The 115,343-nt window shown below is 43.3% G+C and carries 109 protein-coding genes and 2 pseudogenes (1 of these 111 cut by a window edge); 18 read left to right on the top strand and 93 right to left on the bottom strand.

Features of this window, described 5'->3' with window-relative positions:
- Positions 1-70: 70 nt before the first annotated feature.
- The 16 genes from NSS66_RS14615 to NSS66_RS14540 form a co-directional block, all read right to left on the bottom strand.
- Complete coding sequence (locus NSS66_RS14615; RefSeq protein ID WP_340959234.1) at positions 71-1,267, bottom strand: MFS transporter; 1,197 nt, start codon at positions 1,265-1,267, stop codon at positions 71-73.
- Positions 1,268-1,301: 34 nt separating this feature from the next.
- Positions 1,302-4,043 (bottom strand): family 78 glycoside hydrolase catalytic domain, encoded by a 2,742-nt coding sequence (locus NSS66_RS14610; RefSeq protein WP_340959233.1) that lies wholly within the window; start codon positions 4,041-4,043, stop codon positions 1,302-1,304.
- 268 nt (positions 4,044-4,311) lie between these two features.
- Positions 4,312-5,313 carry an ABC transporter ATP-binding protein gene (locus NSS66_RS14605; RefSeq protein WP_209943164.1) on the bottom strand — a complete coding sequence of 334 codons (1,002 nt, stop codon included), beginning with the start codon at positions 5,311-5,313 and terminating at the stop codon, positions 4,312-4,314.
- Complete coding sequence (locus tag NSS66_RS14600) at positions 5,297-6,286, bottom strand: ABC transporter ATP-binding protein (protein WP_023989675.1); 990 nt, start codon at positions 6,284-6,286, stop codon at positions 5,297-5,299. The genes NSS66_RS14605 and NSS66_RS14600 overlap by 17 nt, the downstream gene beginning before the upstream one ends.
- Before the next feature lie 64 nt (positions 6,287-6,350).
- The gene (locus NSS66_RS14595) at positions 6,351-7,286 is read right to left on the bottom strand and encodes a DUF1177 domain-containing protein (RefSeq protein WP_103744709.1); all 936 of its coding nucleotides are present in this window, start codon (positions 7,284-7,286) and stop codon (positions 6,351-6,353) included.
- Positions 7,287-7,299: 13 nt separating this feature from the next.
- Positions 7,300-8,571: a M20 family metallopeptidase gene (locus tag NSS66_RS14590; RefSeq protein ID WP_023989677.1), complete on the bottom strand. Its 1,272-nt coding sequence runs from the start codon at positions 8,569-8,571 to the stop codon at positions 7,300-7,302.
- Between the two features lie 134 nt (positions 8,572-8,705).
- On the bottom strand, positions 8,706-10,298 hold the full coding sequence (locus NSS66_RS14585; RefSeq protein WP_340959229.1) for an ABC transporter substrate-binding protein: 1,593 nt from the start codon (positions 10,296-10,298) through the stop codon (positions 8,706-8,708).
- 35 nt (positions 10,299-10,333) lie between these two features.
- Complete coding sequence (locus tag NSS66_RS14580; RefSeq protein ID WP_340959228.1) at positions 10,334-11,242, bottom strand: ABC transporter permease; 909 nt, start codon at positions 11,240-11,242, stop codon at positions 10,334-10,336.
- A 34-nt stretch (positions 11,243-11,276) separates the two neighbouring features.
- Positions 11,277-12,287, bottom strand: a complete 1,011-nt coding sequence (locus NSS66_RS14575) for an ABC transporter permease (RefSeq protein ID WP_340959226.1) — start codon at positions 12,285-12,287, stop codon at positions 11,277-11,279.
- 405 nt (positions 12,288-12,692) lie between these two features.
- On the bottom strand, positions 12,693-13,100 hold the full coding sequence (locus tag NSS66_RS14570) for a hypothetical protein (protein ID WP_340959225.1): 408 nt from the start codon (positions 13,098-13,100) through the stop codon (positions 12,693-12,695).
- Between the two features lie 15 nt (positions 13,101-13,115).
- Positions 13,116-13,442, bottom strand: coding sequence for a hypothetical protein (locus NSS66_RS14565; protein WP_340959223.1), 327 nt, complete (start codon positions 13,440-13,442; stop codon positions 13,116-13,118).
- A gap of 333 nt (positions 13,443-13,775) precedes the next feature.
- Positions 13,776-14,978 (bottom strand): MFS transporter, encoded by a 1,203-nt coding sequence (locus NSS66_RS14560; RefSeq protein ID WP_076157394.1) that lies wholly within the window; start codon positions 14,976-14,978, stop codon positions 13,776-13,778.
- Positions 14,979-15,085: 107 nt separating this feature from the next.
- Positions 15,086-16,048 carry a helix-turn-helix domain-containing protein gene (locus tag NSS66_RS14555; RefSeq protein WP_028542287.1) on the bottom strand — a complete coding sequence of 321 codons (963 nt, stop codon included), beginning with the start codon at positions 16,046-16,048 and terminating at the stop codon, positions 15,086-15,088.
- Between the two features lie 216 nt (positions 16,049-16,264).
- Positions 16,265-17,248 carry a sensor domain-containing diguanylate cyclase gene (locus NSS66_RS14550; RefSeq protein WP_340959220.1) on the bottom strand — a complete coding sequence of 328 codons (984 nt, stop codon included), beginning with the start codon at positions 17,246-17,248 and terminating at the stop codon, positions 16,265-16,267.
- 24 nt (positions 17,249-17,272) lie between these two features.
- Positions 17,273-18,079, bottom strand: coding sequence for an alpha/beta fold hydrolase (locus NSS66_RS14545; RefSeq protein WP_028542285.1), 807 nt, complete (start codon positions 18,077-18,079; stop codon positions 17,273-17,275).
- 183 nt (positions 18,080-18,262) lie between these two features.
- The gene (locus tag NSS66_RS14540) at positions 18,263-18,817 is read right to left on the bottom strand and encodes a TetR/AcrR family transcriptional regulator C-terminal domain-containing protein (RefSeq protein WP_023989688.1); all 555 of its coding nucleotides are present in this window, start codon (positions 18,815-18,817) and stop codon (positions 18,263-18,265) included.
- A 196-nt stretch (positions 18,818-19,013) separates the two neighbouring features.
- Between NSS66_RS14540 and NSS66_RS14535 the strand changes: the two genes are divergently transcribed.
- The gene (locus NSS66_RS14535) at positions 19,014-19,508 is read left to right on the top strand and encodes a nuclear transport factor 2 family protein (RefSeq protein ID WP_023989689.1); all 495 of its coding nucleotides are present in this window, start codon (positions 19,014-19,016) and stop codon (positions 19,506-19,508) included.
- Between the two features lie 87 nt (positions 19,509-19,595).
- Here the strand turns inward: NSS66_RS14535 and NSS66_RS14530 are convergent, their stop codons facing one another.
- The 23 genes from NSS66_RS14530 to NSS66_RS14420 all read right to left on the bottom strand — a co-directional run bounded on the left by NSS66_RS14530 (position 19,596) and on the right by NSS66_RS14420 (position 44,942).
- A complete protein-coding gene (locus NSS66_RS14530) occupies positions 19,596-20,432 on the bottom strand; it encodes a methyl-accepting chemotaxis protein (protein WP_023989690.1) in 837 nt (278 codons plus the stop codon).
- 275 nt (positions 20,433-20,707) lie between these two features.
- The gene (locus NSS66_RS14525) at positions 20,708-22,165 is read right to left on the bottom strand and encodes a glycoside hydrolase family 1 protein (protein ID WP_023989691.1); all 1,458 of its coding nucleotides are present in this window, start codon (positions 22,163-22,165) and stop codon (positions 20,708-20,710) included.
- 31 nt (positions 22,166-22,196) lie between these two features.
- Entirely contained in the window at positions 22,197-24,110 is a 1,914-nt protein-coding gene (locus NSS66_RS14520; RefSeq protein WP_340959218.1) for a beta-glucoside-specific PTS transporter subunit IIABC, read from the bottom strand.
- Positions 24,111-24,217: 107 nt separating this feature from the next.
- A complete protein-coding gene (gene licT, locus NSS66_RS14515; protein ID WP_023989692.1) occupies positions 24,218-25,051 on the bottom strand; it encodes a BglG family transcription antiterminator LicT in 834 nt (277 codons plus the stop codon).
- A gap of 586 nt (positions 25,052-25,637) precedes the next feature.
- The gene (gene moaA, locus NSS66_RS14510; RefSeq protein WP_023989693.1) at positions 25,638-26,654 is read right to left on the bottom strand and encodes a GTP 3',8-cyclase MoaA; all 1,017 of its coding nucleotides are present in this window, start codon (positions 26,652-26,654) and stop codon (positions 25,638-25,640) included.
- 37 nt (positions 26,655-26,691) lie between these two features.
- On the bottom strand, positions 26,692-26,925 hold the full coding sequence (locus tag NSS66_RS14505; RefSeq protein ID WP_023989694.1) for a MoaD/ThiS family protein: 234 nt from the start codon (positions 26,923-26,925) through the stop codon (positions 26,692-26,694).
- On the bottom strand, positions 26,922-27,362 hold the full coding sequence (locus NSS66_RS14500; protein ID WP_023989695.1) for a molybdenum cofactor biosynthesis protein MoaE: 441 nt from the start codon (positions 27,360-27,362) through the stop codon (positions 26,922-26,924). The genes NSS66_RS14505 and NSS66_RS14500 overlap by 4 nt, the downstream gene beginning before the upstream one ends.
- Before the next feature lie 85 nt (positions 27,363-27,447).
- Positions 27,448-28,467, bottom strand: coding sequence for a ThiF family adenylyltransferase (locus tag NSS66_RS14495; protein ID WP_340959217.1), 1,020 nt, complete (start codon positions 28,465-28,467; stop codon positions 27,448-27,450).
- Entirely contained in the window at positions 28,460-29,614 is a 1,155-nt protein-coding gene (locus NSS66_RS14490) for a nitrate/nitrite transporter (protein ID WP_023989697.1), read from the bottom strand. The genes NSS66_RS14495 and NSS66_RS14490 overlap by 8 nt, the downstream gene beginning before the upstream one ends.
- Positions 29,615-29,780: 166 nt before the next feature.
- Positions 29,781-30,311, bottom strand: a complete 531-nt coding sequence (locus NSS66_RS14485; RefSeq protein WP_209943192.1) for a hemerythrin domain-containing protein — start codon at positions 30,309-30,311, stop codon at positions 29,781-29,783.
- Between the two features lie 22 nt (positions 30,312-30,333).
- The gene (locus NSS66_RS14480; protein ID WP_023989699.1) at positions 30,334-30,981 is read right to left on the bottom strand and encodes a response regulator transcription factor; all 648 of its coding nucleotides are present in this window, start codon (positions 30,979-30,981) and stop codon (positions 30,334-30,336) included.
- Between the two features lie 7 nt (positions 30,982-30,988).
- On the bottom strand, positions 30,989-32,053 hold the full coding sequence (locus tag NSS66_RS14475) for a PAS domain-containing sensor histidine kinase (protein ID WP_023989700.1): 1,065 nt from the start codon (positions 32,051-32,053) through the stop codon (positions 30,989-30,991).
- Between the two features lies 1 nt (position 32,054).
- Entirely contained in the window at positions 32,055-32,507 is a 453-nt protein-coding gene (locus tag NSS66_RS14470) for a GAF domain-containing protein (protein WP_023989701.1), read from the bottom strand.
- A gap of 45 nt (positions 32,508-32,552) precedes the next feature.
- Entirely contained in the window at positions 32,553-33,236 is a 684-nt protein-coding gene (gene narI / locus NSS66_RS14465) for a respiratory nitrate reductase subunit gamma (protein WP_028542277.1), read from the bottom strand.
- Positions 33,236-33,802, bottom strand: a complete 567-nt coding sequence (narJ, locus tag NSS66_RS14460) for a nitrate reductase molybdenum cofactor assembly chaperone (protein WP_023989703.1) — start codon at positions 33,800-33,802, stop codon at positions 33,236-33,238. The genes narI and narJ overlap by 1 nt, the downstream gene beginning before the upstream one ends.
- Entirely contained in the window at positions 33,795-35,372 is a 1,578-nt protein-coding gene (narH, locus tag NSS66_RS14455; RefSeq protein ID WP_023989704.1) for a nitrate reductase subunit beta, read from the bottom strand. Before narH ends, narJ begins: the two co-directional genes overlap by 8 nt.
- On the bottom strand, positions 35,362-39,036 hold the full coding sequence (locus NSS66_RS14450; RefSeq protein ID WP_340959209.1) for a nitrate reductase subunit alpha: 3,675 nt from the start codon (positions 39,034-39,036) through the stop codon (positions 35,362-35,364). Before NSS66_RS14450 ends, narH begins: the two co-directional genes overlap by 11 nt.
- Before the next feature lie 198 nt (positions 39,037-39,234).
- Positions 39,235-39,912, bottom strand: coding sequence for a molybdate ABC transporter permease subunit (gene modB, locus NSS66_RS14445; RefSeq protein ID WP_028542273.1), 678 nt, complete (start codon positions 39,910-39,912; stop codon positions 39,235-39,237).
- Entirely contained in the window at positions 39,909-40,760 is an 852-nt protein-coding gene (modA, locus tag NSS66_RS14440; protein ID WP_340959207.1) for a molybdate ABC transporter substrate-binding protein, read from the bottom strand. The genes modB and modA overlap by 4 nt, the downstream gene beginning before the upstream one ends.
- Positions 40,761-40,789: 29 nt before the next feature.
- The gene (gene ric / locus NSS66_RS14435; RefSeq protein ID WP_025718083.1) at positions 40,790-41,509 is read right to left on the bottom strand and encodes an iron-sulfur cluster repair di-iron protein; all 720 of its coding nucleotides are present in this window, start codon (positions 41,507-41,509) and stop codon (positions 40,790-40,792) included.
- Positions 41,510-41,618: 109 nt separating this feature from the next.
- A complete protein-coding gene (gene hemG / locus NSS66_RS14430) occupies positions 41,619-43,040 on the bottom strand; it encodes a protoporphyrinogen oxidase (protein ID WP_339200631.1) in 1,422 nt (473 codons plus the stop codon).
- Positions 43,024-44,139 (bottom strand): TIGR04053 family radical SAM/SPASM domain-containing protein, encoded by a 1,116-nt coding sequence (locus NSS66_RS14425; RefSeq protein WP_340959203.1) that lies wholly within the window; start codon positions 44,137-44,139, stop codon positions 43,024-43,026. The genes hemG and NSS66_RS14425 overlap by 17 nt, the downstream gene beginning before the upstream one ends.
- 14 nt (positions 44,140-44,153) lie before the next feature.
- Complete coding sequence (locus NSS66_RS14420; protein WP_340959202.1) at positions 44,154-44,942, bottom strand: YwiC-like family protein; 789 nt, start codon at positions 44,940-44,942, stop codon at positions 44,154-44,156.
- Positions 44,943-45,111: 169 nt separating this feature from the next.
- On the opposite strand from NSS66_RS14420, the gene NSS66_RS14415 reads away from it, so the two are divergent.
- Positions 45,112-45,534, top strand: a complete 423-nt coding sequence (locus NSS66_RS14415) for a hypothetical protein (protein ID WP_340959201.1) — start codon at positions 45,112-45,114, stop codon at positions 45,532-45,534.
- A gap of 29 nt (positions 45,535-45,563) precedes the next feature.
- Here the strand turns inward: NSS66_RS14415 and NSS66_RS14410 are convergent, their stop codons facing one another.
- From NSS66_RS14410 to NSS66_RS14390, 5 genes are all read right to left on the bottom strand, one after another.
- Positions 45,564-46,361 carry a hypothetical protein gene (locus NSS66_RS14410; RefSeq protein WP_023989713.1) on the bottom strand — a complete coding sequence of 266 codons (798 nt, stop codon included), beginning with the start codon at positions 46,359-46,361 and terminating at the stop codon, positions 45,564-45,566.
- Positions 46,362-46,440: 79 nt separating this feature from the next.
- Positions 46,441-46,908 (bottom strand): hypothetical protein, encoded by a 468-nt coding sequence (locus tag NSS66_RS14405; protein WP_340959200.1) that lies wholly within the window; start codon positions 46,906-46,908, stop codon positions 46,441-46,443.
- Positions 46,909-46,958: 50 nt separating this feature from the next.
- Positions 46,959-47,429 carry a DUF6097 family protein gene (locus NSS66_RS14400; protein WP_053325884.1) on the bottom strand — a complete coding sequence of 157 codons (471 nt, stop codon included), beginning with the start codon at positions 47,427-47,429 and terminating at the stop codon, positions 46,959-46,961.
- A gap of 99 nt (positions 47,430-47,528) precedes the next feature.
- Complete coding sequence (locus NSS66_RS14395; RefSeq protein WP_053325885.1) at positions 47,529-48,230, bottom strand: DUF1963 domain-containing protein; 702 nt, start codon at positions 48,228-48,230, stop codon at positions 47,529-47,531.
- 20 nt (positions 48,231-48,250) lie between these two features.
- A complete protein-coding gene (locus NSS66_RS14390) occupies positions 48,251-49,177 on the bottom strand; it encodes a cell division protein ZipA C-terminal FtsZ-binding domain-containing protein (RefSeq protein WP_340959198.1) in 927 nt (308 codons plus the stop codon).
- 158 nt (positions 49,178-49,335) lie between these two features.
- Between NSS66_RS14390 and NSS66_RS14385 the strand changes: the two genes are divergently transcribed.
- From NSS66_RS14385 to NSS66_RS14370, 4 genes are all read left to right on the top strand, one after another.
- Positions 49,336-50,082 carry a hypothetical protein gene (locus tag NSS66_RS14385; RefSeq protein WP_340959195.1) on the top strand — a complete coding sequence of 249 codons (747 nt, stop codon included), beginning with the start codon at positions 49,336-49,338 and terminating at the stop codon, positions 50,080-50,082.
- A 272-nt stretch (positions 50,083-50,354) separates the two neighbouring features.
- Positions 50,355-51,440: a WXG100 family type VII secretion target gene (locus NSS66_RS14380; RefSeq protein WP_028542261.1), complete on the top strand. Its 1,086-nt coding sequence runs from the start codon at positions 50,355-50,357 to the stop codon at positions 51,438-51,440.
- A gap of 33 nt (positions 51,441-51,473) precedes the next feature.
- Positions 51,474-52,310, top strand: a complete 837-nt coding sequence (locus NSS66_RS14375; protein WP_340959193.1) for a hypothetical protein — start codon at positions 51,474-51,476, stop codon at positions 52,308-52,310.
- Positions 52,303-52,788 carry a DUF5381 family protein gene (locus NSS66_RS14370; RefSeq protein WP_075154580.1) on the top strand — a complete coding sequence of 162 codons (486 nt, stop codon included), beginning with the start codon at positions 52,303-52,305 and terminating at the stop codon, positions 52,786-52,788. The genes NSS66_RS14375 and NSS66_RS14370 overlap by 8 nt, the downstream gene beginning before the upstream one ends.
- Positions 52,789-52,806: 18 nt before the next feature.
- Here NSS66_RS14370 and NSS66_RS14365 read toward each other — a convergent pair whose 3' ends face one another.
- The 3 genes from NSS66_RS14365 to NSS66_RS14355 form a co-directional block, all read right to left on the bottom strand.
- Entirely contained in the window at positions 52,807-53,517 is a 711-nt protein-coding gene (locus NSS66_RS14365; protein WP_013311357.1) for a 5'-methylthioadenosine/adenosylhomocysteine nucleosidase, read from the bottom strand.
- Positions 53,518-53,557: 40 nt separating this feature from the next.
- Positions 53,558-54,733: an aminotransferase class I/II-fold pyridoxal phosphate-dependent enzyme gene (locus NSS66_RS14360; protein ID WP_340959191.1), complete on the bottom strand. Its 1,176-nt coding sequence runs from the start codon at positions 54,731-54,733 to the stop codon at positions 53,558-53,560.
- A gap of 69 nt (positions 54,734-54,802) precedes the next feature.
- On the bottom strand, positions 54,803-55,642 hold the full coding sequence (locus NSS66_RS14355; RefSeq protein ID WP_071558422.1) for a MetQ/NlpA family ABC transporter substrate-binding protein: 840 nt from the start codon (positions 55,640-55,642) through the stop codon (positions 54,803-54,805).
- Between the two features lie 289 nt (positions 55,643-55,931).
- Between NSS66_RS14355 and NSS66_RS14350 the strand changes: the two genes are divergently transcribed.
- Positions 55,932-56,489 carry a YdhK family protein gene (locus tag NSS66_RS14350; protein ID WP_071558421.1) on the top strand — a complete coding sequence of 186 codons (558 nt, stop codon included), beginning with the start codon at positions 55,932-55,934 and terminating at the stop codon, positions 56,487-56,489.
- A gap of 85 nt (positions 56,490-56,574) precedes the next feature.
- Here NSS66_RS14350 and NSS66_RS14345 read toward each other — a convergent pair whose 3' ends face one another.
- The 5 genes from NSS66_RS14345 to NSS66_RS14325 form a co-directional block, all read right to left on the bottom strand.
- Positions 56,575-58,458, bottom strand: a complete 1,884-nt coding sequence (locus NSS66_RS14345) for a stalk domain-containing protein (protein WP_071558420.1) — start codon at positions 58,456-58,458, stop codon at positions 56,575-56,577.
- Positions 58,459-58,625: 167 nt separating this feature from the next.
- The gene (locus NSS66_RS14340) at positions 58,626-58,913 is read right to left on the bottom strand and encodes an antitoxin Xre/MbcA/ParS toxin-binding domain-containing protein (protein ID WP_023989726.1); all 288 of its coding nucleotides are present in this window, start codon (positions 58,911-58,913) and stop codon (positions 58,626-58,628) included.
- Between the two features lie 13 nt (positions 58,914-58,926).
- Positions 58,927-59,412, bottom strand: coding sequence for a methylated-DNA--[protein]-cysteine S-methyltransferase (locus NSS66_RS14335; RefSeq protein WP_340959190.1), 486 nt, complete (start codon positions 59,410-59,412; stop codon positions 58,927-58,929).
- Positions 59,413-59,437: 25 nt separating this feature from the next.
- Positions 59,438-59,998 carry a bifunctional transcriptional activator/DNA repair enzyme AdaA gene (locus NSS66_RS14330; protein ID WP_023989728.1) on the bottom strand — a complete coding sequence of 187 codons (561 nt, stop codon included), beginning with the start codon at positions 59,996-59,998 and terminating at the stop codon, positions 59,438-59,440.
- Positions 59,999-60,035: 37 nt separating this feature from the next.
- Positions 60,036-60,824, bottom strand: coding sequence for an isocitrate lyase/PEP mutase family protein (locus NSS66_RS14325; RefSeq protein WP_340959189.1), 789 nt, complete (start codon positions 60,822-60,824; stop codon positions 60,036-60,038).
- A gap of 273 nt (positions 60,825-61,097) precedes the next feature.
- On the opposite strand from NSS66_RS14325, the gene NSS66_RS14320 reads away from it, so the two are divergent.
- A complete protein-coding gene (locus tag NSS66_RS14320; protein WP_076264757.1) occupies positions 61,098-62,099 on the top strand; it encodes a chitosanase in 1,002 nt (333 codons plus the stop codon).
- A gap of 229 nt (positions 62,100-62,328) precedes the next feature.
- On the opposite strand, the gene NSS66_RS14315 is transcribed toward NSS66_RS14320, so the two are convergent.
- Complete coding sequence (locus NSS66_RS14315; RefSeq protein WP_023989731.1) at positions 62,329-62,700, bottom strand: hypothetical protein; 372 nt, start codon at positions 62,698-62,700, stop codon at positions 62,329-62,331.
- A gap of 437 nt (positions 62,701-63,137) precedes the next feature.
- Here NSS66_RS14315 and NSS66_RS14310 point away from each other — a divergent pair, with 437 nt between their 5' ends.
- Positions 63,138-63,404 (top strand): hypothetical protein, encoded by a 267-nt coding sequence (locus tag NSS66_RS14310; protein WP_023989732.1) that lies wholly within the window; start codon positions 63,138-63,140, stop codon positions 63,402-63,404.
- Positions 63,405-63,432: 28 nt separating this feature from the next.
- Positions 63,433-63,579, top strand: coding sequence for a hypothetical protein (locus tag NSS66_RS14305; protein ID WP_023989733.1), 147 nt, complete (start codon positions 63,433-63,435; stop codon positions 63,577-63,579).
- Between the two features lie 100 nt (positions 63,580-63,679).
- Here NSS66_RS14305 and NSS66_RS14300 read toward each other — a convergent pair whose 3' ends face one another.
- From NSS66_RS14300 to NSS66_RS14285, 4 genes and pseudogenes are all read right to left on the bottom strand, one after another.
- Positions 63,680-64,852 (bottom strand): MFS transporter, encoded by a 1,173-nt coding sequence (locus NSS66_RS14300; RefSeq protein ID WP_069081162.1) that lies wholly within the window; start codon positions 64,850-64,852, stop codon positions 63,680-63,682.
- A gap of 79 nt (positions 64,853-64,931) precedes the next feature.
- Positions 64,932-65,210: an ArsR/SmtB family transcription factor gene (locus NSS66_RS14295; RefSeq protein WP_013311367.1), complete on the bottom strand. Its 279-nt coding sequence runs from the start codon at positions 65,208-65,210 to the stop codon at positions 64,932-64,934.
- A 221-nt stretch (positions 65,211-65,431) separates the two neighbouring features.
- Complete coding sequence (locus NSS66_RS14290) at positions 65,432-66,169, bottom strand: SDR family oxidoreductase (protein WP_071558416.1); 738 nt, start codon at positions 66,167-66,169, stop codon at positions 65,432-65,434.
- Positions 66,170-66,182: 13 nt separating this feature from the next.
- A pseudogene (locus NSS66_RS14285) lies at positions 66,183-66,332 on the bottom strand (Atu4866 domain-containing protein); the annotation flags it as partial.
- A 172-nt stretch (positions 66,333-66,504) separates the two neighbouring features.
- On the opposite strand from NSS66_RS14285, the gene NSS66_RS14280 reads away from it, so the two are divergent.
- Positions 66,505-67,434 (top strand): AraC family transcriptional regulator, encoded by a 930-nt coding sequence (locus tag NSS66_RS14280; RefSeq protein ID WP_023989737.1) that lies wholly within the window; start codon positions 66,505-66,507, stop codon positions 67,432-67,434.
- A gap of 160 nt (positions 67,435-67,594) precedes the next feature.
- Here the strand turns inward: NSS66_RS14280 and NSS66_RS14275 are convergent, their stop codons facing one another.
- Together NSS66_RS14275 and NSS66_RS14270 are read right to left on the bottom strand one after the other, a co-directional pair.
- Complete coding sequence (locus NSS66_RS14275; RefSeq protein WP_028542247.1) at positions 67,595-68,245, bottom strand: hypothetical protein; 651 nt, start codon at positions 68,243-68,245, stop codon at positions 67,595-67,597.
- A 65-nt stretch (positions 68,246-68,310) separates the two neighbouring features.
- Entirely contained in the window at positions 68,311-69,348 is a 1,038-nt protein-coding gene (locus tag NSS66_RS14270) for a LacI family DNA-binding transcriptional regulator (protein WP_023989739.1), read from the bottom strand.
- A gap of 341 nt (positions 69,349-69,689) precedes the next feature.
- Here NSS66_RS14270 and NSS66_RS14265 point away from each other — a divergent pair, with 341 nt between their 5' ends.
- Positions 69,690-70,742, top strand: a complete 1,053-nt coding sequence (locus tag NSS66_RS14265) for a 2,3-butanediol dehydrogenase (RefSeq protein ID WP_028542246.1) — start codon at positions 69,690-69,692, stop codon at positions 70,740-70,742.
- Positions 70,743-70,857: 115 nt separating this feature from the next.
- Here NSS66_RS14265 and NSS66_RS14260 read toward each other — a convergent pair whose 3' ends face one another.
- Positions 70,858-72,852: an AraC family transcriptional regulator gene (locus NSS66_RS14260; protein WP_081376913.1), complete on the bottom strand. Its 1,995-nt coding sequence runs from the start codon at positions 72,850-72,852 to the stop codon at positions 70,858-70,860.
- A gap of 180 nt (positions 72,853-73,032) precedes the next feature.
- Between NSS66_RS14260 and NSS66_RS14255 the strand changes: the two genes are divergently transcribed.
- From NSS66_RS14255 to NSS66_RS14245, 3 genes are all read left to right on the top strand, one after another.
- Positions 73,033-74,295: a VWA domain-containing protein gene (locus NSS66_RS14255; RefSeq protein WP_340959187.1), complete on the top strand. Its 1,263-nt coding sequence runs from the start codon at positions 73,033-73,035 to the stop codon at positions 74,293-74,295.
- A 269-nt stretch (positions 74,296-74,564) separates the two neighbouring features.
- Complete coding sequence (locus NSS66_RS14250; RefSeq protein ID WP_028542243.1) at positions 74,565-75,908, top strand: amino acid permease; 1,344 nt, start codon at positions 74,565-74,567, stop codon at positions 75,906-75,908.
- A 7-nt stretch (positions 75,909-75,915) separates the two neighbouring features.
- Entirely contained in the window at positions 75,916-77,070 is a 1,155-nt protein-coding gene (locus NSS66_RS14245) for a VanZ family protein (RefSeq protein WP_160788809.1), read from the top strand.
- Between the two features lie 134 nt (positions 77,071-77,204).
- Here NSS66_RS14245 and NSS66_RS14240 read toward each other — a convergent pair whose 3' ends face one another.
- The 13 genes and pseudogenes from NSS66_RS14240 to NSS66_RS14180 form a co-directional block, all read right to left on the bottom strand.
- Positions 77,205-77,858 carry a nitroreductase family protein gene (locus NSS66_RS14240; protein WP_279835694.1) on the bottom strand — a complete coding sequence of 218 codons (654 nt, stop codon included), beginning with the start codon at positions 77,856-77,858 and terminating at the stop codon, positions 77,205-77,207.
- Between the two features lie 333 nt (positions 77,859-78,191).
- Positions 78,192-78,953: pseudogene (locus NSS66_RS14235) on the bottom strand (transposase); the annotation flags it as partial.
- A 100-nt stretch (positions 78,954-79,053) separates the two neighbouring features.
- The gene (dmpI, locus tag NSS66_RS14230; RefSeq protein ID WP_023989746.1) at positions 79,054-79,236 is read right to left on the bottom strand and encodes a 4-oxalocrotonate tautomerase DmpI; all 183 of its coding nucleotides are present in this window, start codon (positions 79,234-79,236) and stop codon (positions 79,054-79,056) included.
- Positions 79,237-79,280: 44 nt separating this feature from the next.
- Positions 79,281-79,673, bottom strand: coding sequence for a MarR family winged helix-turn-helix transcriptional regulator (locus NSS66_RS14225; RefSeq protein WP_028542241.1), 393 nt, complete (start codon positions 79,671-79,673; stop codon positions 79,281-79,283).
- Positions 79,674-79,916: 243 nt separating this feature from the next.
- Positions 79,917-81,293: an NADP-specific glutamate dehydrogenase gene (gene gdhA, locus NSS66_RS14220; protein ID WP_028542240.1), complete on the bottom strand. Its 1,377-nt coding sequence runs from the start codon at positions 81,291-81,293 to the stop codon at positions 79,917-79,919.
- 380 nt (positions 81,294-81,673) lie between these two features.
- On the bottom strand, positions 81,674-83,065 hold the full coding sequence (thrC, locus tag NSS66_RS14215) for a threonine synthase (protein WP_068942117.1): 1,392 nt from the start codon (positions 83,063-83,065) through the stop codon (positions 81,674-81,676).
- A gap of 215 nt (positions 83,066-83,280) precedes the next feature.
- Positions 83,281-84,624 carry a TldD/PmbA family protein gene (locus NSS66_RS14210; RefSeq protein WP_023989750.1) on the bottom strand — a complete coding sequence of 448 codons (1,344 nt, stop codon included), beginning with the start codon at positions 84,622-84,624 and terminating at the stop codon, positions 83,281-83,283.
- Between the two features lie 3 nt (positions 84,625-84,627).
- Entirely contained in the window at positions 84,628-86,022 is a 1,395-nt protein-coding gene (locus NSS66_RS14205; RefSeq protein WP_340959186.1) for a TldD/PmbA family protein, read from the bottom strand.
- Between the two features lie 385 nt (positions 86,023-86,407).
- Positions 86,408-86,713, bottom strand: coding sequence for a hypothetical protein (locus NSS66_RS14200; protein ID WP_445671358.1), 306 nt, complete (start codon positions 86,711-86,713; stop codon positions 86,408-86,410).
- A 308-nt stretch (positions 86,714-87,021) separates the two neighbouring features.
- Entirely contained in the window at positions 87,022-89,652 is a 2,631-nt protein-coding gene (locus tag NSS66_RS14195; RefSeq protein WP_340959184.1) for a DEAD/DEAH box helicase, read from the bottom strand.
- 2 nt (positions 89,653-89,654) lie between these two features.
- On the bottom strand, positions 89,655-90,623 hold the full coding sequence (locus NSS66_RS14190) for a HamA C-terminal domain-containing protein (protein ID WP_226002024.1): 969 nt from the start codon (positions 90,621-90,623) through the stop codon (positions 89,655-89,657).
- Positions 90,624-91,349: 726 nt separating this feature from the next.
- The gene (locus tag NSS66_RS14185; RefSeq protein WP_220030008.1) at positions 91,350-91,628 is read right to left on the bottom strand and encodes a hypothetical protein; all 279 of its coding nucleotides are present in this window, start codon (positions 91,626-91,628) and stop codon (positions 91,350-91,352) included.
- Positions 91,629-91,632: 4 nt separating this feature from the next.
- Positions 91,633-91,866, bottom strand: coding sequence for a helix-turn-helix transcriptional regulator (locus NSS66_RS14180; protein ID WP_152380531.1), 234 nt, complete (start codon positions 91,864-91,866; stop codon positions 91,633-91,635).
- Between the two features lie 812 nt (positions 91,867-92,678).
- Between NSS66_RS14180 and NSS66_RS14175 the strand changes: the two genes are divergently transcribed.
- The 3 genes from NSS66_RS14175 (at position 92,679) to NSS66_RS14165 (ending at position 95,253) form a co-directional block, all read left to right on the top strand.
- Positions 92,679-93,680 carry a hypothetical protein gene (locus NSS66_RS14175; protein WP_340959183.1) on the top strand — a complete coding sequence of 334 codons (1,002 nt, stop codon included), beginning with the start codon at positions 92,679-92,681 and terminating at the stop codon, positions 93,678-93,680.
- Positions 93,681-93,732: 52 nt separating this feature from the next.
- On the top strand, positions 93,733-94,602 hold the full coding sequence (locus tag NSS66_RS14170) for a copper amine oxidase N-terminal domain-containing protein (RefSeq protein WP_340959182.1): 870 nt from the start codon (positions 93,733-93,735) through the stop codon (positions 94,600-94,602).
- A gap of 363 nt (positions 94,603-94,965) precedes the next feature.
- Positions 94,966-95,253: a hypothetical protein gene (locus NSS66_RS14165; RefSeq protein WP_340959180.1), complete on the top strand. Its 288-nt coding sequence runs from the start codon at positions 94,966-94,968 to the stop codon at positions 95,251-95,253.
- Positions 95,254-95,282: 29 nt separating this feature from the next.
- On the opposite strand, the gene NSS66_RS14160 is transcribed toward NSS66_RS14165, so the two are convergent.
- The 20 genes from NSS66_RS14160 to NSS66_RS14065 all read right to left on the bottom strand — a co-directional run.
- Positions 95,283-96,905 (bottom strand): recombinase family protein, encoded by a 1,623-nt coding sequence (locus tag NSS66_RS14160; RefSeq protein ID WP_340959179.1) that lies wholly within the window; start codon positions 96,903-96,905, stop codon positions 95,283-95,285.
- Between the two features lie 90 nt (positions 96,906-96,995).
- A complete protein-coding gene (locus NSS66_RS14155; protein WP_016821843.1) occupies positions 96,996-97,121 on the bottom strand; it encodes an SHOCT domain-containing protein in 126 nt (41 codons plus the stop codon).
- Between the two features lie 63 nt (positions 97,122-97,184).
- Complete coding sequence (locus NSS66_RS14150) at positions 97,185-98,336, bottom strand: Ig-like domain-containing protein (protein ID WP_340959178.1); 1,152 nt, start codon at positions 98,334-98,336, stop codon at positions 97,185-97,187.
- Entirely contained in the window at positions 98,333-98,623 is a 291-nt protein-coding gene (locus NSS66_RS14145; RefSeq protein WP_340959177.1) for a hypothetical protein, read from the bottom strand. Before NSS66_RS14145 ends, NSS66_RS14150 begins: the two co-directional genes overlap by 4 nt.
- The gene (locus tag NSS66_RS14140; protein WP_340959176.1) at positions 98,623-98,934 is read right to left on the bottom strand and encodes a phage head-tail connector protein; all 312 of its coding nucleotides are present in this window, start codon (positions 98,932-98,934) and stop codon (positions 98,623-98,625) included. Before NSS66_RS14140 ends, NSS66_RS14145 begins: the two co-directional genes overlap by 1 nt.
- Entirely contained in the window at positions 98,927-99,145 is a 219-nt protein-coding gene (locus NSS66_RS14135) for a hypothetical protein (protein ID WP_340959175.1), read from the bottom strand. Before NSS66_RS14135 ends, NSS66_RS14140 begins: the two co-directional genes overlap by 8 nt.
- Positions 99,146-99,242: 97 nt before the next feature.
- On the bottom strand, positions 99,243-100,073 hold the full coding sequence (locus NSS66_RS14130) for a P22 coat protein - protein 5 domain protein (protein ID WP_340959174.1): 831 nt from the start codon (positions 100,071-100,073) through the stop codon (positions 99,243-99,245).
- A gap of 30 nt (positions 100,074-100,103) precedes the next feature.
- On the bottom strand, positions 100,104-100,718 hold the full coding sequence (locus NSS66_RS14125; RefSeq protein ID WP_340959173.1) for a DUF4355 domain-containing protein: 615 nt from the start codon (positions 100,716-100,718) through the stop codon (positions 100,104-100,106).
- Between the two features lie 386 nt (positions 100,719-101,104).
- Complete coding sequence (locus NSS66_RS14120) at positions 101,105-101,497, bottom strand: hypothetical protein (RefSeq protein ID WP_340959172.1); 393 nt, start codon at positions 101,495-101,497, stop codon at positions 101,105-101,107.
- Positions 101,487-102,794 carry a phage portal protein gene (locus tag NSS66_RS14115; protein WP_340959171.1) on the bottom strand — a complete coding sequence of 436 codons (1,308 nt, stop codon included), beginning with the start codon at positions 102,792-102,794 and terminating at the stop codon, positions 101,487-101,489. Before NSS66_RS14115 ends, NSS66_RS14120 begins: the two co-directional genes overlap by 11 nt.
- Positions 102,795-102,912: 118 nt before the next feature.
- Entirely contained in the window at positions 102,913-103,695 is a 783-nt protein-coding gene (locus NSS66_RS14110; RefSeq protein ID WP_340959170.1) for an MBL fold metallo-hydrolase, read from the bottom strand.
- A gap of 122 nt (positions 103,696-103,817) precedes the next feature.
- On the bottom strand, positions 103,818-105,368 hold the full coding sequence (gene terL / locus NSS66_RS14105; protein WP_340959169.1) for a phage terminase large subunit: 1,551 nt from the start codon (positions 105,366-105,368) through the stop codon (positions 103,818-103,820).
- 174 nt (positions 105,369-105,542) lie between these two features.
- Complete coding sequence (locus NSS66_RS14100) at positions 105,543-106,145, bottom strand: tyrosine-type recombinase/integrase (protein ID WP_340959168.1); 603 nt, start codon at positions 106,143-106,145, stop codon at positions 105,543-105,545.
- A gap of 512 nt (positions 106,146-106,657) precedes the next feature.
- Positions 106,658-107,290 carry a transposase gene (locus tag NSS66_RS14095; protein ID WP_340959167.1) on the bottom strand — a complete coding sequence of 211 codons (633 nt, stop codon included), beginning with the start codon at positions 107,288-107,290 and terminating at the stop codon, positions 106,658-106,660.
- Between the two features lie 135 nt (positions 107,291-107,425).
- Positions 107,426-107,941, bottom strand: coding sequence for a DUF1643 domain-containing protein (locus NSS66_RS14090; RefSeq protein ID WP_340959166.1), 516 nt, complete (start codon positions 107,939-107,941; stop codon positions 107,426-107,428).
- A gap of 139 nt (positions 107,942-108,080) precedes the next feature.
- Positions 108,081-109,319 (bottom strand): site-specific DNA-methyltransferase, encoded by a 1,239-nt coding sequence (locus NSS66_RS14085; protein ID WP_340959165.1) that lies wholly within the window; start codon positions 109,317-109,319, stop codon positions 108,081-108,083.
- Between the two features lie 37 nt (positions 109,320-109,356).
- A complete protein-coding gene (locus NSS66_RS14080; protein WP_061830806.1) occupies positions 109,357-109,545 on the bottom strand; it encodes a hypothetical protein in 189 nt (62 codons plus the stop codon).
- Between the two features lie 823 nt (positions 109,546-110,368).
- Positions 110,369-112,207, bottom strand: coding sequence for a DNA primase family protein (locus tag NSS66_RS14075; protein ID WP_340959162.1), 1,839 nt, complete (start codon positions 112,205-112,207; stop codon positions 110,369-110,371).
- 19 nt (positions 112,208-112,226) lie between these two features.
- Positions 112,227-112,424, bottom strand: coding sequence for a DUF5659 domain-containing protein (locus NSS66_RS14070; RefSeq protein ID WP_179031563.1), 198 nt, complete (start codon positions 112,422-112,424; stop codon positions 112,227-112,229).
- Positions 112,425-112,594: 170 nt separating this feature from the next.
- Positions 112,595-115,343, bottom strand: the 3' portion of a protein-coding gene (locus NSS66_RS14065) for an RNA dependent RNA polymerase (protein ID WP_340959160.1). Its footprint extends 647 nt past the window's final position; the window shows 2,749 of its 3,396 coding nt (coding positions 648-3,396); its start codon lies off the right edge, out of view — the gene reads right to left on this strand; it ends in the stop codon at positions 112,595-112,597.

Below are 115,343 nucleotides of genomic sequence, written 5' to 3'. Positions count from 1 at the left end.
CCTTCACTATATGATGGAAAACGGGCGGTTCTCCGCCCGTTGAAAAAATTACTATATCGGATACATCCCATTAACTGTGGACTGCCGCTTGAGTTTTGCTTCCCTTTCCTCTAATAGCGATTCCCAGACAAAGGAGTGCCGCAATCGTAAATACAATCGCAGAAACAAGGAAGGAAAATGAAGCCGTTTCATTCCCAGACAACACCCCAACTAACTTGATGACATAAGGCGAAGCAAACGCTCCCAAATTGGAGCCTACCATCGCAATTGAAATGGAAATCGTTTCACTGCCTTTAGGGACGATTTTAGTTAGTATGGTAAAAATATAAGGAATAAACAGCGCAAAGCTAAAGCCAATGATCAGCATGGCAACGGTAACCATGGTCACATTCTGAGCAAACCATAGTAGTACAAAACCTGTTGCTGTTAATAGACTGGAGATAAAGGGAGCGTAATTTCTAAACCATTTATATATTTTACCAAACAAGAAGCCTGCAATCATGGTCGACAAGGAAAATAGCGTTAAGGCGGTTCCTAAAAAACCAGCATTGGGCATACTCTTTTCAGCAATCATAATGCCTGTTTTGGTATATACAATCATGATAAAAGTCATAAACAGAAAAAGTGCAGCTCCTAATCCAAGTACAGGTATGGATATTCCCCCGCTCTTGTGACCCTTTTCTGTCGAGTTCTCTACTGTAGGCTCCCCGCGCTCTGGTTCGGGAATGATCAGAAAGAATAATAGCGCAATAGGAATGGTGATTCCATAGCATAAAAAAGCGAACTGCCAGTCAATTAGGGCGAGCTGCCCTGCCACAAAGGTAGCCAAGCTGCTTCCGAGTCCTTGAACGGCGCTTTGAAAGCCTACTAATTGAGCACGTTCATCCCCTTCAAAAAAATCACTAATTAAACTGACGGCCAGTGAATTGAACATCCCGAGACCTGCACCTAGTACCAAACGCAGCGCAAGAATCCATGTAATATTCGTCGTGAACATGGGAAGTATTCCGCCGATGACTACGAGCAAAAGCCCTAGCAGGACTGTATTTTTTTTACCCAATCGAGAAGAAATCGGGCCACTCAATAGCACAAACAGCATCATCGAGAAGGATGGAATCGTGACTACGCTTTCAATCAGCGAACTGGAGACGCCTGATAATTGGTTCAGCATCATTGGTATGACAGCCGAAATGGCACTCGCTGACGTCAGGACTAAGGAAATGGATAGCAACGCCGTTTTAAACAAAACTTTGTTCTTTATATTCATTAAGCTCTCACCTCTAGTCTATGTTATTTAGCCTCTAGTTGCATCTGTACTGGAACGTATACTGTCCAGAACCGACCGTAAACGTCATTTCATGATCTCCGCTCCTTTGGAAAATCGCCTGTTCCCCTGTAGAACCTAATTTCCCGGCCAGCTCCTGTGGCACATCACCAGGCGGATACTGAATCGACGGATATTGCATAGCAATGGTCTGCTGTAGTGCATCCGGCTCCATAACGCCCGGAAGTGTAATCTCAGCCGTCGTATTATGTGGTACGTGAACCGTCATCTTCATTTCTTTATTCGCGATTTCCCATTGGACTTCAAGCGTGCCATATGGCGTCTCCAGCTTGCCATGGGCCGAAGTAAGATTGGCAGGCGGTTTAGGAGCTAAACGTGATTTTTTATAGCCCGCTTCAAGCACATCGATTCCGGCAATATTTTGGTACATAAAGTCTCCTACTGAACCGTACGAATAGTGATTGAACGAGTTCATATCGGTGCTCCAGAATGAACCGTCCACTTTAATGCTATCCCAATGCTCCCACATGGTCGTTGCTCCCCGTTCAACCTGATAGAGCCATGAAGGATAATCATTTTGAAATAAAATGTTATAAGCGACATCCGTATAGCCATGGTCGGATAAAACCAGACATAGATAGGGGGTGCCCACAAAGCCGGTATCCAGATGCAAATCATTTTTTTCGATGAGCCGTACGAGCTCCTGAATCACTTGCGTTTTATACTTTTCTGGCACCAATCCGAAGTGCAAAGCCACAACCTGTGCAGTCTGGGTATTGGAGGTTAATTTGCCCGCGTCATCGAAGTAGCGGTTCGCAAAAGCCGTTTTAATCCCCTCATGTAAGTTTTTATATGTGTTGTAATCGGTATAGCGATTCAGCAGTTTGGCCGTCTGTGCCAATATATGAGTCGAATACGCAAAATAAGCAGTAGCCACCAGCGTTCCGTCCGTCGCCCCAAAATAGCTTCCTTCCTCGCTATCCAGCGCCAGCCAGTCTCCCAGCTGCAAACCGGTATCCCAAAGACATTCTTCGTCCCCCTGGGCGCGAATATAATCCACCCATGCTTTCATACTGTCATACTGCTGCACTAAGATTTGCTTATCCCCATAGCATTGATATAGGGTCCACGGACATATAACCGCCGCGTCTCCCCATGCTGCCGTCGTTTTGTCCATATTATCGGCAAAGGTTCCTTTGAGGACATCCGGCACTACAAAAGGCACTGCCCCATTTTCCAGCTGGTTGTAAGCCAAATCCCTAAGCCACTTTCGGAAGAAGGAAGCCGCATTCATATTGAAGCTGGCAGTTCTAGCAAAAATCTGTGCATCGCCGGTCCAGCCTAATCGCTCATCACGCTGCGGACAATCGGTTGGCACATCCAGGAAGTTCCCCTTTTGCCCCCACACAATATTGTGTTGAAGTTGATTCAGCTTTGGATCAGATGTCTCAAACACCCCGATCGTCTCCATGTCCGAATGCAGAACAACGCCCGTAAAATCTTCAATCGTAACGCTATCAGGAAAGCCCTCAAGCTTCACATATTGAAAGCCTTGAAAAGTGAAATGCGGCCTAAATATCTCCGTCCCCTTCCCGCTGCAAATGTACGTAATCTGCTGCGCTGCATCCCGAATATTATCTCTGTAAAAGTTCCCTTGCTGATCCAGCACTTCACCATGAACCAGATTCAGAACCGTACCTTCGGGGGCTTCAACTTGAAATTCCAGCCAGCCTACCATATTTTGACCCAAGTTAAGCACCAGCTCACCTTTAGGAGTTCGAATGAGTTCAACAGGCTTCAATCGGTTCATCACACAGACAGGCTCGTTCTCCTGAGCAATCAGATGACTTAACGGGAACGAGACGACCTGCATCATTTTCCGTTCGGTTAAGGAGCTATGTTCGGCTGCCTGCTGCTCAAGTCGGGCATCATAGATTTCGCCGTTATAAATATCCGACATTAAAATGGCACAGCTCGTTTCCTCCCAGGAAGAATCAGAGCAAATGACTTCAGAACGGCCATCTTCATAACTAATCTTCATTTGAAATAACAATGCATTCGTGTTCCCGTAGGTGTCCTTGCGCTTTTGCCAGCCCAGATAACCGCTGTACCAGCCTTCTCCCACCGTGGCTGTGATTCGATTATGTTGTTCTCGAATGGTAGAAGTCACGTCATATGCTTGCACCTGGACACGATCGTTATAATCCGTCCATCCCGGGGTAAAGTAGGCATCGCCCACCCTTTGTCCATTGAACTCCAGTTCATACAGCCCAAGACTTGTAGCATAAATGACTGCTTTTTTCACTTTTCCCTCAACCGAAAAATATTTGGAAGCGGCAAAAGGAGCTCTTGTCTGAAACTGTTCATGGATGCTCCGCTCCTTCACTGTGATCCATTGTGCTTTCCAGTCCTGCTCATGGAGCAGCCCCATCTCCCAAAAGCCGGACTCACTCCATTCCGATTCTTCCGGTTCTGTGTCACCTGCTCCCTGAGCCCATACTTTTACCCGATAATAATATCTTTGTCCTGATTCCAGCGGGGGGCCTTCATAGGGAAACAAAATGGATTGATCCGAATAGGTAAAATGATTCCAAATCAGCGGTTCAAACGTGGGATGAACGGATACTTGCAATTGGAAACGTTTTTGAGAAACATACATTTTTTCAGATTCGATCTGCCAACTTAACCGCGGTTTTAGACAACCCAATCCAATCGGATTATTTAAATGCTCGCATCTAAGCGCTTTCACTTTTAGCATTCTTATGTCCTCCCTGAGGTCTTCTTTTGTATTTCTATATTCAAATTAAAACGCTTCCATTGATTGTGCGCAATGTTGTATCCCTGCATGTTATATGCTTGATTTACAGGTGTTGAAATTCCACCCCTTATATTGAATCTTAAAATGGATTTATTAGAAAAATATGTGCGTTTGCAGAGCAGCTACAGTTAAAAAAAGCCCGAATCCGTTAGAGAAGGATTCAGGCTTGATTCTTGCTAGAAGGTCTATCTATTCTTTTTCAGTTGGCTTATGCTCGTCCGGCTATCGCTTGTTCCGGCGTGGAAGCTGGATACAAGTGACAGGCTACCTGTCGCCCTGGTGCAGCTTCGGCAAAGATGGGCTGTACTTTGCTGCATATCTCCATGGCTGCCGGGCAGCGATTATGAAACGCACAACCACTTGGCGGATTTTCTGGACTGGGCACATCCCCTTTAAGTACAATCCGATCACGCTCCGCTTCCGGATCAGCTACAGGTACCGCAGACATTAGCGCCTTTGTATACGGATGCAGCGGCTCTTTGAACACTTCTTGGGTCGGTGCGAGTTCGACCAGCTTGCCCAGGTACATCACACCCACGCGGTCGCTGATAAATTTGACGACCGACAGATCATGGGAAATGAACATATACGTCAGGTCATATTGTTTTTGCAGGTCCTTCATCAGATTGAGCACTTGCGCCTGAATCGACACATCGAGGGCCGAGACTGGCTCGTCACACACGATAAATTTGGGATGAAGCGCCAGTGCCCGTGCGATCCCGATCCGCTGGCGTTGACCACCCGAGAACTCGTGCGGATAACGATGTGCGTGATAAGGAGACAATCCGACCACTTCGAGCAGCTCTTCCACCCGCTCTTTGAGCTGCGTTTTGCTTAGCTTTTCATGCGTGATGAGCGGTTCTTCCAGCACCTGCTGTACCGTCCATCTGGGATCAAGCGAAGCAAACGGATCTTGAAACACCATCTGCATATCCGTTCTGAATTTGCGCAGCTGCTCTGTGTTTAGCTTACGTATATCCGTGCCGTTAAACAGAATCTCTCCATCCGTCGGTTCGATCAATCTGAGAATTGCCCGTCCAGTTGTGGATTTGCCGCAGCCGGATTCTCCCACGATTGCCAGGGTTTCACCCTGCTGTACAGTCAGGTTAATACCATCCACCGCTTTGACTGCTCCCACTTGTTTGGAAAAAAGTCCTTTTTTGATCGGGTAGTGTTTTTTCAAATTACGTATTTCAAGCAGTGTACTCATGATATCCCTCCTGCTGTAGCAAGCAGCGGCTTTTGTGTCCGGGTTCCACTTCTGTAAGCTCCGGGGCCTCTGCACGGCAAATTTCCTTGGCAAACTGACAACGTGGTGCAAAGCGGCAGCCATGTGGCATATCAAGTGGGTTGGGAACCTGGCCCGGAATGGAAGCCAGACGCTCCTGATCACTGTTTAATTGTGGCAGTGAAGCTAGCAAACTTTGTGTATACGGATGCTTGGGCTCTTTAAAAAGCGTTTTTACATCGGTTTCTTCTACCACTTGTCCGGCGTACATAATCACGACCCGATCGCACATTTCAGCAACGACACCAAGGTCATGAGTAATCATCAGAATGGAAGTTCCTTCGGACTTCTGCAGCTCACGCATCAAGTCAAGAATCTGTGCTTGAATGGTTACATCTAGTGCCGTTGTCGGTTCATCGGCGATCAGCAGCTTCGGATTGCACACCATCGCCATCGCAATCATCACCCGTTGGCGCATCCCGCCCGAGAGTTCATGCGGATAAGAAGCGGCTACTTTTTCTGGACGTGGAATTCCCACTTTCGTCAGCATGTCCACAGCCATGTCTTTCGCTTTGTGTTTGCTTACACCGTGGTGGTATCGGGCAGACTCCGCAATTTGCTTGCCGATTTTGAACACAGGATTTAGCGAAGTCATCGGCTCCTGAAAAATCATGGCCATCTCGTTGCCACGAATCGAGCGCATTTTCCGCTCCGAAAAATCCAGCATGTTTTCACCGTTAAACCGTACTTCACCAGCGGCTACTTTCCCAAGTCCCTTGGGGAGGAGCTGCATAATGGAAAGGGAGGTAATGCTCTTGCCGCACCCGGATTCTCCAACGATTCCGAGTGTTTCGCCTTTGCCAACCGATAGATCGACGCCATCCACAGCCCGAATGGTGCCAGCCGCAGTCTTGAACTCCGTCCGGAGGTTGGTTACTTCAAGCAGTTGTGCCATGCCCTCTTCCTCCTCCTTGTCCATCATTGAACCTTCATGTTCTTTTTAACTTAGGGAATAAAGCTTATTCAGACTTGCCCATCGTTTGTAGATGCTTCATAGTACCGTACAATTTAGTAATATGTTGAAACTCCTTTTCCGAATGAAAAGAGCATTGCCCACGTCCATAAGCTTTGGCTGTTTCTACAGCCAATTTGGCCGCCAGCGCAATATCGCTTTCGTGGCTGGCCCCCGTTGCACTGCCTGGGACAGGAGCAGCGGCCGTGATGGCTACACCAACCACTGGAGCGGAAGTTGCCACCGCTGGCTGCAAAATGCTGTTGATGTGATACAGGTCGTTACCATAAGGTGTGATGTCCTGCGTAGTTACAGCAAACGTGACACACGGTTCGCCAGTAACGGTCTGAACAATATCGACGAGGTCTTCACTAATTCGTAGCACATAGCCTTCACGTACCGTCGGGGAAATGGCAATACCTTTATGGTTAATGACCCGATTCCCTTTGGTCGTATCAATGGATAGGATCGCTTCCATTTCGGGCGTCACTTCATATTTGTTCATCGTCAAAATATCTACGGGTGAATCCATAAATGGAACCGGATCATGGGGCTGAGTGGGTGCATCTGGACAAATATGTGTACAGATGATCACATCTCCGTCAAGCACATCTCCTTTGGACTGCATGCTCAGAAGTTTAGCCGCCGCCGAAATTGCCGCTGCCGCACCGTCACCATCGGATACAAATCCGATCATTTCCGGTCGTGCTCCAAGTCCACCAAGTCGCCCTACTACACCCAAGGTTGGAGAATCGCCCCCCTGAATGCGACCCGTTTTACCGGCAATGACAATTTTAATAAAATCCGTAGAGCCCTTTTCACCTTTCACGGTGGAGACCGTAATCTCCGCTTGACCCAGTTGTTCCAAATAAGCTTTGACTTCTGCCCCGCTGGCAAACGGACTATCCAAAAGGTCATAGACTTCAAAAACTTGTTTCATCATACGGCAGATCCCCTTATGCTTCTTTTTGTGTTGTTTTCAGATATTTAAGCGCCGTCAAGGCGTATACTTTCGCAGATTGAATGATCTGCCATACCGGAGCTTTTTCATTAAAATTGTGAATGGTCGACAGTTCGGCAGGACCGTATTGCAATACCGGGATATTGTATTTGCGGAATGCACGTGCGTCGCTGGTTGCCCATTGCAGTACGCCATAGGCCTCTTTACCGCTGACCTCAGCGATAGATTCTACAAGCTCCTGTACAATCGGCTCGGTTGGAGGGGTCCAGTTGGCATTACCATAAAATCCGAATTGTTTGGGTTCCGCGTCAATGCCTACACTTGCAAGCAATTCTTTGGCTTTGGCCAGTACATCGCGGTGGTCTACGCCAAATGGAACACGGGAATCCACTTGCACTGTGCAACGGTCTGCAACCACATTGACTTTGGTGCCTCCCTGAATCGTACCAATGTTCACTGTTACATGATCAAACGCTTGTCCATAGCTTGGGTTCTCCCGTTCACTTGCATAACGCTTGGAAATTTCAATGATCTCTTTGACTTCTTCCGGGATGTCCGGCTTGATGTCCCACAGTTGTTGCAGCGCTTCAATTCCTTTTGCTGCCTTCAAAATAGCACTTTCACCTGCTATCGGCTGCAAACTGCCATGACCCGGTGTGCCTTCAACGGTAAATTCAAACCAGCAGCTTCCTTTTTGCCCGATGGTCGGGTTTTGCGGGCCTGAAGGCTCTGCGATCACAGCAGCTGTTCCTTCAATCAGCTTTCTTTCCAGCACCCAAGGTACTCCAAGATGTCCCCCGGTTTCCTCGTCTGGAACTACAAGCAACGACAACGCACCTTCGAGTGGTACGCCTAGTTTGGAGAACAGCGCAACGGTAAATATTAATCCGCCCAGTCCTGCTTTCATGTCCGAAGCACCGCGACCCAGGAGATAGCCATCACGTATCTCACCACAAAACGGATCAAAATCCCAACGAGTACGATCCCCTGCCGGCACAACGTCTGTATGCCCACAGAAAATCAGTTTTTTTCCGTCCGCCGTTTCAGCGCCATAATCAGAAATGAGATTCCACATATTCGGCCCGGATTCATGCACCGTTGTTTCTATACCTGCTTCTTTAAGATAGTCCATAATGAACTGACTAATTTCGCGTGAATCACCTGGAGGATTTTCCGAAGGAAACTGAATCAACCGCGAGCATAGCTCAAGCAATTCGTCCTGCCGTTTATCTATTTCATCAAGAACCAACGTTTTCCAATCTGTCATTTCCATTCAGTCCCTTCACGTTTTTCATTTAGCCAACTAAATTTTTTACGATCCATCGGGATCAGCTTCATACTTCAGGTGTAAAATGATAGCCTTCGGCTGTAAAAACCGAAGGCATAAGGTAAGATCACAACTTACTCTTTATTCAATGAATAGAATCGGATAACCTCATCTGGGTAGTAAACATATCCAGTGACGTCTTTGCTCATGCCAACAACCCGATTGTATTCATACAGGTACGCCCATGGCGAATCTTGATTTATAAGCTCTTGTGCTTTGCCATACAGCTCTTTACGTTTATTTTCATCTTGCTCTTTGCCTGCTTGTTCCCAAAGCTTATCCACTTCTGCATTAGCATAATGCATATAATTCGAAGAACCGCCGCTGTACATCAGGAACCCGAGATGGTAACCAGGGTCGTTGACGAAGGAAGTCCATTTGGAAATGTATGCTGTCAGGTTGCCTTCTCGTTGCTGTTCAAGGAACTGTGCACGGGCAACATTGACAACATTCATCTTTACGCCAATCTTGGCAAGTTCAGCTTGAATCAATACAGCATCATCTGCCCAGTCCTGGAAGCCGGAACCCAGTGTCAAATCAAAATTAAACCCATTAGAATAACCCGCTTCTGTAAGCAGCTGTTTTGCTTTGTCCAGGTCGTGCTTGTAGCTGTAACCCGCATCGGTGTAGCCAGGCGTGTTACTCGCTACAGAACTCTTCATTTGCTTTGCTTGACCGTACATGACATCGTCGATTAATTGGTCGTAAGGAATAGCATAAGCAATGGCTTGACGCACTTTTGGATCATTAAAAGGTTTGACTTTGTTATTCATGGCGAAATACAGAATCCGGTTACTTGCATTGGATTGAACCTTCAGATCAGCGTTGGTTTCCAGCTTCGAAACGTCCTTTGCAGGAATTTCAATCGCCATGTCCACATCGCCTTTATCTAGCAGAAGTACACGGTTGGAAGCTTCCTTGGTAAACTTCATCGTTACTTTGCTCAGATTTGGCGCTCCTTGCCAGTAGCTGGCATTAGCATTAAAGACAGCTTCTGTCGCAGGGTCCCATTTTTCAAGCTTGAACGGACCTGAACCTGCCGCATGTGTTTTCAAATAGTCGCCATCGCCATTTTCTTTGACAAGCACATCATCCACAATGGAGAAGTTGTACAATGACAGGATTTGCAGAAACATATGATTGGGTTGGGACAATGTAACGACAACGGTGTGCTCATCAGGCGCTGTAGCGGTTTTAATGGAGCTCATACCATACAGGAAGCTACCGGAATCGGAATTTTTAAGCCGCTCAAAGGAATACAACACAGAATTGGCGGTCAGCGGGTTGCCGCTTTGGAATTTAACGTATTTACGCAGATGGAGCGTATAAGTCATGTTATCAGCGGACACATCCCATTTCTCAGCCAGCATGGGCTTAATTGCTTCCGTATCTGCCACTTCACCGCTATCCGTAGACTTTTTGCCATAGGTCACAAGCTGATCATAGAGCGCAAGCACAAGGGTATCCGATGTAAGATCACTTGCTTCAGCAGGGTCCATGGTTGACCCTCCCTCCGAGTAAGCAAGTGTAATCGTCTTTGGTGGGGATGGGGCATCTGCGCCTTTCTCTCCAGATGAAGCGGACGGGCTGTTAGCATTGCTCGCACAGCCTGCCGTCCATAGCAACGTAGACAAGACGACAATTAAAGAAAGACTTTTTTTCAACATGGCTTACGTTCTCCCCTTTAATGATCTATTTATTTTTATTTGCTAGAGCGCAGTCTAGGATCAAGAACATCCCGCAAACCGTCTCCAAGCAAATTGAAGCCCAAAATAGCTGTCGCAATTCCAAAACCCGGGAAGGTTACAATCCACCACTCACCGGAAATGATATACGCTCGCCCTTCTGAAATCATTGCGCCCCATTCAGCAATCGGGGGTTTCACACCGAGCCCCAGGAAGCTGAGACTGGCTGAGGTGAGGATGGCAAAGCCCATTCCAAGCGTTGCATTCACAAGCAGTGGGGCAAGTGCATTAGGCAAGATGTGGCGAAACAGGATCGTTCCGTTCGTTACACCAATTGCCCGGCTGGCCTCAACAAACTCCTTTTCCCGGAGAGAGATGGTTTGTCCGTGAATCAGTCTGGCGAATTCGGGTATGCCTACAATGCCCACAGCGATGAGTGCACTCATCAGTCCTGGTCCCATCGCTGCAGCAATGGCCATGGCGAGTACCAGCGACGGGAAAGCCAACAGAATATCCATACAGCGCATAATAATGCTGCCCATTCGACCGCCATAGAAACCTGCGATGGCTCCAAGCGATACGCCGATGATAAATGAGATCGACACGGCAATCATCCCGGTCCATATGCTGATTCTGGCTCCGTAAATGACACGGCTGAGAATGTCACGTCCGTAATTATCGGTCCCAAACCAATGTTCTGCACTTGGCGGCAGCAGCTTGTTCGCCGGGTCGGTTACATAAGGATCATGTGGAACGATCCATGATGAGAGGATGGCAATGAGCGTCCAGCCAACGATAAAGATGAATCCGATTAAAGCGAGTTTATTGCCAAACAGTAATCGCCAAAAGGTCTTGCGTTTCGGTATAGCGGTTGCATTGGGCTGAGGTACAGCCGCTTTTGCCACCAAATCACTTGCAGTGCTCATCCGAGTACCTCCCCCTACTTTTGTGCTTCGTTCATTATTCGTACCGGATACGTGGATCAATCAATCCGTAAACCAAGTCGACTCCAAGATTGATAAAGCTGTAAATCAGCGCACTTACGAGGGTAAATGCTTGAATCGGTGCGTAGTCAGCCGCCAAAATGGAGTCCGTCACATAGCTGCCCACTCCTGGCCAGGTAAAAATGGTTTCGGTAATAACCGCTCCACCAATCAGGTAACCGACCTGCAAACCAAGTACGGTAAGTGTTGGAATAAAGGCGTTAATGAGTGCGTGCTTATAAATAACAATTCCTTCGCGCAGACCTTTGGCTCTGGCTGTGCGAACAAAATCCTGACCGATCACTTCCAGCATGCTGGAACGCATCATCCGTGCCACAATCGCCATAGTGCCTGTACTGAGACAGACTGCTGGCAGAACCAAATGGGATAAACTGCTTTTTAAAGCTACAAAATCACCGGTCATCAAACTATCGAGTACATAAAGTCCCGTAACGTGCGTCGGCGGATTGATGTCACCGCTAATTCGACCCATGGGCGCAGGAGCGATGCCCCATTTAGCATAGAAGATATAAATGAATAACAGGCCAATCCAGAAAATGGGCATACATGCACCGATCAAGGAAAACACACGTGAAATGTGATCCACAATCGATTCTTTACGGGTTGCTGCCAGGATGCCGATTGGGATTGAAACCAGAATCGCAATAACCAAGCTTGCCAGCGCCAACTCGATGGTTGCTGGAAACCGGGTAGCAAAGTCGCTTGCCACTGACTGTCCGGTGTGATAAGCCTGACCCAGATCACCTTGGAACAATCCAACTACATAATGAAAAAATTGAATGTACTTCGGTTGATCCAGTCCCATGCTGCTTCGAATATTTTCAATCGTCTCGGGTGTAGCCTGTTCCCCCGCAAGCATCACGGCAGGATCACCCGGAAGCACTCTTGAGATCATGAATGTAATGACGACAATACCAAGCAGTGCCGGAATCATTTGTATCAATCTACGTAGTGTGTATACGGCCACAGCCTGTCCCTCCTTATCCGTAATTCCTCGTGTCTTTGTCACCTTTCTTTTCATCACTTGTTATTTTTATTCATTGTACTAAGGAACAAGAACGGTTTCCACGTCCTGAATAACTAAAAATAATGACGAATTTTGTCGTTTGCGCACTAAAGTTACTCACCATGTTATTTAAATGTCGTGTTTTATTCGAATATAGAAATCAAAATCAGCATGATGCCAAAAAAAGCGGTCCCCTTTCAAAAGGAAATCGCTTGTTTTTTATATATAGATTGTAGTATTAGGCCGATCAGGAAAGGAGAAATAATCGCGAGCACTGCAAAGAACGAGGTGTTCGACTCAGCAGCTTGCTGTCCGGTCGCACCTTGAAGCGAGGGGGAGCGAAAATACGTATTGCTTTGTCTTTCTCTATAGATTTCCAGTCACGATAATACCATTTGCTTTCTTCAGGTGTGCTCTGACCCAAGCTATAAAGGAATCGATAAATATGCGCAATTCCGGCTCCTTGGCAGGCCAAGCATCCAATTCTGTTAATATCTCATGCCATATCGACTCCGGAATCGGATTATCCCAATAGGGATCAAAAGCCTCATACGTTTCCCCCGTATCAGGATCGTCAAGTGGATATTTGGACTTTAACGCAGACAACACGATATCAAAGTCATCTGCGTAGATAAAGATTATCTCCTCCAGCTTTGGTTCATCCGTATCCCTATAACGCAGCGGTTCAAAAGTATATCCAATATTGGCTCGTGGACCACTATAGCGATAGATTAGTGTCTGAATCTCTTTTTTGTCCTTCTTACTCAATCTCACCACTCCTTTCTTCGGCTACAACTCGAACCAATCCGCAGCGCATTTCTCTTCTTCCAGCACCCTGCACATTCCTTCCCTCAACCTCACCGCATCTCCGCCGCCGATATGAAATAGACAATAGATATAAGGTTCACCATCTTTTAACCCTTCAATATTCCTTGCCTCTTCCACAGACACCTGGAACGCCTCAGGCCAATCGGGATCATTTTGAAGCAGGACAAAGCCATCCTCATCCCTTTGCATCCGATATCCGTCAATCCTAGGCAATGCTTCAGCTAAACGATCCATTAGCACTTGAATATCCTTAACATCTGCGACTTTAATTCCATACTCCCAACCCATCTGCATCCCTCCAATTTTATGAACTCCTCCTTAACTAGCCCCCCCTAAATCGGATTTCACCTTCTCATTCACCTCAGGAGTTCAGTCGTAGTCCGCATATAAGAGGTACTTTTTTGTTTAAAGCCACCCACTTTTGCTGGATTTCCATGAGCCTCCCACTTTCCTTCTGCTTTCCCTGAATTTTCTTAAAACTTATTATAATAGATATCTAAACTATGTAGTTTATGAATTAGCAAATTGAGACCTTTTGACTATCATTCAAACCAGCAAACAAAATAGGCTTCTCGTGAATATAGCACGGAAGCCTATGGGTTCATCAAACAATTCTTTTATTTATTTGGTCCTCTGAGATACCAGCTCACTATTCCCTTTTCTCTTTCTTACCCCCAACATAATGATGGCCATAACAGCTACTAGAGCTGCTATAAGAGCAAAAGGAATATATTTGTCCACCCGATATAGCGTCGTTGTCAAAATAGGAGCAATAATTGCAGAAATCCCTTGGACAGTGGCCACCAGACCAGCGGCTCCCCCTTGCTGTTCTTTACTAACAGAAAGAGAAGCCCCAGCCATAAATCCAGGCATAAGCAAGCCTGTACCTATACCAAACATAAAGAACGCTAAATAGTAAACAACCATGCTGGCTGACATGAGGAATATCAGCATACCGGCAATAAGGAACAGAGAACCGAGCAAAATCATCGGCTTGGGTTGCCATTTAAGCCATTTCATCTGAACGATCTGTACAATCAACATGGCTGCACCGGAAAACATAAGTCCAAAGGAAACCACTCTTGCTGTTTCTTCGGATGAAAGGCCTAGTTGATCTTGAAAATAAAATCCGCCTATAACCTGGATGGTCACAATACTAATCATCGTAACCAAACCTGCAAACAAATACATTCGTAGACCGGGTTGAAACGGGTTAATCCGAGCTGGCTTTTGCTGAATAACGGGTTTGGCAGACGGAATTGCCAGCAAGGCCACTACAAATGCTACAGCCGCAATCACGATCCCAAAATATAGAGGCCACAGCAAGCCTATTAAAGTAAAGGCACCTGCAATAGCAGGCCCAAATACTAATCCAAGTCCATTGGCTGCGCTAATGATAGCCATCCCACTGCCTCGATCTTCTCCCTCGGTCACATCTCCCATATAAGCTTGGGAGGATGACAATACCGCCGGGATAAACCCGCCGATCAAACCGCGTGTAACAATTAACAGGACTAACAGCAGCCCCCCGCTGAGCCAACCTTTTAATCCTACAAAAAGAGTAAGCGTAAACAGCAAGCAGCTTACACACATCCCTATGAATCCAAGCAGAATCACAGGCTTGCGTCCCTTTGCATCACTCAGATTTCCCCATATTGGGGCCATTAAGGCCATCGTTATGGAGCCAAGCGATATAATTAACCCAGAATGACTTTCTCTTAATCCCAACTCACGAATAAGGGGCGGCATAATTGGAGCAATGAGCATGAGCCCAAGCATAGCCACAAATACACTGAAAAAGATGCTCCCTTTTATTCTATTCACCCTCGCACACTCCTCTGTTATAGATTCTCTCTATGCAGAAGTATACGAGTCACAGCACCACTCTACTGCCTATATACGGATTATTCTACGGTTAAACGGATTTTATTTTAAAATACCTTCTTTAAGGATGATGGCTTCACTCCGTATTCCCGGAAAAATTGCTCTGAAAATGCACTCACATTGCTATATCCTACAGCCATCGCAGCTTCAGTCACATTGCTTTCTTGGCTTCGGAGCAGCTTCATCGCATAATCAAGACGAATTTGGCGCAAATATTCAAATACAGTAGTTCCAAAGCAGGCTTTGAATCCTTTTTTTAATTTAAAATCGTTTAATCCAACCTTTTTGGATAATGTGATCAGTGAGGGTGGATCAATCATGCTGAACTCAAGTATCTCCCGAGCCATATGCAGCTTTCTAACATCTTCTTTAGACAAACCTTCGGGCATAGGTGTTAAATCAAATAATTGAATCATAAATCGATTTAAAATCTCAAGTGCTGCTGCTTCCATTAACAAAGGCGATTTATGCACACTTTTCAAGTCTTTGATCAAATGTTCAATCATCACTATACTTCTGTGATCCAGTTCAAAACTAAAGTGATGGAATGCAGCTCCCTTAAGAATTTGATTAAATTCAATAGCTACCTGCCGACGAGCCGCTAACTGTGAAGCCGCATAATTAAACAACGAAATCGGAATGCCAAGTGCAAATGATTTGTATTGTTCGTTAACCGGAGGATGAAAGCAAGCTTTAAAATCCTGTAAAAAAATAAGTGCCCCCTGTCCCATCGGGAGTGTATAATCCAACCCAGCCACATTCACATGACGTTGACCCGAAAGCGCAAATTGGAGCTCAATCATTTGTCCACTGGAAGCAAAGTTGGTCGGATACGGCTCGTGATATTGAATATGCGAATACACGATCTCAATTCCACTATAAGTTGTAACTCGGTAGATATGTCCATGGCCCGCTTCCGGTAAAATCATATACGTATGCTCGTTCTGTTGTCTGAACGGGGTCTTTTCCAAATAATGCTGATATATTAATGATAACGAATTTGAATTCACAAGCGTCCACCTCAAATGTTTTCATTCATCCTGATCCTTCGAATGAGAATCGTTATCAATAATAGTAGCTGAATTTGTATGGTTTGACCAGACCTATTGGAGTAAGCTGTGGAGACATTCCGGGGCTTTTATAATAAAAAGCCCGCCGTAAGAGGCAGGCTCGGCTAATTAGCTCTAAGGCGTGTCAGCTCTTAATTCCCTTTATTAAGACTTTATCTATCTCTTTACGAGATTTGCTGAATGAGTGACCCGATTTCTCCCGCCACTTTTGGAAGCATACAGAGCCAAATCCGCTTGATGAACAATCGTTTGTTCCGTATCCTCTTGCGTAACCGTTGCCACACCAATACTCACAGTAATAGCATATTCTCCCCAATCCATCGAGGCCGTCGTGGAGCGGTATCTTTCCGCTGTAAGAATAGCTCCTTCTTGATCGTTGCCCGGAAGAATAATTACGAACTCCTCGCCGCCATACCGAGCGACAATGTCCCTGTCCCGTGACATGGATTGCAGTAATTCTGCCAGATTCGTAAGCACTAGGTCGCCCACTGGATGACCATAAGTATCGTTAATACTTTTGAAACGATCAATATCAATGATAAGCAGCGAAAAAGATATTCCACTCCCACGAAAGGATGCGAGGCTAGCTAGTAATTGATCTTGGAAATACCTTCTATTTTTAAGACCAGTTAACGGGTCCGTTGATGCCATCGTTTCAAGCTGGAGATTAATCCTTTCTAGCTCCTGCTGTTTGATTTCATATTCTTCGTGCAACCGTTCAAGCTTCTGGTTCGCTTCATTCGTAGCCTGATATAATTCCTGAAGCTTGGTTTTGGTCTGCAGAATATCTCTCTCATGTTCAATTCGCTTACGCATCATAAGCACTACACAATCAATAACAGTTTCTCCGTTGCGTTCCTGGCGTACCCCGTTTAGAAGTACAGGCACATCCTGTCGATCACTTGTCCTAAACGAGAAGTACATCTCATCGACATGCCCGTACAACTGAATATAGGGATAAAAATAAGTATGAAAAAATAGCTTGTTGGTAACAGACATTGTGGATTCAATCGGCCGTCCGAGCAATTCATTACGGTCATAAAGCAGCATATCCAATAAAGTTTGATTCACCGATTGAATGAAGCCAGAATCCGAGATTGAGAAATATCCACAGGGAGCTTTATCTAATTGAATATCCATTTCATGACTGCCTTTCTCCTGATATTACACACTGGCTAAATACTCTTTAATCAGATCGCTTGTTTCTCCAGGTTGACTTAAGTGAGGATAATGCCCCTTTGCCCTCATCTGTTGAAGCCTGCTGTTTTTAAGATGAGTATGTAAATAATTCCCTACTTCAATCGGAGCAATGCTATCGTCCGAGCACTGGAGAATCAGTGTAGGAATCGAAGCATGCTGGAGATCGACACGGCAATCCGAAAAAAAAGTCACTTCCGCAAATTGTCGTGCAATATGAGGGTCTCTTGAGCAAAAGGTTTTCTCCAACTCTTCGGTTAATTCCTGTCGTTCAGGATTCTGCATAACAATGGGTGCCAGGTAACTAGCCCAGCCAATGAAGTTCATTTGCATCATATCAAGCAATTCATCGATGTCACTCTTATCGAAGCCTCCATAATAATAGGGGAGGTCATTCACATAACGAGGAGAGGGACCGAGCATGACGATGCGCTCAAAATATTGGGGATTGCGGATAGAAGCAAGCATTCCGATCATACTACTAACAGAGTGTCCGACGAATATGACATTTCTTAATTCTAGCGCTTCCATAATATCTAGCACATCTTGGGCATACCCTTGTAAGTCGCTGTATTTTTCTGAATCATAGTACTTAATTTGAGATTCTCCGGAACCTACGTAATCAAATAAGACGATTTGGTAGTTGTCGATAAAGCTAGGGACGATATAACGCCACATATCCTGATCGCATCCAAAGCCATGAGCAAATACGATCGTTTGGCTGCCTGAGCCCAGCACTTTTACATTATTACGTACGAGGATGTCAACGGTCATTATAAATCACCTCTCTGAGGTAGTATCTGTTCTATCAGCTTCTTTTCATTATTATATCGGAAAAGATTTGATTATGGATAATGAATCTCATTCAGAAATACATGTACCCAATATTCTTCTAGTTCGGAGTAACTCTGTTCATTTAACTCATTCAAATTCATATCTGTATCCTCTCCGCGGCATTTATTCATCTAAATGAAAATATTTTTTTATAGGCAAGGGCATCGCAGAGAATATTAATTCGCCTAATTGCTCTGGAGATTCCTTCATGCCATTCTCAAGCCAGTCCTTAGTCACATTCACTCCTCCATAAGCGTTAAATCTTATAGCAAAAAGGATGTCGGGAGGCAACGAAGTCCTATTTGTTTTCTTAAGAATATAATTGGTGTGGCATTCAACCGTATAGTTAAAGATATTATTATAAAAAGACAAGTGCGTATTGTCGTCAAAAGCCTTTTTAAAATAGATGTAATCCTCTTTAATAAACTCAACAATTCTCCCGGCAACACGTCCCCAAGGCTCTTTTTCTATATATTGTTCAATAATTTTATCTGCCTTATCACTATATATCCATGAGATCAGGTCATATTTACTGGAGAAATGATAATAAAACATCTGTCTGCTAACCTGACAATTGTCAGTAATATCCGTTACGGTGATGGACTGGATTGGATGTATTTTGGCTAAGTCTATCAAAGATTCAGCAAGAAGTTCCTTAGGAGTTGTTTTTCGAATCATGTTAGCCCTCACAAAATTTTATTTTACATTTGTACACTATGAAGCATTTGTCTACATTTTTAACACTCTTAAAAATCAGTCTATTATTATTTAATTGCCTATATTTTATACTAATGATGTAAATAGAAGCTGGACAGCCATCTACCAAATGAAAAGGTAATGGTTCAAAATCTTTTTTATAAAGGAGAATAACAGCATGAATCCCAAAAAGATTAAAAATGTAACTATTAATGCTTCATTCAACAGCGAGAATGAAGTTGCTAAAAAGAACATGGATGTCATTGTAGACTTTTTTTCTTTATATTTAGGAGATACGGACAAATTTTATTCTTTGTGGGTTGAAGATAATCCGGCTGTAATTACCCCATTTACTACTGATGATGTGGCAGTTTTGCACAATTCTGTTCAAGAAGGCTGGGATGCTGTAAAAGGCTTCTTTAATCCCATTTTTAATGATATGAAAGGGACATTCGAATGGACCATCGATGAGTTTATAGTCGGAGAAAATCCTAACACGATTGTGACAAAAACACGCAGCCATATTGATATCACAGCGAATGGACCATGGGGAGAAAATAAAAAAATAAAATACAACGGGATCTATGTCCAGATCTTTAAATTTGAAAACAATAAAATCAAATCTTTCGAAGAGTATTATGATACTGCACTGTTAAACCAACAATACTCGTAAATATTTACTATTAGAAAAAGTCTCGGCCTGTAATCTACATTTCCATACGGAATGTACAATTCACAGACCGAGACTTTTTTTCATTCTTTATTCTGCTTCAACATCATCCGTGATTTTTTCTACTAACCCTCTCAAGCCGTGGTTGGTTACATTTAATTGATCAATAATATTCATAAATTCCGTAACAAGCTTGGCTTGCTCTTGGGAGGATACCGCAATCTGTGTGATTTCTTGTTCCATGTTATAAACCGATTGTCTGACGGCTTGCAAGGACTGCTCAATCCGTCCGGTTGCTTCCTTGGTGCCCGTAGACATTTTTCGGATTTCTGTAGCCACAACCCCAAAACCAGCTCCTGCCTCACCCACTCGGGCTGCTTCAATTGCTGCATTTAATCCAAGCAAGTTCGTCTGCTCTGAAATTTCCTTAATGTAGCCGGCCACCTCAGTCACGTTACCGGAGTCCTCAACCGCCTGTTTAGTATTGCTTAAAATTTCTTCGGCAGTCGCACTAAGCTCCTCCGAATGGGCCGCCACATGCTGAATCCCTTCAACTAGCTTGCTTGTAACATCCTCGGCTTGAGTCATCAACTTCTTCAGTTGATCTTGATTATCCATACTATAGGTGATACACATTACGGCCTCGATCTCATTCTGTTCATTCTTAATCGGATGAAAGTAAGAATCAGCAGCGATGCCGAAAACTTCAGCAGCGTAACGCTCTCTGGTCTTTTCACCGCCTACTAGCATTTTGAAGTCTCTGTGTACATCAGGAAGAGGATCGCCTGCTTTGAAGTCATAAACTAAGCTTTTACCCGACTGAAAGAACAGAAATTTTTCCCTGTCCATTACGGAAATTGAAACATCTTGTCGTGCAGCTTCTTTGATAAATGGCATGGCGGTCAAAACAGCTTCTACTTGATTCATAATATGTATCCACTTCCTTATATTTTGATATAAGTCCTATCTTCTATTTCGACATTTTCATCCCATGTGTTTAGTGAATTTAAAAATACTATGGATGATGTTGAGCCCCTACCTATAAACAATCTCCGTAGTTTCCTGAAGGGAATCCATTTTTACGGCCGGGATGCATATCCATTTAAGGTATTGTTTTCATTTCATAATAAATACAAGCAGCGCGTACCGATTAAAATTGGCACGCGCTGACGGTATGACTTTTATGAAACAGGCGCTAAGATTTAATCCAACTGCTCTCCATTGGTTTCAATCACATTCTTATACCAATAGAAGCTCTTCTTTCTGGATCTGGCAAGTGTCCCTTTGCCTTCATTATCCTTATCTACGTATATAAACCCATAACGCTTTTTCATTTCACCAGTTCCCGCACTTACCAGATCAATACATCCCCAAGGCGTATACCCTATTAAGTTTACTCCATCAGCAATCGCTTCTTTCATTTGCTCAATGTGTTGCTTTAGATAATCAATTCGATAATCATCGTGAATGGAGCCGTCTTCTTCCACTGTATCTACGGCGCCAAGGCCATTTTCAACAACCATTAACGGGATTTCATATCGGTTGTAAATGTTATTGAGGGACCATCTCAACCCCTGTGGATCGATCTGCCAATCCCAGGCACTTGCTTTCAAATGAGGATTCTTTAAGCCCATAGATAAATTTCCTCCCACCTTCTCCTGGTTGGGATCGGCACTGACACAAGTAGAGGAATAATAGCTGAAGGTATAGAAATCTACGCAGCCTTCCTTTAAGATGTCCTCATCCTCTTCTTGCATTTTGATCTGAATGTTATGATCTCTAAAATAGCGTTTGGCAAATCCCGGATAAGCGCCTCTTACTTGAACATCTGAGCATAAGAAATTACTTAAGTTATCCTTTTGTTGAGCTAGCAGAATATCATCAGGATGGCATGTAAGTGGGTAGGAACACATATAAGCAATCATACAACCGATTTTAAAGTCCTTATTGATTTCATGACCCAGCTTTACAGCCTTTGCACTGGCAATAAATTGATGATGCAACGCCTGATACAAAACCTGCTCATCCTTCACTGTAGCATGGGCAAGCTCTCCATTCCCCTCCGGCATCATAGCTCCAGCCATGAATGCGCCAAATGACAAGGTTAAAATATTGATTTCATTAAAGGTTAACCAGTATTTCACAACATCTTTGTATCTGTTAAAAAGCACTTCACAATATCTCACATAAAAATCTACGACTCTGCGATCTGACCAACCATTATATTTTTGGGTCAAATGAAACGGTGCTTCATAATGTGAGATTGTAACCAAAGGCTCAATATTATACTTTTTCAATTCTGCGAATACACGATCATAGAACTGCAAGCCTTGCTCATTCGGCTCTGCATCATCTCCGTTAGGAAATATTCTTGACCACGCAATGGACATTCTAAAGACCTTGAATCCCATCTCTGCAAATAAGCGGATATCCTCTTGATAGTGGTGGAAAAAATCAATAGCCTCGTGACTCGGATAGTTCACTCCTTCTTCCAGTATAGGTGTAATTCTTCGGGAAGTCGTATGCGTTCCAGCCGTAATCACATCCGCAGTGCTTAATCCTTTACCTTCTTCATTATATCCACCTTCAAATTGGTTGGCAGCCGTTGCACCTCCCCATAAAAATCCTTGTGGAAATTCCAATTTAGTTGTATTTTTCATTGTTTAATTCCTCCTCAACATTTAATTAAGATTAGACTACGACGGTCAATAAATCTTCTTGATACTCAATCGCCTTCTTCTCTGTTTCAATGACATCCAGGTAATTCGTAGTATTGGCAACGATAACAGGTGTGGTCAAAACATAACCAGCCTCTTTTATAGCTTCCATATCAAACTCCATAAGCAGCTGGCCTTTTTTAACAGCATCTCCCTGTTTTACTTTAGGATAAAAATGTTTGCCTTTTAATTTGACCGTATCTTTGCCTACATGGATGAGGACCTCAACACCGTGATCACTTGTAATTCCAATCGCATGACCTGACGAAAATAATGATGTTAATACACCATCTACAGGTGAAACGACCTTACCTTCAGAAGGTTCAATGGCGATCCCTTTACCCAGAGCACCTGTCGAAAAGGCTTCATCTGTTACTTCAGATAAAGACTTCACTTCACCTTTTAATGGACTCATCACCGTCTCTTGTTTTACTAAAACTTCTCCTCTTGCCGCTCCTGGTGTACTGTCTTCCTTTTTTGCTTCTTTCACTTCATCATCTTTAAATCCGCCAAAGAACATAAGCAAGAAGCCTAATACAAAGCTTACCAGGATACCGATAACAGCCCCATAAAATCCGTTGTCTATTCCTGCCGGACTGATATAGCTCGGGATAGCGAAAATACCCAATCCACCAATAATGTAACCTTTAGTTCCCATCATTCCTATAATACCGCCGCCTACTGCGGATGCTATACAGCTTAAAATAAATGGTTTCTTACGTGGTAATGTAATCCCGTAAATTGCTGGTTCTGTCACACCAAAAATCCCGGAGATGACAGCTGGAATGGAAAGTGATCTCAGTTTTACATTTTTGGTCTTAAACAAAATCGCCAGTACGACGCCCGTCTGAGCAAAGGAAGCTCCCAGCGTAGCCGCAAGAATCGGATCGAATTTAAGCACTGCTAAATTGTTCATAGCGATAGGAACAAGTCCCCAGTGTAATCCAAAGATAACAAACACTTGCCAGAAAGCGCCCATGAGCATACCTTCAATAATCGGACTTAAGTTATACACAAAGAGGGTTCCAGCGCCAAGCAGTTGACCTGCCCAAGTCGAGAGAGGTCCAATCACAATCAACGCTAAGGGTACAATAACTAACAATGTGAAAAACGGAACCAAAAATGTTCTCACTACGCTAGGGATTACCTTTTTAAAGAAGTTTTCTATTTTTGAGCCTACATAGGTGGATATGATAATCGGAAGAACGGTTGACGCATAACTCATCAGAATGACCGGAATACCTAAGAAGGTGATATATACCGGTGACTCAAATATAGTACCGCTAAATAGAGTGTATAGTGGTTTGCCCGAGGCTGTTATCGTGCTAAATGTTGGGTACACAAGCGATGCACCTATAGCCATGCCTATAAAAATGTTGGCATTGAACTTTTTAGCTGACGTATACCCCAGGAAAATAGGAAAGAAGTAAAACAAACAATCACCTAAAGCATTGAGAATTTGATAGGTACCCGATGTAGTAGCCAGCCAGCCCAAAGCTACAAATAAGGCGGTGAAGCCCTTAATCATACCTGTGGCACTTAAGACACCCAGCGTGGGTGTAAATACACCTGAAATGGTATCAATGAATCTATTGAACAAACTCATTTTTTCACCTGATGCTTCTTCTGAATCTCCTGTTTGAAAACCACCTACAGCAGTAACATCAGCATAAACCTCAGGTACATGGTTACCTATAACAACCTGGTATTGCCCGCCACTCTTTACCACAGTGACAACACCATCTATATTTTTCAAAACCTCTGTATTGGCTTTACTTTCATCTTTTAATTTGAAGCGCAAGCGTGTAATACAATGAGTTAGACTATTCACATTTTCTTTGCCGCCGACATTTCTGATGATGTCTTTTGCTAATGTCTCATACTTCATTGTAACTTCCCCTTTAATTGTATTTATAAAAAAAGGCAAAACCAAAATAGATCAAATTCGATCTAGGTTGGTTTCGCCTGCATTACCAGTAACAATCCAAGAGTTATTCAATTTTCTCTTTGGGTCACACGCTGAATATGAATCGTTATATACAGCTTTTCCTCATCTGACAATACCATATCCAAGTATTTCTCAATCTTCAGCATGCAGCCATAAGCCTTTTTGTACTTTGCTTTCACTTGCCTCCACAAAAAATCGTCTTCCAGTTCTACTTTTTCTTTTTTATTTAATCGCTGAAAGAAGAACCTTAAATGCGTAATAAATCGCTCATAACTGATCGAGCGTTCATCTATGGTGGTATTATAAGAGTATTTAATAATATTCAAGATGTCGTGTATTTTTTGAGTTTGCTGAGCAACATCTGCTACCTTGTTGTAGGAGCTGTTTACTTGAGCATTTATTAAATGAAGAGCAATATTACCTGCTTCATCTTCTGACAATCGTTTGCCTGTTTCGTCTTCAATGAACTCCAGTGCTTTTAATCCAACCGCAAATTCTTTGGGATAAAATTTTTTAATCTCCCAAATTAATGGATTTGCATTTTTAAACCCTTCATCAAACATTTTAAATGCATTGTTCATGTGATCCGTAAGCGAAACATATATATAATCGCTCAATTGTGCTTCTAATATGCTTTTTCCATATTCAATGATGTCATAGCATAACGAAACATATTCTGATGGAACATCCTCTAACAATAGCTTGAATTTCTCTGAAGCATCTTTATGTTTAAGCACAAAGACCTTTTCAATTAGATGCTCTTCTACTTGTTCACCTGCACTCTTTTTGAATGCAATACCACGACCCATAACAACAAATTCATCTCTTTTTTGATCTTTGGCTATTATGGCGTTGTTATTAAATATCTTCGTTATGATCATCTAACTGCCCCCCTTATCCCATCAAATTTAAAAAAGGATTTAGTTGCTGGGCGAAATTTCAGATAGGTCACAAGACGGTAATAGCCGATCAAACCTTCGTCGTAAATCAAATGCAAATGTATTGATTTACAATTTCGTGTTATGAAAACGCATTCATAATGAGAGACAAAGCCTTACGTTTTCCCTGAATGATCTTGAGTGCTTCCAAACCGATCTGATATTCCGTTTTGAAAATGAATATAGTCGGTTAACCACGTCCTATGACATCATTTTTCGGATGTCGATTCGTTGGTCGACGTCATCATCTTTGTTGTTCAGCACTTGTAAGGCTTTATATCACTCACCTTTCTGCGTTATGGCTGGGCCATATATTCATATCATGCAGGATATCGTAAAGCTTGTATTCTAAAAAGAAAAGGCAAAACCCAACACATGGAAATCTAATTCCATGCCTCGGGTTTTGCCTTTTCAGTAACAATCCCAAGATCATAATAACATCGAATTTAAGTTTTGCCAACAAAAATGTTTGCGCTTTCTTTTTCGAGGCAACCACATCAAATACAGCACATTCTCATGGTATAAAATGTCAGCCGCCAATGTAGGACATGTTAATCTTTTTTTTGTTGTTGGCTGTCTGCTCCGTACGTTCATCGGAATACCGGTCTGTGCGTTGCTCCCATACAGAAGTAATCACATCGAGTAATTCCTGGTCATTCGCTCCATTACGAAGCATCTGACGTAGATCAAATCCGCCTGAAGCAAACAAACATGTATAAAACTTGCCATCGCACGATAAGCGGGCACGTGTACAAGACGAACAAAACGATTCAGAAACCGAAGTAATAAAACCAATCTGTGCGTCGCTGTCTTTATAACGGTAACGCTTTGCTACTTCTCCAAAGTAATCCTGATCCATCGGCTCCAGCTCGTACGCATTCTTAAGTCGTTCAACGATTTCTTTTTTGGTTAGTACCTTTTTGAAGCTCCATCCGTTGTCATTACCTACATCCATAAACTCGATAAAGCGAAGGGTTATTCCCTGCTCCTTAAAATAGGCGGCCATCGGCAAAATCTCCGAGTCATTAACGCCTTTTTGAACTACCATATTGACCTTGATTTCAAAGCCGATTTCTCTTGCATATTCGATCTGCTTCAAAATAATATCAGGCTTAATCCCCCGCCCATTCAACCGCCCAAATAGCTCGGGGTCCAGAGCGTCCAGACTGACATTAAGCCGTCGTAGCCCCGCGTCATAGAGAGGCTTAGCCTGCTGTCCTAGCAGCACACCGTTGGTGGTCAAGCCGACATCTTCCACTCCGTCAATGGACAAAATTTGGGAGACCAGGTCGGGTAGATTCCTGCGCATTAATGGTTCGCCGCCCGTGAGTCGGATCTTTTTTACACCCAGGGATACAAAGAGCTTCGTCAGCCGGTGAATCTCTTCAAACGACAGACATTCATTTTGGGGAAGAAAGGCGTAATCGTCACCGAAAATTTCTTTAGGCATGCAATAGGAACAGCGGAAATTGCAGCGGTCTGTAACCGATATACGCAGGTCACGAATCGGCCGCTGCAACTTGTCTTTCAGTGGATGAAAATTCATACGCCCCCTCCTTTCTAGTTGTTTAGCATCGTTATCATTAGCCGCCGCTGACTGGGGGAATGAAGGCTGCAATGTCTCCATCCTGTAATACATCCGTAGACAACGCATACTCCTCGTTTATCGCAATTCGCACAGACTTGATCGGCATATCTGGATATTGATCTGTTATCCAATTGGATAAATCGCCTACCGTTTGGCCCGCCAAATCTGCCAATTCTTCTGCTTTTCCCGTCACCTCACGGAGTCCCGCAAAGTAGTACAGCTTAATCATGACTGATCTCCCCCCGGCTTTTTCTTTTGATCTCCGACCCACTGCGTTCCATCTTCCCAAATCTCTCGTTTCCAAATAGGAACTATTTCTTTGATTCGTTCGATCGCGTATTCATTCGCCTCATACGCATCCGAACGGTGAGGTGAAGAAACGGCAATGACAACGGCGACATCACCGATTTGAAGCTCGCCAATGCGGTGCGCGATCGCCACTCGCGTTCCTTCCCATTTCTGTTCGATTTCGCGACCAATCTCTGCGAGTTTTTTTTGAGCCATAGGGACATAGGCCTCATAAGCAAGGTATAAGGTCCGTACGCCTTGAGTCCATTCTCGTACGTGCCCTGTAAAAATAGTCACCGCTCCTGCTTCCGGCCTTAGGACATAATCCGCATAAGCCTGCGGGATAATGGGCTCCGTTACGATTTCAAACACACTCATCTTTTCCACCTTCCAGCCACCGGACAAGCCACTCTCCGGTGACAGACTCTTTTAAATGTTTCTGCTTTTTGTATCTACATCTCATTTAACCGAACAGCTGATGATATAGTTTTTGACCGTTGGCAACACTCCGGACACCGTGTATGAGAAGCCTTCCGTTTTTGAATAAAATCATTCGATGCTTAAAAGCATAAAACTCAACGAAATAAGGGGTTCTTTTTACACGATCTGCTATAAGCCTGCCCATTTTCTCTGCATCATCAAGCGTGATCGGACGTTGTGGGTCTGGAAGAACCTGTACCACGTTCCGTCCGCACAGAGTCGCATACGCCGAGCGACGTGATGCTGTCAGTGCAGGAAACGTAGGATGTTCTCCACAGGTTGGACAATCTTGGTTACGGATGCGGGAAATCCCTATGTCCATCTGCGTATTCTCCCATAGATCAAATAGATGAACCTTGCGGCGCATCTTATCATGTCTGCCACTCAGCCACTTCATGGCTTCTGCACATTGGAGGGCAGCTGTCACCTGGACTGCGGGTGAGATGATTCCAGCCGTATCGCAGGTCTGATTGATCGCAGGCAACGATGGCAGAAGGCAGCGTAAACAAGCAGACTCGCCCGGCACGAATGGAAAAACAACGCCTGTGCTTCCAACACAGGCTCCATAAATCCATGGAATTCCTGCCTTCAGTGCAGCGTCGTTGATAAGCAGACGAGTTTCAAAATTGTCCGTAGCATCCATCAGCAATTTACTTTTGCTGGCAAGTTCTTGAACAAGCTCGGCATCCAAATTATCGAGATATGTGTGCAACCGCACGTCTTCTCGTATGGCTTTCAGCCTTTTTTCGGCTGCCATGACCTTAGGCTGCATTTCCGCGGCGTCCTGCTCCGTGAACAGCTGCTGACGTTGCAGATTCGACATCTCCACATAATCCCTGTCGACAAGATGAAGCTCCCCAATGCCCGCTCTTACCAATGTTTCGGCAATGGCGGAACCCAGTGCCCCGCAACCGATAATGGTGACGACAGCAGCGGATAAATTACGCTGCCCTTCGCCACCAATAGGTCTAAATAAGATCTGTCTGGAATAACGTTCATTCATTAGATTGTGTCCCTTGATAATACAGCCATATAACGAGGATCAGGCTAGCCAGCGCCACTTGGGAGAGGAGCATGAATCCAATGGAATATTGGCCAGTAGCGGCATGAATCGTCGACAACAAGATCGGAGGGAAAAAGCCACCGAGACCGCCCATCATGGATACAATTCCGTTAACTATACCTGCCTGTTTATTAAAATAAAATGGAACTAGCTTGAAAATGACGCCGTTCCCCATTCCAGCACATACAGCGATCGCCAAGCAGCCTACTGTATAAAGGGTAATCCCTGGTGAAAAAGCCAAAAGAATCGCAGCGACCGTATAAACAGAGAACGTGCCTACCAGCAGGAACAGGGGCTGAAACCGATCCGCCAGCCAGCCACCGATGGGGCGGAAGAAAGTGGCAATCGCTATAAAGCCTGCTGTACGCATCCCTGCATCCACTTTAGTCAGCTCAAAATTCGATACCAGGAAATTCGGCAAGTACACCGTGAACGCTACAAATGAGCCAAATGTAATAAAATAAAAGAGCGAGAAAAACCAAAGTTTTTCATTTTTGTAAACCCCTTTAATCTGTTCCATAATGGGCGTCTTTACTTTAGCTTCATGACGGTCCCCTAAGAAGAAATTCAAAGCGATAAAAACAAGCAGCAGAATGAGATACAGCTTCACTGTAGGGGCCCAGCCAATTTGAGTAGCCACAATAGGGGCCGAGAAGGTAGTGACGGCTGTTCCCAAATTCCCTATGCCATACATCCCATTTACAAACCCATGCTTTTCCTTTGGATAATACTTCGGCAGCGAAGTCACCCCAACCGAGAACACAGCTCCCCCAATCCCAAGGAACAAGCCACCGATAATTAAATCCATCATCGTAGAAGCTTCACTGATATAGTAGACGGGAAACAAAAGCAAAATAAAGCTAACGAGAAAAACGATTCTTGCTCCGAAGATGTTGGCATAATAACCAAGCGGAATGCGCAGAATCGAACCAAGCACGACCGGAATTGCTGTGACCATGGCCAATTTTCCGGGTGGAATAGCAATATCCTCCGTAATGAACGGCATAAGCGAAGAAATGATAACCCATACCATGAATCCAAGAATCAAGTTCAATGTTTGTAACGGCAACTGCATTTTTCTAATCATTTAACTCACCTTTTCAACGTTTTTTCTGTCGAATTATTGATTTGAATTTTCTGTCCCCATTGTAGCCGCTAGCCCATCCATTCGAATATAGGGGAGTCCCCTTTACCTAACAGGGGACTCCCTGAAAATATAAAAAACCGCTTCTATAGGAAGCGGCTTGGTCAATTCAAGAGATAAGCGTATTTAATTTGTCACATAACTTGGTCAGATCATTCCGATTGATCTGTTGCTCTGCCATAGGAAAAAGTACGGTTTCTTCTTTTATAAAATGTACAGTCAGGACTTCGAACGCCTCTCCCGCGTTCTTGGTCGCCTCCTGAATCTCATCAAGCGTGAGCAAACTCAGATCGCCCTCCGTTTGATAAAGAAAATGATCGATATAGCCCTCTATTTCACGGTGCTCCTCCTGTATACCAACGAGCGGTCCCTGCTCAAAACCAATGTAGGTTCCTAGCATAGAAAAGAAGTGTTCTTCTTCCTTTTCGGTATGTTTCTTTAGGGATACCCTAAAATCGATAATCTGCGTTCTCAGTTTTTCCAGTTGCTTGCGGCCTTCTTCCAAATCTAGTATTCTGTGCTGCTCAAACCACAATACAATGGCATGCCATTCATCCATCAGATAGGTTAGATAGCGATGCTCATTTTCAAGAATACGCATGGCAGGTTTGGAAAAGCGCAATTTCTCATTTTCCAGCACGCGGATTTCCTCCATTCATCGGCTAAAAATCCAGCATTTTTTTCTTTAATGCATATTGGACCAGTTCAGGCCGGCTTCTTAAATTCAATTTTTCCATGATTTTCGCTTTGTTCGCTTCCACCGTCTTGACAGAGATGAACAGCTTTTCCGCAACTTCCTTGTTACCGTAACCTTTTGCGACCAGAGGTAGAATCTCCAGCTCCCGCTTGGACAGGATCTCATAAGGATCTTCTGATTGTGACGTCGTATCTTTTTTGATGAACTCACGAACGAGAGAAGTAGCCATTTTAGGATGGATATAAGTCCCACCCCCATGAATGGTTCGTATAGCAAGCAATAGCTCCTCATCTGGAGCATTTTTCAAAACGTATCCTGAAGCACCATTCTTTAAAATATGAAAAAGATATTCTTCATCGTCATGCATGGTCAGAATCAGAATTTTAGTATCAGGGTGGTCCTCTTTAATCTTGCCTGTAGCGATCAATCCACTTTCGCCTGGGGGCATGCTGAGATCCATGATTAGAATATCCGGACGATATTTAGCTACCATCGTATACGCTTCAATGCCATCCGCAGCCGTTCCGACAACCTCCATATCCGATTGGAAGTTCAAAATCATGGAAAATCCGCTTCGTACAATAGCATGGTCATCCGCTAACACAATTTTGATCAAGTCTCTATTCCTCCTCTTGGCCAATCGGAATTTGTAAAAAGACTTTGGTTCCCTGACCAACATTTGAAAGGACGCCAAAACTTCCACCTACCAACTCTGCTCGCTCCTGCATGCCATATAAACCTAATCCCGTTCCAATAGGCTTGCTCCCCTTTTCAAAGCCAATTCCATCGTCCTCTACAGTCAAACGAAGTGTATGATCGTGCTCAGTCAAAGAAACTTTAACCATGTCTACCTGGGCATACTTCAAGGCATTGAGAACAGCCTCCTGGCAGACACGGTAAATGACCGTTTCCTTTTCACTTCCATATCGCTTTTGGGAAAGATCCGACACAAATTCAACTACCAGACCAAAGCTTTGTTCAACCCTCTTAAAGTGGGAACGAAATGCCGCTTCAAGCCCAAAATCATCAAGTGTGGCGGGGCGTAATTCCACAGACAGGTTGCGGATATCATCCAGCAATCGCGTCATGGATGCTTCAGTCTGCTTCATATTTTTGATGAGCTGTTCATCATTCGTCATGTATTTTAACACCCGTAGTTCAACAACCGCGCTCATCAATTCCTGGGCCACACTGTCGTGCAGTTCCCTGGAAAGCCGTTTGCGCTCATTTTCCTGCGCTTCAATGACATGCTTCATCATTTTGTTTTGATACAATTTTTCCTGCGTCTGAAATTGTGGAGTCAAGTCTCTCAACATCAACACCCGTGTTCCATGTTCAGAATCAATGGTGTGAAAAGAAGCGGCATAGGGAACCATTCGGTTGCTCTTCGTTTCCAGATACACCTGAAAAGAAGCGAAATCCTTGGATTCTGGCATATTGAAATAACAATCAAGGCAGGTACGGGGCTCCGTTTCGCTTGTATAACCCCTGCATGTTCCACATAAAGCTCTTTCCTTCCCTTCATAGAGTTGGATGAGGACGTCATCGCCCACAATCTCCTCAGCTGCCGGATTCATGGCTAGGGTATTCCCTTGCCTATCAAAAAAGAAAATGGCTTCCGTACTGTTCTCAAACAACTTCACCATTAGCGCACTCAAAGAGCCAGTCCCTAAAGACAATGTCAATTCACATCACTTCCTTCCCGTTCAACTCTCCAATTCCTCTATGTGCCAAGGCTTCCAAATCACGCATCATGGCTTCGGTCATGAGCTGTTCTTCCCGAAATCCACCAAGCAGTACGCCCGCGACGCGAGCATCATTCCATAGGGGAACAGCCCCGAGACTCTTGAGCTTCTCGGATTGAACGATCGGATAGTTAAACAGGTTGTCTGCCCCCACATATTGATAAATAGATGGAATGAAAACGGATTTCCCGGTTTTAAACACGATTCCTGCTATGCCCTTACCGGATTGCAGCACAATCCGCTTAAAGCGATCATTTAAATTACCGGCTGCATTTTTCCATTTAATTACGTATTGATATTCGGCCGGTTCAACCAGAGCTAGCGCCATGAAATCATAACCGAAATGTTCGCGTATTCGCTCAAGCTCCCTTTGATAATCCATCCTATTATTCATCGCTCTCTCCTAATAGAATTAGGAAAGAAGGCAGAGCCCGCTTTCCTAATTCGATTTATGTCTTCTGTAAAGGATATAACTTCTGCGCACATAATTCAACGGAACACTCCACACATGTACAAGCCGGGTAAACGGCCAGAATGCAAAAATCGCAAAGCCCATAAGTATATGAAGCCTGAAAGACATCGGTACGTCTCTCATCAGAGTCGGGTCAACACGGAATATGAATAAACCGCGGAACCAGATCGAGATCGTCTCCCGATAATCGAATTCCGGCTGTACCGCATTCGTTACGAGAGTCGCGAACATCCCCATGCATACAATGGCCAAAAGCAATACGTTTACAATCAAATCAGACGCTGTACTTAAACGGCGCACATTGCGCATTGTAAAACGACGAGAGGTAAGAATCAACATACCGAGGAATGTCATCGCTCCAAATATTCCACCAACATAAACTGCTCCAATATGATACAGATGATCGTTTACACCCAGTGCATGCATCCAGGTTTTTGGTATGCCCAAACCGGATACATGACCCATAATAACTGGGATAATACCCAGGTGGAATAAGAGACTTCCGATCATCAATTGTTTTTTTTCAATAAACTCACTTGATTTTGCTGTCCAATTGAACTGGTCGTTTCTATAGCGGAAAATATGCCCTACAATAAAGACCACCACGCACATATAAGGGAAAATAACCCATAAAAACTGCTCTAGCATCATCATTGCGCGGCTGCCTCCTGTTCTACGCAAACTTTAAGCGTTTCACGCAGTCCCTTCACCAAATGAAAATACGGGCTTTTCATTTTTTCCAACGCTTTAAGCAAATGATATGTGCCGTCTTCCAAGATCGCGATTGGCATGCGGAAGTTTTCTGTCGTCTTCGGATCTTGCGACCATTCGGCGGCATACAGAAATTCACACATGAGCGGCAGGTAATCTGGCAGCTCTCCATCTGGCATTTCAAGACCATACATCTCGTATAGCACCTTTAACTTGACCAACATTTGTCCCCGTTCTTTTGCATCTTCGAATTTAAAGTAAGTCATATATAGTGCACAATTCTTTTGAAAATCAAAGGTTTCCGTATACATTTCCTGAATCTCTTCCATACTGAACTCTTGCATAAGGGACCAGTAGGTGTTCGCATACGTATATGCCGGATGGTTTGGATCAAACGATGTTTCCAGAAAAGCCGGATGAAAATCCAGCTTTTCTGGGTACATGAGTTGCTGGGCGAAAAACCCGAATGATGGCTTGCATTCATACAGCTTCGCTACATTAATCACGCCAAATACCCCCGTAGAAGTTTTCTTCATACATTTCTTTGCCCGTTTTCAAGGGCTCTTCCATCCCCATTGAACTTGCCAGACTACAGCCATCACATCCAGAGCCTGAACCCATGTTTCCCATGGTATCGCCGTAACCAGCAGATCCTTGAGCTCGGTACGGGTTCGAATATCCTTCTTTATGCGATGTCGGAATGACGAAACGATCCTCATACTTGGCAATCGCCAGAAGTCGATACATCTGCTCGGTCTGCCGCGGTGTCATGCCGATGCGCTCAAGACGGCTTTCATCGAAAGATTGTCCTGTGGACTGGGCACGCATATAGGAGCGCATCATAGCCATTCGCTGCAAGGATTCCTTCACGGTTTGCGTGTCGCCCGCCGTCAGCATATTGGCAAGGTACTGAATGGGGGTACGCATCTCTTCGATAGCCGGAAAGATCATATCGGGATTCTCAATCGAGTCTTTCCCTTCAAAGTAATTCATGATCGGACTAAGTGGTGGCACATACCAGACCATAGGTAATGTGCGGTATTCCGGATGAAGCGGGAATGCCAGCTTGTGCTCAATGGCAAGCTTGTAGACCGGCGAGTTCTGCGCTGCTTCGATCCAGTCCTCCGAGATACCGTCTTTTCTCGCTTGAGCAATCACTGCCGGATCACTTGGATCCATGAACAGGTCGCACTGCGCTTTGTAAAGTTCTTTCTCATCCTGCGTAGAAGCGGCCTCAAGCACCCGATCCGCGTCATACAGCATAACGCCGAGGTAGCGAATTCGTCCTGTACATGTCTCGGAGCAGACTGTCGGCAGGCCAGCTTCCACACGTGGGAAACAGAAGGTACATTTTTCCGCTTTGTTCGTCTGCCAGTTAAAGTACACTTTTTTGTATGGACAGCCCGTCATGCAATACCGCCATCCGCGGCAGGCTTCCTGATCCACGAGCACGATTCCGTCCTCGTCTCGTTTGTACATGGCGCCCGAAGGACAGGACGCGACACAGCTTGGATTTAGGCAATGTTCGCAAAGCCGTGGGAGATACACCATGAACGACTTCTCAAAGTTAAATTTAATCTCTTCTTCGATTTTCTGAATATTTGGATCAAGCGGACCGGTTACATGCGCACCCGCCAGGTCATCTTCCCAGTTTGGGCCCCACTCCAAATCCATTTTTTCACCTGTTACCGCAGAATGCGCGCGTGCCACAGGTGAATGCTTCTGTTCTCCAGCGTTGGTCAGTTGCTCGTAATTGTAAGTCCAGGGCTCATAATAATCTTTCATTTCCGGCATGTCTGGATTGTAAAAAATCTTACCCAGTGCTATCTTGGACAGCTTGTTGCCTGACTTCAGTTCCAGTTTCCCTTTGCGGAGCTGCCAGCCACCTTTATATAATTCCTGGTCTTCCCAGCGCTTCGGATAACCGATACCGGGTTTGGTTTCCACATTGTTAAACCACATATATTCCGCACCTTTGCGGTTCGTCCAGGTTGTTTTACATGTCACGCTGCACGTATGACAGCCAATACATTTATCCAGGTTCATGACCATGGCAATTTGAGCTTTAATCTTCAAGCCAGTTAACCTCCTTCATTTTACGTACCGCAACGTACACATCACGCTGGTTGCCGATCGGACCATAATAGTTGAATCCATAACTAAGCTGAGCATATCCACCGACCATCTGGGTTGGTTTGAGATGAATTCTTGTCGGTGCGTTATGACTACCGCCGCGTGTATCCGTGATTTCGGAGCCTGGCACTTGAATGTGCTTATCCTGAGCATGGTACATGAACATCGTTCCTCTTGGCATCCGGTGGCTGACAACAGTCCGGGCGGTTACGACGCCGTTACGGTTGTATACCTCTACCCAATCATTGTCGGCCAGATCGTGTGCCTCTGCGTCTTCGTTGTTGATCCACACCGTAGGACCTCCGCGAAACAGTGTCAGCATGTGCTGGTTGTCCTGATAGGTGGAGTGAATATTCCATTTACCGTGCGGTGTCAGATAACGAAGCACAAGTGAATCTTGCCCGCCTTTTATTTCCCGGTCGCGAGGGCCGAACACCATCGGCGGCAGCGTCGGTTTGTAGATCGGCAATGATTCCCCAAATTGTTGGAAAATCTCATGATCAATATAGAAATGCTGTCTTCCCGTCAAAGTACGAAACGGAACGAGACGTTCAATATTCGTTGTAAATGGTGAATAGCGGCGTCCCTTCTTGTTCGATCCAGTGAATACTGGTGTCGGTATAACTTCCCGTGGCTGTGCCGTGATACTTTGGAAAGTGATCCTTTCCGCTGCCCGATCGGCCGAGATGTCTTTGAGTTCCACACCGTGAAGCTCTTCTGCCTGCTCATAAGCCTTTTGCGACACCCGTCCATTAGTCGCGGATGAAAGGTGAAGAATTGCATTGGCCACTTGGCGAGCTGTCTGGATTTTGGGCAGCCCATCTTTAATGGACTCATCGTAATAAACTCCGTTCAACTTTTTCATTTCCTCATATTCGTCCGCTACGGAGAAGCTGACGCCATGCGCACCTGCTTTCCCAGTAGTCAAATTAGGACCGAGTGAGATAAATTTATCGTGAATTTTAGTATAATCGCGTTCGATGATGCTGAAATTCGGCATGGTTTTACCCGGAGTCGCTTCAATCTCGCCCTTCGTCCAATCCTTTACAAGACCCATCGGCTGTGAAATTTCGCCTATACTATCGTGTGCGAGCGGCGCGGTCACAAGGTCTTTATATATTCCTGGTAGATACTCTTTTGCCATATCCGAAAAGACTTCGGAAAGCTGGCGGTAAATATCCCAGTCCGCGCGGGATTCCCACAGAGGGTTAACAGCCGGATTAAATGGATGCACGAAAGGATGCATGTCTGTTGACGACAAGTCTGTTTTTTCGTACCAGGTTGCCGCCGGAAGCACGATGTCCGCGTACAATGGAGTTGTTGTCATCCGGAAATCAAGTGCAACCATCAAATCAAGCTTTCCTTCTACATCTTCTCTCCAGACGATTTCCTCAGGTTTCTGTTCTTCATTCGGCCGGGCAAGCAGGGCATCAGATGCTCCGAGTAAATGTTTCATGAAATACTCTTGCCCCTTCGCCGAACTGGAAATCAGATTTGACCGCCAAACAAAGAGTGAACGCGGGAAGTTCTCGGCTGCCCCGGGATCTTCTACAGCGAAGCGTGTCTTACGTGATTTAATCTCTTCCACAGAATGATTAATGATGTCCTCGTTGGACTTCTTGCCTAATTGCGCAGCCTCTTCGGCGAACAGTAGACTGTTTTTATTAAACTGTGGATAAGAAGGCAGCCAACCCAGACGCGCTGCGAGCACGTTGTAGTCTGCTGGATGTCTGTAACTGACATCCCCGCCAATCGGTGACTTCAAGGTGTCTGTTCCACTTTCTTCGTAACGCCACTGCTCTGTTGCAAAGTAGAAAAACGATGTAGCATTTTGCTGTCGAGCCGCCCCTTGCCAGTCTTTTGCAAAGGCAATCGTTGACCAGCCTTCGATTGGGCGAAGCTTTTCTTGACCCACATAATGCGCCCAGCCTCCACCGTTTACACCTTGGGAAGCAGTCAACACGACAAGATTCAAGATGGACCGATAGATCGTGTCACTATTGAACCAGTGATTGATACCCGCACCCATAATAATCATGGAGCGCCCTTTAGTATCGATAGCATTTTGGGCAAATTCCCGAGCAATCTGTACCACAACAGACGCCTTCACACCTGTGATCTTCTCCTGCCAGGCAGGGGTATAATGCGAAGCTTCGTCGTAATAATTTTTGGCGTTATGAGGGCTGTCATTGCGTGCGACACCGTACTGGCTCATCATCAAATCGTACACAGTTGCTACGTAACGTTCCGAGCCATCTGCCAAGCGTACTTTTTTGGCCGGAATTACACGTTTGAACGTTCCATTACCGGCGTTATCAAAGTAAGGGAATACGACTTCTTCCCATTGCTCGCCATGACCTTCCACAGTGAGCGCGGGCTCAACCTTTGTTCCGTCTTCCCGTTCCAGAATCAGGTTCCATTTCTTATCCTGCTCCCAGCGCTGTCCCATCGTACCGTTCGGGACCAGCATTTCCCCCGCCGCTTCGTCATATATGACCGGCTTCCAGTCCGCATGCGGCGAAACATCGCCCAGGTCACTCGCCCGTAGAAAACGTCCACCTTTCCAGGCTCCCTCGTGTGGATCAAGCAGAATCATAAACGGCATATCCGTATATTGTTTGGCATAGTTAATGAACATCGGTTCTTGGCGATCTTTGTAAAACTCATCCAAAATAACATGCGTCATAGCCTGGGCTATGGCAGCATCTGTACCCGGATGTGGTGCAAGCCAGTTGTCAGCGAACTTCACATTCTCCGCCAAGTCCGGAGCCACGGATACGACTTTTGTTCCCTTATATCGTACTTCCGTCATAAAATGAGCGTCTGGCGTCCGGGTAAGCGGTACGTTCGATCCCCACATAATCAGGTAACCCGCATTGTACCAATCAGAAGATTCCGGTACATCCGTCTGCTCACCCCAAATTTGAGGAGATGAAGGAGGAAGGTCGGCATACCAGTCATAAAAACTCAACATCTGCCCACCCAGTAGCGAAATGAATCGAGCTCCTGAAGCGTAGCTTATCATTGACATCGCCGGAATTGGCGTAAAGCCCGCGATCCGGTCGGGACCATACTTACGAATGGTATAGATGAGTTGCGCCGAGATCAGGCGTAGGACATCGTCCCAAGCGACACGGACATGACCGCCTTTTCCGCGAGCTGCTTTGTAGAGCTTGGCTTTCTCCGGATCTTCCACAATGCTTGCCCATGCTTCCACCGGATTGGCATGTTCCTGGATGGCTGCCTGCCAAAGCCGCAACAGCTTACCGCGCATATAAGGGTATTTCACCCGTAATGGACTGTATTCATACCAGGAAAATGTAGCCCCACGCGGGCATCCGCGCGGTTCAAATTCTGGCATATCTACACCGCAGGAGGGATAATCGATCTGTTGATTTTCCCAGGTAATGATGCCGTTTTTCACAAAAACCTTCCAACTACAGGAACCGGTACAGTTCACTCCGTGAGTCGTCCGAACCACTTTGTCGTGAGACCAACGCTGACGGTACACGTTTTCCCATTCTCTATTTTTTTCCTCAAGGATTGACCAATTTCCCGAATAGCTTTCGATCGGTTTAAAAAAGTTGAGGTTGTATTTTTTTTTCATCGATGACCAACACTCCTTTTTAGAAAGAATCATCCCAACGCAAGTTCCAAGGGAAGACTCATTCGCTTACTCTCATTATGTAATTCATTCATCTCTGTTCCCATTAGGGAATGTCCTATAGCGCTACAGGAAATCCCTCGTTCTATGGAAAGATACAAAAAAGCCTCCCCCTGCTAAAGGGAAGCTTGTATGGAGTAATTAATTGTTCTTTTGACCCGTTAACAGGAGCATGATAAAAGAAATGAGTATGATAGAGCATGTCCACGCCCAGGCCATAGGAAGATGACCAGCATCCACCGCAATATAAATGGCCGTCGGAATCGTTTGTGTTTTACCCGGAATATTTCCGGCAATCATCAGCGTAGCACCAAATTCGCCCAGGCCGCGGGCAAAACCGAGTATAAAGGCAGCCTTAAAAGAAGGGAAAATTAAAGGGAAGGTGATGTATCGAAAAACCTGCCATTCACTTGCACCCATCGAACGTCCCGCGTTTTCCAAGTCCCGGTCAACAGAAGACAGTCCCATTCTCAGCGTCCGATAGACAAGAGGAAAAGCCACTACCACCGCTGCTATAACCCCAGCCCACCACGAGAATATAATAGGCTCGCCAAACCATTGCTCCACAAACCGTCCGAACCCGCTTTTTCGTCCAAGTAATATGAGCAGTAAAAAACCAACAACCGTCGGTGGGAGTACCAAAGGCAGCATAAGCACGGTTTCAACAACCGTTTTCCCTTTAAATAATCCCAACCGCGACATTGACCATGCCACAAGCAAGCCTAATATGATTACCAGAACGCTGGATAACAGTGCAACCTGCAACGATAATCGGATAGGAGGCCAATATTCATTCCAATCTATATCTTGCATGCTCACTTCGGTATGGTAAATCCATACTTAGCCATAATATTCAGAGATTCTTGCGATTGTAAGTATGCATAAAAGTCTTCGGCTTCTTGAATGTGCTTTGAAGCTTTGACAATCCCGATTGGATACTCAACAGGTGAATAGGTTTTGGGATCCACCTCAAAGGCGATTTTTGCCTTCTGTGAAGTCAACGCATCTGTTTTATATACAAATCCGACATCAGCATTCCCCGTTTCCACATATTGCAACACTTGTCTAACGTCTTTTGCCTGAACCAGCTTGCTCTGTAACGTGTCCCAAAGCTTCGCTTTCATCAGCGCTTCCTGTGCGTAGTTGCCCGCAGGGACACTTTCAGGAATTCCGATCGCAACTTTCTTCACTTCTTTTTTTGTTAAATCGGTTACACTCGCGATGTTCATCGTCCCGTCTGCAGGGATAACCGCGACCAATTCGTTCGTCAGCCACGTTTTTTGTTTTTTCGTATCTATTAACTGCTGATCAACAAGGGACTTCATGTTTTTGGTCGAAGCGGACAGAAACAAATCCGACGGCGCTCCTTGCTCAATTTGTTTTTCCAGCGCACCAGAGCCGCCGAAGTTAAAATTCAATTTGATGCCTGTATGGGTTGATTCGTATGAATGCTGAATTTCTTTGAGCGCATCCGTTAAACTTGCTGCTGCGGATATGGTAAGCTCAATAGTTTCAGCCGTTTTCGAAGATGTCTGGCTGGAAGATCCATTCTTACCGGCGCTGTCAACATTTGAATCTAGTTGTTGTTTCGTACCGCATCCTGATAATAATAAAATGATGGAAATAACCAAAACGAAAACAGTGCTACTTTTAATTAATTTATGCATTTGGTTCGGCTCCTCATGTTCGTTCATCATCAATTAATGGGTTTCGCGATTAGCTGTGCCTGTCTTGTACGTTCGATTAGTGTACAATTTTCAAGAAGAATATGATTAAAAATATCTGCTTCCAGGTCTTCTAACCGCTTCAATACGAGTCGGTGCGTACCACAAGCTTCCTGCATTGGCTCAAAGCCGTTTGTGATCAAACGCATTTCCTTCAGGAATTCCACCACTGTTTGATGTTCGTCTTGCAACTTGGACAAAATTGGATTCAACTCATCTGCTCGTTCCACTGTTGATTCTTGTAAAAATGCTTCAATCATCGGAAACACAAGGTCCTCCTCATTTTGAATATGTTCCGATAATTCCTGTTTAAGCAAGGTGAACAGTTCATTAACTCGCTTTAGATGCGGATAACGTTCGCCGTGAACCCGCGTTAGTTTGGTTACATACGGCGTTAACGCCGATAGTTCTTCCCGAAGCTTCGTATGATACTCATTTTGAATATAGGCGATTAGCTCTTTTGGTTCGAGTGAAGGAGGTTGCATTTGCTTATGCTGTGCCTGCTTTTCTTCCACTTCATGTATCTGCGTTAGCAGTTCACCAGCGTGGAGGCCTCGATTGGCTGCTGCTTCACGGAGCGATATTTTCCCTCCGCAGCAGAAATCAATCCTAAGTTTGCGGAACAGATCTCCTGTTTTGGGTACTGCTTTCACAATGTCCGCCACCCATGTTTCTTCCGTTAACTGGCTCATCTTCCATTCCTCCATCATACTTCGATTTTGTGCTTAACTTTCATTCTACGTCTCCCTTAAAGCTGAACCAATCAGGGGGTTCCCTCTTTCACTAGTGGAAAGAGCCTGATTATAACAAATCAGAAAGCAACTGTTCAGCCGCTTCTTTCCCTTGAGCGATGCAATCTGGAATTCCAACGCCCCCATAGCCGGCACCGCATAGAAAAACACCCGGTAAATACTGTGCAAAGTCCTGTCTCATCTTCGCCATATGCTCTTTGTGTCCAATCGGATATTGCGGCATCGATCGATCACACCTACTGACTTCTGTGAATTCTGGTTCCGCTTCCAGGCCCATTAAATCTTTCAAATCCTTGCGCGCGGCATCCACAAGTTGATTGTCTGTCATTTGAACCCACTCCTGTGCACCTGCATGTCCGATATAGGTCCGTAAAAGCGTATATCCTTCAGGAGCAGTATGGCTCCACTTCGTCGAAGACCAAGTGCATGCGGTAATCTTTTTGCCTTCTTTGCGGGGGACTAGAAATCCCGTTCCCTCAAAAGCAAAATTAAGATCTGTGTTTTTATAAGCAAGGGCAATATTGGCTACGGAAACATAGTGAATCTTGTGTAACCAGCTAGCGCTTGCAACGCCGGAAAATAATGCAGCCGCTTCAAAAGCTGGAACAGCACAAATCACCGCATCCGCATCTATTTTTTGTCCATGTTCTAAAATGACCTGATAACCGTTTTCTTTCCTTACTTCAACTACACCTTGCCCCATAACAAAACGTACGGTATCCAGCCTTTCCTTTAGCCGCTCCACGATCGTAGATAATCCTAGCCGATAAGAAAGAAACATACTTTTCTTAGCGATATCAGGCAGTTTGTCTTGTACTGCTGGCTTTCTTCCCGCCCCTTTAGACATACCCTTAATCAGACTTCCATGCTTTTGTTCCATTAGTTTAAATTGAGGGAAAGTTGACATAAGGCTCAGAGAATGAGTATCCCCAGCATAAATTCCAGACAACAGAGGTTCTGTAATCTGATCCAGAACTTCTTTGCCGAGACGCCGTTTGATAAAATCCCCTAGAGATTCGTCCGCATCACCTTTCTTCGCCGGAATGATTAAATCCAGAGCTGCCCGTGCTTTTCCCAACGGAGAAATAAGCCCTGTCCGAATGAAGGGGGTGAGCTTTGTTGGAATGCCCAGAATGAAGCCCATCGGCATCGTATGAAGTTTGCCCTTATGCAAAATGCAAGCAGATTTGGCTTTCGGGTTTGTCGATACCAGCTCTGCTTCCAGCCCCAACTCCATGGTCAGATCCAATATTGCTGTCTTTCTGGCCAAGAAAGCATCTGGTCCTTTTTCGATCATAAAATCGTTTTGGCGAACGGTTTGTAGCTTTCCTCCCAGACGTTCACTTTTCTCCACCAGTGTAATCTCTACTTCAAGCTGCCTATCCTCAGCCAGCTTTTTCACATAAAAGGCAGCACTTAAACCGCTTATTCCTCCACCGAGAATAACGACTTTTTTAGAACTTTTTTTCATGAAAACACTTTTCCTCTCCAACTCCGGGTATATAAGCACAATAAGGGTCACTCTCCAAATAGTCTCCTGTTATTGCAAAAGCCCTTGCTCTGGAGCCCCCACAGACGGCCTTGAATTCACAGACTCCACATTTACCTTTAAGTAGGGACTTATCTCTAAGATTCATCATGATCGGAGAGTTGCGATAAATATCTGCCAGGCTATCCTTTCGTACATTCCCGCACATAAGAGGCAGGAAACCGCTCGGGTATACTTCGCCGATATGACTAATAAAAACAAATCCATCTCCATCATTTACGCCTTTAGGAGCACGTCCTAAAACATCTGCCCTCTTTTGTCCGTCTGCTACACTGCTCTCACCTGCTCTGTGCTTTTGCTGCAGTACGACCCTCCGGTAGTGAGGAGCTTCTGTAGCCTTCACACCGTACGGCATCTGTTGCTGTATTTGATACAACCATTTCATTACGGCTTCATGCTCATCAGGAGTAATCATATCTTTCTCCATGCCACGTCCGGTTGGAACAAGGAAAAATAAACTCCATAACACGGCCTGCATTTCCTTTACCCTTTCTGCAATTTGCTCCAGATCATGAAGGTTGTACCGGGACACCGTCGTGTTCACTTGAATAGGGATATTCAGTTCCTTCAAATAACCAATTCCTCGCATGGTCGTATCGTAAGAACCCGCTGTACCCCTAAAATGATCGTGAATGTCTGCACATGAACCGTCCAGACTAAACGCCCATCGCGATAACCCAACTTGCTTTGCTTTTTCTACCGCTCCTCGTGTCACTTTAGGGGTGGCACTGGGGGTCATTGAAACCGACAGATTTTTCTCTTCAATTGCATATCGTGCCAGTTCAAACAGATCAGGACGCATTAAAGGATCTCCGCCTGTGAATACAACCAACGGATGATTCATTTCAGCAATTTGATCTATCAGCTTCTTACCCTCTTCTAATGTCAGCTGGCGAGGATCAGGTTTGTACTGAGCTTCCGCTCTACAGTGAAGGCACTTTAAAGCACAAGCTCGTGTAACCTCCCAGATGACTATAAACGGGTCTGTATGATAATCACGCGGCGTTTTCAAAGATATCATTGATGTCTCTCCTTTTAGAAGTATAAAAACAACACAAAAACATAGAGCATCATTGAAAATCCAATTTCCGCCATGCCAACTTGTTTTGCCTTTAATCCGAGTTTAGGAAGCCATATGGCTCGTATCAAAAAAATCAAAAAAGGAACAAACAGAGGTAACTTTAACCAAGTAGCAAACAACAAAATCACCAAATGATAGATGACGGAAGCATAATGGTAACGTATATTTTTTCTTTCACGAATGATCGTTTTGACATACAAAGCAGTTCCGATAAAGTAAAGCACCAAAAGCAAGAATAGCTCTGTTGCTACTCTCCAATTCTCTCCTCCCCCCATATAAATAACAGGGTATATAAAAGAACAAAAGAGTAGAATTGCAACAATGTCATTGAGTAAAGCACGTTCATTTTTCGTTTTTGCAAAATAAATATTAGCCATAAAAAAGAGCAATAGAAGAACTCCATACCAGATCAAGGCAGGCTCAAACCATATCAGTGAAATTAACAAAGGAAGTAATATCACTCCGTATATAACGGCGGGTTTGCGGTATCTTGCACTGCTGCCTGTTTTGATCCATTGGAGGACAGGAAAACTGAATAAGTAGATAAAAAACCAGCACACAAATAGGGGAATATGAATAAGTTCCCCTCGAGAAGCAGCTAAACCGAATAAAAATGGAAGAATGAGCATGGCCCAGGCTCCATGTTGATTAGGTATGTATCTGCTCATCCCCTTCAAACCCTTGATCCTTTTTTCACAATCTTTTTTATGTCTGTTATTTCGGTTAATCGATTCATCATCCATTCCCCCAAAATTGAGTTTTATCTTCTAACTTCATTCTAAGTATTATATGAAATTGAACCAATTAGGGAGTTCCCTTTTCCTTAGCGGGGAATATCCTAACCGGAAAAATAACGCTATTTTCTTATGCTATACTGTACTAAAAAAGGGAACAAAGAAAGGATGAACTGTTATGGGAGGACCTTCTTTACGTCAACTGCATGCTCATCATGCCATTCATCAAGGCGGGCTATCTGGCGCTCTAGATAAGACGAGAGAAGTAGAAGAATTACTCGAAGCAAAAGAATTCAAGGTGGCGCGCCAAGCTGCCGACCACTTGATCGAATATTGGGAAACCCGCATTCTCAGCCATGCTGATGCAGAAGAGGAAGGATTCTATCAGGAAAAGGTTGAGAAAAAACCGGAACTGCAGGAGGCTGTCGTCAAACTTACAAGGGATCATGATTTGCTCCGAATCATTGTAAAAGAGCTCAAAGCCGGGATCCGTGAAGAAGGGCTTACGCCTGAAGTTCTTCAGCAGTTCCACGCGCTTCTGATTGTCAATGCTATTCATAGTCGGGAAGAAGAACGTTTGTTGTTTGAGGAACCGTCATGATCAAGATGTGGCATAACGATTCACTTTCTCTATAAAAACGTACCGAAGAAATAGTCCAACGCCTCCTGCGAGTATCTGTCATCTCCTTGCCAAGCTGCTACGGAATAAAAATCATGATTGCCGTGCTGTCGTTTACGAGGCGTGTCCTGTGGGACCAGCAGTCCGGCATATCCCCACACCTCCATGACTACATCACGCTCGTTTTTGCTGGATGGAAACACATCCTTCCAGCGCTTTTCCAATTGACGTGCACTGCTTTGAGCATCACAGTTCTGAACAGCTTCGAGCATGTTATGAAGTATAGCTAGATCCTCATCGGAAACCTGAACATCCTCTTCTTGACTGAACAATTCAAGGTCCATCCAGCAATATAGAAGGTGGTTCAGACGAATACCGCCCCATTTGATTCGTTCAAAATTCAGTACATTCAAATCTTCATTGACGTATTCATTATCAGACATCATTTTATTAAAATTACAATCCCCACAGCTACTGTAATTGGGCAGGACGACAGGCCGCTCACCATAGGTGTGCAAAGGAAGCCCAGCGGTTAATGCCCAGCTCGATAAGGCGCTTCGTAAATGAACCTTTTTCGTGGAAAGGCTGTGCAAAAATGCTGCTGCCACTCGCTCTTTTGTAGCCTTTTGCTGATGCAACTCATGTAATCTGTTTATAATCTCGTTATGTGTAATGGTGATCGGATCGAACATCAAGCCCTTACTTTTGGCATATTCAAAATCCTCACCCGAAAAAGATCCCCGCTCCTGCTTCCAGCCGCTGGAGGACCAGAATGTGTTCATCAGTATTTTTTTTGCCTTTTTATCCACAAAACATCTCCCTTACTCATCTCAACCCCTTCACCTCCAATACAAAGCTCAGGGTTGTAGTGCATTTTATGTAAGATTGCTATTCATCTTTATATTTAAAAGCAATGGCCGTATTTCCTGACCGGGGGTCAAAATAAGAAGAGATTTTCCCCCAGCTCAGTTCATATTCCATATAGGGGTAAGGCTTGGTTTGACGATAGCTTGGCTTCACGGACAAATGTTGCTGTAACAAACGATCATGCTCCCCTTGCCGCTTTCTCTCCCCTTCCTCAGACCAATTATACCAAGAAGTTGGAAATTCATTGCCCTGAAGCGAAATCTCCACGACAATTAGGCTTGTATCCTTAAAGCATACAGACACAAAAAAATGCCGACGCAGCAAAGAAACCTGATCGAAATGATACCAGATGTAGTCATTCCCTAGCCTTCTTACAGAATGAAAATATTTCGAATACCAAGTGGTCTCTAACAACTGATCTTCTGTTAAAGATGAGTAGATCGCACGCTCACCATCGACCTGAATGATTCCTGATTCCCAGTCATTCATTGCTGCCACTCCTTCAGCTATTATGCCAATCTCCTACAGTTACTCTGTCCTCATATGTACACATGATTGAAAATGGCCTGCCAAGCCCGCTCTAGCACGCGCGTATGTAATTGTTTGGCATAAACATTTCTAACGATGGCAAGAACGATCACACCCACGAATACAACACTGAGCAAAGTGATAGAGGGAACCCAATGGTCAAACATGGCATTCGCCAGCACTTGCAGCAAATGTCGTTCTGGTTGTAAATATTCCACCGCCGCAACGATGCCTGCTGCCAGCAATATAATCACAGATATGGTCATAAGCATTACATTGATTACTTTGTATTTAGCAAGCCCTCGCTGAAAAACGCGAGTTCCAGCATATTGCTCCAGCACGATGATCTGTTTGTGAAAATCATTTTCTACCTGTTCTACAGGCAGATCGTGCTTCTGAATAAATGCATGGGCTTTCTTCAATTCGGATTGTATAAATAAACTACTCTGGATAGCAGATCCCAGCTGACCTAAAACATTCATATCTTTTTACCCCACTTCAATAGTGTCTAACTTACGAGTATATAGGGTTGCCATGCTCTACAACACGATCGGTTCCAGACTGCTCTCTAAGTGAGCTAATCAGTAAAAATCAAAGTAACCCCGCCAGGCTCCTTCATTCTGATGCTTGGCAAAATAAAAACTGCCCCCATCGACAATATTCAATTCGGCTTTGGCATCTGAAGCAATCTGAAACACAAATTCATAGCCCTCGCCAAAGTCGATGCCCGATTGAACAAAGCTGGGATAGCCACCGATTTTGTGAACCGCATATATTTCCTCTACGATGTCCTCAAAATAGTCGGGTTCCTCCTCGTCCAAATGGTTGAGGGCATCGCCATATTTCTCAGGAATGTCTTCACCGTCCCAGACCGGATAATCATTCTCTTTGAGTTCGGGGAACAGCGGGAATGCTTTGATTTGCATAAATGCCGGACCAAAATCTTTTTCAACCAAATCCTCTAACGACGTATACTCACGAATACACATATATCCTTCCATGTCCTCATGATCCAGTACATCAGGAGACAGAAAGACCGTCAACAGCTTGACACTGTGTATAGCCGGAGGAACAAAGGGCAAGGCAGGCAAATACAATTGCATGATCGGAGCCATAACATTCCCCTGTACATCAATGGGTTGCTCCTCCGTTGGCAAAGCCACTGTAACTCTACCAATCCAGCTCTGTTCAAGGGAACCGGATGGTCTACGGCCCCCTGTATGGAAAATAGTAGCTTTACGTTTTAGAATCGTTCTTAGCTTCTCAATAGCGTTGCTGGACAACGAAACCACTCCTTTCTAATCTAGAATAGAAACGCAACAACATCCTCTCCTGCTTTAAAACCAAACTCACTTAAGCGGTCTTCCATCTCTTGAATCTGACGTAGATAATCTTCCGGCACAACTGGCAGACCCTGTTCATTCACTAATGTCCCGCCAAGTCTGGCGCGTGCATATTCGGCACTTTTCCACATCGCCTCAAACACAGTTTGCGGCTGTACGGTTCGTACCCCATCCATACTGAAAATCAAATCTGCAAAGCGATCCTCTGCGAGTGTACTCAACCAAAAAAATCCAGGCTCGGTTCCCGTATGTACGCTAAATAGTTCATCATAGCCTCCCAGCCCGTGATGGTGTGCATGGAAAATATCCATATCTCCCCACTCCATTCCGAGACTCAGCATGACATCCCAGATATCCGCTCCACGGTAAGATTGGCCTTGATCCGCTACCAGCCTAAGCATGACAGCATGTTCCCTTTCACCTTCCTGATCTGTAAATGCTTTAAGTTTCTCCGCTTTTGCACGTGCACGGGCAGCAACCTCCCGAGGAAGCACATGAACGGTGCCCTTCTCCTGAAAACGCGCTGGCAGTGTGTTCATAAAGTCTGCAACCTTGGCTTCATCTAAACGAATCTGCATCTCTACATTATCGAATATATCCATACAAATACAGATTTTATCAAAATGGCATTCGCCTGCCGATCTGCGCCCCACACTAGTCCACATCTGTAAATCATGCACATGTCCATACACGATATATCCTTTGAGCAATTGCAAAATATCCTCATCTGACAACGTAAAACCACTGAATTCCACATCAATCAGCCAATAGATATTTGCATCAGGCTCCACTTGATGGATTCCTTTTATGGTCTTCACAGGCTCATGTTCCAACTCCACGCTAAGGATGCTAGATACATCCTCACTCCCATGTTCGGGTAAATTCATGAATCTCCCTCCTAGCTAGCTGTTTTCACTTTACAGTTTCCTATAATTCTCAATCTATATTAAACTATAACTCACCAAGCACAAAATAGTATAAAACGGTGCTGGGTCGTTGAACTTAACTTTTAGAAATTCAAAGCTTCGAAAGGGGAGAACTCGTGATGCAAAAACTTTGGCAAAAAGGGAAGGCTCTGTCTCTGCCTATTATGGTGTCCGCATCGCTAATATCTGGAGCGCTGTCTGTAAGTACACCTGCGGCGAATGCGGCTGCAACCAAGGAATTGCTTCAGCTATCCGGTCAGACTACTTACTATGGAGAGGTCGAGAATGGGCAGCCCAACGGACGTGGTACGATCAAATGGAGCGAATATAAGCAGTATTCGGGTGATTTTGTGAATGGCAAGCGTTCAGGTACTGGAAAATATATAAATCAATACACGGATGCAGATGGACAAAATCATAAAGTCGTATACAACGGCACATGGAGCAATGACACGATGAGTGGCAAGGGTACGCAGACTGAAAAAGTGACACAAATGGACGGAACCGTACGTTCGAACGAGATCCAAGTAGGTACCTTTCAGAACAATGGATTACAGAGTGGCTACCAAGTGATCCACGCTGTGGCAGATCCAGACTACAGCTTCACTTATAAAAATAGCAAAGAAATACTAAATATCTTGCACAGTAATCAAGATCTGGTCCAAAGATGGCAAAAAGGAGATCTCTTCTCCGTAAATTATAAAAATGGCTCTGTCCAAAAGGAATACTCTATGTTCCCTGAAGAGACTGCTACCAAAGAACGTCAAAGACAAGCGTCCATCAAGTATCTCAAAGGAATTACTGCCAAGGTCACTCCTTATTTGCAGCAGTTTGAAAAGCTGTCCAAGCAGATTCCGCTAAAATAATTAAAACGACGCGAAATATGTATTAGCTTCTACGCAAGAAGGCCTCTCTTTCTAATGGAAAGCTCCATTTGAAAAGAGGGGCTTTTTTCGTTTTCGTTATGAATGGCATATAAGAACTTCGGAGCATAACACCTCCTACTATTCTCCCTTATGAATCCTCAGGAACTCATACAAATGACTTATTTTTCACTTAAATACCCTCCTTTTTTTGCTAACCCCCACTAGATTCACTAGAATATAAGTAATTATTTTAATCATCCGAGGTGGACATCATGGCTAAAATTATGGTTCCTCCTGAGAAACTAGAGGCGGTTTCCAGGCAGTTCGCACAGGCACGTGAGCTGGGGGCACAAATTTGCGGACAACTGTCACAGCATATTCAGATGTTGGAAAATAGCTGGGCGGGAACAACACAGCAGCGCTTTTATCAGGATTTTCATAAAGCGCGTGGACAAATGGATGCTTTCACTCAAACTGTCGATTCTGTCAGCACAGAGCTGCGTTCCATTGCAGTAAAATTCAAGGAAACAGACACCCAAGCAGACACGGGTATTCCCAAAGGAGATCACAGCGGACAGATCGGCAGCAGTGAAGGGGCAACTTCCGGGAAAAAAGGACCCGATCCAGCAGATATAGCTATTAACAGCATTTCAGAAGCCAATAAATGGCGCGGGCAACTGGGATTTGCCGGAACAGCTATCTATAGCGGTCTGGCTTCCACACTTGTGCTCACCAAAACAGTAGAATTCAAGAAAAGTCTGAAGAATCCCACTCGAGCGGTTATACATAATGCGGCATGGGTGAATGGCAAGGGTAACAATGCGTTTATGCGTAATTTGGGCAAAAGCCTAAACCGCCAATTCGCTAAACCCGGTATTGTGATGAAGGGTTTAAAGGGCTTTGATCGTTTAGCTGGAAAGCTTCAAATGGGTAAGCTCGGCCTCGGATTCAACAAAGCCAATAGCTTTCCTCAGTGGACGCGGAACGTCATCGCCGGGGTGGAAAAAGGCCGTTACGGCATAGCCACCCGCCAAATTCCCGGCATGATTGCCAAAAAGCTATACCCTATTAATGCCACCATGAATATTGTGGGCGAGGGTATCAGTCTGGCTGGAAAATGGAAAAGCGGGAAGCTTACCGGAACGGATGTGGCTGTATCTGCTTCTAACGTAGCGATTAAAACCGCTGCAACTTATGGCGGTGCTGTTGCTTTGGGAGCCGTAGGCGGCGCTATCGGTGGTCCGGTCGGTGCAGCCGTCGGTGCTTACGTCGGCGGTACGGTGGGAAGCTGGGCAGGTGGAAAAGTCGCCAAATTCGCCGAAAAGGGGATACGTTGGGCCAGCAAACTATTTAAATGACATACACCTAACAGATGGAGAAGGAGCCTGACTATGGACAAACAAACGGTAATTTTAACGCTTGAGGAACTAGGCTTTGCCTTGACCGCACTGGGCGCAGAAGATATGGCTTCTGGTCTGCTCCAATCTTATTACGGGGAACTAACCGAAGATCGCTGGGAACTGCTTTTTCATGCCGCAACGCATAGCCTGATATCCAAGGGTTTGATGGAACAACGGGATGACGGGCAACAACAGCTCGAATTTGATGCGTTTATTGTTGAAATGCTAGCTCATCTGGTACAAAGCCGCCAGATGCTACGTGGCTACAAGGAGCAACAGGACAAGCAAAATACATTAACGATACACCATGGAAATGAACGTTTTCTGTATCATTTTTCCAGCCACAATGAACTCCATTTCTTTCGCTGGTCTTCCCCAGAAGACTGGCATCATGACATTGATCAATTGTTCGGCCTGCTTGCTTCGAACTTCAATGAGCACAGCCGATACGTCGATTTGACAGAAGAACAGTGGAATGAGTTAACCTCATCCAACTTCAGCATGCAGCAAATGACAACGTGGAAGCTTCATGAGTCGGCTCAACAAATGATACAAGACTGGCGAGAGGATTTTGATCGTAATCAATGTAGCCTAGATAATTTGAGCCAGATGATATACGCGGATACGGATGAAGATGGACCTTCCGTTACAAATCTACTATTTGTTCTTAAAGGAACGAATGATGTGTGGATCGTAAGAAATACAGAACTGGACATGCAGGCCACCCCATGTCTGCGTATTGAAAGTGTAACCGAAGCTGACTGGAGAGAACGAATAACTTATTTCATTCAGGAGTTTGTACGCGACGAGGCGGTATTCCGTGGATAAAATTGTATATCGAAGATCTTTGGCATTTTGGAAAGCCATGGGCAGCTTGATGTTTGTGCTGATTTGTCTGCTTTTGCTGCTGCTCATTTTTATCGACGAAGATATCTCAGCTCTACAAATCTTCTTCTTTATTACGTCCGCCATTGTTGGACTTCCTTTTTTCGGTAGCTATCTCGTGGTTTGTTTGAGCAGAACGCTTCGTAAGGATACCTACCTGTTCATCTTTGACGAGCATAGCATTTCCGATGGTATTCGAACTGTCCCATGGTCTGCAATCACTAAAGTCGAATTCGAAGGGGCCTCCATCCGCAAATGGCTGCGCCCTCGCTTTCCCGCCTTTATTTTTCATCTGAATGACCGCAGCACCTGGGAAGTCAGCACCGATTATGTGTTGAACGATATGGAGCTGAACCAAGCCGGGAAACAACTTCGAACTCTCATTAACCAGCATGGCAAACCGAAGAAAAAACGTTCCTGAATATTGCCATTGGATATATCATAGCTTGTCTCTATCATATGCAGCTACAAGAGCCACAACCACTGCTGCCGAGTTGGCCGCAGCCAAATCAAGATTGGAGTCAAAAGAATCCGCCGCTTCTACACCGGCAAGATCAGACAAAGAACGGACAGCCAAAAACGGAACACCAAACTGGTACGCAGTCTGAACGACCGCGGCCCCTTCCATATCCGTCACTTTCGCTTCAGGAAACTGGCTACGGATAAAATGGGCGCGCTCAGCCTGGGAGATGAAAGAGTCTGCCGTCGTAATCAATCCGTTGACGATCTGCCCCTCAATCCTGGTCTCCGCCAGCGCTTCTGTCGCAAAAGCAAGCAGCGCTGGATCGACAGGATAACTTGCCGGCATCTGTGGCACCTGTCCGTAGGTATAGCCGAACGCCGTTCCGTCCACATCGCTGTAAGTCAGCTCGGTCGCCACTACAACATCGCCAACATGCAGCGCTGGATCGAGCCCACCCGCAGACCCGGTATTAATGACAAGCTCCGGGCTAAATCGCTCAATCAGCAGCGCCGTAGTCGAGGCTGCGTTCGCTTTGCCAATTCCTGATTGCAGCAGAATAACCTCCTTGCCCTCAAGCTGGCCTGTATAAAAAATCCCGTTCGCAATCTGGGTCATCTTTATCCCTTCGATCTGCGCTTTCAAATCTGCTATTTCTTCCTCCATGGCTCCGATAATCGCTATACTCAAAGTTCTTCTCGCTCCCTCCATGAATTCCTTGTATTCCAGCTTATACTTGAAAAATACCCGTTGCTGCGATGCGCTGCACCGCCTCCAGCAGCCTTTCTTCACTGTTCACCAGACTGACCCGCACATAAGAAGCTCCCGCACGACCAAAGCCTTCTCCAGGGGCGACCGCAACATGTGCCTCGTCCAATAAAAAGTCTGCAAATGAAGCGGATGTGTAACCCTCTGGCACCTTGAACCAGGCAAAAAAAGACCCTTGGGGAACAGCTACATACCAGCCAATACCTCGTAACGCTGCAATGAGAATATCACGGCGCCGCTCATATAACGCCGCGAGTTCCCGTACCGGTTCCTGCGTGCCCAGCAATGCCACAGCCCCCGCATCCTGTACCGCTCCAAAAACAGTGCTGTAGGCATGCGTATGATAATGCTTGAGCGCACCAATGATGGACGAATTTCCCACTGCAAAGCCGAAGCGCCATCCAGCCATGTTATACGTTTTGGAAGCCGTATACGTCTCGACGCCATATTCCTTGCCGCCGGGGATTTGCAATAAACTAATCGGCTTATGCCCGTCAAATCCAAGAGCACCGTAAGCAAAATCATTCATAACCGGAAACTGATATCGAGCGGCATAATCCAGCGTCTTTGTCAGAAAATCTGCAGTAGCTACTGCTCCAGTCGGATTGTTCGGATAATTAATCATGAGCAATTTGACCTGCTCTGCGATTTCTTCCGGCACGGTTGTATAATCAGGCAAGAAGCCATGCTTCTCATCAAGCGGAATCGTATGAATATGGGCTCTTGCCAGCGCAGCAGCGGAATAATATTGGGGATATGCCGGATCGGTGGTCAATAACCAATCACCGGGATTCAGCAGCGCCTGTGGAATCCCCATTACGCCTATGGCTGAGCCGTTGAATATGGCAACCTCCCGGTCAGGATCCAGCTCCACCTGATACTCCCGTTTATAGAACGCGGCGACAGCCTCCAGCGTGCTTTTTTTCCCATGAAAAGGTGGATAGCCCTGATTGATCGGTTGATCGACCGCTTCCTTCAAAGCGCTGATGATATGCGCCGGTGTTGGCTGATCCGGGTTGCCGGCTGCCAAATTGATTACATCTATTCCTTTGCTTTTATACAGATTCACTTTGTCATCCATTGCGCTAAAATAGTTGTCAGGCAGAGCCTTGACGAGATCAGAGGATGAAAAAATCACGTTCATCTCCACCTTTTATCCATAAGATACAGGCTGACAACGTCAGCCCGCAGAAGATAATACCCCATATTATTTGAAATAGCTTGGTAGCTTGTAGCCTTCATAAACAGGATTCGATTGGATGTACTTTTGGAATTCATCTGAATGATATCCTTCAATAATGTCTTTGACGAAGGGCTTATCCTTGTTCTTGTTGTCCACAGCTACCACGTTCGTGAACGGATCTGTCATATTTTCAAGCTTTAATGCCGAGGTCAGCTTTATTCCATTCGATACAGCAAAGTTCCCTTGTATAGCCGCAAAATCAACATCCTCTAGTGCACGTGGCCCCTGTGCCGGGTCGGTAGCAACAAATTGCAGATGATGCGGATTAGAGGTGACGTCATTCACCGAGGTTTGCAATGGATCGATTTTGTCCTTTAACGTAATCCAGCCTACTTCCTTCAAAATATTCAGCGCACGCAGCATATTGACTGGCTCGTTGGGCAGGTTGATTTGGGCTCCATCGCTGATTTCGTCAAGGCTGGTGTGCTTGCTGGAGTACAATCCCATTGGAGGAGTCGGGACCTGCACAGCACCAATCAGATCAATATTCTCCCGCTTATTCATAGAATCCAGGTAAAGCGAATGCTGGAACACATTAGCATCAATATCCCCCTTAGCCACGGCTACATTGGGCTGAACACCGTCTGTAAACTCTTTATATGTAATCGTATAGCCTTTCTTCTCCAAATATGGAGCCACACCATTCTTAAACTGATCGCTATATGGACCGGGATTAAAGCTGATATGCAGTGTTTTCTTTTCTTCACCCGCAGCGTTGCCCAACGTATTCTTGCTGCCGCAACCTGAAATAAAAAGCACGACTGCTCCCAGCAGCAATATAAATGAAATCCATGGTTTCTTCATTTTGATGTCTCCCCCTGCTCCTTGATATCATCTACTTTTGGTGAGTTAGAATGTTACAGTCGCTCAAAATACCAAGTAACTTGATGCGTTTTATAGATATTACAATGATTTTTTATTCACTGTCAACAACATTTAATTACGCATCTTCTGCATAACAAAAAAGGGGTCACAACAGGAGATCCCCTTGAAAGCAAAACACTTCACAAGTTTGTCATATACTTCCGTTTTAAATATACCCCATAGGGGTACATTTAAAATATGTAATTAAAACCCTAAAGGAGCTGTAAATATGAGAATGCAATGGGCTTTGCTCGCTGGTACAATCATGATTATTTTGAGTGGGTGCGGGAACAGTAACACGCCGAACCAGGAGCACACGACAAACAGCAGTCAACAGCACGACACATCGGATATGAACCATTCCACTTCCAGTGAGCTTCCTACCGGACTAAAAGAAGCTGAAAATCCAGCCTTCAAAGCTGGTAGCCAAGCGACTATCCAAGCCGACCATATGGCAGGCATGAATGGGGCTACTGCCACGATTGTGGGTGCTTATACGACTACTGCTTATACGGTCTCATATACTCCAACCACTGGAGAAGAAAAAGTGAATAATCATAAGTGGGTTATTCATGAAGAGATTAAGGATACAGGCAGCGAGCCCTATGCACCGGGAACGGAGGTTATTCTTACAGCAGATCATATGAAGGGGATGGATGGGGCTAAGGCTACCATTGATTCCGTCGAGCCAACGACCGTATATATGGTAGATTATACGCCGACTACAGGAGGAGAGCCTGTCAAAAATCATAAATGGGTGACGGAGAGTGAGCTTTCAGCCCATTAGAACTCTTACAACACAGGCGCTTATGATAGCAAAAGGGAGCCTTACATCGGCTCCCTTTATACGGCTTATTTGAGTTTGGACAAACCTACTTTGCTAAATTCAGCTTGGCATCCTTGATGTCATACAAAGTCCCTTTGTTGGTTTCTACAAGCTTTTTCATTTGTTTGTTGGCTAGTCCATTTGCAGGCACGATTGCATTAAAAATAACACCATTTTTCTGTAATTGCTCGTTGATTTCATCTACTGAAAAACGGGCTTTACCCAGAGCTGTATTTTTATCATGAACTGGTGCATCTGTAATGAATATAATTGTTTTGGAATTAGAATTCTTGGGAAATTTACTTATAGCTAACTGAATAGCCTCTAATCCCGATTCCTTCAAATCCCCGCCAGCGGAAGGGCGCAGCATATTCAAATTACCTTTTAACTTGTTTTTATCGGTCGTAAACTCCAAAAATTCTAAATCTTTATCTGCCTTCAGATTGATATCCCGAAATGCAACGACAGCAAATTGGGAACCTGCTGGAACGGAATCAACAAAGCCTTTCACCTTCTGTCTCACATAATCCAGCGTCCCTGTCATACTACTCGTAACATCTATGACGAACACAATATCCGTAGATTTGGAGAAGGTGGTGGATATCTTTTTCAGAATCGTTGGATTGGAATGTGATTCGGAAGCATCTTCATTTTCCTCCATTAATTGTTCACTTTCACTGGTTGTCAAAACCTGCGGTGGAGCAAGAAAAATCACAACGCTCTGAGCTGCAATATTCCATTTTACCTTCGCACCCAGCGCCTCACTTACAAAGCGAATAGGAACCATTACTTTGCCATTAATGAGTCTCGGCGCCGCATTGAGACGCACTAATTTACCGTTGATATAGGCATCTCTGGAGCCTACAGTTAACTTAATCGTTGTATTTCCCTTGGTTGCAGTAACGGTCTTGGTAGCTCCATCCCATTTCACTTTCGCCCCAAGCGCCTCAAAAACGGCACGAAATGGCACCAGCATACTTCCGCTAATAGAGGTCGCAGGCTGCTCATATTGTTGCAGTTTCCCGTCTATAAACACCTCAACCTGCTGAGCCTTGTTATTATTTATGGGAACAAATTGGGGTACAGATGCTGCCGAATTTCCCGACTGATCGATCATTTTGATATAAAAGTAGTATCCACCCGTAGATAAATTCAGGTTACTCAATGGGTAGCTAAATGTTGTTTCCGGATCGAACTGAATCCGTTTAATTAATTGAGCATCCGCATTTTTGACCATAACGTATGAAGTGTACGTGGGTTGAATATTTTTCATTTTCAAACGAACCGAAAATGACGTACCTGAAGAGTTGATTGTAAATGTACCCGGAAAATCTTCTCCAGACGGGATAGACAAAGGGATTTCCGGTGACTCATCCACCTCTTGGTCCACTTTAGGCTCCACGACAGGCTGGGTTACTTGAGGTTCAATGACTTTCGGTTCATCCACAGGTTGAGCAACCTCGGGTTCACTGGGAGTGGGAATCTCTTTTATATTGGTCTCCACCTCAGGCTGCGTTACTTTCGGCTCCTCAGCAAGTGGAGTTACTGTAGATTCATCGACTGACTGCACAGTCCCTTCCATAGTTGTAGCTATAGGAAACTCTATATGATTTTCTGATCCTGGCCCAGGTGCTGGTCGTGAATCCGCAATTGAAATTGTGGAGTTGGCATAATCGATCGTAAAGTCACCCGGAGGAATTTCAATATAGTTGCTATACAGACGAATTGGTGTATCAGGCTTAATCGTAAACGGGAGATCGAATTTAAACACTCTGTTTACTCCATTACCATCATCAAGGGTAAGCTTAAGCTTATCTCCATCTCTGAATACTGTCGAATTGGCAGCATGAACACTTTCTGTACACAAAGTGAACAACCCTACGAGTATCGTTAAAAACGAAAGTAGGAACATCATTCTTTTGAGCTTCATTCTTATTTCCCCTTTTGAATCTATAGTCTTGTCGGTAAATCATAGCATAGGGTTAGATGAAGTTCATGCCATCTGATTACAGTTATGGATATGCGAACTCACTTTTTCCATCATTCGCGCTCTGTTCATCTGTTCAATGTTCATATGTATCTCCTTGGCCCGCTTCTTCAACGTGGCATACGTAATATGGCCGCCTTCAGTGCTTTAGTGCCTTCTTCGCTTTTCAAATAATCCGACGGTGTTTCGTTGCCGAGTGCGGGGACTTTTCGATCCATCCAAGTCAGCAAATATTCCCCCATATCGGGCAGCAGCACAATCTGAATCTCCTTGGGGATTTTACTTTCAACCACTTTTGCTCTTATAGCCGGATCTACCTGTGCATACCGCTCCTGATAGATCTGAACCATGTTGGCCCAGTTCTCCGGCTTAAACTCTTTCAAATATATGTCTCTCATCTACGAACCCTCCTTAGGGCCTCAGACAACGCTTTTCATGCTGGAGCAACCATTCTTTTCTCCATAGCCCTCCTGCATAGCCCGTTAGTTTCTGATTGGAACCGATAATTCGGTGACATGGAATCACAATGCTCAGCTTATTTTTTCCATTAGCACTGCCTACGGCTCGGATCGCTTTTTCATTTCCAATAGCAAGAGCAATATCTTTATAAGCTGTCGTTTTACCGTACCCCACGGACACCAGAGCATTCCATACTTTTTGCTGAAAATCCGTACCTTCAAAGACATAAGGAAACGTAAACTCAAAGCGCTCACCTTTAAAATACTCGTCAAGCTGGATAGCGCATTCCGCTAATACTTGGATTGGAACCTCTTCTATAGCCCTCGTTAAGAGCTCATTCCGATTAGAGAACATAATAGAATAGACAGCCTCATTTGTGCCCTGTATCTCTATCTCTCCAATCGGCGATACATACTTCAATACGTAAAGTTCACTCATAAAAGGATACGACCTCCTTCCTTTTCTATTCCTTACTCAACTTTCTATACTCACTAGGAGAACAATGGTTCAAGCTGCGAAACGCCTTATAGAAATGGGAGGGACTTTGGAAGCCCGTCTCATAGCAAATCTCAAGATTCGTAAGATTTGTACTTTTAAGAAGATAGGCTGCCTTATCTACTCTTATTTTTTCCAAATACGTACGCGGGGTTTCGGCGGTTTCCTGTTTAAAGATCCGATCCAAGTAAAAGGAGCTTATTCCGATATGGTCCGCAATATCCTGCAATACAAGTTTTTCCTTGTAATGATTGACCAAGAAGGTTACTACATTCTGCACAAGTCTGATATACGGCGAATGGTCTGTATGGGGCTGGCATCTTTTGCAAGCACGAAAACCCGCCTTTTCCACTTTGTCCAAATCAAAGTAAAACTCCACATTTATTTTCTTCGGCTTTTTGGATCGACAGGAAGGTCGGCAGTATATGCGGGTTGTTTTCACAGCGGTAAAAAACAACCCGTCATACTTACGATCACACGCTATAATTTTCTCCCACATTTCTTCAAAAGAAAGACTAAGGTTAGCCATGATCGAATGCTCTGTCCTTTCTATAGTTCATATTCATCTAGCTCAAGGATTTTGCAAAATCCTCATATAAATGTGATGTATCTTGAAGCTCTATCAACTGTTCTGCATTCTTTTGCAAAGCAACTATTATCTTATCAGAAAATGCATTTCCAAAGCTAAACCGTTTAACTCCTAACTGCTGAAGCTGGTGGACATTCGTCAGACCCGGCAGGGATAAAACATTAAGCGGAGCATGTATATGAAACACAACTTCCCTGATCTCTTCATCACGCTTTAATCCTGGAACAAAAATTCCGCTCGCACCACTATCCACATACGCTTTGGCCCGCTCTATGGTCTCTGAAAGTGGGGCATCCATCTGCAAATATGTATCCGTTCTTGCGTTTATAAAAAACTTTTTAAACCCACGCGTATCCAATGCTGTTCTTATTTTGGACAACAGGTTACTGTGCAGGCCCACTTCTCGAAGTCCCTTTTTCGTTTTCAAAGAATCCTCAATATTAATCCCTGCAACTCCCACATCGGCTATCCTTAAAACATGCTCAACAATCGTTGCCGTATCCTCCCCATATCCTGCTTCAATATCTGCCGACACTGGAATCTGAACATGCTCAGCAATCGTCCGAATAATGCTTACATGCTGGTCAAAATCAATAAGCTCTCCATCTGAGAATCCAAGCGTATTGGCAATTCCCCAGCTCGTCGTACCTATCGCCTTAAAGCCTGCCTTCTCCAGAGCCACCGCAGATAGCATATCCCAGGCGTTCCCTAAAAATAAAAGTTCCTCTGATGTGTGAAGTGCATGAAACTGATGAATTTTGTTCATAAATATAGCCTCCTGATATGTGATGTAACTCATTTTATCAAGAGGCTATCTTTGTTTCGTCCTCATTCTTGCACTTATGATCTGTAGGAATCTAGGAACAACTAGGTCCATTTATTCACATATAAATCATAATTTTTGAAAAAAACGGTTATTTAAGCTCTATTCAATCATATTCTTCTTATCTATACTCTTGCTAAATCAATTCGAGTTAGATGCAAATCTACGCTTTTAGCTTTTAGCCTTTCACAATTACATTATTATAGGAGGAGTTATATGTATAAAACAAAGTTCCTTATGATCTTGCTAAGCTTTACTGTAATTGCTTCTTTCTCTAGCTTGTCGGGTCCACCTGCCAAGGCTTTTGCTGAAGAGAATGGAACTCCAGTACAGAAAACGATCGATTTAAATGAGGGCTTCGACAACTCAAATGAAGCTAGTATAGAGCCATTATCCCTTACCAGCGAAGCAGCTACTAGCCAAGAAGCGGTTACAGCTATTGATCATGATGCTAATTTCTCACCTTCAACACTTCAGTTTCTGAAGGCTAATACAGGACTCGACGGTGAGCAATGGGATAATATTATGAAGCTAGTGAACAAACCAGAGCAAGATTCTTTGAAATGGACTGAATTCTATGGATATGCTGAAGATATCGGCGATAATCGCGGATACACCATTGGTATCTTTGGAGCAACAACAGGCGGTTCAAATGATACGGGACCCGATGGTCCGGACTTATTCAAAGCTTTTGATGCTGCTAGTGGAGCTAGTAACCCTTCCATTGCAGGTGGATTAACACGTGCTGGCCTGAAGGGGAAAATGAGTGGTTCGATTCTAAAGCTCAGCGATAGCGATAGTGTTATCAAGAAGAAGATCAACGCTCTCCAAAACAATGAAGCTTGGAGAGAAGCCATGTGGCGTACGTTCTATGACACCTATATCGAATATAGTGTACAGCAAGCACAGAAACGCGGATTTAATACTGCTCTGACGATTGGTTCATTTGTCGACACAGCACTCAATCAAGGCGCTACTGGTGATTCAGGTAGTCTTGAAGGAATCCTCTCACGTTCAGGCAGTAGTACGAATGAGAAGAAGTTCATGACTAGCTTCTATGCTAAGCGTACATTGGTTGTCGATACCAACGATTATAACCAACCTCCCAATGGTAAGAATCGTGTGAAACAATGGAGCTCTCTCTTAGCTTCTGGCGAAACAGATCTTAAGAACGCAGATGCAGCTGTGATCAAAGCAACGAATTGGGAACTGAAGTAAATATAATATACGTCATGAGGAGGGCATATCGTATGTCCTCCTTTATCTATTTTTTATGAACATTGAGTTGGTGTTGACTGCTAACAACATCCCATTCTCCCATACAGTTCCTCTCATCATTCGAGTATGTAGGTCGCGTGTACAAATAGAGAGACTGTCCCAAAAGCCCGAAAGTTGCAAGCTCCTGAAACAGTCTTGTAAAATGGTTTATGAAGTCGAAATAAGGCCGTTAGATGATTCGATAGCCAGATGGCAGTCTACCGCTACTGCGGATATTACGGATTTGCTGCAACGTCAAACGTTGATTGGTAGAGATAATAGATTCCACATCATTCCCGCGAATCAGATCATCCAGGTCGGCGATGTTGCGATTGCCTCTAAACACACGGAAGTTACCTCTAAACCGCGTGCCAGTAAAGAGTACAAGTGTAGCATTGCTGCTAGTAGAAAAGAAACGCAAACTTTCGATGCCGTTGAGAATGTTATCGGTATTACGAATGCCTAGGTTTCCTCTGAATACTCTCCTGGAACCCCGAAAATTTTCTTCGTTGTAGACTGTAAGACGTGGATACGTTTGAGATACATATGCTTTGTTGTCCATGTTGTAATTCCTCCTTTCAACTTTATCTTATGCTTCACCATCCGATTGGCGCGGGCCTCGCAGCATCCATCTAAAAATAGTTATGTGATTGAATAGAGCAGATGCAGACTTGAAAAAGGAACATATGTTCTGTATAATCTAGCTTAGCAATTTGGAAAATCCTGAACTAACGGAGATGCGGACATGGACGATAAATTTATTGAGGAACTACGTGAAATTAGCAGAAACGACAAGCGAAGATCCGAATTTCTTATTAAGGGTATGAAGGAAACACTTCAGGAAAGAAAAGAAAAAAACTTTATCGAAAGATGGATTTGGCGACAAAAAAATAAGAAGCTTATAGCGCGGAAGTTTAAATCCTAGTAGATATAACAACTGAATCTTCATAGATTTCTACTTTTTGTTTAGGTCATAGCTCATTTTTAGGAGGCAGAGTCATGATTGAGCTACTAGTCTCAAACGACGATATATTAAATCAAAATCAATTTTTGGCTGATGAAGTTCGATACAATTTGATCCATCGAATTTGTGAGTCAGAAGAGTCAACATGCCTCAAAACGTCCGATAAAAATATGATCTTTGCTCAATCACCCGGACATAAGGCTTGGCTATGGATCTCACAACAAATCACAGATGATTATAAATTGACCTATATAGAAGAACTCTTACGTTATTTAAAAGGAACCACCCTATACCCCGCCTAATTTGCGAAAGAAAGGTTTTGCCAGCGCAATGGTATCCGAGCTATGTTGCATTTTGGAAAATGAGCATTTAGTACCCATGCTATATGCAGATTTAAAAAATTCGGTTTCCAATCAAGTTTATAAAAATATCGCCTTTGAGGAAGGCGGCAAAATCACTGATATTGCGTTTGAATAAGCCTTCCTACTGCAAGAGAGCATGTTATTGCTCATTCAAATCAAAGAAGGCCGCAATGTCACCTTCATCACTGGGCCTCCTCTTCACTTATCTATACACTTTACTCCGTAACACCCACTTGTGTTTGAACTGAGGATCTTCGTGTAAGTAAATACGTAGCCACAATAGCGATACCAACCCCTGCTGCTCCAAACCAGGTGATGGAAGACAGCGAAACCTGACCAACAACTACACCGCCAATTCCGGCTCCGGCTGCCATAGCAAGCTGCATTGTAGATTGATTGAGACTCAGCATCACACCGGAAGATTCAGGCACAAGTGTGACCAGATTATATTGTTGAGTAGGTCCAGTTGTCCAGGCTGCGAACGACCAAAGGATCAATAAAGCAAATACTGCGATCAGGGAATGAGCGGCAAAAGGAAGCAAGAGTAAGGAAATACCGTGCAACACCATACCCCCTAATAATGTAAAGGGTATACCCTTTTTATCCGCACTGTACCCACCAATTTTTGACCCGATTAGACTGGCAATTCCGAAGGCGAGCAATACTGAGCTTAGCATATCCTCTCCTACACCTGATACATTCAGCAAATACGGTGAGATGTAAGTATACGCGAGTGAATAACCACCTAGCCAAAAGAAGGTAATGCCTAATCCCAAAGCAACTTCAGGCTTTTTCAGAAGAGCAAACTGTTGTAGTAAGGGGACAGGTCGATCTCCTTTTAAGCGGGGAATTGTCATAGATATAACAATTAGGGCAATAATCCCTGTCAACGCGATGCCGAGAAATACGGTTTTCCAGCCATATGCAGAAGATATCATTCTCCCAAGCGGCACCCCAATAATCAGCGAGGCTGTAAAACCCATAGTAACCGTAGCAATAGAACTGGCCTGCTTGCCGGCTGGGGCAATTTTCGCAGCAATGCTCAGTGCTGTAACCACGACCATCCCCGCCCCGAGGGCCATAAGAATACGTGCGGCGATAAACATTCCAAAACCCGGCAGAACAAAGGAGAGGACATTGGCTACTGCAAATAATCCGAGCGAACTCAAGAGCAGCTTGCGTCTGTCCCATTTAGCGGTTACTGCCATCAGGATCGGCGTGCCAATCGCGTAAGCAAGAGAAAAGACTGTAATCAGCTGGCCCGCTGCGGACACCGTAATCCCCATGGTTGTCGCAATCTGATCCAAAACGCCTGAGATAATGTATTCGGATGTGCCTACCAAAAAACTAACAATTGCCAAAATATACACTTTCCACGTGCTCTGCATTTTTAAATAACGCCTCTTTTCTTTTGGTATTTTTGTATTTTTATATTTTTACAAATATCGAAATTAAGACTAAAAAAATTTATGTTATTAGGAACGGGGCATATTTCTGCGCTGCTTCCACATCCAAGCTGTAATAAATAAACGTCCCCTCTTTACGGTATGTGAGCAACCCCGACTCTGCCATTTGCTTCAGATGGTGCGATAGCGTTGAAATAGCTACACTGTTCAGCTTCTCGCCCAGCACAGAGCAGCATTGGTCGCTTTCCTCTTTTAGCAGAAGTGCTATCTTGAGACGAGTCGGTTCTCCAAGTGCTTTATATATTTTTACAGCCTGCTGCATCTCTGTTGTATCTTTCACCCTGTTCGGCTCCCTTCTGTTCCAGTCTTAATTTCGATGTTTGTCGAAATAAAATTATCACAAACATTTGTAAAAGTAAATACGTTTATTATAAAGGTACAGCTATTTTACACTCTGTGGTGTGAATAATGTTCTTTCTCATCCGATAAATCCCCCCCATCCATAAAGGATGGAGGGAAAAATGATCTGAGTAGAGAGGGAGAATCATGGATGCTATGGCGTTAATTCGGGCTTGCCGTGGGTCTGACAATAATTTCATTAACATCTACATCCGCTGGCTGCTCCATGGCATACAGAATGGAACGCGCAATGGCATCAGGCGAAATCGAAATACGACGGTACTCTTTCATTCCTTGCCGGGCCTCTTCATCTGAAATACTGTCAGCAAGCTCAGATTCGGTTACTCCTGGCGATACCAGCGTCACACGAATATCTCCCCCCACCTCCAAACGCAATCCTTCAGAGATCGCCCGAACCGCATACTTCGTTGCGCAATACACCGCTGCAGTTGGGGTTACACTATACGCGCCAATAGAGGCGATATTGACAAACTGACCAAATCCTTGCTTTTTCATAATCGGAAGCCCTGCCGCAATCCCATGCAGAACGCCCCGTATATTTACATCAATCATGCGATCCCATTCCTCTACCTTCAGGGCTTCTAATTTTGAAAGAGGCATCACTCCCGCATTGTTCAAAATGACATCCACGCGTCCAAATGCTTTTTCCGCGTACTTAATGAACGCTTCCATCTGGTCCCTCTTTGTCACATCCAGTTGCTGATAATCAGCCGATCCACCTTTAGAACGAATCTCGGATGTCAGAGCCTCCAGTCGCTCTGTGCGTCTGGCCCCTAATATTACATGAGCCCCATGGTGAGCAAGTAAACGGGCAGTAGCTTCACCGATCCCACTACTTGCCCCCGTAATAGCTACGACTTTCCCTTTAATATCCAACATACTTATTCCTCCTTTAGTTTAAAAACGGACTAAAAAACATCCCTGCTTGATACAGAACACCATCCTCAAATTCGCCATCTGCCGTAAATCCGGTGTCGCCCACATACTTGATATGGTCACCTTCCACGATGTAGCTACCTGTGTAGGCACTTTGCCTCTGATCACGTGCTTCTGTTCATTTGGCGTTGTTTCTGTACCCTTATTATGAGACGATGATGTTTTGAGCTGGTAGAAGAATCAGAGCAAATTATTGCCTAATCCTCCAAAGACCCTTAATATGTAATAAACTACTGAAAATGAAAACGGGCTACATTGCAAAGAAGGGATGTGTCATGATGGGGGCAACCAAAATAGAGGGTTCTACCATGGAAAAACAAGCCGAGTTGGCAAGGCTTATAGAACGATTTTCACATCAGGACGGAGTTCTCACTACAGCCATACCTTCGCTTCATTTCGTCCGAAGTTCAAATACAACCGTTCCGATACATCAAGTCCATGAACCTGCCTTATGTATTGTGACACAAGGCAGAAAAGTCGTGATGCTCGCAGAGGAAAGTTACCATTACGGCACATCCGATTACCTTGTTGTGTCGGTGCATTTGCCGATTTCCGGGCAGGTCATTCAAGCGTCAGCAGAAGCTCCTTATTTGTGCCTCCGGCTCAATTTTGATCCGCATCAGGTTTTGGATCTGATCAAGGAATCTGCTTTTCCCACAAGCCCCATGCCTGATTCCAGACGAGGCTTGTATGTAAGCCAAACTAACTCTCTACTGCTGGATGCCGTGGTAAGGCTAGTGCATCTTTTGGAAAACCCACAGGATGTTCCGGTGCTGGCTCCATTAGTCATTCGTGAGATACTGTATAGGATTTTACAGGGGAATCAGGGGGAATCCTTAAAACAACTGGTCATGACCGGCAGCCATTCCAACAGAATCGCAGAAGTCATAAAGCGGATTAAGCAGGATTATGATAAGCCGTTACGTATTGAGGAATTGTCCAAACTAGCGAATATGAGTCCTTCGTCACTACATCGTCATTTTAAAGAGGTTACGGCTATGAGCCCAATGCAATATCAAAAACAATTACGTCTACAAGAGTCCCGCCGCCTGTTGTTATCTGAATCAGCGGATGCGGCAGATGTCGGTTTTCAGGTAGGTTACGAGAGTCCCTCACAATTCAGCCGCGAATACGCCCGCTTGTTCGGCCTGCCTCCAATTAGTGATATTAAACGCTTGCGCTCAGATCAGGATCACCAGACCACTTGAACCCATTGTTAGATGAACATCTGAAACCAATGGTTCTACTAACGTTTATCCCAATCATAAATGCCAGGATGTAAAAAACAGCACAAAACAGCCGCTCCTCCGGTAGAGACGCGGCTGTTCAATATATTCCTCTATACATGTGGTCATCACTATTTGAGCATCAATACGGATTATCCAGCTTGACGAACAAGGCTCGGATAACATCCTTCTCTGCCGTAGTAAGCTTTTGTCCTGCCTGCCATTGTTGAATCTCTTTCTTGACTTCCTTGGGTTCTCTATAGCTGAGAGCATACCCGATGCTTCCTATACCTTGTGTGCGGTTGGTTTTGTCCATATTTGCCAATGCTCGAGTCATCGCAGTTCTATCTCTTGTAAACAAATCTCCCATAAGACCAGCATAGCTTTCGCTTAAAGCTCCATCCAATCCGTCAGAAGCCTGAATCAGATTTGCAAAGCTTTCCGATGGAATAAAAGCGCGCTGCCTATACAGATATTCGATAATTTCCAGGCTTTGATGTTCTTTGATTTCGTTTATCTTTCCCCATTGGATTCCTGCTAAATGGTCCGTCATATGACGGACTTTTGCTTCATCACTGAGGGATGAATCTTTATAAAAGGACAGCACTAGCTCCTCTTTACTTTGCTGGGTGTGCTGAGTATTGGCTGCAGTTTGCTTGGACTCCCCATTGTTTGCCCCGGACGGCGCCGCAGTTTCAGCATCCTGTCCCACTGGATGGGGAGTGCACCCTATGGTTACAGCCAGCAATAGTGCAGTACAAGCTACAGAAACGAACCCATTACCTTTTAACATGAATCCACTCTCCTGTCTGAACAAACAGTGGTCGTTATAATTGCCCAAAATCCACTCATACCCTACTACTCATCACGCCCTACCGTGGGCTTACGGATCACAGAGACGCTCGATTCCCTCACGATCAGACGAGGCTCGAATTGCACACGCTCATAATCCCCAGGTGTCTGTTCCTGAATCCGCTTGAGCAGCAGCTCCGCAGCCAACCGTGCCACCTCTTCCCCCATGATGGAAACTGAGCTGATCTGAGGGGTCGTTACCATAGCCCACAAATTGTTATCAATACCGACTACAGCAACCTCATCTGGCACCTTTACACCCAAATCCTTAAATCGATTGACGATCCCTATCGCCACCATATCATTAACCGCATAAATAGCATCCGGCATATGTTTCAGGCTGTAAAAATAATCGGCTGCACGCAGCCCTGTCTCAAAGGAGAAATCATCGCCAAAATAAACGAGTGAAGGGTCCACATGCTGGAGAGACTGCTCATAAGCGAAGTATCTCTCCTCGATTTTGTCCTTCGCAGCGCCTGCATAGGCAATTCTTGTTCTCCCGATTTTAAGCAAATGCTCCATCACAAGTCTTCCCTCTTGCCGGGCCAGACTGACGATATCCGCTTTGACATCTTCGCCCAGCTTCTTGCCATAGTTAATAATGGACACGGGAACGCTGGCTTTGTTAATCAGATCTACCAACATTTTGGGATACGCCAGCGGCATAATGATGAGCCCGTCGACATGCAGCTTCTTGACCTCACGAACTGTTTCAAGCTCCATTCTGGCATTCCCAGCAGTATTGATTTGCACGACACGGTATCCATGCTGCTTGGCGGCCTGCTCTACGGACCAAGCGATCTCTGGAATAATCGCGTTACGAATGTCCGGCACGGCTAGCGCGATTTGTCGTGTCTGACGAACTTTCAAGCTCTGAGCCGAGGTGTTGGGCGTAAACCCCATCTCTTCAATCACTTGCAAAATTAAGGCTTTCGTCCTCGGACTGATGCCCTCACTATCATTAATAGCTCTGGAGACAGTCGCTATACCGACTCCTGCCCGCTTGGCTACATCCTCTATGGTTACTTTCTTTTGATCTGTCACGCCCAAAATCCTTTCAAGAACGGAATCGTTTTCTGACTTTCTAAAATAAAGTCTTAATGTTGATATTATACCACAGAATGAGTGTCTAAAAATTGAAGTCGTTTTCTTCTTGTCTTTGCTTCACCTGAAAAATTCACAAAATCTCTTTGTATAAAAGTAATGAGCCAAATATAGCACTGTAGTCACAAGTGATTATATTCACAAAAAAAATCAAGTGCTTTTTGCATTAAATTGGTTTGACAATGTGTAAAAATTGTGACATATTATTTTTCGGAAACGTTTCCTAATTCATTCACTTTTATAGAGGCAATGATCATATATTCGTCAAGGAGATGACAGACATGCAAGCATTGAGATGGCATGGAGTAAAAGACTTAAGATTGGAAAACATTGAGCAGCCCGCTGCTCTGGCAGGAAAAGTAAAAATCAAAGTAGAATGGTGCGGCATTTGCGGAAGTGATCTTCACGAATATGTAGCAGGACCGATCTTCATTCCCCAAGATGCTCAGCATCCATTGACTGGCGAAAAAGCGCCGATCGTAATGGGACATGAATTCTCTGGACAAGTCGTCGAAATCGGTGAAGGTGTAACCAAGATTCAAGTTGGCGACCGTGTAGTTGTAGAACCGGTGTTTGCATGTGGAGAATGTGATGCATGTAAACAAGGCAAATATAATCTTTGCGATAAAATGGGCTTCCTCGGTCTGGCAGGCGGCGGTGGTGGATTTTCTGAATATGTCGCAGCTGACGAGCACATGGTTCACAAAATTCCAGAAAGCGTATCTTTCGAGCAAGGCGCATTGGTAGAGCCTTCGGCCGTTGCTTTATATGCTGTTCGTCAAAGCCAACTGAAAGTCGGCGACAAAGCTGTAGTATTTGGCGCTGGTCCTATCGGATTGCTGGTTATTGAAGCGTTGAAAGCTTCGGGCGCATCTGAGATTTATGCAGTAGAGCTTTCCGAGGAGCGTAAAGCTAAAGCTGAAGAGCTGGGTGCTATCGTGATTGATCCTAAAACTTATGATGTGGTGGAAGAACTGCACAAACGGACCAACGGCGGCGTAGATGTAGCCTATGAAGTCACTGGAGTACCTCCTGTGCTGACTCAAGCTATTGAATCTACTAAAATTAGTGGACAAATTATGATCGTCAGCATTTTTGAAAAAGAAGCTCCGATCAAGCCTAACAATATCGTTATGAAGGAACGCAATCTGACTGGTATTATCGGCTACCGTGATGTATTCCCAGCTGTTATCAGCCTGATGGAAAAAGGTTATTTCCCTGCCGACAAGCTGGTTACCAAACGCATTAAACTCGAAGAAGTGATTGAGCAAGGTTTTGAAGGTCTCCTGAAAGAGAAAAATCAGGTTAAAATCCTGGTATCTCCGCAAGCCTAATATCGAAAACAAACCAGATGTCTGCTCTATGCAGACATCTTTTTATAAAAAAACGCTCTCCTTCCTGCGACATGCTGTCGTCAAGATGAGTAGCGTTTTTTGATTACCATTTGGATTACTGAGTTACATTTTTCAAAACATCGTCGATCATTTGACTGTTTGCAATTGTACCTGTATACAACCAGCTAGAATCCTTACCAAAATCGTATACATGGCCTTCTTTAACGGCTGGAATTCCCGCCCATACAGGATCTTTTACAATATCTTCTTTACTTACGTTTTTGCTGTTCACGATAAAGATATAATCCGCATCCAGCTCGGCCAGCTTCTCCAGCGATAAATTACTCCAGTTCGCCTTAGCCGTTTTGGAAATCTCCTGTACGACTTGTGGAATCTTGAATCCCAAATCCTTATACAATACATCACCGCTGGATAGATTCTGGTTTACGACATACACATTTTTATCCGTTACCCACAATGCCGCCGCAGTTTTTTGTCCTACCGTCTGACTCAGCTTGGCTTTAGCCTCTGCTGCTTTTTTGTCGTAGTTGCTCAATGCCTGCTTCGCTTCACTGCTCTTATTCAGCACCTCACCCACGGTCAGCAGCTCTTGACGCCAATCATTGTTCATATTAGTGCCTACCACGTAGGTTGGAGCAATTTTAGAGTATTGATTATATTTGTCGCCTTCCACCATGCTCGCACTGTCCATAATGATCAAATCAGGCTTGAAGTTCAGAACCGCCTCAAACGGAAGATCTGAAGCAATGGTAGGAACGTCCTTCAGTTCTTTTTGCAGGTAACCTTGAACTGAATTTTTGCCTACCGACCATTGGGCTACGGGTTTAACACCTAGGGCCACTAGATGATCCTCCAGATAAGAAGCGATCACACGCTGAGGCTGAGCCGGAACCTTCACCTCATGCCCAAGTGCATCCTTCAGCACCCTTTCCTGTGATGTTGGTTCCGCTGATGTATTATTGTTCCCTTGGGAAGCGCCATCGGTTGCCGCAGGACTGGATGTGCCTGAGCACGCGCTGAGCAGCAGGGTAAAACTAAGCAATAAAATAAATGCCATGGAATGCTTTGCGTTTCTATTCATTCGTAAAATCCCTTCATTGTGATTTTGATAATGATTATTATCCTCAATAACAGTATGCAGGGCGCCACTTATCGAATCAATGGAACATTCAGACATGCTTAATGGATTATCCAGACTGGTATTTCTCACAAAAGCAGATGAATATAGGCTGTCCCGGTAATGAACCGGGGATACACCCGTATATTTTTTGAATGCCCGGCTAAAGAAATAGACATCCGGGTACCCCACACTGACAGCGATATCCTGTAAAGTAGCATCCGTCTTCCGCAAAAGCTCCTTCGCCTTGTCCATTCGCAGTTGAATCAAGTACATAATCGGGCTACAATCCGTTTGTTTTTTAAATAACCGAGTCAGATGTCTCGGACTGCATTCCAACAATCCGGCCAAACGTTCGAGCGTTATGGACTCCGCGTAATGATCCTGCATAAATCGAATCGCCTGTGTCACGATATCCCGCGCAGAAGTTCGAGCCTTCGGTTCTTGCAATTGCCGCATACATTCATATGCAAAATCATAGAACCGACCCTGAGCCTGAATCTTGGATAGCGCCTCATGATCCTGCCATGCGTACTCCAGTAGTTGCAGCTTTTGGTACAGTATAACCGGATAAGGCGGTACAAAACCATGAGCTATCGAAGGATGATTATACATCGTGTGTCCCGATAGAGAAGTCGCTTTATATAGTACAAGGATATATTCTATCCCGTATTGCGAGGGTTTCATATTCAGTTCAAAGCCTTTGCTGCCATGCAGTACGTACCCTGAATGTGGCGTATCCTTCCAATCACCATCCAAACGCACGCTACCCTGCAATACAAATACAAAAGCCTGCGCTGGAAGACGATACGGTTGAAGCAACGCTTCCGGCTCCAGTCGAATATGCCGGACATCCATGACACGGATCGACGAATGAAGCCATAGGGACAGCAGTTTGTTTAACTCATCAGCTTCATGTCCCTTGCTCATCCCGGTATGGGAACCTGCCTGCTTTTGTCGATCCTGCTTCACGTATCAAAGCCTCCGCTTCATAAATATCATACTTTTTTTCCACACCAACCTTATTATATATCATCTTTTACTGCGTCTACCATGAGACAAATATTCCTGCACGAAACAAGGTGAATATACCATTTCCATGGTACAATTTGTATAAATACAAGATTTAAAATACATAGGGGGTTTGACAGCATGAGCGGTCCCAACATTGCATTGAGTACAGGAGCTAATGCACCATTCGGTAAGGAAGATACGGTGCGGGTCACCATTACATGGAAGCATGCACCTGCCGAACTGGATGTTAGCTGTTTTATGGTAGGAGCAGACGGAAAGGTTTCCTCAGATGACTATTTCATTTTTTACAATCAACCCGCTGACCCGCACGGCCATGTACGGTTACAGCGTCCAAATGACAGAACCACTGAGTTTACTGTAGCGCTCCAGGAACTGGAACGAACCGGAGTGGAAAAATGTGTGTTTGCGGCCACACTGGACGGCCCGGGTACTTTTGCCGATGTGGTCGGCTGCTCACTTACTGCTCAAGGCAAGCAATCCCATATCACCTACAGCATCACCGAAGCTACCAAAGAAACGTCACTCGTATTCGCTGAAATATACCGCCATACGTCTGGCTTCAAGCTTCGCGCAGTTGGGCGTGGTTTCAATGGAGGACTAAAGCCGCTCGCCGAAGCTCATGGTGTCACCGTAGAGGAAACGGAATCGCCAGCAGCACCGTCAGCGGATAAAGCCGGCGTGAAGGAGCCTTCTCCTGTGAATGGAAGAATTAATCTGCTTAAACAGAAGGTACAAATTTCACTCCAAAAGAAGCAGATAGACCGTGAAAAAGCACGAGTAGCGGTTGTATTAGACGCTTCTGCTTCCATGGCGAAACTGTACTCTAAGGGAACCGTGCAAAAAGCCTTCGAACGTGTTCTGGCTGTATCGGCCTGCATGGATGACGATGGTGAAATGGATGTATGGTTTTTTGCGGACAAAGCCAAACGTGCTCCAAGCGTCACAGAGAGGAATTTCGAGAATTACGTAAAACGAAATTTCCCAGAAATCGGATACGGAAATATTGGATTTGGTAACAATGAGCCTGAAGTAATGGAGGATATTATTTTAAAATATACAAAAGAGGCACCCAATGAAACAATCCCGACCTACATTATCTTTTTCAGTGACGGTGGCGTATATGAAACGAAAAAAATATCAAAATTGCTGATCAAGTGCTCGAAAACTCCTATTTTCTGGCAATTTGTTGGTCTTGGTAATGCTGATTTTGGAGTCCTTCAAAAGTTGGATAATCTGCGTGGTCGCGTAGTGGATAATGCAGATTTCTTTGCCTTGGATGACATTGAGTCCGTGACAGACGCAGAATTGTACGACCGTCTGCTGAATGAGTTTCCTGGTTGGCTCAAGCAAGTGCGGGCTAAAGGAATATTGCGGAGCTAATTCTTCACCGCAATGCGATACTCCTACATGATCACTTAAATATCCGCCGAGCAGAACAATAAAGGCAGAATGACCGCAGATAGAGCAATCATCAGCGCCAGCATGCTGCCTCTGTTTTCCTCAGTTTGTTCTCTAGCGATTTCAATCTCCCTACCAGATCCTATTTATTTCATTTCCTAATTGGATATTTTCATGTAGTATAAGTCTAATTGAAGTAACCCTGTTTGGGCCATGCTGAAGCTATACACTATATGAAGGAGGATTTCATATTGAAATCAAATGAAGCAACTTTGCACAAAAAGCTGCTCCCACGGCACATTACCTTTATGGCTATGGGTGGAGTTATCGGAACGGGAATTTTTAAAGGAAGTACCGAAACGATTAGCTTGGCGGGTCCTGGAGTTATTTTATCCTATGTCTTCGCAGGACTCTTGCTCTTAGTCGTTATGGGCGCAATTGCCGAGATGGCTACCGTCTACCCCAACATGAATATGAAGGATTTTATTCGCAAAGCTTTTGGAGAACGTCTGTCCTTTATTATCGGCTGGTTGTATTGCTTTATGTGGCTGGCCGTCTGTATCATTGAGGTCATTGCTGCGGGGAGCTTCCTGCAATATTGGTTGCCAGATGTTCCTCTATGGGTACTCAGTTTAGTGAGTGCGGCTTTCATTATTGTCGTCAACATGCTGAGTGTCGGCGGTTTTGGGGAGCTGGAATTTTGGCTTGCGGGTATTAAGATTGCCATGATTATTATCTTCATCGCCTTGGGTGGCTGTATACTGTTCGGGATTATTCCCACTGAAACTCCACCTTATCTAAGCAACTACGCGCAGCACGGCGGATTTCTACCTAATGGCTGGTTAGCTATCTTTTCAGCGCTGCTGGTCGTTACCTTTTCATACGGAGGGTCCGAGCTGATTGGACTGACGTTGACGGAGACAGAAAATCCGGAAAAGGTACTACCTAGAGTGGTTAAAAGCTTTATTCTTCGCGTTGTTTTGTTCTATACGTTGCCCATTCTCATCATTTGTGGCTTGATTCCATGGAACCAACTGGATGCGAATACCAGCCCGTTTGTACAGGTATTGTCTTCTGTAGGGCTTCAAGGCTCGGCTCATGTTATGAACTTTATTCTGATCACTGCTGTACTGTCTGCCGCCAATTCGGGAATTTACGGGGCTACACGTATGCTGCATTCGCTGGCTATCAATGGAGAAGGTCCCAAATCACTCGCCCGCTTATCTTCAAACGGGGTTCCGGTAAATAGTCTCAAATTGTGCGCTGTAGTCCTGATTGTCGGTTCCATGGTTGCTTATGTCGCTCAGGACGGGCTGTTCCGTATTTTGATGGCTGTACCTGGCTTCGTCGTGTTGCTCGTCTGGAGCTGCATTTGTCTGTCCCAATTGAAATTGCGCAAATCTTATCCAGTGGAGCCTACTTTCAAGATATGGGGATTCCCTTATGTAACGGCGGTTACAGTGGGATGCCTATGGGTCATTGCGTTTCTATTCTTGCTTGACCCGCAAAATCGCATTAGCATTAGCGTGTGCGTGGCTTTCATGGCATTTCTGGTCATCTGGTCTTTGGTGAAGTTCCGGAGAAAGCAGGCGTAAACAGCACATGATTCAATCTTACCTGTTTCCTGTTTCATATGCCTTTCTTGCGTTTCCTTTTGCTGCCTTATTGTTCACACTGCCTTTCCTAATCGTGCAATATCGAAGGCATGGCTATATTCACAAGGCTAGAGCATGGCTGCTTTACTTGATGCTGTTATACTTAATGAACGCCTTCTTTCTGGTCATACTCCCGCTTCCGGCATCGCGTCATAATGCTGCATTAGCCGGGGGAGCGTTGCAGTTGATGCCCTTGCAGTTCGTTCACGACATTATAAGAGAAACATCCGTCTCACCCGCCCATCCCTCCAGCTATGTTCATTTGCTGAAGGAGCGAGCTTTTCTGCAAGTCGTTTTTAACGTAGTGATGACCATGCCTTTCGGGATGTTCTTACGTTATTATTTCCGTGCACGATGGGGATGGTGTCTGATTCTGTCCTTTATCCTCTCCCTCTTCTTTGAGGTGACGCAGCTGACAGGACTGTATGGATTTTTTGACCATGCGTATCGTGTGTTCGATGTAGACGATTTGATGGCTAATACATTAGGCGGTATGCTAGGCTTTCTATTAGGCGAATGGTTTTCACGCTTCCTGCCCCGCTTGGAACATCTGGACAAGCATGTGGACATGGCAACGAAGCGAGTGTCCTATACCCGACGGGGCGTAGCCATTTTCGTGGATTCTATCATATGGACCGGGCTACTCGGAATCATGGAGTCTCTGCATGTGCCTGCTGCTTTCTGGGTTTCCAGTGGGGTATACTTTATGGTGGTTCCTTACCTAACGAATGGACGAACTCCAGGGAAATGGCTGGTGCGTATTCATCTCACAGGGACAGGACAACGGATTTCCCTATGGGAGCTCATAAAGCGTTACAGTCTCTTGTACTGGGTGTATTTTGGACTTAATTACGTACTGGGTGGGCCTGTCCTATGGTCTCAAGTGTCCCCTTGGCTAAGTGTTCTGATTAGCCTTTTGCTGTTAGTGATCAACGGATGGTTCTTTTTCCATCTGGTCATACGCCTATTTAAGAAAGACCCGTTATTTTATGAGGAGCTTAGCCATACTTCACACCAAATTATATGGCCCAAGCACTATCATCATCCTCAAAATGACACCGCTGACTCGGCAGAAACGTCGGGAGCGAATACCGTGAAATGATAACTGAAAGACTGACAACGTGATAAGCACCCGCGATCTACGTTGCATCTAAGCAAATAAAAAAACAGGCGAAGCAAAGGATTTCCTTTGTCCGCCTGTTTTTTATTTTGCGCATAGATATTAGTTCGTTTCCCTTATTTCCACTGTGCAATTTGATCAATAGGCAATCGTGTGGACGGATGACCATCGTTGATACCTTTACCCATGGAAATGAGCATAACAGGGACATAACGATCTTTTTCCAGACCAAAGGCTTCAGCAATTTGATCCTTTTCAAAACCGCCAATAGCGTTAGTATCATAACCATGAGCGCGCGCTACCAGCATAAGCTGCATGGATACCAAACCACCGTCAATCAGGACTGTTTCTTTGTTCACAACTGGATCAAGCGCTGCAAAATGAGCTGCCACTTTTTCCTGTTGCATTTCTTTAATGTCTTTTGGCATATAGCCCAGTTCTACAGCTTCTCCGAAAATTTGTTCAAAATTATCAAAGTTATTCAAATCCCCAAATACAGCGATCACTGCCGAAGATGTTTCTACTTGACGTTGGTTGAAACGGGCCAATGGTGCCAGTGTAGCTTTACCTTCAGGGCTGTCAATGACGAGGAAACGCCAAGGTTGCAGGTTAATGGAAGATGGTGCGCGTGTAGCTTCTGTCAAAATCTCAGTCATTTCCTCACGGCTGATCTTCACGGACGGATCGTATACTTTTACAGAACGGCGTCCCAGGGCGATTTCTTTAAAATCATTCGTTTTTACAGTACTGGATGTGTTCGTATTACTCATTCAAATCTCTCCCACTATAAATTAATATTTTCTCATGTTTTCTCACTCGTTCTTCGGTTTTCAGCCATTGACATATCGAGCACTGGAGAAGTCATGTAAGGATGTCATTATTTTTCGGATGAGCCGGTGGCAGGAATAGAGGTTGAGACATTTTTCCCAATCTATGGATCGACTTCTATAATCGCACCTTGGATATCCACTCCTGACTCTTGACGGCTTACCCTCCCATATCACGCGGGGCTTTGCCCTTATGGAAATGATTCCTGCGGCTGCTCCGTGCTTCCTTTGTCTCTGCTTATTCCTATCCGATGAGAAACATGAATCCGGTTTTTCTTAAGCTGTCTTCTGTAACTGGGCCTCACGTACTGGCCCTAAAACGTCGTTTGCATCGTACCGAACTTGCTTGGTGCCGAGCGTGTGAAGAATGCGAATCAGCTTCCCGCACAACGCTACAATCGATTGCTTTTTCTTCAGTGGATTCTGGCTTCGTTTGGTAAAGTATTGGTGCAGTGCCTTAAACTCCGCATTCTTCGCCACCATGAGCACCACGGCCCGAAACAGTAGCGCTCTTAGCCTTGCGCGTCCTCGTTTGGTTATACTGGATTTTCCTTTTTTCTTCCCCGAGCTGTTCTCTTTGAGATTCAGTCCGGCCAGCCGTATAATCTGCTGTCCATGCTCGTAACCCCTTAGATCCCCCACTTCCGCCAGGAACCCCGCCAAGGTGACCACAGCCACGCCTGGCACAGTAAGCATCTCTTTCGTTCCTGGGATTTGAGGGAGTAGACGTTCCACCTCGGCTAGAATCTCTTCGAGCTGTCTGGCGAACATGTCGTACTGTTCCAGAAGTGTTTTAATCTCTATTTTTGCTGCTGGAAGTCCTTCGGTCAGACCGATGGAACTTCTCGCCGTTTCCACCAGTTGCCGGGCTCGTTTCACGTCTTTCTTCCAGCGCTGGACGATGGCTTCTGCACCTAATTCTACGATCTCACCTGGCGTTGGAAACTCCTGCAAGGTAATGCGCGAAGCTTTCCCTTCCCAGTCTTTAATTACCTGCGTGTACTCTGGAAAAAAGCGATCCTGCCAGTTCTGTACCCGTGCATACAGGAGGCGCTTTTTTTATTCAAATCTCAAATTAATTCATTACAGAAATGGCTCCTTACCTTAAAAATGAATGAACCCACTTCATCTTCTGACATTAGCGATCAGATAATAATTTTCCTCCCAAACCAATGTTTTCTTTTTCGCTTTCCTTAATCAAAACAATAAAAGCCGACTCGGGTACATTCATTATGGTTGAAGCTGATGTGGTAAGTTCAGTGACCAACGATCTTTTTTGTTCTTTATTTAATTTGCCTGCTTCAATAGTAATTACTGGCATGTAAATTCCTCCTTGTTTCCCCTATGGGTATAATGTAATTGGGGTCAGTCCATATCGGACATATGACCATTCATAACTTGCAGCATATCGGCTAGCTGGTGCCGCTGAGTCTCGTCGAAACTTTGGAGCAACCGGGTCACAAACTGTGAGCGTTCCTGTTTAAAAGTAACAATACGTTCACGCCCATAATCGGTCAGGCTTACCAAGGTAACCCTGTTGTCCTCTGGCTTCGTGCGTCGTGTGACCATCGCTATCGCTTCAAGCTGCTTCAAATGGCGCGTTACGGCTGCAGCGTCAATGCCAACCTCTTTTTGCAGCAGAGTTTGACTAATCTCCTCCACTTGATACAACTTGCACAATAGCTGCAATCTGGATGCGCTGACTCCTGCGCAACGCTCAAACTTGGAGCTAATCTGCTTGTTCAGCAACAACAGCATGTCAAAAATATACTCAGGCTCGGATGGTGTCTGGGTGATATCAATCTCTCCTCCCTTAAGCATATCGCTGGGCTTCGTGATCCGACCTTTGATCCATCAATTATTGATCTATCAAGTAATATACATCCTCTTTAAAATTAAATCAAGTCCCTGAGAAAAATAAAGTGCTCTTTGCAAATAAAAGCTGAGCGACTCGCACAAGAGCCACTCAGCTTCAATTTAACTTTATTATGTTCCGTTGTGCTAAATAATCCCGTGGGACAGCATTGCGTCGGCCACACGCACAAATCCTGCGATATTGGCTCCGACAACCAGATTGCCCGGCACGCCGTATTCCTCAGCCGCCTTCACGCTGTTAGCATAGATATTTTTCATAATATCATGCAGCTTGGCATCCACTTCCTCAAAGGTCCATGACAGACGCATGCTGTTCTGCGACATTTCAAGCGCCGAGACCGCTACTCCGCCTGCATTGGCAGCTTTCGCTGGTCCAAACAGAACTCCATTGCCCAAAAACACTTCAATGGCCTGTAGCGAGGATGGCATATTGGCACCTTCGCCTATAGCTTTTACGCCATTGCTTACCAGCAGCTGAGCTGCTTGCTCGTCAATTTCATTCTGTGTGGCGCATGGCAGTGCGATGTCGCATGGGATCGACCAGATCCCCGAACAGCCTTCTGTATAGATTGCGCCTGGACGCTCTTGAGTATACTCGCTAATCCGCAGACGGTTCACTTCTTTCAGCTGCTTCACCAGCTTCAGATCGATACCGTCTGGATCATAGATGTAGCCATTCGAGTCACTACATGCCACGACTGTAGCACCGAGCTGCTGTGCTTTTTCAATCGCATAAATGGATACGTTCCCCGAGCCTGACACGACGACGCGTTTTCCTTCAAAGGACGATCCCTGCGCCTGCAGCATCTCGTTTACAAAATATACACAGCCATAGCCGGTCGCTTCCGTACGTGTGAGACTGCCTCCGTAATGAATCCCTTTACCCGTCAGGACGCCACCTTCATGTCCTCCGCGAATCCGCTTGTACTGTCCGAACATGTACCCGATCTCGCGGCCACCTACTCCAATATCCCCAGCCGGAACGTCGGCATCTGGACCAATATATTTATACAACTCAGTCATGAAGCTTTGTGTAAAACGCATCACTTCGTTATCTGATTTCCCTTTGGGATCAAAATCCGAGCCGCCTTTACCACCACCGATGGGAAGACCCGTCAATGCATTTTTGAAAATCTGCTCAAAACCCAAAAATTTGACGATTCCTAGATATACAGAAGGATGAAAGCGAAGTCCACCTTTATAAGGCCCTATCGCACTGTTAAACTGCACACGGAAGCCACGGTTGACCTGTACAACCCCTGCATCATCCACCCAAGGTACACGGAAGGTAATGACTCGCTCCGGCTCCACTAGCCGTTCCAGAAGCCCCTGCTGCATATACTTAGGGTGCTTAGCCAATACCGGAATTAGCGAATCCAATATTTCCTTGACGGCCTGATGGAATTCATTCTCATGAGGATTGCGCGCGATAACCTTCTCAAAAACGGACTGCACATATTCGGCTGCTGCTTGTTGACTCTGCTCTGGACGGATCATGGTCATTATTTAATACACCCCTTTTATAATTAGCCCCTCTGTTAAATGACGGAACGACGTTATTCTGCACCTTCGAGAGTGGAACTTTATGTATTCATAAAATTTAGTTAACTATACATGATTTTTTATAATAATACATCTAATTCGCCTATAAAAAATTTTTGTATCCTTCATTAAATAACTCTATGAACCTCTCATTGTCTGTTAGTTTCCTAAAGCTAAATCCCTTGATTCATGGGCTTTTTTCACGATTTCTGAGGCCCTAACACCTTACCCTACATGGCATTATAATGTGAACAAATTGAAACTAAAACATACATTATGTCTGGAATATGGAAATAAGAAAAAGAGGCTGCGCGCAGGGCGTAGCCTCCTTTCCCATTCTTTTACACATAAAAGGCTTCAAGCTGACGCACAATTTCTGCCTCGTCATGCTCTACCACCTGCTGATGCTGTGATTTGGAGAACAATTGTTCAATTTGCGCTGGGAACTCCTGCTTGATGTCCACCAGACGGATGGCTTCATCAAATTTGGCCGGATGCGCTGTCGCAAAGGTCACACATACTTCATTCGCGCCATTATACGCCTCATACGCGGCAATACCACATGCCGTATGAGGGTCCAGCAAATAATCGTACTCGGCCTTATATTTCTTGATTAGCTCCAGACACTGCTCATTCGAAGCGCCGAGCGCTTCAAAATCCTGCTGTACCCGTTTTAAATCCTCTGCACTGATCACAATCCGTCCCTCGGTTTTGAGGTTATTCATGTATTCAGATACCTTGGCTGCATCTTCTCCGAGGAAGTAATACAGGTATCTTTCGAAATTGCTCGCCACCTGAATGTCCATCGAAGGACTGTATGTGCTTTTGAAGTCGCCTGGCTTGTATTCGCCTGTCTTCACGAAGCGCTCCAAAATATTATTTTCATTGGTTGCAATGATCAGCTTATGGATCGGCAGGCCCATTTTCTTCGCAAGAAAGCCGGAAAAAATATTGCCGAAGTTGCCAGATGGCACACTGATATTGATTTTTTTCGTACCCGCAGACTCCTGCGCCCGGAAATAAGCATAGAAGTAATATACGGTTTGTGCCAAAATACGCACAAAGTTAATCGAGTTAATTGCCCGCAAATGATGTTTAGCTTTGAAATCCAGATCGGCAAACAGGTCCTTAATGACTTTTTGACAATCGTCAAAGTTCCCTTTTACGGACAGATTCAATACATTTTCATCGTCAACCGTCGTCATTTGCAGCTCTTGTACCTTGCTCACCTTTTGGTGTGGATGCAAAATACAGATTTTAATGCCTTCCTTGCCACGCACGCCCTGTATCGCTGCCGCCCCAGTATCGCCCGAGGTTGCACCCAAAATGTGGATAATCTCATTCTGCTTTTTGGACACATAGGAATAAAACTCACCCATAAATTGCAGCGCCACATCCTTGAACGCAAACGTAGGCCCGTGGAACAGCTCCAAAATAGACAGGGAATCGTTGATCTTCTTCACTGGCGTGACTTCCGGGTGACGGAAGCTCGCATAACTGCGCTCGACCAGCTGCTCCAAATCTTCACGAGGAATCTCATCATTGATATACAGCGCAAAAACTTCCAGCAGCAGCTCTCTGTAGCTCAATGTTGCCCATTGCTCCAGCGTAGCTGCCGACACGGTCGGAATCTGCTCAGGTACCATCAGACCTCCATCGTCAGCTAACCCCATGAGCACGGTATCAATAAATCCCTTGGCTTCTACTCGACCTCTAGTGCTTATATATCTCATATACATCCCCCAATAAAAATTCAATTCGAACCTTTTTTCGAATATATTATTGTCTATAATACCCTGTCGCGGTGCTGTAACCAAGCCTTTTTTTCATATTTCAAAGACTTTCTCCTACTTTACCATACCCTGATGCATCAGGCATCTGCCATCAGTAGACAATTGGAACGTCAGGAACAGGCCGTGAGTCTGAAAAAAGAAGGCTGCTCCAGTCATTAGGAACCTGAAATCGAGAGTGCAGCCAGCTTGAGCGAAGGCGATGTGCAGCTTCCCGTAAAACGCAAATCGTTGCCAACTTCCTCTACCTGCTGCAACACATCAAAGAAGTTGCCCGATACAGTGATCTGATTGACTGCTCTGACCACTTGCCCCTGTTCAATCCAGTATCCCAGACAAGCCAACGAAAAATTACCAGACGCCGTATTCGTACCCGCATGCAGCCCTTGTAGCTCGACGATCATCAACCCACGATCCGTCTCGCGAATCATGTCCTCCAACGTAGACGTCCCTGGTTCCACATACAGATTATGATACGACACACCGATTTTACCGTTATAGCTTCCCTTGGAAGCATTAGAGGTACTTTCCACCCCAGCCTTGCGAGCCGTCTTGCGGTTATGGAAATACGTCCGTAGTTCTCCGTCCTTGATGATCTCATTACGATGCGTTGCGCTGCCTTCGGCATCAAACGTACTGCCTGCGGGAACGTTCTCCATCAACGGATCATCAATCAGCGTAATGCGCTCGCTTGCCACCTTTTGCCCCAGTTTCCCAGCCAATCGCGAAAAGCCTTTATCCACCGATTCCGCTGAAAATACCGACGTATACGCAGCCAGCAATTGCGCTGCTGCATCATGACGGAAAATGACTGGATAGTTATCCGATTGGATCGTGTGCGCACCCAGCTTGGAAACAGCCTCTTTTACGGCTTTATGCGCCACATTCGCGATATCAATTTCCTCCACACTCCGCAGCGAATAATCATGCCAGCCCCCAGTTACCGTCTCGTCATGGTCTGCTGCAATCACATACACATAAGCGCTCGCCAGACTTTTGCGACGATGGCAGTGCAGTCCTTTTGTATTTACTATTAGAACCTCATTTTCACGAATGCTGACCGAGCAATGCCGAGCCATCACAATCCGTGGATCTGCGGCAAGCGCTGTGCGCTCCATTTCTAGCGCCGCTTCGATCAGAATCTCAGGAGCCGTGTCAGCCAACGCTGCGGCATAGGCAGGCTGCTCAGGGTAGCTCTCAGAGCCTGCGAACAACTCATCCTGTTCCTCACTCTCCAATATGTCCGCGTTGCTGCGTGCCTCTTCCAATAAAAAGTCGATCACGTCCGGTTCCACCTTCTCCGTAGAGGCATAACCCATTTTCCCGTTAATGACACCCCGGAAGGAAAGCCCATCGTTTTCGACGATGGTATATTGATCAATTTCTCCCTTCAGTACCTTTACCGAAGTAGAACGTCCATTGACATAGTAGATTTCCATATCCGCGTAGCCGATTTCCCGACCTTTTGTGAACAACGCTTCCTGAAATTGCTGAATATTCATCGCCTATTCCCCCTTCCGTCCGCCAACGGTCATCTCGGACACTCGTATCGTTGGCTGTCCGCAGTTGACCGGAAGACTTCCGCTGACCGAGCCGCACATCCCCTGACCATGATCCAGATTGTTGCCGACCATATCAATATTTTGCAGGGTTTCAATCCCTTTGCCGATCAACGTTGCGCCTTTAACCGGCTCCGCAATTTTGCCGTTGCGAATCATGTATGCCTCTTCGACTGCAAAATTAAACTCGCTCGTCGAGGTATTCACCGAACCGCCGCCCAGCGATTTGGCATAGATTCCGTACTCCGTATTGGCAATGATCTCTTCACGGGTCGAATCCCCATTCGCAATAAACGTATTGTTCATACGGGAAGCAGGCGCGAATTTATAGGACTGTCTTCGTCCTGACCCTGTCGCAGGTACACCCATCTGGCGCGAGCCCATGCGGTCGATCAGATATCCTTTTAAAATGCCGTTCTCAATCAGTACATTGCGCTGTGTCGGCGCTCCTTCATCATCGATATTGAGCGAGCCCCACGCGTTCTGAATCGTTCCATCATCTATAGCCGTGACGAGCGGTGAAGCCACCTGCTGCCCGATCTTATTCGCAAACACGGAAGTTCCATGCGCCACCGCCGTAGATTCCAGCCCGTGCCCACACGCCTCGTGAAAAAGAACACCGCCGAAGCCGTTCTCAATCACGACCGGCAGTCTGCCGCTAGGTGCATATCCCGCTTTGACCATCGTGGTCGCAATACGAGCGGCGTGTCTCGCATTTTCTTCGATATTCAGATTCTCCAGGAATTCAGTCCCTGCATACGCTCCCGGCCCACGGAACCCGGATTGTCTATGCTCCCCATCGGTCGCAATCGCGCTTATTCTCATGCGTGTATACGTACGGGTATCCTCCACCAGTAGCCCGTTGCTATTGGCGATCAAGACGTTCTGGATCGAGTTGCTAATCCCAATGGAGGTTTGCGTGATGGAAGGATCATATTGGCTTGCCGCCTCATGCGCCCGTCTCATCATGTCGATCTTGGCGCATTTCTGTGAACCGTCAGGAATGATCGCAATCGGATGGTGGTTAGGAATCGCGTGGGGATAGAGTGTAATGGTGTGTGTACCTGGCACTCCACCGCCGCGAATGGCCTTAGCAGCCGATTTGGCCAGTCGGATCAAGCTCTGTTCGCTCATATCACTGGTATAGGCATACACCGAGAAATGCTCCTTCATGATCCGAATGCCAATCCCAAAATCCCGGCCTGACAGCGCCGTATCCACGACTCCCCCGGTCATGCCCAGTTGTCCATTGGTGCGATCCTCGACGAACACCTCTGCAAAATCTCCGCCCGTCTCCAGCGCGGCTTGCAGCATATCCTGAATCTGTGTTGGATGTATCATCACGTTCCTCCTCGTTTTTGCCATGTTTCTTATTGTACGGTTATTCGTTCAAGATAATATGCGGGTTCATGTTTATTTCCCATAACTTTACTATACATGATGTTGGGAGTGGGTGTAACTATCTGGGTGGCAGTGTTGGGAGGAGGAGTGAAGATTTATGGGTGGGGATAGAGGGATTGAAATGAGAAAACCCGATTAGACCGTGAAGGGTCATGTCGGGTTTGGCTTTTTAAAGAGGTTTTACGTGCAACTAAGGACGCTACGTGGACGGATCATTCTTCTATCGCTGTTGCCCCCATATTTTTTTGATTATATTTTAACAGTAAAAATCCGGGTTCAAAGGCGAACGCTCCGCTTCTTCAGAACGATTCCGTCCCCTCCGCTGCTATGCTTGGATTCGCTTCATTTTATTTGCCAAAATACTTTTTTTCAAACGAACTTTAAACAGTTCTCTTCGTAAATCCAGTTCCATGATATGAAGATGGTCTGCTGCTTCTTTGACGGTTTCCATGTGCAGTATGCTTGCCTTTTGAGAAATAATAGTTAGCGCATCCCAAATGAGCTTTGTGCATGTTTTAAGTCTCTCTATGTGTTCGTCTTCTTGCTGTACCAAACTTTCGTATTCTTCAGCTGTATTTTTAGACGGGTTTGTAAGCTCCTCTCCCTTTTGTTGTTTCGGTTGAGTATCCAAAGTGATCATCTCCTTTTTACTCAAAGTGTAGCAAAGGATGATAACGGATGTGGTACGTGGATACGTAGCACTGAAATGATCATACTTGGGTCAGTATCTTTGACTTATTTCTTCTGGGTTTTCAGCTGGTTTAGTCCCCCAATTTCACGTTAAAATTCCTGCCCCAGACTTCACAATCACTAATGTCAGTGAAGAAATCAGCGGAAGGCGATCCTACTTCAAGAAAAAACTAGGCAGAAGCCTTGTATCACAAGAATTTTTAGAGTTTTCATTCAGGATTGTACATTACTCATAAAACGTCTTAAGCTCTAATTAGAGATTTTATATCCTAGATTTATAAGATGCTTAAGATATAAATGAGGTAATACAAACTTGGCATTGACTTGTATCCAATTATCTAAACTACCTGTATAACTTTGAGGTATTCTTTTAACTAACGCAAGAGCCACTGTCCTAGTAATTCCTTTTGAAATGAGCTCTAATCCTCTAGGGTTATCCGTCCCCATTTCTATCATATTACATAGATTGAGGATATATTTATGTGTTTCTATATCCTCTTCACTCATAAAATGTTTTAGAATATCTGACCACAGCTTAAAGTACTTTACCATCAGGAATCTAACATTTTTGTTAATACTCTTAGTTACTCTCCTTACAGCTGAATCCACTCTATTTACCACATCTTCTTCAGGAACTCCTTCAAGTTCTCTTTCAATCAATACTTTATACGATGAACCCCTGATCCAAGGAACTGTATCTCTAACTATTTGCCTAATAGTATAAGTCGAGTAATTGCTATTATTATTAGCTTCAGAAACTATATCAAAAATATTATTCAATGCTTCAGCGACATGTTCAAATTGTCCATAAAAGTTTCTTTCTTCAAAAGCCACTTCTCTTTGTTCTTGTGCACTTGTGATATCCTTTGTATTAAAAGGTAAGGCAGTAATTAACCATTTATTTAATCCATTTTGTGCAATATCTCTAAAAAACTTATCTTGTAAAAGAGGGTCAACTAAGGGATTTAGAGTAAGTAATTCTTTAGGTATAATTATTGATGCTTCATTTTGTTTCAGTTGTGAAATGATAACCTTTGAATCAGCTTCATCTACTTTCCTGGTAGTTAAGTATTCTTGTAGTTCATTTTTATCTTGAATAAGTTTGTGTCGAAGTATGCTAATGGTGTATGCGATTCCTTCATTAGCTTTTATATATTTGGGATCCATCATTAATGCAATTTTTAAGTCATCTAAATTTTCAGTCAAAGCTTTACCAGTTGCTGAAATTATTTCTTTAGAAAAATCATTAGTAAGTTTTTCTTTGGCCCATGGTTCTTCATCTAATTCAATACAATAAATTGAACCATATAAATGCTCGGACATTCTTCCTGCTCTACCTATTAGATTACCAAAATCAAAATCACTTAGGTCACTATTCGCTGTCTTTGGTTTAATAAGGAATATCTTTTTTGCAGGTAAATTAACTCCTTCTAGTAAAGTAGATGTACATACCAAATTTAGTATATCACTACTATTTGAATAAATATCCTCTATCTCAGTCCTAGCTATGTCAGGAAGACCAGAGTGATGGAAAGCGACACCTTTCTTAAGACACCTAATCAACGAATATTTTTCATGCACTTCCTCTGAAAGATAAGCTATTAATTCATTAATACGTTCATCTAATATTTCCTTAACGACATTTTTTCCGTTTTCCGAAATTTTTATCGCCCAATTTTCGGCAGTATCTGTACGATGTGAGTAAATTATATTCTTGCTGTCATTTCCGAATATGTTAACTATGTGTGCTAGTGCTTCACCTGGGTTATTTTTAATCTTAGAGAATAAACTAGACATAGTTTTAACATTCAAGTCAATTATTCGTCCAGAAGGACTTACTATACTTGCTTTCAATGCCTTTTTATTTTGTTTAGATGCACTGATAACTGTCTTAAGCTGGAATACAGGTGACAAAGTGGTCATCTGTGGAGTAACACTTTCTACTTTTAGTTCTAATAATAAGTTTTCAGATCGTTCCAAATAAGGGCCTGCGGTTACTAGCTTTGCATTTGGCCATCGAGTGTATAATTCTTTTAGGATATATTCAAGTAAAATCCCTCTTGAGCCTTTTTCAACATTTTGGATTTCATCAATAAAAATCACATCAATTTCTGTACTTGATGCAGAATTTGAACTTAGCTCAAGTAGTTTTAAACATCTCTCTGGTGTAACTACTATTATTTCTTTTTTTGAAATCTCGTTATCATCATTCCCAAATCCAGTTCTAACAACTATTCCTTCATCCTTAAGATTTCTTTTGAAACTTGCGCTAACTTGATATATTAGAGCTCTAGAAGGTACTATATATACTGCTCTAAATGATTTTGATATGTGGCTTTTATTAATTATATAATTTTGAATAATATAAGATTTTCCTGAAGAAGTTGGTGCAGATATTGAAATGTTATTTTTTTCATTATGCAGGGCCTCCCACAATCTTTTTTGGAATCTCGTAGTAACAAATCCATGGTCAGCGATATTTATTATTGAATTGTATCTTTGCAATCCCACCTCAAAATCTAAAAGTGTACTAAATGAATTCGAGAAGTTATCTTCATCAAATAATCCTGCCAAATGCTTGCCTAAAGGTATATTACCTGTTCTTGATTGTGTCAAATAGCAATTTCGTAGAAAGAGATCATCATTATTTTGCAGATAACAAAGTGTTGAGAAATTAAGAGCTTTTTGTTGATGTGATTCTTCAGAACTTAAAGAAAGTATTGAACACAACCAATTGGCTTTTCTAAGCTTTTCTTGGGGAATCTCAATTAGTGACTCCGGAATATTATTATCCAAAAAAAATTGATTTTGAATAAGAATATCAAGAGTTTCGTCCAAAGTAAGATGATTAAAAGCAGAATTAAAGGTATTACTGTTCATCCTTAATCCCTCCCACTTTTTTCTTTAGTCTTTGCAGTTGGGTTTTGAGGGATATAGGCAACTCCGTGAATAGCCTGGTACATAGTATGTCTAAGTTGCTTGACACTTGTTGTAGGTAAGAAGAAAAATTCAAGAAATACTGTCTTTACTTTTGAATGATTCAGAATTTTCGATTGGATATTCCGCATTAATTCTGGAATTCTTTTTCTCATTCTGTCACTTAAGCGAGACTCCCCATCTAAATTACCAGAGCAAGCAACTTCAATATCACCGATATAGCTATCTTCATAAATAATAAGTATGGGATGGACTAAGTTATTGTTTTTATACGTTTCTGTTTTTGGAGTAAAGCTATCGTATAAATAATCCAGTTGTTCTGGTGTTAAGTCCTGTCTAAGTATCTGGCTTGCAATAATCAATTCGTGTTGGAATTGAGAAGTGGTTTCTAAATTGGAATGAAATCTTTCAATTGAACCAAGTGCGTGTGTTATTGCAGTTGTAGCTTCAATTTCAATCTTTGATTCACCAATAAAAAGAGAATTAATACCGTTGTATTCCCCAAAAAATATCCCATCACCACCTTTTACTTGATCACGTGTGTTTGTTAATAGAGTCATTTTATGCGCAACCATGGGAGCTTGTAAAACCGATTCAGTCAACATATATAGCAATAACTCTCCATACTTTCCGTCATTTTCAGGATTCGTATCACCAAAATAACTCATTGCACGTCTATAGACATCTATTCCATCAGTCTCAAAGCGTCTGATCTCTTCAGGCGGAAATACAAATTGTTTAATATGATCAATAATACCATCAATAAAGCCCATAATTTGGTATTGAGTTCCGCTAAATTTCAAGCTATAACTTCTCACATTAATTTTTGCATCTGTGTGTAGCTCATGACTGTTAAGATATGATTTAATCCAATTATCAGAGATTCTGGTACACTCAGCCCAATTTAGGTTCATCAAATCACCTCTAGTTTTTGTTATAAATTCGACCAGTAATACATTGTGTTCCCAATAGGACTGAAATTTTTAATAGTCTGAAAACTTCTCCTATAGTCACAGAGACAAGTAAGATACCGAAAAAATATTTCCAGTGCAAACCTATATATTAAAGCAAATAGCAAGGCCACCTATAATAAATAGCCTCTCAATACATAAGCAACTTGTCTGCTTTTCTGCATAATATTTTCTTGCCAACTGTTTTTACCTCAATGGAATGCTTCAGCTTATATAAAAGGACTATATACCCAAGCCCAAGGAAATGCCTCAGCCCATTATTCTACTAAATCCTGTATAAATCTTCTTTATTTCTTACACTATAGCATATTCATGGGGATATATGGAACCAAAAAAAAGCCCTTGAATAATACCAAGGACCTAATTTGAAGCATATGGAATTCTTTTGAAATTTTAATTTAATCCCGACTAATGAGGCTTACTTAAAAAGTTCTATACCACCACCGTAGACGCCATTCGTAAATGGACGGGTCGTGAGGGATGTTCCTCCAGCTTTCTGTCTAGAAGAGTGTGGACGATCCAGGTAAGCTGGTTAGCATCGCGAAGTCTCTATACTTCGCAGCTCTCACGAGTATTCATGCCCGAAGAGGCTCCATATCAATCGCTCTTACAACCTAAATAAAAACATCTTTAACCACGCAGTATAGTGAAGAGCTGTAATTCTTTGAGTCAAGATAATTTCCTTCTCTCAATAAGCAAAAGAGCAATATACACGACTAATACGCCAGCGAAAAGATAATCATAGTACATTTTGTATGTATTTAAGTCAAATTTATAGTATCCAGAGATAAGGCTCCCCGTAGTATAGCCCATAAATAATAAAGAAAATGCATAATTTAAGGGTCTACTAATAATGTGCTTCCACCGTTCATCTTTTCCTTCTCTAAGCAAAAAAATAAAATTTATTAGTACCCCTACCAAAATAATAACACTTATTAAAATACTCATTGTATTATTCCTCCTCGTTTTCTTCATAGGCTGCAAAATGAAATACTTCAGTAATTTCTTTTTTAAATACATATGCTATAGCAAATGCAAGCTCAAGCGAAGGAACAAACTTATTGTTCTCAATTGCGGCAATCGTTTGTCTAGTTACACCTAGTTCTTTGGCTAGGTCTGTTTGGGTCCATCTCCGTTCAGCACGAAGTAAATAAACTTGGTTGCTGATATCGCCAAATGCAAACATGAATTCTCCCCCTTTCAATATTTATAGTATTATATGAATAACAAATTGTAAAGTATACATAACATTTAGAACAGTTAATAAAACAAATTGTAATTAAAATCATACAAAAAACCTCCTATCAAAGGAGGTTCGAAAATTTATCTTCATTATTAATCGGAAGAAGCATTCTCCCTATAGTTCAATTCCTCCAACTTCTTATATGTCTTATGTATTTAATCCCGCATTCAATCCTAATGCTATTTTTAGAATGTAGGAACATATTCAAATTACCCTCAATCCCTCGTGCATTACTGCCTTCTTATCTCGATATATTACTACCACGCACTCCACGTGTGTCGAGACGATGGAAAGGATATACTCCTTCTTACCACCTAAATTTTCTTAAAGGTAACCTGCTCTAGGACCACCTCACACTGAATATTAATGGCAGGTTTAGGCTCGCTTTTGAACTCGTCACCCGATACCAATATCTTAAGTAGTGGACTATTCTTCCGAGGGTTGGTTTCATTCAAAATTACCTCTAAGTCATAGCTTATTGAAAAATCAAAACACCGAAACTGCGGTGCAATTTTTGTATAATTTTAAAAAAAGGATGTCTCACTTCATATTCAATTTGTCATGTATAATCCCTTTTCCACATAAATATAGCCTAAAAAAATCCATTGCCCAACAATAAAATACAAAAAAATGCATTTTTCGCTATATACATTTTTGATATAAAGATGTATTATGATTTCAGTAATTTCCGGAAATTTACTTATTAATCCATCTCTATGGCAAAAATCTTTATTAAAAGGAAGTTGAGCTAAAAAATGAAAAAAATTTTATTTCTAGCTTTTTCGCTGGCATTACTAGTTTTTCCAACAGTTACTAATGCAGAATCTGATATTGAGCCCGAAGTGCTAGACTCTAAAATTTATATTGATCCCCATATCACCGGTGCTGATAGAGATATTATTTTAGATGTAATGAAAGACATACCTGTTGAAGAAAGAACCAATGTAGTATACATTCGAGATGATGGAGAGATTCTTGCAAACAAACCCGAATTATTGGATCAGTGGTCTAATGCAGAGCAAGTAGGAGAAAATTTATTTAAAACTAAAGAAGGACAAACTATCACTGCTCCAAAGCAAACATGCGATCTTACACAATCTTTTGCAATTCAAAGTGTTTCATGTGCTCCTTCTGATGGACCTTATAGAAAGGTTCAATCAAATACCGGATACTCATGGTTTTCTGGATATGTATATCTACCTTCTCAAAATAAGGGACAAATGCATGATGAAAACAAACCTGGAGGAAATGGTGATACAGCCCATATTTATACAGGTGGAATTACAGCAACTGAGGTTGATGCAGGTTTTTTCCATCAGCCTACAAACGATAACTGGTCAATGTTCATAAGACAGGGAGGCTATTCAAATGGTCCACTCTTTGCAGCAGGCCAAAATATATTTCTGAAATTTTATGTTCCATCGTCTGATAAGGTCGCTTTATATGCAGCAGGTACCATTGTAGGTAGTTCCCAAAAAGATTACACTGTGGTAAGAGATGCTAAGGGTTGGAATACTAGTGGCTATAATCAATCTATTAAACGATTGACAACTATAGCGTCTAAAAGTTCTCCACATTCTGGATCGTTTATTAACGGAGTCCACTGGTACAATTCTAATATTGGCACAAGCTCAACAAGTAATTCTCCGTGGACTGCGTCGTCACAAACTGCAGGTTACTGCGCTGTACCGAGTTCACAAGTTACAACAACATTCATTAATGCTGGTGAAGAAACTGTAAATATTAGAATTCCGTAAATGTTTGCAACAAAAAAAGACTTTGCTTCGTTATTTAAACGGAGGGTGAAAAATGAAACGAAAATATTTTTATAAAACTGCAGTATTATCCCTTGCAGTTATTGTGAGTGCTATATTTGGAACCTCTTCTTATAACGCTAATGCAGCACCGATTAATCACTCTATTCATGTCAATGGAACCTCTTTGCTCAAAGTGAATGATTATGACGTTTTGTACTGCACGCCGATTGGTCCCTACGTTAATGAAGAAAAACGTCTCATGGTTCCGCTTCGTTCCGTTGCCGAGCTTCTTGGCGCAAAAGTTGATTATAACGGTAAACTTCAGGAAGCAAATATCAGGTGGAGGTCAAGTGAAATTGTGTTTCAAAAGGGAGCGAAAACATATAAACTGAACGGTACTCCAGCACAGATGGACACTCAGCCCGAAGTGATTCAGGATGCCTTTGTCATTCCGCTTGGTGTATTGCTGAGAAGTATGAATATCCCGTTTGAGTACATGAACAACAAAGTGATTTTAAAAGATCCGGCTTTTGACCAAAGCAAGATTTTTCAAAAAGTGATAGAACTGGATCAAGGAAGATTCATTGTTGACAATCCTTCTGCACTGGATATTCAAAATTTCAAACTTGTGGAAGAGAAAAACTCAAGCGAAACCAGAGGGAATATCACGGTGAGTGGGTTAAATCGGACAGGCTCTACGATTAGAGAAGGAAAAGAAGATTTGCACATCATTGGCTTCTTTAATCAAACGGTGGATATGGATGCAGATTTCGCGTCTGTAGATATCCCGGATCGAAAACGTTCAAAAGTTAATCAGGAAGGCAGCGTGTCTCAAAGTCTGTCGTATCTTAAAATAAATGACCCTTTGCAGTATATACTAGCTGCCGGAAGAACAATAAAAACGAAGAATGAACGAAAATAGTAATATTGGGGAAGTTTAAATTCAATACAAAGGCTTGGTAACCGGTCTGAATAGACTCTGTCAAATAGATATACAATAATAAATCAATTAAAAGGTCTTAGTCTAATTCTATTGGACTGAGGCCTTTTAGTTTTGTCTGCAACCTCGTTATTGTAAAATAAGTATATTATGGATAATACCATTTAAATCATTCTCAGCTCTTTAACTGATAATTTTATATCTTGCACCATGGCTTTTCTTATGCCTATACAAGAAAAACAATAAAACTTATTCTCATTTTTAACACTCAAAAACAATGACTTGCCATCCCTCCCATCAGAGTTAACATACACACACTTCAACCACGGGAGGGATAATAACACTATGTCAAATTGGCCAGATTGGTTTCTCGAAGCATTACGCCAACGATTTTATCAATTAGAACTTGCCAGTGAACAACAGGCTTCTTTTTCATCAGAAGATGAGCCTCTGTTCACTCAAGTTGAGCAATTCAAAATGAATCAAAACGGGGATATTCAGCAACTACTATCCGAATGGGAAGAAGCCATAGACTATCAGCTAAGTCAGGACAAACAGTCCATTTATATGGAAGGAGTTAAAGACGGGATTCGATTGATCCTTCCCGTCATACAATCCACAGCTATTCGTTAGCCCATTGATCTCATTAGCCTATGATTTCGTTAGTCCAGTATTTCGTCTATGCTCATTCCACTTTTCAAGGTAAAAACAAAATGCGCTGGTGAGAGAATGGTTATCTTCTCCACCAACGCATTAAATAGGTTATCATCAAATTGTTCCAGTATATCTTTCCGCAAGCTTAGAATTTGAATAATCTCATCTACACGCTCCTTGATTTTTGCTTGCTGCTCATGCTCCTGCTCCAGTGTCAGCTTCTGTTGTCGTAGCTCGTTGAGTTCATTGGAAAGTCTGTTCGTTTCTTCATCATATACAATCTCATCAATCTGATTCCGTAGCTTAAGATTCACTAATTCCTTCAGGTCGGATTTCAATTGTTGCATCTGCCCTTCGATGTTCAATAGTGTTTCTTGCCCTACTTTTCTGGAAAGTACCGATTCAATATTGGCTTTCAGCGTTTTAATGAATCCTTTCTTATTCTTATACATCCGGTTGAACAATCGTACAAACGCGGAATGTAAAACTTGTTCATCGACTGATTTGGCAGCACAGGCTACTTTACCTTCATTGACATACGTTTTGCATTGCCATACCACTTTTTTGGATGGATTATTGCTGTTCCAGGTTCGGCGTTTAAAAATGGCTCCGCAGCATCCACAATATACTTTACTGCTCAGTGCGTATTTACTGGAGTATCTTTTACTCTCCCCCATGACATTACCTTTTAGCTTGGCACGGCGTGCCTTCTCTTTTTGTACCGCCTCAAATATTTCCTTCGAGACAATCGGTTCATGGTTGTCCTCAATTAAATATTGCTGCTCCTGTCCTTTATTCCTTATTCGTTTGTGGGTTAAAAAATCTACCGTTACCGTCTTTTGCTGAAGCAAAGCTCCGTAATATTTCTCATTGGTCAGAATTAAGGTAATGGAGGAATCCCACCACGTATCGCCACCCGTGACTGTTTTAATCTTATCTCGCATCAATCCTCTAGCTATCGCCTGATAGCTTTTGCCATCCAAATATTCCTCATATATTCTGCGTACAATCTCTGCTTCTGGCTCGTTAATCACCAGTTCCCCCTGCTCGTCCTTATCATAGCCGAGGAAGCGATTCGTGTTGCAGAAGACTTTGCCGTTTTGAAAGCCACGTAATATGCCCCATCGACTGTTTTCCGAAATGTTTCGACTCTCATCTTGGGCAAGGGAACTCAGGATGGTTAGCAATACCTCACCTGTGGTATCCAGTGTATTAATATTTTCTCGTTCAAAGAATACAGCCACTCCGAGACTTTTGAGTTCCCGTACATATTTCAATAAATCCAGTGTATTCCTAGCGAATCTTGAAATCGACTTGACCAGGATCAGATCCAGTTTACCGTTTCGGGCATCCTGTATCATCCGATTAAAGTGCGTTCTATTTTTAGTGCTGGTTCCGGTGATCCCTTCATCGGCGTAAATATCAGCCATTTCCCATTCCAAGTTGTTTTGAATGTACTTTGTATAATGATTGACCTGATTGCTATAGCTCTCCTTTTGCTCCTCGGAATCGGTACTGACCCGGCAATAGGCAGCGACTTTCTTCTTTTGAATAGATTGAATTCCCTCTACGATGTCCAACGTTTTCACGGGAACGATCACGACTTTTTTTGCAATTGCGGCTTGTGCCATAGATATTTCTCCCTTCAATATCTTCTTTATACGGTCACATGGTATAATGCTTGCGCTACATCATCAAGTCCATTTCTGCCCATGTTATAGCTACTTGAAAGATTTTTTATTCAGCTCATCAATCGCGATAAACTCTTCTTCTGTTATCAACTGTTGTGATCTTAATTGCTTCAATAGACTCAGACTGAGCAAGTAATCAATGGATTTCCGTTGCATATGTATGTGGCTCCTTTGAAATGAAAATGGCTGCCCTCTAAGGCAAGCCGATAGATATAATGCTTAGAATAAATTCTTAAGGCTAATGGTCTTTTCTATAGTCATGCTAGGATCGCTTACTAAGGTGGCTGTCAACACAAGGGCTTTGTTGGTAGACCCACTACTGCTTCCTGCTTTCACAGTCACACTATTTCCTGTGCTGGCTATTATGCTCCCCATGATAGGAGTTGAATCATCTTGATTCCGTAGGCTCCACTCTACCGACTGGTCAAACACTTCTGTTCCATGATCATAGATATGGCTGACGTATGAGGAGCGTTGGCCTGTTTTGAGCATGGGGTTTCCAGTAATGGCTATCGAATAGATATGCGTTCCCGTTTCAACGACTCTCAATTCAATGGTACTCCGTACTGTGGGGTGATACGTTAGTTTTGCGGTAATACTTGCTTGTCCCAAAGCGATGCCCATAACCTGACCTTGCTGGTCTACACTAACCATACTTGGATCACTGGATACATAGGTGATCGCCGGATTGGTTACCTCATTCCCATTATCCGTAGCGGTCACATTCAACGGTATTCTTTCGTTGAGCAGCACATGAGCTATCGTTCCCTGATGAATATGTAATGCATATGTATGAGTAATCTCGTACTTCCATCTGTCAGCGATGTTATGTTCCACGTCATCATAAGCTGTATTTATGCTATCCAATGTGCAGCTTAACTGGATGATGCCATTCATGATGCGATCCATTCCAACTATTTTAAACGGCTGATGGGTCATATAAAATCGTTGGCTTAATGTAATGCCCTTTGTATCTGTATTGTCCTGTAGACTAACCAGAATGTTGCCCTCCGGCATGGAGATAACTTTACCTGTTTCCGCTGAAAACGTTCTGGCTTCCACCACAGCATCAAACCATTTCACCTGTCCACTCCAGTTTAAAGCCAACCGTTGATTACATTTTCGCATCCTGCTTCGACAAGACTTTTCATTTTGATCCACCTGACTGGTAATTAAATAACGTTCATAGCGATAGTCTACAATATCTCCTGTATGTAAAGGTGTTGCTGCTCGAATAATTTTTTCATCGGTCATTTGAATGGTATCTGTCGCATCCCGGATCAAAGCAAGCTGCTTTACACTATTGATATACACAAGCTCACCTTTTTCTCGCAGAAAGAAATCCAGCATGGGTTCTAGGCTCCTTGTCATTCCTTCACCTCCATTGCAAAATCCGGCTTGCAGCGATACAGATACAACTCAACGTAATCACTCCATTCCTTCATGTCCAAAATAATAAAAATATCCTTGCTAATTCGGACATAGCCGTTTAATTGCAATAAGGATTCCAGCGGACAGAAAGCTCGATATGTCGTCTCTAGTATGTAACCATCTTCAAATGAAAAGCTTTTACGATAAGGTTGTACATCTGCCATCATTGGGCAAATAGGTTTCAAATCAGCATGATTCAAAATTTCCAACTTCGTATCGTAAAACATTAATCTGTTCCGACCTTGATTTTAGGTAGAGGAAGAGCAAGTCGAATACTTGTCGGAATACCTGTTTCATAAGTGGCTGAGCGTTCACCTTCCTGCTTATGTGTTAAGCCAACCGAATCCCGATTTTTAAATAGATACACAGCATAATCGACCATAACATCTCCATATTCCACAGACAGTGTTGCCACATTACAATAACCAAGAATATTACTTCTCGCTTTATTCAAATAGTGGATCAGGATATCGTCTTTAGAGGTATCTGTCGGCTCCATACTCAATAATCGTTTCATTAAATTCAATGAATCACTCATGTGCTGGCTCCTGTTCCTCCTTTACCTGTGCCTTCTCGGTACGCTTCATATTCTTGACCGTTTGAACTTTCGTTACAGGTTCATCTTCCCCAGTCTCATCTGGTTTAGGTTCATCCACTTGCTCATAATTTTTATTAGCCTGCAACCGCAGCATTAACTCCTGATCTGTGACTTCCCATATGCAGCCTGTTTCTTGATTCAAAAACCACATCTTATCACCCTCCAAAAATGAAAATAAGGGCATCCAAAACGGACACCCCGAACGTGTTCCTTCTATTATAATGTGTTTTCATATCATCTACTTTCAATTAAGACTTATTGGCAGTGAGTACAGCGAGAGCTTCTGGCTTGATACATTTAGCTCCAAATACCTGCAACCCTTTCACTGCATCTGAAAATTGTTTCTCTGGTCTGAAGGCTTCCACCGAATCCACTTGCCCGGCAAACGAAATGGCACTTTTATGACCCGCAATAATTTTATACTTGGCTCCTGCGGCATTTGGCACATTGTTAGATTTATAAACGGTCATGCCATCAATATCTCCGACATAACCTGTGCGGATAATATTCGGGTCTTTGGTAAAGCGTGTATCCTTCAGTAGCAAGCCATAGTACCATGCAGGAACCACCACAAACCGTTCGCTTTCCGGTACATTGTTTTCGTCCAGCAGCACGCCAAGATCAATCAGCATATCATAGGCTGTATCTTTCGTTGGAATTACAGGCGTTGTATCATTGCCCATCGTATTCTCAGCTTTGACCTCTGTGTAAAATCCAGCAAGATACTGATCCACTACATTGGCCAGTCCATACGAGGCTTCCACGATTCCACCATCTAGTAGATTTACATTCGCTTGAGCAGCATCGACATCATCCACCTGAAAATTGAAATACTTCGCCTGATCAATCACCAACATCTTTTGCGTAGCATCCAACTCCTGTGGATTCCCGATTCCAGCTACTTTGTCATAGTTGCCAATCGTCACCGCCCCAATCGAATTGATTTTCACAGTGGAGCCTTGGCCTTGAATCTCACCTTCATAATCTGTGTTGACCACGTTCCCATACACCAGATTCTTCTTCAAACTCTCATTTAAACGTGCGCTCCAAATCGTAGGAATAAAATTCTGTACTGTCATATCTTTTCACCTTGTCCTTTTCGTTTATTATTATTTGTTTTGTAATACTTGTTTGACTTGATCCCAATGCTGATTAATCTCATTTGGCGACATGCCTTTGATTGAATCCAATGTAAATGTGCTACCTGTTGAACCAACCGAAGGTGTATAGCCATCCCCTTTGAGCCGTTGCTCAACTTGCTGTTGTATAGCCTGTTGTAGCGATTGTTCCAACATAGCCAAATTCGCTGACGTTGCGTCTTCATCTGCTCCAATAAAAAAATCCACTAACGGGAGTGGAAGTTTCTTTTCACTGGCTATTTTGATCGCTTGGCTGGTTAACCGTTCACGCTGCTTCTCCAGCTTCATGTGCTCTACTTCAGCACGTAGCTTCTCCACTTCAATTTCTTTTTCATCCTTAGCCGGGAATCGCTTCTTGATCTCAGCATCCACTGCACTTTCCAAATGATTGGTTTTCCATGTTTCCAGCGATTTAGCTGATCGTTTGTCCACGGTGCTATCGAACCAACTTTTTGCTTGCTGATTAGATTGGATGTATTGCTCTATCCCTTCTACGCTATACGGATTCAAACCCTGAAGATACGTTTGCCATTCCTCATTCGTTTGGTTTTCTTCAATCAACTGCTTCACTTGTTCTAAATTCATTTTCGATAATCTCCTTTATTGCCCATTCGACTACGCAGAACCGAACACGCTTATATATGTATGGAGCCTTTTAATGTCATGCTCAGGACAGTGTTGTTACGCTTTAGAAATCACAAAAACGAGGAAAAGGTACAAACATACCAACTCCCCACTTTTGCCTATTTTACATCCTTTGTTTATACGGCTTTTTAATAGCCTAAAGCGTAACACTGAGCCTTTTGGAATTCGAGCTTCAGAACACGATATGTATGTTGAATTTGTTTACGTCATATCTGCTACAATGATGTTACGCATTAGAAATCGCAAAAATGAGAAATAGGTACAAACATACTCCCTCACCATTTACGGTTGTTTTTCACCCTTAGTTTATATAGCTTTTTGATAGCCTAAAGCGTAACATCGAGCCTGCTTTTTCTCATCTGGCGCATCCGTAACTTCGACTTTTCGTTGGCTTGCTTATCTCTACATTTCTCACAATATTTCTGCTGATTCGAATTTGCTGAAAATGTAGCCCTACATTTCTGACAGTTCACTTTTGGCTTCGCTGTTTTAAATTCAGATTCTACATTCCGCTCAGACTCATATTCTCGTTCCAGCTTCTCGTCTATGGGTAAAACTCCTTTTTCAAAATATATACAACGGGGCAGAGCATCATTTTGACTAAAGAATGCACATGGACCATCCTGTAAAAAACAGTAGTTTGGGATACCGTGCTTCGCTCCGAGATAACATGCACAATTATTCTTAACCAACCGCTTGATACTATTTTTATTCTGCATTCGATTTCTCCTTACTCACATCTGCTAATCGTTGCTGCTCCGCATGAAATTTATTGAATTCAAGCTTTGGATTCTCGACAAACGGAAGCAATGTAAGCAACGTTTCCTGAGATACGACTTGCTGCAATTTAACGATCACATCAGCCATCCCCACCAAGTCTGTCGGCAAGTTACGAGTAAACTTCACCGCAATATCACGGTAATCATATTGAACTCCTTCTTTAATGTGTAGGTAGGTGAAGAAATTCCGTAAACGCTGCTTGATCGCCTTTTCCATTAACGCTTCACGCATTGCCACTCGATTCTCCAAATTCAATAGCTTATTTCTCAGCGCTAAGGAAGATGTATTGCTGGCCCAATTCTCATTGAAGTTAACCTGATCCATCATATCGAAGATTTTGCGTTCAATATTGTCCAACTCATTTTTCACAAAAGAATCGTTAATCTGCTTTGTGAGCCAGCTTACTTTCCCTCCAGCCGGAACCTGAATAATGCCCATCTTCTTCATATTCAATAAGTCTTCAGCTTCCAGCTTGGCATTCTCAATCACTAGGTAGGCATTACGATGATCTGCAATTTCATTGACCAAATCGGAATTCAATGCGTTATAGGCATCAAATAAAGAAATCACATCATGGAAGCCACTTTTTCTCTCCGTATTGGCTGGACAAGAGATAAGCGGGACTCTTCCAAAGATGTGATTATGTTTGCCGATATATTTTAATTCAGGTGCTTGGTTTGGCCTACTCCGATTGTGTTTGTCACCGTTGCCGATTGTATAGTGTAGAATTTCATGATCAGTATACACGTCAAGGTACACTTGCTTATCGAATCGACGGGTAAATTTATGTAAGCCAAGTAATACATTTCGTTCTGCTGTTCCATCTTCCAACACATAGACATTCAATGGAGATAATACGGTGGCTGAAAACTGGCCATCCGAGTCGATATAGTTCAATTCGAAGCTCTCACCGAATATTTCGGATTGTTTTCGAAGCTGTAAATTATGCTCTTTGTCCCAATGACTCATATGTACATCTATATTATGTATAGCTTCGTCCTGATCCGACTTGGACACATAGTTTACTGGCTTACCGAGCAAATAGCCCACTTCGTTATCTACAAACTTACGTGGAAAATTGAAAATGAGCTTTTGGTTGCTGCGACTTTCTTGCATCGCATAGTTCTTGAGAATGGCATGCTGACCATTGTAGTAATCTGAGTATTTCTGTTTGGCTAATACAGCCGATTGGAGTTCGTTTAGACATTCTAATATGATTTGTTCGGTTATTTGCAAATATATACTCCCTTTCAAAATGGGCTATGTAATTGTTGCTTAAATAAATAAAAGAACCAACTTTTAATAAGGTAGTTCCTTGTTGAATTAGCGTATCCCCGTTAGTTGGACAAGATTATTAGAACTGAACGCTAAATCCGTTGAATTTATGAATCCCAGTTCCAAATTTGACGAGATCATTTTCCCTCAGAAATTTAACCGCAATTTTTACTTCATCTAAAATTATTGGATTAAGCCCTAATGTATTATGAGAACCGTATACCATTTTGACGTTGGGTATTCTTGCAATCCTTTCTAATGAATTTACTAAATCAACAGGGTTCGTTGAAGGATAAAAAGCATATATTGGCGTTTCATCATAAAGCAGGTCGCCAGTAAATAAATACCCTTTTGTTTCATCGAAAACTGAAATATGGCCAGGGGAATGTCCTGGAGTGTGATATATAATTAATCTTCTGTTCCCTAGATCGAATATATCACCATCCTTCAACAAACCTGTCGGCTTTCCTTTAAAGGGTTGGTATGTATCCGGATTAAATGTTTCTGGTGTAGGCAAAGTTATATCTCTTCTAATATCCTTCCTGATTTGCTCTATTGTTAAGCCTTGAATCCCGTTAATTAGCCAGTCTTCATCTCCTTTATGGACAAAGATCCGTTTAAATTCGCCATGGTTTCCGATGTGGTCAGTGTGGACATGTGTCGTAATAACTTTTAGAGGTAAGGATGTCAACTGGTCTGTTATTCTTTTGATATTATCAATCCCAAGACCTGTATCAATTAATACCCCTTCTTGATTCCCCAATACTAAAAATGAATGTACTTTCTCCCAATGTCCGTATTCACTAATTGCGTATGTATTATCATCAATCCGTTGCACTGTAAACCAATGATCTTTAATCATACAAGCCTCCAAATTAGATTTTTCACGTCTTCTAAATTATACATTTATTTATCGCATTGAACTATTCTGCCCATTGGCTTAACGAGATTGGGTAAAATAAAATTTGAGTTTTAGCATAAGCCTCAAAATAATAAGCCTCGATCATAAAACTTTAAACTCTTGACCGACTGAATCAATTGAACAGCCCCATATAAACTATCCGGCGCATCATCATATTGGCAGTTTCGGTTATAATCCTTTATCTGGTTATTATATCGAATATTCGCTGCATTGAACAGAATATGACCTTTCTTGATTTCTGGCTCCAGACTAATAATTCGTTCATGCTTTTGACCCTTGGAATGGACACTTTCTACGGGGGTATGTATCTTCGCCTTCCATAACTCTTCTTCAAATTTTTGCTTCATGTAGCTTTGCGCTTGATTGACTTCAAAGCCCAACTTATCTACAGGGTAAAGCTTCAATTTCTCAATAGCGACTTGAAACAAATCATCCGGTAGCAGTTTATAAATATTTCCATCCACCACATACATTTGCTTCGTCTTCCGATGCTGACCAATAATTGAAATAGCCGAATAGTCGTTTTTCTTCCCGGCTTTGATGGCTGGATCAATGTACATGGCAAGTTCCATCTCTTCAAATTCAGGCAACCTGTCCCAGTACATGAGATTCTGAAATATGTATTCGTCTGTTGAACGTGGATCGTTTTGTAATTCTTTATAGAAGCTTTTTTCTCCCATCGCTTGCTTCTTGCACATCAAATAATAATAGTCCAAATACTCGTTCCATAGGATTTTCGTACCCTCCAGCATTTCCTCCTCATTAGCCATAAAGAAAGACAAAGCCGTATTGATCCTGTTTTCATCCTGCAAGTTATTATATTGTCGCTCCCACTCTGACCATAGACCATCACGCTCTGAAAATTGAAGCACTGCTGCTTTACGGACGCTTCTTACACCTGGTATCTTCCCTTTGAGCAAATCAGCCATGATGTCCTCTTCATTCAAGATCGTTCCACAAATCAGAATATTGGTATCCCTTGTTCCAATAGGAAGAATCACATCCGTAAATGTATTTTTAATCTGTTCTCGTTTGGCTTCGGATCGAGCCGTATCCTCCTTGAGCAAATCATCCATCAATACCAGCGTAGGACGATGATGCTTGTAATGAATACCTCGAAGTGAACCGTCAATTCCACGAATCATAATGCATGAATCTAATCCACCTTTACTTTTCAACCATATCTCATTGTTGTTCCAGCGACTACCTTTACGAATACCGAAATCCTCAATCAGCATCGTATTCGTTTCTAGCTCATCTTTAATCATATCTAAGAAGGGTAATGCAATTTGCTCTGTGGCTGATATGATTAATGTAAACTGTGATTTATCATATAAAGTCGCATACAGCGGAAATAAAAAAGAACTGATCGTAGACTTTCCATGTTCCCTAGGGAGGCCGAAAGCCGTAATCAGTCCTCTATTTGCAAGCATATGTTTTAATTCTGAAAATAACTCTTTGTGAAACTGTCCAAATGCTCGATCAAAATATTTAGGGAAATAGGCTAAGGCGAAAAATTCAATGTCCATCTCACCAATAAGCTTGCGTAGTTCAGAAAAAGAGAACGTTTCGATCAGTTGTTTCATTTTCGGTGGTTTAAAATGCTTCTCCATATACTGCTTCAACAGCTCAGCTTGTCGCTGTTCCTCTTGCTTTATTGTTTCAATGGGTATAGCTCCTTTTCATATTGACTATAAAATCATCACAAAAATTTCTGCACCCTTTGCTGGCGACTCCGTTTATCTACATAGAAGCCCCCCTCCCTCCACAACAAAAAGAGTGGCTTCTCACCACTCGATATTTGCCAAGGCTTCAGCCATATCCTGCTGTGTTGTTAGGGTATAAATATTGGTTGTTGCTACGTGATCATGTCCAAGGATTTGCTGGATGGTCGTTAATGGAGTCGTTTTTACCAGCTTATAGCCAAGTGTATGCCTGAGCATATGGGGTGTGGCCTTCACATTGATCCGATCTCCATATTTGTTCAGGATCAGGTTGATCGCATTTCGTTCCAATGCTCCACGCTGCCCAATACATAGATATTCTGATTCACTGTGTGGTCTGACTTCAAGATATCGGGTAATGGCTTTTCGCACATCCTTATTCAATGGTATGGTACGAAAGGAATTCCCTTTACCAAATACCTTCAATAAACCTTTGCGTTCACTCAATTCAATATCCTTCAATTTGATACCAACCAATTCGCTTACCCGTATCCCCGTTCCAAGCAACAATTCAATCATACAGATATGCATCCGATTGCCCATACGGTGAATTTCATTTCTCAGCTTCCACAAATCCTTTTCCGCTAACCCTTTGTATTGCCGAACGACCTTATTCCTAACTGCTTCGATATGTATTTCTTCCTTAATATATCCTTGTTGGTGCATCCACCGGGAAAATACGTTGATACTGGCGATCTTACGGTTAATGGTGAGTACAGCTTGATTGTGCTTTGCAGATATTTCTTGTATTCTACCCCATCCAGTTCAATCCACTTGTCCAGTCCATATTCCGTTTTCCTTTGATACCAGGTTATAAACTGCAATACGTCCCTAATATAGCAGGAAACCGTATTTTCACTCCGATCCTTGCTCCGTAAATGTGCTTCAAACCCTTGAGTATACTCCATATTCGCCCCCACCTTTCGCTTGTGTGTCACATCATACCGTTAATGTAGGGGAAAGTCCACCGATTGCATAACCTATCTTATGCACTGATTCTGGCTACTTTTGAGGCTAATTCAGGGCTGAAACTGGCGTTTATCTATACAAATATTGACGACATAACGTTATGGCTGTGAATCATCTGGCTCCATATATCCTTCCTCAATCTCGACCGATTCCTCAATAGCTTCATAGTCGGCATCCACCACATCCGCTTCGATCATATCCAGAAATAGCTACTTGCGTTCCTGTTCCAGTGCTTTCGTATTCACCACCAGCTCACGGCGATCATTCCACTCGTTGGGTGCGCGGTTTTTCAAATAGAAGATCATCGCTGTCGGATTGGGAGGCTGATATCGTTTCACTTTCTCAATGCGCGTCTTCTTTTTTCCATTTTTGTCCTCTTCGATAATCGTTTTAATTTCTTCATATTCATACCCTGTAGCTGCTTTTAAAAGTGAATTTTCCACGTGTGAAATAGGGACAGATCTGCTCCATTTGACTAGTTCAGCCAGCATCGGATGTTTATCTATGTACTCGTACCAAGTCGTTTTACCTATGTCGAGTTTCCTGATAATGTCTTCCGCGTTCATGCCTTCTTCGAACCACTGTTGAATCTCCGCTAATCGAGGATATACATGGGTTTCCCATTTGGTTGGACGTTCCAATGCTTCAGCAAATTTCGGATGTTTCCTGCGATAATCGCCTAATGTCCAAATATGAATATTCAATCGCTTAGCTATCTCTTCATCTGTGGCTCCTTCACGTACCCAAATGGGAATATCCCTAAGTCTTGGCACAACAAATTGATCATACTTGGTTAATATTTTAGGTTTGTTCCTTTTGGGATTGTTATTGTTATTACTCATTCTGCTCACCTCCAAAAAAAAGAAGTCCGTGCAAAATTACACAGACCTACTTACAAAATTACCGGAAGAGACCAAGATAATTTCTCTTCACTAAATATTCAAAAGACGTTGTAAAATTCATTAATGTCTTTATTCTTAAACTCTTGGTCTAATCCTGATTTTCTTCGTTAATTTGAAATCCTGAAGAGGACTATCTATACTAATATATAAAGGATGACGAGGGTCACCATCAGCTAAAATTGCTAAACATTTTAACTTGTAATTTCCAAGTAATGAGATTAACTCATTATCTTGATTTCTCTTATGAGTTTTTCCGTTAGACCCCCAAGCCGCTATAATCAAATCTGCTCGTTTCAATGCTTCACCAATGTAGTTCAAATTTTCTGCTCCTATTGCAATTTCCTTCTCTAATTTTTTCAAAACTGAAGGATTCGTTGCTCTATAAGCAAAAAGATTCACTACTTCAAAAGAGCCATATCCCCATTTTTTTGTAAATCTAATACATGCCTCAATAGTTGGATCATCATCTTGGTGATCAGCTGTACTTGGATTAAGCATAATCCACAAGGCACTTGCTTTATCCTCATCCCATTCCCTTCGTAGTAAATATCTATACTGTTCTGTAGAGTCAAGTTCAGCAGTCTTTTTCATATTATCTCCTCCCCGCTATTTATACCTCAATTATAAGCAGGAGGGAGCAAGATTACGATTCTCGAAAAAACTGATTGATGGAGATTAGGAACAACATTTCCTATTAAGACTATAGGGAGATATCATGAAATCTTAATTTTCAAGGCTGAATGATTTCATGATAGTCATATCGCTTGCCCTCCCGAATTAAATACACGCCATTATCGCTACCAACGTGGGCAATATATCGCTTCACAATCACATCTACATATTTGGGATCAAGCTCACTCGTATAGCAAATCCGATCCGTTTCCTCACAAGCAATCAACGTTGAACCTGAACCACCAAATGGGTCAAATACGATATCACCAAGCTTGCTCGAATTTTTAATTGGGTAGCTAATCAATTGAATCGGCTTCATCGTGGGATGATATTCATTCCGGAAGGGGCGATCAAATTGCCATAATGTCGTTTGCTTACGATCACTGTTCCAGTAGTGTCCACTTGTCGGCTTCCAACCGTATAATACAGGTTCATGCTTCCAGTGATAATCTTGTCTACCCATTACCATTGCTTGTTTAGCCCAGATACAGCATTGTGCTAGTTTAAATCCAGCTTCGATAAATGCCTTCCTAAAATTCAAACCTTCACTATCTGCGTGGAATACATAAATGCTTGCTCCATCATCTGCTACTTCAAACATTCGAGTATAGGCATCCAATAGAAAATCATAAAACTGGTCGTTATCCATCTTATCGTTTTCAATTTTCAATGCATCCTTCGTCTTACCCGTATAATCGACGTTATAAGGTGGATCAGTTACAATGAGCTGAGCCTTCTTACCATCCATCAATGTTGTAATATCCTGCTGATTAGTCGAGTCTCCACACATGAGCCTATGCTTTCCAAGTAGCCAAATGTCACCTTTACGAGTGATCGGATGTTCAGGGAAAGCTTCTTTGACATCGAAATCACCTTCCTCATCCACAGATTCTTCATGTAATGTATCCAACAACTTCTCCGCTTCAGACCAATCAAATCCTGTTAACTCAATATTATATTCTGCTTCTTTTAACTCATCTAATAATGTAGCCAGTGCTTCAAAGTCCCACTCCCCTGTAATTTTATTGAGCGCTATGTTCAGAGCTTTCTCTTTCGACTTATTTACATCCACTATGACACAATCGACTTCATCGTATCCGAGTGCCTTCAACACTTTGGCACGTTGGTGGCCTCCCACGATGGTATAATCACTATTACAAATAATCGGTTCACAATAACCGAATTCGATAACACTATTCCTAATCTTTTCAAACTCAGGATCACCCGCTTTTAAATCCTTCCTTGGATTATATTCGGCATGTACCAGTTGATCGATCTTCAATTTCATCCATTTCATTTATAGAATTTGCTCCTTTATTTCTACAGCTTTCTCATTATTTCTGGCGTTTTTTATGTAAGGTACGAGCATTTCTACGCTTACGAATTTGATTTCCAATCCACTTGATCCCCCTTTCTACCTTCATTTTTAAAAAGGCTGCAATCCACATCCAGGTGAAAAACACACCAACTACAGTAATAAATCGTAATATTTCTATGATTATTGCTTGTAACATTAATAGCAATCTTGTTGCTCCTCTCCAAAATGAAAAGGAACCCTAGCTCATAGCCAGAGTTCCCGTGTATAATATATACTTTTAAATTTTCAACATTGTGTCACGTGACACATCTCAAACTTTGTAAGCTTAAGCAACCAATTTGTGTGGTTTAAAATTTTGCGAATAATAGCCCAATTCAGCAAGATAAATTTGAATATGTAAATTGAAAATCTTGAAGCGGTAATCCTAGACAATATTATGATTCTGACTACATGTATGAATTCTGCTGAATCTATGCAAGATCTATTTGTGGGATAGGGGGAACTCTGGGCAATAAAACCACTTCGCTGCGCTTCGTAAACGGTAGTATCGCTTGCCGCCGTTTCCCCTCCCACACCCAACCCCTTTGCGGCTTATTAAGTTTACATTCGCAACTTCAATCATCCTTTACTATAAAATTCATGGCTGGACTTATATATTCAATCCCATCATAGCCTCTCTACGGGCTGACAAGCCCATCATATATAAACATGTTTCCTATTCTCCATCAGCTTGTTTCCAATTTTATAACGCCAGATTCCTATCTTCACTTCAATTTCTCCAGTATAATAGCTGATTTTTAAAAGCTGTTTCCATGTTTCCAGTTTTGAACACTCCTGATCACATATACACTCCTCACCAGCGCATAGTATTCGATCAAATATTTTTATATGTATTTCTCTCAAGAGTTAAAAAAACAGGAAACATGGAAACAAACTCATAATTCTCTATGTAAACAAACTATTTTTCTGTTTCCAATTGTATTTAAAACAGAAAACGAACAGGAAACGGATGCTCCAAACAGGAAACATTATATTTTGATGCCAAACCAGCACGGAACTGAATTGCCACTTGTTGTTCTGGCTTTCCTCTGATACACCTTTTCCTTAAGTTTTTCTTTGATATGCTTATTAAATTTAGTCGTCGTTTCAGGTTTAAATCCACCTTGTTTACACCATGCAGCATACTTCGCATATAACCTTTTACATTCGATTCGGCTTTCATGTTGTTTTGAAGCTTCACTTTCGATTTGACATTCTTCATCTATGAACAGCATAATGACATCCAATTCCATTTGATACGTTTTAACTTGATCCTTAATCGTTTGTGAATACGAAAATCCACCTTGTTGTTCGAGTCGTCTTAATCCCTCAAGCGCATAATTCAATAATGTCGATAAAGCAGATGGAGTAGTCAGTTTATGAATTAATTTAGTGTCCTTTTGTTGATCTGTAAATTTACGATTAAAAGGAAACACCATCAGCCTTCTAAAAAATCCGTCACTGTTATCACTACTTTTCGGCAACTCATTGGCGCTGAACAACAATTTACAAAACGGTTCAAAGTTAAAGGGATCTTTCCCCTTTTTCTCTGCGTTTAATCCTTCACCACTGGCAAGTACCTTGAGGTTCCCTGTAGAGTTCAATGCATCCGCAGGAATATCTGTAAAGCAATTTAGCACTTTTCCATACAACTCGGCAATCTTAAACCGTGATCTGTCTCCTTCTAAATCTTGAATTTTAACTTTGGATATATTCGCTTTGCCTATCATCGCTTCAATCGTTTTAATCAATACCGATTTCCCGTTGCTTCCCGTACCTGTGAATAAAAATATTTTTTCATACTCCAAGGTAGGAATCAGAAAATAGCCGATCATTTCAAACAATGTTGCATGCGTATCCTGTTCAAGCACAGATTCGATAAACTGAAGCATGACAGGGTCATTGGCCGTAGGATCATATAGGACAGGAAATTGAATAGTGCTCCGTCTATCAGGCGTATGCTCCCTTAACTCTCCCGTTTTCCAATTCAACAAACCGTTTTTCACATTAATATAGTCGTCCAACAGATTCATTTGGGTTCCTGCAATATAACTTTGGGCCTCTATGTAATAACGTGCTTCCTTAATCCGACTATGGCGAAATTCATTATCTAGCAGGGTAACGGATAATTGCTCCAGGTGACGCTCACCATCATTGACATATACGCCCTGATCATATCGATACAAAAACGTACCATCAGAAAAACATTTCATATGCTGATCTAAAATATCTTTGGCATACCAAACAGGTTGAAATTTCTTATGCGTTCCGTGAATCTCAAAGTATTTCATATAATTAGGCTCAATTGAATTGGGGGAATTCTCTCCTGCTGACTCATCATCGCGTTTGAACACATCTGGAATATCCACATAAGATATAAGCTTAGTATTGCTTTGACTCCGGTAGTATTCTTCCTCATGAGCTAACCAATCTATGTATTGTTGGGCAATCCACTCTTGATATTCAGGATCATTCGCTTTCCGTTCTTCCTCTTCAATACGTTGTTCAAGTTCCCAATTCTCAAAAAACGCGATCTCCTTCTTGAAATACGCTCGTTCCGAATCGGTCATATATTTATCGTCCGTATATGTCCACCACGTTTTACCACCATTATACGAAAACTCCAACTCATATGGAGAATAATCAAACTGTATCCGATACTGCTTATCTACATCTTCCTTGGTAATCGGCTTCCACATACCATCTATCCAAGCCTCTACTTGTTTGCTATTGCTATTTTTTCGTACAGCCACCCGTTTTCCATTAATGGTGAATTGGTCGGTATAATATTTGTGTTTATCATCGTGTTTTTGTAAAGCTATTGTCATATTGTTATGATCCCCCTTATTAATAGATGTTATCGACTACCTGTTTAAATTCGTTATATTGCTCCATGGCTTTCCTCAATGGAGGTGAATCCTTGAATATAAATACTTTCCGATTGGAATCCTTTAAATCTACTTTTTCATCCATTTTATGAAACCGATTAAACATCAACCATCCTGCCATCCGAGACTGGGTAATGACAATTGTGTGGCTATCCATATCTGACCTCCTCACATAAATAAGTGATTGGAATGTGAAAGGTTAATCTATTCCACATCCCTCTCTACCGGCTGACAAGCCGCATAGTTAAGCTTGAAGCACCCTTTTAACAGGTGTCACCCAAGCGCCAGTGTTAACAGGCGCCTATCATGACAGACCTATGATTTAATTTATTCGATATGAACTATAGCCTTAAAGCTCGATTTCGTGACTTTCTCAATCCTGATAAATTTAATTGTCGCTCCGTCAAAATCTAGGAAGGATAACCCCTCATCTCGGCGAATGACCTGATCTCTCGGAATGATACACTTCACTTTACCCTGCTCATCCACAATATGAACATATCCATACTCGACCACCTGAACCCACAATTTCTTACCCAATACCTGGTCAGCTATCAATTGCGATTCTTCCTCCGACTTTTTTAAAGTGCTGAAGCCAAGTGAGTAATTTCTCAATGTTCGTCTTGTACTTTTCTCGTCCAACAGAGAAGGCGTATTACTGGTTTGTACTACGGTTTCCCTTTCAGCTTCATAGCCAATAAAGAATTGTCCCATGATCTCAAATAACGAATAAATACCGTCCGGCACATGAAATGGAAACTCCAGATCATCTATTGTAGCGATGCCAACTTGAACGGTAAGCTCCTTACCTTCCACATTTCGATTCGTCAGCCGGTTCACCTTTCGTACTTCCCTCTTCAAAACATTTTCATGCTGCTTTAAATTCTCCAGCAGTCCATCTACAAATAGCCATGCAAAGGAGTACGTTCTATTAGTTTGATATGCGATCTCGACAGCAACGCTGGCAAGTATTGAAGGATAAGGGCAGATCTCTTCACACTGAGTTTTGTATTCCTCTCTTAACCTAGCGTATTCCGCGCTGATTGCTTTTCGGGTATCATTGTCTCGTTGCCATTTTTTTAGCTCATTAAATTGCATACGTCGATAATCAATTGGTGTTTTCTGCTCATTGTATTCTGTATACAACGGTTCAATACGAGCCAGATAATCCAGAAACTTGCGCTGACTAACCTTGCTCATATCCTGTAACAATTGTCTCGTGCTTTCGATGCCCAAAATAGACTGATCCAGTTTCCCATCTTTCAACTGGAACTTGTCATCTATGTACTTCTCCGCCACAACGCAAAATTGATTAAACGGCGATTTCGTCGAGAGCTGATAATCCTCTGCCTTGCCACCCTTCGCAAAACGAAAGAAATACGGCATTTGGATAGCCAGACGATCCAGCACATATGGAATCTCTACTTCCAGTCCATTTTTGGTTGCATCAATGATTTGACCTTGGAGAAATTTTAAAACTGAGTTTTCCAAAACGCGTGCTTGAAGGCTTCCTTCCTCCAAAGCCAGATTCTGAAAATACGTATTCACATTCGTACATCTACCCGTTAGGTTATGTAGGCTCTTTAGCTCCATCTTGACGATGCTATCCATATTATTCGGTACAGGAGCAGCTACTTTTTTATCATCCTCATTGATGATTGTAGGAGCATCAATCACGGCTGAGAGTATGGTGGGATCATTGGTACAGAGAGCCGTATCCCCGTCCACGTCACCGAGTCCAAGTCTTGCGAGTGTTAAATCACAACAGTTCAGCACAATCACATTATCTAAATGACGTATATATCGGTTATGTACTTGTACAAAATCTAGCTTACCGACTTCATTAAATATCGTTAACGGTGATCGGAATAAAGCATGCATTCCACGTTTCCGATTCATAAAAGCCTGCTTCTTCTTTAACACACCTGTTACTGCTTTTCCGCTGGCATACTGCATAAACGCAATCGGATCATTGGTTAGATAAAAGTAGCTGCCACGAATCGGGATACGACCTTTCAACATATCCTGTACTTTCAACATGGCTTGCTTCACGATAAATTTGCGAACCTTACCGTCATACAGCATGAGTTCATTCAAATCGATGGCTTGGATAATTTCATTGATAAACTCTTTCTTCTGACCCCGTTCTATTTCATATTCCTGTTCATCGGGTTCTCCATCTACATCTTTGGGTTCATCGTCTTCTTGGACTAGCATATGTAGGAACGCTTTCGTGTAAGCAATATCTCGAAGCCACTTTCCATGGGTGTCATTCTTTTGTCCATGTAATACTCGTTTGATGACATCCATTTGAGGCGTAGCTAATTGAAATAAATCGTTCAGTGTAAGATTCAACGCATGAATATATTGGTATGTCAGTGGTGTGTAGGCGTTCATCTGGTACGCTGGTTTCGCATAATTCGCTACCCAAAAGTTATGATTATGTACTTTCAGTAATTCTTCATATTCCGCTATGTTTTCAAACAAACACTTAGGCTTAGCTTCTCCCTCACTGTATTGATGCCATGCTTTGAAGCAGGATTTGGTGAGGATGAGATCAATAGGACGACCTCGTTCGTCGATGACAGGCTGTAATTCACCAAAAACATCCTTTATCTCGGTCACGTTGTTTTCCTTGAACCATTTCATCAGATCGAATCGGATAAAGTTACCTTTAATATATGGAAGTCTTCCTTGAACTGCATTGGGTGAATAGGATAGGTTCAGACGTTGTCCAATACGCTCTGCAAACTGAAAGCTCATTAAACCTTGACCATCGAAAAACTGGACATTCTTATTTTCATATTGTGGATATTCGACTCGCTTAAAGCCGATGGATTGTTCATTAATTGTGATGATTGGGATTTCTTCTGTTTGCTCGATGGAGTAGCAAGGATATAGTTCGTCATTATACATAACCGAACGAGCAGGGTAAGGAATTGCTTCTAGCTTCACACGACGATTCTGTTTATTCCATCCATTGAAAGTTTTATACTCTTTTGGATCAGGAACAGACTTTGTGAGGCCATTCCACGAGATCGTTTTATTCGGTATACGTTCTAACTTATGTAATTGT

The sequence above is a fragment of the Paenibacillus sp. FSL R10-2748 genome, from assembly GCF_038005565.1.
Taxonomy (GTDB): Bacteria; Bacillota; Bacilli; order Paenibacillales; family Paenibacillaceae; genus Paenibacillus; species Paenibacillus polymyxa_B.
This window is presented reverse-complemented; position numbering and strand designations above follow the sequence as displayed.

What these genes read in the sequence shown, in the direction of transcription:
- NSS66_RS14135 (WP_340959175.1), bottom strand. Translation starts at nt 99,145, where the DNA reads ATGTGGTTTTTGAATCAAGAAACAGGCTGCATATGGGAAGTCACAGAT.
- NSS66_RS14405 (WP_340959200.1), bottom strand. Translation starts at nt 46,908, where the DNA reads ATGAATGACTGGGAATCAGGAATCATTCAGGTCGATGGTGAGCGTGCG.
- NSS66_RS14255 (WP_340959187.1), top strand. Translation starts at nt 73,033, where the DNA reads ATGAGCGGTCCCAACATTGCATTGAGTACAGGAGCTAATGCACCATTC.
- NSS66_RS14140 (WP_340959176.1), bottom strand. Translation starts at nt 98,934, where the DNA reads ATGAGTGATTCATTGAATTTAATGAAACGATTATTGAGTATGGAGCCG.
- terL (WP_340959169.1), bottom strand. Translation starts at nt 105,368, where the DNA reads ATGGAGAAGCATTTTAAACCACCGAAAATGAAACAACTGATCGAAACG.
- NSS66_RS14265 (WP_028542246.1), top strand. Translation starts at nt 69,690, where the DNA reads ATGCAAGCATTGAGATGGCATGGAGTAAAAGACTTAAGATTGGAAAAC.
- NSS66_RS14535 (WP_023989689.1), top strand. Translation starts at nt 19,014, where the DNA reads ATGAATCCCAAAAAGATTAAAAATGTAACTATTAATGCTTCATTCAAC.
- narI (WP_028542277.1), bottom strand. Translation starts at nt 33,236, where the DNA reads ATGATGCTAGAGCAGTTTTTATGGGTTATTTTCCCTTATATGTGCGTG.
- NSS66_RS14210 (WP_023989750.1), bottom strand. Translation starts at nt 84,624, where the DNA reads ATGAATATTCAGCAATTTCAGGAAGCGTTGTTCACAAAAGGTCGGGAA.
- NSS66_RS14150 (WP_340959178.1), bottom strand. Translation starts at nt 98,336, where the DNA reads ATGACAAGGAGCCTAGAACCCATGCTGGATTTCTTTCTGCGAGAAAAA.
- NSS66_RS14590 (WP_023989677.1), bottom strand. Translation starts at nt 8,571, where the DNA reads ATGACAGATTGGAAAACGTTGGTTCTTGATGAAATAGATAAACGGCAG.
- NSS66_RS14375 (WP_340959193.1), top strand. Translation starts at nt 51,474, where the DNA reads ATGGACAAACAAACGGTAATTTTAACGCTTGAGGAACTAGGCTTTGCC.
- NSS66_RS14120 (WP_340959172.1), bottom strand. Translation starts at nt 101,497, where the DNA reads ATGCAGAATAAAAATAGTATCAAGCGGTTGGTTAAGAATAATTGTGCA.
- NSS66_RS14320 (WP_076264757.1), top strand. Translation starts at nt 61,098, where the DNA reads ATGTATAAAACAAAGTTCCTTATGATCTTGCTAAGCTTTACTGTAATT.
- NSS66_RS14580 (WP_340959228.1), bottom strand. Translation starts at nt 11,242, where the DNA reads ATGAGCACTGCAAGTGATTTGGTGGCAAAAGCGGCTGTACCTCAGCCC.
- NSS66_RS14415 (WP_340959201.1), top strand. Translation starts at nt 45,112, where the DNA reads ATGGGAGGACCTTCTTTACGTCAACTGCATGCTCATCATGCCATTCAT.
- NSS66_RS14085 (WP_340959165.1), bottom strand. Translation starts at nt 109,319, where the DNA reads ATGAAATGGATGAAATTGAAGATCGATCAACTGGTACATGCCGAATAT.
- NSS66_RS14165 (WP_340959180.1), top strand. Translation starts at nt 94,966, where the DNA reads ATGTCAAATTGGCCAGATTGGTTTCTCGAAGCATTACGCCAACGATTT.
- NSS66_RS14070 (WP_179031563.1), bottom strand. Translation starts at nt 112,424, where the DNA reads ATGGATAGCCACACAATTGTCATTACCCAGTCTCGGATGGCAGGATGG.
- NSS66_RS14125 (WP_340959173.1), bottom strand. Translation starts at nt 100,718, where the DNA reads ATGAATTTAGAACAAGTGAAGCAGTTGATTGAAGAAAACCAAACGAAT.
- NSS66_RS14595 (WP_103744709.1), bottom strand. Translation starts at nt 7,286, where the DNA reads ATGATGAAACAAGTTTTTGAAGTCTATGACCTTTTGGATAGTCCGTTT.
- NSS66_RS14550 (WP_340959220.1), bottom strand. Translation starts at nt 17,248, where the DNA reads ATGGATATTCAATTAGATAAAGCTCCCTGTGGATATTTCTCAATCTCG.
- NSS66_RS14330 (WP_023989728.1), bottom strand. Translation starts at nt 59,998, where the DNA reads ATGGCTAACCTTAGTCTTTCTTTTGAAGAAATGTGGGAGAAAATTATA.
- NSS66_RS14245 (WP_160788809.1), top strand. Translation starts at nt 75,916, where the DNA reads ATGATTCAATCTTACCTGTTTCCTGTTTCATATGCCTTTCTTGCGTTT.
- NSS66_RS14335 (WP_340959190.1), bottom strand. Translation starts at nt 59,412, where the DNA reads ATGAGTGAACTTTACGTATTGAAGTATGTATCGCCGATTGGAGAGATA.
- NSS66_RS14530 (WP_023989690.1), bottom strand. Translation starts at nt 20,432, where the DNA reads ATGAATCAAGTAGAAGCTGTTTTGACCGCCATGCCATTTATCAAAGAA.
- licT (WP_023989692.1), bottom strand. Translation starts at nt 25,051, where the DNA reads ATGATCATAACGAAGATATTTAATAACAACGCCATAATAGCCAAAGAT.
- NSS66_RS14390 (WP_340959198.1), bottom strand. Translation starts at nt 49,177, where the DNA reads ATGAATTTACCCGAACATGGGAGTGAGGATGTATCTAGCATCCTTAGC.
- NSS66_RS14470 (WP_023989701.1), bottom strand. Translation starts at nt 32,507, where the DNA reads ATGAATAATAGGATGGATTATCAAAGGGAGCTTGAGCGAATACGCGAA.
- NSS66_RS14400 (WP_053325884.1), bottom strand. Translation starts at nt 47,429, where the DNA reads ATGAATGTTTTAGGTCAGCTGGGATCTGCTATCCAGAGTAGTTTATTT.
- dmpI (WP_023989746.1), bottom strand. Translation starts at nt 79,236, where the DNA reads ATGCCAGTAATTACTATTGAAGCAGGCAAATTAAATAAAGAACAAAAA.
- NSS66_RS14180 (WP_152380531.1), bottom strand. Translation starts at nt 91,866, where the DNA reads ATGTTTGCATTTGGCGATATCAGCAACCAAGTTTATTTACTTCGTGCT.
- NSS66_RS14490 (WP_023989697.1), bottom strand. Translation starts at nt 29,614, where the DNA reads ATGATTAGAAAAATGCAGTTGCCGTTACAAACATTGAACTTGATTCTT.
- NSS66_RS14090 (WP_340959166.1), bottom strand. Translation starts at nt 107,941, where the DNA reads ATGAAAAAGACTGCTGAACTTGACTCTACAGAACAGTATAGATATTTA.
- NSS66_RS14500 (WP_023989695.1), bottom strand. Translation starts at nt 27,362, where the DNA reads ATGAGTGTGTTTGAAATCGTAACGGAGCCCATTATCCCGCAGGCTTAT.
- NSS66_RS14385 (WP_340959195.1), top strand. Translation starts at nt 49,336, where the DNA reads ATGCAAAAACTTTGGCAAAAAGGGAAGGCTCTGTCTCTGCCTATTATG.
- NSS66_RS14205 (WP_340959186.1), bottom strand. Translation starts at nt 86,022, where the DNA reads ATGATACATCCAACACAGATTCAGGATATGCTGCAAGCCGCGCTGGAG.
- NSS66_RS14155 (WP_016821843.1), bottom strand. Translation starts at nt 97,121, where the DNA reads ATGCAACGGAAATCCATTGATTACTTGCTCAGTCTGAGTCTATTGAAG.
- NSS66_RS14525 (WP_023989691.1), bottom strand. Translation starts at nt 22,165, where the DNA reads ATGAAAAATACAACTAAATTGGAATTTCCACAAGGATTTTTATGGGGA.
- gdhA (WP_028542240.1), bottom strand. Translation starts at nt 81,293, where the DNA reads ATGACCATGATCCGTCCAGAGCAGAGTCAACAAGCAGCAGCCGAATAT.
- NSS66_RS14450 (WP_340959209.1), bottom strand. Translation starts at nt 39,036, where the DNA reads ATGAAAAAAAAATACAACCTCAACTTTTTTAAACCGATCGAAAGCTAT.
- NSS66_RS14275 (WP_028542247.1), bottom strand. Translation starts at nt 68,245, where the DNA reads ATGTTAAAAGGTAATGGGTTCGTTTCTGTAGCTTGTACTGCACTATTG.
- NSS66_RS14420 (WP_340959202.1), bottom strand. Translation starts at nt 44,942, where the DNA reads ATGGATGATGAATCGATTAACCGAAATAACAGACATAAAAAAGATTGT.
- hemG (WP_339200631.1), bottom strand. Translation starts at nt 43,040, where the DNA reads ATGAAAAAAAGTTCTAAAAAAGTCGTTATTCTCGGTGGAGGAATAAGC.
- NSS66_RS14605 (WP_209943164.1), bottom strand. Translation starts at nt 5,313, where the DNA reads ATGAGTACACTGCTTGAAATACGTAATTTGAAAAAACACTACCCGATC.
- NSS66_RS14190 (WP_226002024.1), bottom strand. Translation starts at nt 90,623, where the DNA reads ATGAACCTAAATTGGGCTGAGTGTACCAGAATCTCTGATAATTGGATT.
- NSS66_RS14505 (WP_023989694.1), bottom strand. Translation starts at nt 26,925, where the DNA reads ATGATTAAGCTGTACTACTTTGCGGGACTCCGTGAGGTGACGGGAAAA.
- NSS66_RS14300 (WP_069081162.1), bottom strand. Translation starts at nt 64,852, where the DNA reads ATGCAGAGCACGTGGAAAGTGTATATTTTGGCAATTGTTAGTTTTTTG.
- NSS66_RS14310 (WP_023989732.1), top strand. Translation starts at nt 63,138, where the DNA reads ATGATTGAGCTACTAGTCTCAAACGACGATATATTAAATCAAAATCAA.
- NSS66_RS14545 (WP_028542285.1), bottom strand. Translation starts at nt 18,079, where the DNA reads ATGACCGTTGACATCCTCGTACGTAATAATGTAAAAGTGCTGGGCTCA.
- NSS66_RS14225 (WP_028542241.1), bottom strand. Translation starts at nt 79,673, where the DNA reads ATGCTGTTGTTGCTGAACAAGCAGATTAGCTCCAAGTTTGAGCGTTGC.
- NSS66_RS14520 (WP_340959218.1), bottom strand. Translation starts at nt 24,110, where the DNA reads ATGAAGTATGAGACATTAGCAAAAGACATCATCAGAAATGTCGGCGGC.
- NSS66_RS14585 (WP_340959229.1), bottom strand. Translation starts at nt 10,298, where the DNA reads ATGTTGAAAAAAAGTCTTTCTTTAATTGTCGTCTTGTCTACGTTGCTA.
- NSS66_RS14305 (WP_023989733.1), top strand. Translation starts at nt 63,433, where the DNA reads ATGGTATCCGAGCTATGTTGCATTTTGGAAAATGAGCATTTAGTACCC.
- thrC (WP_068942117.1), bottom strand. Translation starts at nt 83,065, where the DNA reads ATGAGATATATAAGCACTAGAGGTCGAGTAGAAGCCAAGGGATTTATT.
- NSS66_RS14495 (WP_340959217.1), bottom strand. Translation starts at nt 28,467, where the DNA reads ATGAATGAACGTTATTCCAGACAGATCTTATTTAGACCTATTGGTGGC.
- NSS66_RS14600 (WP_023989675.1), bottom strand. Translation starts at nt 6,286, where the DNA reads ATGGCACAACTGCTTGAAGTAACCAACCTCCGGACGGAGTTCAAGACT.
- NSS66_RS14130 (WP_340959174.1), bottom strand. Translation starts at nt 100,073, where the DNA reads ATGACAGTACAGAATTTTATTCCTACGATTTGGAGCGCACGTTTAAAT.
- NSS66_RS14185 (WP_220030008.1), bottom strand. Translation starts at nt 91,628, where the DNA reads ATGAGTATTTTAATAAGTGTTATTATTTTGGTAGGGGTACTAATAAAT.
- NSS66_RS14075 (WP_340959162.1), bottom strand. Translation starts at nt 112,207, where the DNA reads ATGACAATAGCTTTACAAAAACACGATGATAAACACAAATATTATACC.
- NSS66_RS14100 (WP_340959168.1), bottom strand. Translation starts at nt 106,145, where the DNA reads ATGCACCAACAAGGATATATTAAGGAAGAAATACATATCGAAGCAGTT.
- NSS66_RS14175 (WP_340959183.1), top strand. Translation starts at nt 92,679, where the DNA reads ATGAAAAAAATTTTATTTCTAGCTTTTTCGCTGGCATTACTAGTTTTT.
- moaA (WP_023989693.1), bottom strand. Translation starts at nt 26,654, where the DNA reads ATGAATTTTCATCCACTGAAAGACAAGTTGCAGCGGCCGATTCGTGAC.
- NSS66_RS14160 (WP_340959179.1), bottom strand. Translation starts at nt 96,905, where the DNA reads ATGGCACAAGCCGCAATTGCAAAAAAAGTCGTGATCGTTCCCGTGAAA.
- NSS66_RS14195 (WP_340959184.1), bottom strand. Translation starts at nt 89,652, where the DNA reads ATGAACAGTAATACCTTTAATTCTGCTTTTAATCATCTTACTTTGGAC.
- NSS66_RS14240 (WP_279835694.1), bottom strand. Translation starts at nt 77,858, where the DNA reads ATGAGTAATACGAACACATCCAGTACTGTAAAAACGAATGATTTTAAA.
- NSS66_RS14610 (WP_340959233.1), bottom strand. Translation starts at nt 4,043, where the DNA reads ATGCTAAAAGTGAAAGCGCTTAGATGCGAGCATTTAAATAATCCGATT.
- NSS66_RS14325 (WP_340959189.1), bottom strand. Translation starts at nt 60,824, where the DNA reads ATGAACAAAATTCATCAGTTTCATGCACTTCACACATCAGAGGAACTT.
- NSS66_RS14565 (WP_340959223.1), bottom strand. Translation starts at nt 13,442, where the DNA reads ATGGGTTGGGAGTATGGAATTAAAGTCGCAGATGTTAAGGATATTCAA.
- NSS66_RS14110 (WP_340959170.1), bottom strand. Translation starts at nt 103,695, where the DNA reads ATGATTAAAGATCATTGGTTTACAGTGCAACGGATTGATGATAATACA.
- NSS66_RS14340 (WP_023989726.1), bottom strand. Translation starts at nt 58,913, where the DNA reads ATGAGAGACATATATTTGAAAGAGTTTAAGCCGGAGAACTGGGCCAAC.
- modA (WP_340959207.1), bottom strand. Translation starts at nt 40,760, where the DNA reads ATGCATAAATTAATTAAAAGTAGCACTGTTTTCGTTTTGGTTATTTCC.
- NSS66_RS14095 (WP_340959167.1), bottom strand. Translation starts at nt 107,290, where the DNA reads ATGAGTAATAACAATAACAATCCCAAAAGGAACAAACCTAAAATATTA.
- NSS66_RS14145 (WP_340959177.1), bottom strand. Translation starts at nt 98,623, where the DNA reads ATGTTTTACGATACGAAGTTGGAAATTTTGAATCATGCTGATTTGAAA.
- NSS66_RS14315 (WP_023989731.1), bottom strand. Translation starts at nt 62,700, where the DNA reads ATGGACAACAAAGCATATGTATCTCAAACGTATCCACGTCTTACAGTC.
- NSS66_RS14355 (WP_071558422.1), bottom strand. Translation starts at nt 55,642, where the DNA reads ATGAAGAAACCATGGATTTCATTTATATTGCTGCTGGGAGCAGTCGTG.
- NSS66_RS14350 (WP_071558421.1), top strand. Translation starts at nt 55,932, where the DNA reads ATGAGAATGCAATGGGCTTTGCTCGCTGGTACAATCATGATTATTTTG.
- NSS66_RS14170 (WP_340959182.1), top strand. Translation starts at nt 93,733, where the DNA reads ATGAAACGAAAATATTTTTATAAAACTGCAGTATTATCCCTTGCAGTT.
- NSS66_RS14425 (WP_340959203.1), bottom strand. Translation starts at nt 44,139, where the DNA reads ATGATATCTTTGAAAACGCCGCGTGATTATCATACAGACCCGTTTATA.
- NSS66_RS14345 (WP_071558420.1), bottom strand. Translation starts at nt 58,458, where the DNA reads ATGAAGCTCAAAAGAATGATGTTCCTACTTTCGTTTTTAACGATACTC.
- NSS66_RS14290 (WP_071558416.1), bottom strand. Translation starts at nt 66,169, where the DNA reads ATGTTGGATATTAAAGGGAAAGTCGTAGCTATTACGGGGGCAAGTAGT.
- NSS66_RS14540 (WP_023989688.1), bottom strand. Translation starts at nt 18,817, where the DNA reads ATGATTCGAAAAACAACTCCTAAGGAACTTCTTGCTGAATCTTTGATA.
- NSS66_RS14615 (WP_340959234.1), bottom strand. Translation starts at nt 1,267, where the DNA reads ATGAATATAAAGAACAAAGTTTTGTTTAAAACGGCGTTGCTATCCATT.
- NSS66_RS14380 (WP_028542261.1), top strand. Translation starts at nt 50,355, where the DNA reads ATGGCTAAAATTATGGTTCCTCCTGAGAAACTAGAGGCGGTTTCCAGG.
- ric (WP_025718083.1), bottom strand. Translation starts at nt 41,509, where the DNA reads ATGAGCCAGTTAACGGAAGAAACATGGGTGGCGGACATTGTGAAAGCA.
- NSS66_RS14280 (WP_023989737.1), top strand. Translation starts at nt 66,505, where the DNA reads ATGGGGGCAACCAAAATAGAGGGTTCTACCATGGAAAAACAAGCCGAG.